Source organism: Comamonas fluminis (genome assembly GCF_019186805.1).
GTDB lineage: Bacteria > Pseudomonadota > Gammaproteobacteria > Burkholderiales > Burkholderiaceae_C > Comamonas > Comamonas fluminis.
On the sequence record NZ_CP066783.1, the window covers coordinates 1113728 to 1227882 of the forward strand.

Annotated in this window: 108 protein-coding genes and 1 tRNA gene (2 of these 109 running past the window's edge); 70 read left to right on the forward strand and 39 right to left on the reverse strand. The window is 58.3% G+C overall.

The window, feature by feature from the left end:
* The 27 genes from fabG to purT form a co-directional block, all read left to right on the forward strand.
* A protein-coding gene (gene fabG, locus JDW18_RS05420) for a 3-oxoacyl-ACP reductase FabG (protein WP_218242682.1) crosses the window boundary here: on the forward strand, positions 1 to 44 show its 3' portion. It extends 700 nt beyond the left edge of the window; the window shows 44 of its 744 coding nt (coding positions 701–744); the start codon falls outside the window, past its left edge; it ends in the stop codon at positions 42 to 44.
* A gap of 160 nt (positions 45 to 204) precedes the next feature.
* Positions 205 to 444, forward strand: coding sequence for an acyl carrier protein (acpP, locus tag JDW18_RS05425; protein WP_003058049.1), 240 nt, complete (start codon positions 205 to 207; stop codon positions 442 to 444).
* Between the two features lie 37 nt (positions 445 to 481).
* The gene (fabF, locus tag JDW18_RS05430; protein WP_218242683.1) at positions 482 to 1729 is read left to right on the forward strand and encodes a beta-ketoacyl-ACP synthase II; all 1248 of its coding nucleotides are present in this window, start codon (positions 482 to 484) and stop codon (positions 1727 to 1729) included.
* A gap of 109 nt (positions 1730 to 1838) precedes the next feature.
* A complete protein-coding gene (locus JDW18_RS05435) occupies positions 1839 to 2321 on the forward strand; it encodes a hypothetical protein (RefSeq protein WP_218242684.1) in 483 nt (160 codons plus the stop codon).
* A 39-nt stretch (positions 2322 to 2360) separates the two neighbouring features.
* On the forward strand, positions 2361 to 2990 hold the full coding sequence (rpoE, locus tag JDW18_RS05440; protein WP_218242685.1) for an RNA polymerase sigma factor RpoE: 630 nt from the start codon (positions 2361 to 2363) through the stop codon (positions 2988 to 2990).
* Between the two features lie 27 nt (positions 2991 to 3017).
* A complete protein-coding gene (locus tag JDW18_RS05445; RefSeq protein ID WP_218242686.1) occupies positions 3018 to 3842 on the forward strand; it encodes a sigma-E factor negative regulatory protein in 825 nt (274 codons plus the stop codon).
* A gap of 207 nt (positions 3843 to 4049) precedes the next feature.
* Positions 4050 to 5537, forward strand: coding sequence for a DegQ family serine endoprotease (locus JDW18_RS05450; protein ID WP_218242687.1), 1488 nt, complete (start codon positions 4050 to 4052; stop codon positions 5535 to 5537).
* 440 nt (positions 5538 to 5977) lie between these two features.
* Entirely contained in the window at positions 5978 to 7786 is a 1809-nt protein-coding gene (gene lepA / locus JDW18_RS05455) for a translation elongation factor 4 (RefSeq protein WP_218242688.1), read from the forward strand.
* Entirely contained in the window at positions 7786 to 8763 is a 978-nt protein-coding gene (lepB, locus tag JDW18_RS05460) for a signal peptidase I (protein WP_218242689.1), read from the forward strand. The genes lepA and lepB overlap by 1 nt, the downstream gene beginning before the upstream one ends.
* Positions 8764 to 8836: 73 nt before the next feature.
* Positions 8837 to 9187: a DUF4845 domain-containing protein gene (locus tag JDW18_RS05465; protein WP_218242690.1), complete on the forward strand. Its 351-nt coding sequence runs from the start codon at positions 8837 to 8839 to the stop codon at positions 9185 to 9187.
* 9 nt (positions 9188 to 9196) lie between these two features.
* A complete protein-coding gene (gene rnc / locus JDW18_RS05470) occupies positions 9197 to 9880 on the forward strand; it encodes a ribonuclease III (protein WP_218242691.1) in 684 nt (227 codons plus the stop codon).
* Complete coding sequence (gene era, locus JDW18_RS05475) at positions 9877 to 10980, forward strand: GTPase Era (RefSeq protein ID WP_218242692.1); 1104 nt, start codon at positions 9877 to 9879, stop codon at positions 10978 to 10980. Before rnc ends, era begins: the two co-directional genes overlap by 4 nt.
* Positions 10981 to 11119: 139 nt before the next feature.
* On the forward strand, positions 11120 to 11899 hold the full coding sequence (gene recO / locus JDW18_RS05480) for a DNA repair protein RecO (RefSeq protein WP_218242693.1): 780 nt from the start codon (positions 11120 to 11122) through the stop codon (positions 11897 to 11899).
* Positions 11896 to 12663 (forward strand): pyridoxine 5'-phosphate synthase, encoded by a 768-nt coding sequence (locus JDW18_RS05485; protein ID WP_218242694.1) that lies wholly within the window; start codon positions 11896 to 11898, stop codon positions 12661 to 12663. The genes recO and JDW18_RS05485 overlap by 4 nt, the downstream gene beginning before the upstream one ends.
* An 82-nt stretch (positions 12664 to 12745) precedes the next feature.
* Positions 12746 to 13141: a holo-ACP synthase gene (gene acpS / locus JDW18_RS05490; protein ID WP_218242695.1), complete on the forward strand. Its 396-nt coding sequence runs from the start codon at positions 12746 to 12748 to the stop codon at positions 13139 to 13141.
* Positions 13142 to 13201: 60 nt separating this feature from the next.
* The gene (nagZ, locus tag JDW18_RS05495) at positions 13202 to 14293 is read left to right on the forward strand and encodes a beta-N-acetylhexosaminidase (protein WP_218242696.1); all 1092 of its coding nucleotides are present in this window, start codon (positions 13202 to 13204) and stop codon (positions 14291 to 14293) included.
* Positions 14294 to 14451: 158 nt separating this feature from the next.
* The gene (locus tag JDW18_RS05500; RefSeq protein WP_218242697.1) at positions 14452 to 16191 is read left to right on the forward strand and encodes an ABC transporter ATP-binding protein/permease; all 1740 of its coding nucleotides are present in this window, start codon (positions 14452 to 14454) and stop codon (positions 16189 to 16191) included.
* Between the two features lie 357 nt (positions 16192 to 16548).
* The gene (locus JDW18_RS05505) at positions 16549 to 18159 is read left to right on the forward strand and encodes a hypothetical protein (RefSeq protein WP_218242698.1); all 1611 of its coding nucleotides are present in this window, start codon (positions 16549 to 16551) and stop codon (positions 18157 to 18159) included.
* Between the two features lie 71 nt (positions 18160 to 18230).
* Complete coding sequence (locus JDW18_RS05510) at positions 18231 to 18692, forward strand: hypothetical protein (RefSeq protein ID WP_218242699.1); 462 nt, start codon at positions 18231 to 18233, stop codon at positions 18690 to 18692.
* A 488-nt stretch (positions 18693 to 19180) separates the two neighbouring features.
* Complete coding sequence (locus tag JDW18_RS05515) at positions 19181 to 19879, forward strand: gluconate 2-dehydrogenase subunit 3 family protein (protein ID WP_218242700.1); 699 nt, start codon at positions 19181 to 19183, stop codon at positions 19877 to 19879.
* Between the two features lie 3 nt (positions 19880 to 19882).
* Positions 19883 to 21652 carry a GMC family oxidoreductase gene (locus JDW18_RS05520; RefSeq protein WP_218242701.1) on the forward strand — a complete coding sequence of 590 codons (1770 nt, stop codon included), beginning with the start codon at positions 19883 to 19885 and terminating at the stop codon, positions 21650 to 21652.
* Between the two features lie 14 nt (positions 21653 to 21666).
* Positions 21667 to 23046: a c-type cytochrome gene (locus tag JDW18_RS05525; RefSeq protein ID WP_218242702.1), complete on the forward strand. Its 1380-nt coding sequence runs from the start codon at positions 21667 to 21669 to the stop codon at positions 23044 to 23046.
* A 195-nt stretch (positions 23047 to 23241) separates the two neighbouring features.
* On the forward strand, positions 23242 to 24297 hold the full coding sequence (locus JDW18_RS05530; protein WP_218242703.1) for a 6-phosphofructokinase: 1056 nt from the start codon (positions 23242 to 23244) through the stop codon (positions 24295 to 24297).
* 69 nt (positions 24298 to 24366) lie between these two features.
* Positions 24367 to 24840 carry a hypothetical protein gene (locus tag JDW18_RS05535; RefSeq protein WP_218242704.1) on the forward strand — a complete coding sequence of 158 codons (474 nt, stop codon included), beginning with the start codon at positions 24367 to 24369 and terminating at the stop codon, positions 24838 to 24840.
* 87 nt (positions 24841 to 24927) lie between these two features.
* Entirely contained in the window at positions 24928 to 25602 is a 675-nt protein-coding gene (locus tag JDW18_RS05540; RefSeq protein ID WP_246610284.1) for a TenA family protein, read from the forward strand.
* The gene (locus JDW18_RS05545) at positions 25595 to 25954 is read left to right on the forward strand and encodes a hypothetical protein (protein ID WP_218242705.1); all 360 of its coding nucleotides are present in this window, start codon (positions 25595 to 25597) and stop codon (positions 25952 to 25954) included. The genes JDW18_RS05540 and JDW18_RS05545 overlap by 8 nt, the downstream gene beginning before the upstream one ends.
* 135 nt (positions 25955 to 26089) lie before the next feature.
* The gene (purT, locus tag JDW18_RS05550; protein WP_218242706.1) at positions 26090 to 27307 is read left to right on the forward strand and encodes a formate-dependent phosphoribosylglycinamide formyltransferase; all 1218 of its coding nucleotides are present in this window, start codon (positions 26090 to 26092) and stop codon (positions 27305 to 27307) included.
* 67 nt (positions 27308 to 27374) lie between these two features.
* Here purT and JDW18_RS05555 read toward each other — a convergent pair whose 3' ends face one another.
* From JDW18_RS05555 to JDW18_RS05590, 8 genes are all read right to left on the reverse strand, one after another.
* Complete coding sequence (locus tag JDW18_RS05555; protein ID WP_218242707.1) at positions 27375 to 28040, reverse strand: mechanosensitive ion channel family protein; 666 nt, start codon at positions 28038 to 28040, stop codon at positions 27375 to 27377.
* Between the two features lie 70 nt (positions 28041 to 28110).
* Complete coding sequence (locus tag JDW18_RS05560) at positions 28111 to 29169, reverse strand: diguanylate cyclase domain-containing protein (RefSeq protein WP_218242708.1); 1059 nt, start codon at positions 29167 to 29169, stop codon at positions 28111 to 28113.
* 129 nt (positions 29170 to 29298) lie between these two features.
* On the reverse strand, positions 29299 to 30321 hold the full coding sequence (locus JDW18_RS05565; RefSeq protein WP_218242709.1) for a hypothetical protein: 1023 nt from the start codon (positions 30319 to 30321) through the stop codon (positions 29299 to 29301).
* Positions 30322 to 30439: 118 nt separating this feature from the next.
* Positions 30440 to 31066 (reverse strand): class I SAM-dependent methyltransferase, encoded by a 627-nt coding sequence (locus tag JDW18_RS05570; RefSeq protein ID WP_218242710.1) that lies wholly within the window; start codon positions 31064 to 31066, stop codon positions 30440 to 30442.
* A gap of 9 nt (positions 31067 to 31075) precedes the next feature.
* Complete coding sequence (locus JDW18_RS05575) at positions 31076 to 31903, reverse strand: hypothetical protein (protein WP_218242711.1); 828 nt, start codon at positions 31901 to 31903, stop codon at positions 31076 to 31078.
* Positions 31904 to 31917: 14 nt separating this feature from the next.
* Positions 31918 to 32622: a class I SAM-dependent methyltransferase gene (locus tag JDW18_RS05580; protein ID WP_218242712.1), complete on the reverse strand. Its 705-nt coding sequence runs from the start codon at positions 32620 to 32622 to the stop codon at positions 31918 to 31920.
* A 74-nt stretch (positions 32623 to 32696) separates the two neighbouring features.
* Positions 32697 to 34241: a lysine--tRNA ligase gene (gene lysS, locus JDW18_RS05585; protein WP_218242713.1), complete on the reverse strand. Its 1545-nt coding sequence runs from the start codon at positions 34239 to 34241 to the stop codon at positions 32697 to 32699.
* A 265-nt stretch (positions 34242 to 34506) separates the two neighbouring features.
* Positions 34507 to 35160 (reverse strand): LON peptidase substrate-binding domain-containing protein, encoded by a 654-nt coding sequence (locus tag JDW18_RS05590; protein ID WP_218242714.1) that lies wholly within the window; start codon positions 35158 to 35160, stop codon positions 34507 to 34509.
* 59 nt (positions 35161 to 35219) lie between these two features.
* Here JDW18_RS05590 and JDW18_RS05595 point away from each other — a divergent pair, with 59 nt between their 5' ends.
* Positions 35220 to 35792, forward strand: coding sequence for a YggT family protein (locus JDW18_RS05595; protein WP_218242715.1), 573 nt, complete (start codon positions 35220 to 35222; stop codon positions 35790 to 35792).
* Positions 35793 to 35878: 86 nt separating this feature from the next.
* On the opposite strand, the gene accD is transcribed toward JDW18_RS05595, so the two are convergent.
* The 12 genes from accD to JDW18_RS05655 form a co-directional block, all read right to left on the reverse strand.
* The gene (gene accD, locus JDW18_RS05600; protein ID WP_218242716.1) at positions 35879 to 36754 is read right to left on the reverse strand and encodes an acetyl-CoA carboxylase, carboxyltransferase subunit beta; all 876 of its coding nucleotides are present in this window, start codon (positions 36752 to 36754) and stop codon (positions 35879 to 35881) included.
* Positions 36755 to 36902: 148 nt separating this feature from the next.
* Positions 36903 to 37712, reverse strand: a complete 810-nt coding sequence (gene trpA, locus JDW18_RS05605; protein WP_218242717.1) for a tryptophan synthase subunit alpha — start codon at positions 37710 to 37712, stop codon at positions 36903 to 36905.
* A complete protein-coding gene (gene trpB / locus JDW18_RS05610; protein ID WP_218242718.1) occupies positions 37709 to 39016 on the reverse strand; it encodes a tryptophan synthase subunit beta in 1308 nt (435 codons plus the stop codon). Before trpB ends, trpA begins: the two co-directional genes overlap by 4 nt.
* Positions 38941 to 39726, reverse strand: coding sequence for a phosphoribosylanthranilate isomerase (locus JDW18_RS05615; RefSeq protein WP_218242719.1), 786 nt, complete (start codon positions 39724 to 39726; stop codon positions 38941 to 38943). Before JDW18_RS05615 ends, trpB begins: the two co-directional genes overlap by 76 nt.
* 43 nt (positions 39727 to 39769) lie before the next feature.
* Positions 39770 to 40600 carry a tRNA pseudouridine(38-40) synthase TruA gene (gene truA / locus JDW18_RS05620; protein WP_218242720.1) on the reverse strand — a complete coding sequence of 277 codons (831 nt, stop codon included), beginning with the start codon at positions 40598 to 40600 and terminating at the stop codon, positions 39770 to 39772.
* A gap of 37 nt (positions 40601 to 40637) precedes the next feature.
* On the reverse strand, positions 40638 to 43670 hold the full coding sequence (locus JDW18_RS05625; protein ID WP_218242721.1) for a FimV/HubP family polar landmark protein: 3033 nt from the start codon (positions 43668 to 43670) through the stop codon (positions 40638 to 40640).
* 368 nt (positions 43671 to 44038) lie between these two features.
* Entirely contained in the window at positions 44039 to 45151 is a 1113-nt protein-coding gene (gene asd, locus JDW18_RS05630) for an aspartate-semialdehyde dehydrogenase (protein WP_218242722.1), read from the reverse strand.
* A gap of 343 nt (positions 45152 to 45494) precedes the next feature.
* On the reverse strand, positions 45495 to 46886 hold the full coding sequence (locus tag JDW18_RS05635) for a glycosyltransferase family protein (protein WP_218242723.1): 1392 nt from the start codon (positions 46884 to 46886) through the stop codon (positions 45495 to 45497).
* Positions 46887 to 47011: 125 nt separating this feature from the next.
* Complete coding sequence (gene leuB, locus JDW18_RS05640) at positions 47012 to 48085, reverse strand: 3-isopropylmalate dehydrogenase (RefSeq protein ID WP_218242724.1); 1074 nt, start codon at positions 48083 to 48085, stop codon at positions 47012 to 47014.
* A gap of 251 nt (positions 48086 to 48336) precedes the next feature.
* Positions 48337 to 48993, reverse strand: coding sequence for a 3-isopropylmalate dehydratase small subunit (gene leuD / locus JDW18_RS05645; protein WP_218242725.1), 657 nt, complete (start codon positions 48991 to 48993; stop codon positions 48337 to 48339).
* A 31-nt stretch (positions 48994 to 49024) separates the two neighbouring features.
* Positions 49025 to 50446, reverse strand: coding sequence for a 3-isopropylmalate dehydratase large subunit (gene leuC / locus JDW18_RS05650; RefSeq protein WP_218242726.1), 1422 nt, complete (start codon positions 50444 to 50446; stop codon positions 49025 to 49027).
* Positions 50447 to 50511: 65 nt separating this feature from the next.
* Positions 50512 to 51492, reverse strand: a complete 981-nt coding sequence (locus JDW18_RS05655) for a LysR family transcriptional regulator (RefSeq protein WP_218242727.1) — start codon at positions 51490 to 51492, stop codon at positions 50512 to 50514.
* Positions 51493 to 51832: 340 nt separating this feature from the next.
* Here JDW18_RS05655 and JDW18_RS05660 point away from each other — a divergent pair, with 340 nt between their 5' ends.
* From JDW18_RS05660 to JDW18_RS05670, 3 genes are all read left to right on the forward strand, one after another.
* Positions 51833 to 53167 (forward strand): SEL1-like repeat protein, encoded by a 1335-nt coding sequence (locus JDW18_RS05660; RefSeq protein ID WP_218242728.1) that lies wholly within the window; start codon positions 51833 to 51835, stop codon positions 53165 to 53167.
* 209 nt (positions 53168 to 53376) lie between these two features.
* On the forward strand, positions 53377 to 53781 hold the full coding sequence (locus JDW18_RS05665; RefSeq protein ID WP_218242729.1) for a DUF4878 domain-containing protein: 405 nt from the start codon (positions 53377 to 53379) through the stop codon (positions 53779 to 53781).
* Positions 53782 to 53788: 7 nt separating this feature from the next.
* A complete protein-coding gene (locus JDW18_RS05670; RefSeq protein ID WP_246610286.1) occupies positions 53789 to 54370 on the forward strand; it encodes a YiiX/YebB-like N1pC/P60 family cysteine hydrolase in 582 nt (193 codons plus the stop codon).
* Positions 54371 to 54423: 53 nt separating this feature from the next.
* Here the strand turns inward: JDW18_RS05670 and dnaJ are convergent, their stop codons facing one another.
* From dnaJ to grpE, 3 genes are all read right to left on the reverse strand, one after another.
* Complete coding sequence (dnaJ, locus tag JDW18_RS05675) at positions 54424 to 55554, reverse strand: molecular chaperone DnaJ (protein WP_218242731.1); 1131 nt, start codon at positions 55552 to 55554, stop codon at positions 54424 to 54426.
* 102 nt (positions 55555 to 55656) lie between these two features.
* Positions 55657 to 57600: a molecular chaperone DnaK gene (dnaK, locus tag JDW18_RS05680; RefSeq protein ID WP_218242732.1), complete on the reverse strand. Its 1944-nt coding sequence runs from the start codon at positions 57598 to 57600 to the stop codon at positions 55657 to 55659.
* Between the two features lie 116 nt (positions 57601 to 57716).
* Positions 57717 to 58262 carry a nucleotide exchange factor GrpE gene (gene grpE, locus JDW18_RS05685; RefSeq protein ID WP_218242733.1) on the reverse strand — a complete coding sequence of 182 codons (546 nt, stop codon included), beginning with the start codon at positions 58260 to 58262 and terminating at the stop codon, positions 57717 to 57719.
* Positions 58263 to 58525: 263 nt separating this feature from the next.
* On the opposite strand from grpE, the gene rpsF reads away from it, so the two are divergent.
* The 5 genes from rpsF (at position 58526) to dnaB (ending at position 61656) form a co-directional block, all read left to right on the forward strand.
* Positions 58526 to 58888, forward strand: a complete 363-nt coding sequence (gene rpsF, locus JDW18_RS05690; protein WP_218242734.1) for a 30S ribosomal protein S6 — start codon at positions 58526 to 58528, stop codon at positions 58886 to 58888.
* Between the two features lie 23 nt (positions 58889 to 58911).
* On the forward strand, positions 58912 to 59202 hold the full coding sequence (gene priB, locus JDW18_RS05695; RefSeq protein WP_218242735.1) for a primosomal replication protein N: 291 nt from the start codon (positions 58912 to 58914) through the stop codon (positions 59200 to 59202).
* An 18-nt stretch (positions 59203 to 59220) separates the two neighbouring features.
* Complete coding sequence (gene rpsR, locus JDW18_RS05700) at positions 59221 to 59502, forward strand: 30S ribosomal protein S18 (protein ID WP_158386426.1); 282 nt, start codon at positions 59221 to 59223, stop codon at positions 59500 to 59502.
* An 11-nt stretch (positions 59503 to 59513) separates the two neighbouring features.
* A complete protein-coding gene (rplI, locus tag JDW18_RS05705) occupies positions 59514 to 59966 on the forward strand; it encodes a 50S ribosomal protein L9 (RefSeq protein WP_218242736.1) in 453 nt (150 codons plus the stop codon).
* A gap of 238 nt (positions 59967 to 60204) precedes the next feature.
* Positions 60205 to 61656, forward strand: a complete 1452-nt coding sequence (gene dnaB, locus JDW18_RS05710; protein ID WP_218242737.1) for a replicative DNA helicase — start codon at positions 60205 to 60207, stop codon at positions 61654 to 61656.
* A gap of 168 nt (positions 61657 to 61824) precedes the next feature.
* Here dnaB and JDW18_RS05715 read toward each other — a convergent pair whose 3' ends face one another.
* The 4 genes from JDW18_RS05715 to JDW18_RS05730 form a co-directional block, all read right to left on the reverse strand.
* Entirely contained in the window at positions 61825 to 62232 is a 408-nt protein-coding gene (locus JDW18_RS05715) for a hypothetical protein (RefSeq protein WP_218242738.1), read from the reverse strand.
* Positions 62233 to 62235: 3 nt separating this feature from the next.
* Complete coding sequence (locus JDW18_RS05720) at positions 62236 to 63972, reverse strand: PhoH family protein (RefSeq protein ID WP_218242739.1); 1737 nt, start codon at positions 63970 to 63972, stop codon at positions 62236 to 62238.
* A 219-nt stretch (positions 63973 to 64191) separates the two neighbouring features.
* Positions 64192 to 64680, reverse strand: coding sequence for a peroxiredoxin (locus tag JDW18_RS05725; protein ID WP_218242740.1), 489 nt, complete (start codon positions 64678 to 64680; stop codon positions 64192 to 64194).
* A 139-nt stretch (positions 64681 to 64819) separates the two neighbouring features.
* Positions 64820 to 65188 carry an Mth938-like domain-containing protein gene (locus JDW18_RS05730; protein WP_218242741.1) on the reverse strand — a complete coding sequence of 123 codons (369 nt, stop codon included), beginning with the start codon at positions 65186 to 65188 and terminating at the stop codon, positions 64820 to 64822.
* Between the two features lie 166 nt (positions 65189 to 65354).
* Here JDW18_RS05730 and JDW18_RS05735 point away from each other — a divergent pair, with 166 nt between their 5' ends.
* The 13 genes from JDW18_RS05735 (at position 65355) to JDW18_RS05795 (ending at position 80604) form a co-directional block, all read left to right on the forward strand.
* Entirely contained in the window at positions 65355 to 66644 is a 1290-nt protein-coding gene (locus tag JDW18_RS05735; RefSeq protein ID WP_218242742.1) for a pyridoxal phosphate-dependent aminotransferase, read from the forward strand.
* Between the two features lie 70 nt (positions 66645 to 66714).
* A complete protein-coding gene (locus JDW18_RS05740) occupies positions 66715 to 68049 on the forward strand; it encodes a homoserine dehydrogenase (RefSeq protein WP_218242743.1) in 1335 nt (444 codons plus the stop codon).
* A gap of 90 nt (positions 68050 to 68139) precedes the next feature.
* Positions 68140 to 69339 (forward strand): hypothetical protein, encoded by a 1200-nt coding sequence (locus JDW18_RS05745; protein WP_218242744.1) that lies wholly within the window; start codon positions 68140 to 68142, stop codon positions 69337 to 69339.
* A 149-nt stretch (positions 69340 to 69488) separates the two neighbouring features.
* Entirely contained in the window at positions 69489 to 70922 is a 1434-nt protein-coding gene (thrC, locus tag JDW18_RS05750) for a threonine synthase (protein WP_218242745.1), read from the forward strand.
* A gap of 134 nt (positions 70923 to 71056) precedes the next feature.
* A complete protein-coding gene (gene mobB / locus JDW18_RS05755; RefSeq protein ID WP_218243781.1) occupies positions 71057 to 71599 on the forward strand; it encodes a molybdopterin-guanine dinucleotide biosynthesis protein B in 543 nt (180 codons plus the stop codon).
* 14 nt (positions 71600 to 71613) lie between these two features.
* Positions 71614 to 72870, forward strand: a complete 1257-nt coding sequence (locus tag JDW18_RS05760; protein ID WP_218242746.1) for a molybdopterin molybdotransferase MoeA — start codon at positions 71614 to 71616, stop codon at positions 72868 to 72870.
* Positions 72871 to 72881: 11 nt separating this feature from the next.
* Positions 72882 to 73136, forward strand: coding sequence for a molybdopterin converting factor subunit 1 (gene moaD / locus JDW18_RS05765; protein ID WP_218242747.1), 255 nt, complete (start codon positions 72882 to 72884; stop codon positions 73134 to 73136).
* A gap of 140 nt (positions 73137 to 73276) precedes the next feature.
* On the forward strand, positions 73277 to 73765 hold the full coding sequence (locus tag JDW18_RS05770; protein WP_218243782.1) for a sigma-70 family RNA polymerase sigma factor: 489 nt from the start codon (positions 73277 to 73279) through the stop codon (positions 73763 to 73765).
* The gene (locus tag JDW18_RS05775; RefSeq protein ID WP_218242748.1) at positions 73762 to 74742 is read left to right on the forward strand and encodes a FecR domain-containing protein; all 981 of its coding nucleotides are present in this window, start codon (positions 73762 to 73764) and stop codon (positions 74740 to 74742) included. Before JDW18_RS05770 ends, JDW18_RS05775 begins: the two co-directional genes overlap by 4 nt.
* A gap of 250 nt (positions 74743 to 74992) precedes the next feature.
* Positions 74993 to 77452: a TonB-dependent receptor gene (locus tag JDW18_RS05780; protein WP_425514794.1), complete on the forward strand. Its 2460-nt coding sequence runs from the start codon at positions 74993 to 74995 to the stop codon at positions 77450 to 77452.
* Positions 77453 to 77465: 13 nt separating this feature from the next.
* Positions 77466 to 78656 (forward strand): PepSY-associated TM helix domain-containing protein, encoded by a 1191-nt coding sequence (locus JDW18_RS05785; protein ID WP_218242750.1) that lies wholly within the window; start codon positions 77466 to 77468, stop codon positions 78654 to 78656.
* Positions 78657 to 78835: 179 nt separating this feature from the next.
* Positions 78836 to 80263: a short-chain fatty acid transporter gene (locus tag JDW18_RS05790; protein WP_246610288.1), complete on the forward strand. Its 1428-nt coding sequence runs from the start codon at positions 78836 to 78838 to the stop codon at positions 80261 to 80263.
* A complete protein-coding gene (locus JDW18_RS05795) occupies positions 80260 to 80604 on the forward strand; it encodes a recombinase family protein (protein ID WP_218242751.1) in 345 nt (114 codons plus the stop codon). Before JDW18_RS05790 ends, JDW18_RS05795 begins: the two co-directional genes overlap by 4 nt.
* 121 nt (positions 80605 to 80725) lie before the next feature.
* On the opposite strand, the gene JDW18_RS05800 is transcribed toward JDW18_RS05795, so the two are convergent.
* Complete coding sequence (locus tag JDW18_RS05800; RefSeq protein WP_218242752.1) at positions 80726 to 81049, reverse strand: hypothetical protein; 324 nt, start codon at positions 81047 to 81049, stop codon at positions 80726 to 80728.
* Between the two features lie 14 nt (positions 81050 to 81063).
* On the reverse strand, positions 81064 to 81318 hold the full coding sequence (locus JDW18_RS05805) for a hypothetical protein (RefSeq protein ID WP_218242753.1): 255 nt from the start codon (positions 81316 to 81318) through the stop codon (positions 81064 to 81066).
* A gap of 53 nt (positions 81319 to 81371) precedes the next feature.
* Here JDW18_RS05805 and JDW18_RS05810 point away from each other — a divergent pair, with 53 nt between their 5' ends.
* The gene (locus JDW18_RS05810; protein WP_218243784.1) at positions 81372 to 81830 is read left to right on the forward strand and encodes a molybdenum cofactor biosynthesis protein MoaE; all 459 of its coding nucleotides are present in this window, start codon (positions 81372 to 81374) and stop codon (positions 81828 to 81830) included.
* A 365-nt stretch (positions 81831 to 82195) separates the two neighbouring features.
* Here the strand turns inward: JDW18_RS05810 and JDW18_RS05815 are convergent, their stop codons facing one another.
* A complete protein-coding gene (locus JDW18_RS05815; RefSeq protein WP_218242754.1) occupies positions 82196 to 83089 on the reverse strand; it encodes a DMT family transporter in 894 nt (297 codons plus the stop codon).
* Between the two features lie 125 nt (positions 83090 to 83214).
* Here JDW18_RS05815 and JDW18_RS05820 point away from each other — a divergent pair, with 125 nt between their 5' ends.
* From JDW18_RS05820 to JDW18_RS05850, 7 genes are all read left to right on the forward strand, one after another.
* A complete protein-coding gene (locus JDW18_RS05820; protein WP_218242755.1) occupies positions 83215 to 84138 on the forward strand; it encodes a helix-turn-helix domain-containing protein in 924 nt (307 codons plus the stop codon).
* 127 nt (positions 84139 to 84265) lie between these two features.
* A complete protein-coding gene (clpB, locus tag JDW18_RS05825) occupies positions 84266 to 86878 on the forward strand; it encodes an ATP-dependent chaperone ClpB (RefSeq protein ID WP_218242756.1) in 2613 nt (870 codons plus the stop codon).
* A 25-nt stretch (positions 86879 to 86903) separates the two neighbouring features.
* Entirely contained in the window at positions 86904 to 87260 is a 357-nt protein-coding gene (locus tag JDW18_RS05830; RefSeq protein WP_218242757.1) for a hypothetical protein, read from the forward strand.
* A 124-nt stretch (positions 87261 to 87384) separates the two neighbouring features.
* The gene (locus tag JDW18_RS05835) at positions 87385 to 87747 is read left to right on the forward strand and encodes a hypothetical protein (RefSeq protein ID WP_218242758.1); all 363 of its coding nucleotides are present in this window, start codon (positions 87385 to 87387) and stop codon (positions 87745 to 87747) included.
* A gap of 56 nt (positions 87748 to 87803) precedes the next feature.
* The gene (locus JDW18_RS05840; protein WP_218242759.1) at positions 87804 to 89243 is read left to right on the forward strand and encodes a coniferyl aldehyde dehydrogenase; all 1440 of its coding nucleotides are present in this window, start codon (positions 87804 to 87806) and stop codon (positions 89241 to 89243) included.
* A gap of 268 nt (positions 89244 to 89511) precedes the next feature.
* The gene (locus JDW18_RS05845) at positions 89512 to 90036 is read left to right on the forward strand and encodes a GNAT family N-acetyltransferase (protein ID WP_218242760.1); all 525 of its coding nucleotides are present in this window, start codon (positions 89512 to 89514) and stop codon (positions 90034 to 90036) included.
* A 25-nt stretch (positions 90037 to 90061) separates the two neighbouring features.
* Positions 90062 to 91261 carry a methyltransferase gene (locus JDW18_RS05850; protein ID WP_218242761.1) on the forward strand — a complete coding sequence of 400 codons (1200 nt, stop codon included), beginning with the start codon at positions 90062 to 90064 and terminating at the stop codon, positions 91259 to 91261.
* Positions 91262 to 91288: 27 nt separating this feature from the next.
* Here JDW18_RS05850 and JDW18_RS05855 read toward each other — a convergent pair whose 3' ends face one another.
* Complete coding sequence (locus JDW18_RS05855) at positions 91289 to 91900, reverse strand: hypothetical protein (RefSeq protein ID WP_218242762.1); 612 nt, start codon at positions 91898 to 91900, stop codon at positions 91289 to 91291.
* 175 nt (positions 91901 to 92075) lie between these two features.
* Between JDW18_RS05855 and JDW18_RS05860 the strand changes: the two genes are divergently transcribed.
* A complete protein-coding gene (locus tag JDW18_RS05860) occupies positions 92076 to 93122 on the forward strand; it encodes a tRNA dihydrouridine synthase (RefSeq protein WP_218242763.1) in 1047 nt (348 codons plus the stop codon).
* On the opposite strand, the gene JDW18_RS05865 is transcribed toward JDW18_RS05860, so the two are convergent.
* The 8 genes from JDW18_RS05865 to pilV all read right to left on the reverse strand — a co-directional run bounded on the left by JDW18_RS05865 (position 93076) and on the right by pilV (position 103932).
* Positions 93076 to 94743, reverse strand: a complete 1668-nt coding sequence (locus JDW18_RS05865) for a phospholipase D-like domain-containing protein (protein ID WP_246610503.1) — start codon at positions 94741 to 94743, stop codon at positions 93076 to 93078. The two genes, JDW18_RS05860 and JDW18_RS05865, sit on opposite strands and share 47 nt — an antisense overlap.
* Before the next feature lie 128 nt (positions 94744 to 94871).
* A complete protein-coding gene (ribD, locus tag JDW18_RS05870) occupies positions 94872 to 95981 on the reverse strand; it encodes a bifunctional diaminohydroxyphosphoribosylaminopyrimidine deaminase/5-amino-6-(5-phosphoribosylamino)uracil reductase RibD (RefSeq protein ID WP_218242765.1) in 1110 nt (369 codons plus the stop codon).
* Between the two features lie 72 nt (positions 95982 to 96053).
* On the reverse strand, positions 96054 to 96644 hold the full coding sequence (locus tag JDW18_RS05875; protein ID WP_218242766.1) for a GspH/FimT family pseudopilin: 591 nt from the start codon (positions 96642 to 96644) through the stop codon (positions 96054 to 96056).
* Positions 96641 to 97174, reverse strand: a complete 534-nt coding sequence (locus tag JDW18_RS05880; RefSeq protein WP_218242767.1) for a type IV pilin protein — start codon at positions 97172 to 97174, stop codon at positions 96641 to 96643. Before JDW18_RS05880 ends, JDW18_RS05875 begins: the two co-directional genes overlap by 4 nt.
* The gene (locus JDW18_RS05885; protein ID WP_218242768.1) at positions 97171 to 101619 is read right to left on the reverse strand and encodes a pilus assembly protein; all 4449 of its coding nucleotides are present in this window, start codon (positions 101617 to 101619) and stop codon (positions 97171 to 97173) included. Before JDW18_RS05885 ends, JDW18_RS05880 begins: the two co-directional genes overlap by 4 nt.
* Positions 101620 to 101627: 8 nt before the next feature.
* The gene (locus JDW18_RS05890; RefSeq protein WP_218242769.1) at positions 101628 to 102260 is read right to left on the reverse strand and encodes a pilus assembly PilX family protein; all 633 of its coding nucleotides are present in this window, start codon (positions 102258 to 102260) and stop codon (positions 101628 to 101630) included.
* Positions 102261 to 102262: 2 nt separating this feature from the next.
* The gene (locus JDW18_RS05895) at positions 102263 to 103231 is read right to left on the reverse strand and encodes a PilW family protein (RefSeq protein ID WP_218242770.1); all 969 of its coding nucleotides are present in this window, start codon (positions 103229 to 103231) and stop codon (positions 102263 to 102265) included.
* A gap of 50 nt (positions 103232 to 103281) precedes the next feature.
* Complete coding sequence (gene pilV, locus JDW18_RS05900; protein ID WP_218242771.1) at positions 103282 to 103932, reverse strand: type IV pilus modification protein PilV; 651 nt, start codon at positions 103930 to 103932, stop codon at positions 103282 to 103284.
* A gap of 561 nt (positions 103933 to 104493) precedes the next feature.
* Between pilV and rpsO the strand changes: the two genes are divergently transcribed.
* The 12 genes from rpsO to nuoF all read left to right on the forward strand — a co-directional run.
* Complete coding sequence (gene rpsO / locus JDW18_RS05905) at positions 104494 to 104760, forward strand: 30S ribosomal protein S15 (RefSeq protein WP_158390216.1); 267 nt, start codon at positions 104494 to 104496, stop codon at positions 104758 to 104760.
* Positions 104761 to 104977: 217 nt separating this feature from the next.
* Entirely contained in the window at positions 104978 to 107224 is a 2247-nt protein-coding gene (gene pnp, locus JDW18_RS05910; protein ID WP_218242772.1) for a polyribonucleotide nucleotidyltransferase, read from the forward strand.
* A 138-nt stretch (positions 107225 to 107362) separates the two neighbouring features.
* Positions 107363 to 108370, forward strand: coding sequence for an NAD(P)H-quinone oxidoreductase (locus tag JDW18_RS05915; RefSeq protein WP_246610292.1), 1008 nt, complete (start codon positions 107363 to 107365; stop codon positions 108368 to 108370).
* Complete coding sequence (tpiA, locus tag JDW18_RS05920; protein WP_218242773.1) at positions 108367 to 109113, forward strand: triose-phosphate isomerase; 747 nt, start codon at positions 108367 to 108369, stop codon at positions 109111 to 109113. Before JDW18_RS05915 ends, tpiA begins: the two co-directional genes overlap by 4 nt.
* A gap of 58 nt (positions 109114 to 109171) precedes the next feature.
* Positions 109172 to 109582 carry a preprotein translocase subunit SecG gene (gene secG, locus JDW18_RS05925; RefSeq protein WP_218242774.1) on the forward strand — a complete coding sequence of 137 codons (411 nt, stop codon included), beginning with the start codon at positions 109172 to 109174 and terminating at the stop codon, positions 109580 to 109582.
* 121 nt (positions 109583 to 109703) lie between these two features.
* Positions 109704 to 109788 (forward strand) — tRNA-Leu (locus tag JDW18_RS05930).
* Between the two features lie 75 nt (positions 109789 to 109863).
* A complete protein-coding gene (locus JDW18_RS05935) occupies positions 109864 to 110223 on the forward strand; it encodes an NADH-quinone oxidoreductase subunit A (RefSeq protein WP_218242775.1) in 360 nt (119 codons plus the stop codon).
* A gap of 22 nt (positions 110224 to 110245) precedes the next feature.
* Positions 110246 to 110725, forward strand: a complete 480-nt coding sequence (locus JDW18_RS05940) for a NuoB/complex I 20 kDa subunit family protein (protein ID WP_003057832.1) — start codon at positions 110246 to 110248, stop codon at positions 110723 to 110725.
* Between the two features lie 9 nt (positions 110726 to 110734).
* On the forward strand, positions 110735 to 111346 hold the full coding sequence (locus JDW18_RS05945) for an NADH-quinone oxidoreductase subunit C (RefSeq protein WP_218242776.1): 612 nt from the start codon (positions 110735 to 110737) through the stop codon (positions 111344 to 111346).
* Between the two features lie 28 nt (positions 111347 to 111374).
* Entirely contained in the window at positions 111375 to 112628 is a 1254-nt protein-coding gene (locus JDW18_RS05950) for an NADH-quinone oxidoreductase subunit D (RefSeq protein WP_218242777.1), read from the forward strand.
* Positions 112625 to 113116 carry an NADH-quinone oxidoreductase subunit NuoE gene (gene nuoE / locus JDW18_RS05955; RefSeq protein WP_158384361.1) on the forward strand — a complete coding sequence of 164 codons (492 nt, stop codon included), beginning with the start codon at positions 112625 to 112627 and terminating at the stop codon, positions 113114 to 113116. Before JDW18_RS05950 ends, nuoE begins: the two co-directional genes overlap by 4 nt.
* An 8-nt stretch (positions 113117 to 113124) precedes the next feature.
* Positions 113125 to 114155, forward strand: the 5' portion of a protein-coding gene (gene nuoF / locus JDW18_RS05960) for an NADH-quinone oxidoreductase subunit NuoF (RefSeq protein WP_425514795.1). 319 nt of this gene lie beyond the right edge of the window; only the first 1031 of its 1350 coding nucleotides appear in the window; the start codon lies at positions 113125 to 113127; its stop codon lies off the right edge, out of view.

Sequence of the window (114155 nt, forward strand, 5' to 3'; positions counted from 1 at the left end):
TGACGGGGCAGGAACTGCACGTCAACGGCGGCATGTACATGTAAAAAATTTCGGTGGTTTGGGCGGCGTTTGCCGCACTTGCTGCCAGAAGCTGAACACTTTTGCAAGTTCAGTGGCCGATTCCTCGCGACGGCCAGCCGAAAAAGGTCTTAGGCCTGAAACGGCTAGAATCGCGGGTTCATTCACAACCCCCTGAGGGAAACCATGAGCGATATCGAAGCACGTGTCAAAAAAATCATTGCTGAACAACTCGGCGTTGAAGAGTCCCAAGTGACCAACGAAAAGGCCTTCGTGGCCGACCTGGGCGCTGACTCCCTGGACACAGTGGAACTGGTGATGGCCCTGGAAGATGAATTCGGCATCGAGATCCCTGACGAAGACGCAGAGAAGATCACGACGGTGCAAAACGCCATCGACTACGCCAATACCCACCAAAAGGCCTAAGGTCTTTTTTTCAGCGATCAGTTAAAGGTTTGAACGCATGAGCCGTCGTCGCGTTGTCGTGACCGGCCTGGGTTGCATCTCCCCCGTGGGTAACACGGTGGGCGAAGCCTGGGCCAATCTTTTAGCCGGCCAGTCCGGTATTGACCTCATTACCAAGTTCGATGCGTCGAACTTCTCCTGCAAGATTGCCGGTGAGGTCAAGGGATTTGATGTGGAGAAGTACATGAGCGCCAAAGATGCGCGCTCCATGGACACCTTCATTCATTACGGTATTGCGGCTGCGGAACAAGCTGTTCTCGACGCAGGCCTGCCCACAGGTGAAGCCCTGTCTGAAGACCTGGCCACACGCATCGCCTGCGTGATTGGCTCAGGTATCGGCGGCCTGCCGCTGATCGAAAATACCCACGCAGAACTGGCGGCGCGCGGCCCTCGCCGTATTACGCCGTTCTTCGTGCCTGCTTCCATCATTAACATGGTGGCAGGGCATGTGTCCATGCGCTTTGGCTTCAAGGGGCCAAATCTGTCGATCGTGACAGCCTGCACCACAGGTCTGCACTGCATCGGCGAAGCGGGTCGCATGATTGAATACGGCGATGCAGACATCGTCGTGGCCGGTGGCACGGAAGCCACCGTATCGCCTCTGGGTGTTGGCGGCTTTGCTGCCATGCGTGCGCTTTCTACGCGCAACGATGACCCCAAGGCTGCTTCGCGCCCCTGGGACAAGGACCGTGACGGTTTTGTGCTGGGTGAAGGTGCTGGCGTGCTGGTGCTTGAAGAGTACGAACACGCCAAGGCCCGTGGTGCCAAGATTTACGCGGAGCTGGCAGGCTTTGGCATGAGTGCCGATGCAGGTCACATGACCGCTCCCAACATGGACGGCCCACGCCGCGCCATGCTCAACGCTCTGCGCAATGCTGGTGTGAACCAGGATCAGGTCAACTACCTGAACGCGCACGGCACATCCACCCCGCTGGGTGACGCGAACGAGTCCAATGCCATCAAGGCGGCAATGGGCGAGTGGGCGAAAAAGGGTCTGGTGGTCAGCTCGACCAAGTCCATGACAGGTCACCTGCTGGGTGGCGCTGGTGGTATCGAGAGCGTGTTCACCGTGATGGCTTTGCACGATCAGAAGATCCCGCCAACCATCAACCTGGACAACCAGGACCCCGACTGCGATCTGGATTACTGCGCCAATGTGGCGCGTGATGCCAAGCTGGAAGTGGCTGTGAAGAACAACTTCGGCTTTGGTGGTACCAACGGTACCCTGGTCTTTAAGCGCGTCTGAGATTTCTGGCTCGCTGAACAAGCCCGCACTGGCACTGCCTTGCGGGCTTTGTTGTTTGCGCGGTGCTTTCCCTAGGTCGGGTGCGGCAGGCTTTTTGCACACTGCAACCATGAGTGCCCGTTATCACGCGCCTGCTGTGGCGTATGAATTTGACCGGCCTGGCTGGGCCGGGTGGGCGTTGCTGCTGTCATGGGCGGTTCTGGTGGTCGCGCTGGGTGGCTGGTGTCAGGCTGCGCATTGGCACCACACTTCATTGGTGATGAGTGGCGGGGTCTTGCTGCTTGCGGCTCTATTGCTGATCGCGCAATGGCGCAATTGGCCAAAGGGTAGCCTGCTATGGAATGGTGAGCATTGGCAGCTGAGGCTTGATCCGCAGGAACAAATGCCTGAGCAGTCTGTGCAATTGAGGCCGGGCCTGGATGGTGGAAGCTGGCTGTGGCTGAGTGTTTCTGATCAATTCCCAGTGCAGTCCTTTAAACACAAGCGCAAGGTGCTATGGATTTTGATGCGGCAGCAGCACAGCCCTGTGCGGTGGGGCGACTTGCGGCGTGCGGTATATTCTTCGGTCGTGCTGCTGGCAGAGCAGGGCTAGAGCCCGCGCCGGTTATGGCAGCACGTCGCTTGGCCATTCATGACACCTCCCGATTTCCCCACACCTTCTGCTGACAGCGATCTGGCTCTGGTTGAGCGCGCAAACGCTGGCGATACGCGGGCCTTTGAACTGCTGGTCATCAAATACCAGCGCCGCATCGAGCGGCTGGTGGGTCGCATGGTGCGCGATGTAGATATCGTGCAGGACATTACCCAGGAAACCTTTATCCGGGCCTACAAGGCACTGCACCAGTTCCGCGGAGAGGCTCAGTTCTATACCTGGCTGTACCGTATTGCGGTCAATACGGCCAAGAAAACGCTGATGGAAATGCACCGCTCGCCGGTGATTACCGAGAGCGCGTTACACACTGGGGACGACGATGATGAAACTTCTTCGTTCGGACGAGAACTAACTACCCAGGAAACCCCGGAAACCGTGCTGGCTGCGCAGGAAATTGCGCAGGCCGTCAACGCGGCGATGGAGGCTTTGCCCGAGGATTTGCGCCAGGCAGTCACGCTGCGCGAGATCGAAGGGCTGAGCTACGAAGAAATTTCGCAGGCCATGGATTGCCCCATTGGCACGGTGCGTTCGCGCATCTTTAGGGCACGCGAGGCGATCTCCGCGAGGGTTAAACCTCTGCTGGATCGCCAGGGTGGAAAGCGGTGGTAGGACATGCAAGACGAGCAGGTGAACTTCATGAATGACGATCTGATCAAACGCGAGCATCTTTCGGCTCTGGTGGATGGCGAGGCAGCCTCTGTGAACATGCAGACGGTGCTGTCTTTCGCGGAAAGTGACGAAGGCCAGCAGTCCTGGCGCATGTATCACCTCATTGGTGATGTGCTGCGCTCGCCCGAACTGGCCCATCACAGCAGCCGCGACATTCTGAGCGGCGTGCGTGCCCACATGGCCAAGGAGCCGATTCGCGGTATTGAACTGCCCGGAATCAGCGCCGAGTCGTCCAGCAGCCTGCAGCAAGGCGAGCTGGGGCAGATTGCTGCAGCCGATGCCGCTCAGGGCAAGCGTCTGGGCAATGGCGCCAATGTGGTTTCCATGCCCGCGCGTCAGGCGGCCAATGCATCCGTGTTTCGCTGGAAGATGGCTGCTGGCTTTGCCTCTGTCGCTGCCGTCGCGGCGGTAGGCTGGGGCGCCATGGTGGCTGGCGGCAGTTTTACGGGCCGCCAGGGCTCTCAGCTGGCATTGGCAACACCCAGCGCAGTGGTGGCCGCTGCAGCTCCTGTGAACAGTGCCAACAGTGGCAATAGCGCAGCTCCCATCTCGGTCAATACACTGGCCGCTTTGCCTGCTGCCGGCCAGGATGCAGAAATTCCGCTGGGCGCCGATGCGCAGTCGTCTTCCGTGGTGGCGGTGGCTGGCCCCAACGGTCAGACCGTGATGCTGCGCGATGCACGCCTTGATGAGCTGCTGGCAGCCCATCCCCAGTACAGCAGCGCCCCCAATCTGCAAATGCCAGCTAGCTTTTTGCGCAATGCCAGCTTTGCAACGGCCACACGTCATTGAGCAGGCTTGAAAAGTTCAAGCTTTTTAGCTCTCTAACGCATATTTAGATTGCGCTTTCAGCTATTGATTTTGAAGTGATTGCCCTCAGTTGCAAATCAGCAGTTTGCGCTGCGGGCGACTGTCTTTGGGCGCGGCTTTGTCAGAATGCAAGCTTTGAATCACGCATTTCCGGAAATCTTCAGACGAATTGAACAGGGAACAAGAACGATGCGAACACCTTCCTGGATGATGCTCCGCACCACCGCTGTTGCCAGCGCCATGGCAGTCGCTGCGCTGGCAGGCTTGGCCATGCTGCCTGCCGCAGCGGCTCACGCACAGAGCACAGCTGCTGCACGAGGGTTGCCTGACTTTACGGATCTGGTGGACCAGGTCGGTCCCTCGGTCGTGAATATTCGTACGCTGGAGAAAGTGTCGAACAACGCGGGCGACTCTCTGGGCATGGATGAAGACATGCTGGAGTTCTTCCGCCGCTTTGGTCTGCCTGTGCCCAATGTGCCGCGTCAGCGCTCGCCGCGTGGCTCGCAGTCTGAGGAAGAGCAGCCTCGCGGCGTAGGCTCTGGCTTCATCCTGACCGGCGATGGCTATGTGATGACCAACGCCCACGTGGTGGAAGGGGCAGACGAGGTCATCGTCACCCTGACCGACAAGCGTGAATTCAAGGCCAAGATCGTCGGTGCCGACAAGCGCACCGACGTGGCCGTGGTCAAGATTGACGCCAAGAACCTGCCCGCCGTGAAAATTGGCGACGTCAGCAAGCTGCGCGTGGGTGAATGGGTGATGGCCATTGGTTCGCCCTTTGGCCTGGAGAACTCGGTGACGGCTGGCATCGTTTCGGCCAAGCAGCGCGATACGGGTGACTATCTGCCCTTTATCCAGACCGATGTAGCCATCAACCCCGGTAACTCGGGTGGCCCGCTGATCAATATGCGTGGCGAAGTGGTGGGCATCAACAGCCAGATTTACTCGCGCTCGGGTGGTTTCATGGGTATCAGCTTTGCGATTCCCGTGGATGAGGCCATTCGCGTCAGCGACCAGTTGCGTGCATCTGGCAAGGTTACGCGTGGCCGCATTGGTGTGCAGATTGGCCCGGTGACCAAGGATGTGGCCGAATCCATTGGCCTTGGCAAGGCCGAAGGTGCGCTGGTGTCTGCGGTGGAGCCTGATTCCCCCGCAGCCAAGGCCGGTGTCGAAGCGGGTGACGTCATCACCAAATTTGAAGGCAAGACCATCGAGAAGGTCTCCGACCTGCCGCGCCTGGTGGGCAATACCAAGCCTGGCACCAAGAGCACCATCACCGTGCTGCGCCGCGGCAAGCTCAAGGATTTGAGCATGGTGATTGCCGAAGTGCCTGGCGACGAGGCCGCAGCCAAGGCCAAGCCTGGCAGCGATAGCAGCAAGTCATCGCAGGGCTCTCTGGAAAACAAGTCTTTGGGCCTGACGCTGGGCGAGCTGACTGCTGCACAGAAGAAGGAACTGTCCGTCAAGGGGGGCGTGCGCGTGATGGCGGCAACCGATGCTGCTGCGCGAGCAGGCCTGCGCGAGGGCGATGTCATCCTGCAACTGGCCAATGCCGAGGTCACCGATCTCAAGAGCTTTGAGGCGGCCTGGGCCAAGGCCGACAAGGCCAAGCCCGTGAATGTGCTGGTGCGCCGTGGCGACTGGGCGCAATACGTGCTGATTCGCCCTTCCAAATAAGCAGGCTGAAAAGAGAGCCGAAAACCAACAGGTCTTGTGCGCATTTCACGATCTGGAATGCCCGCAAGACCTGTCCCCGTCAGTGACCCTATGCCATTGGGTAGAATCCAACGCAAATGCATGGTGGTTGGACGCAAAAAAGCCGCGCTTACAAGCGGTTTTCAAGCGGTGCAAAAGCCCTTGCAATCTCCGGCTGCTGATGGGTAACAAGCATTTTCGGGTTTGTGGATAAATTATTGATAAATGAATTCGGAAATCACAAACCAGAACTTGTCAAGCCTTGCTGGGTCTTGGTTTGCGGCTAGTTTTGCCTACAATGAAGTCCCAACTATCGCAGTTGCCAGAGATTGTTGGTTAAGGGCGCGCCGCTGAAGGTCGCGCCCTTTTTTCTTGCCCCGTCGAGCCACTGTTTTTTCAATTCCAAGCTGTTCTTCTCGTTGATGAATCACATCCGTAATTTCTCCATCATTGCGCACATTGACCATGGCAAGTCCACGCTGGCGGACCGCCTGATCCAGCGCTGCGGCGGTCTCGCCGAGCGCGATATGGAAGCCCAGGTGCTCGACTCGATGGACATCGAGAAAGAGCGCGGCATCACCATCAAGGCCCAGACAGCGGCCCTGCAGTACAAGGCCAAGGACGGTAAGGTCTACAACCTGAACCTGATCGACACCCCCGGCCACGTGGACTTCTCGTACGAAGTCTCGCGTTCGCTGTCGGCCTGCGAAGGCGGCTTGCTGGTGGTGGACGCATCGCAAGGTGTGGAAGCCCAGACCGTGGCCAACTGCTACACCGCGCTGGACCTGGGCGTGGAAGTGTTTGCCGTTTTGAACAAGATGGATCTGCCCCAGGCCGACCCAGAAAACGCCAAGGCCGAGATCGAAGACGTGATCGGCATTGACGCCAGCGACGCCATTCCCTGCTCGGCCAAGACCGGCATGGGGATTGACGAGATCCTGGAAGCCATCGTGGCCAAGGTGCCGGCCCCCAAGGGCAACCCCGACGGCCCGCTGCGCGCCATGATCGTGGACAGCTGGTTCGACCCCTATGTGGGCGTCGTGATGCTGGTGCGCGTGGTCGATGGCGAGCTCAAGAAGAACGAGCGCTTCAAGATGATGGCTACGGGCGCTGCCTATGAAGCCAACAACATCGGCGTGTTCACCCCCGCCAACTCGCCGCGCGATGCGCTCAAGGCGGGCGAAGTGGGCTACATCATTGCCGGTATCAAGGAATTGAAGGCCGCCAAGGTGGGTGACACCATCACGCTGGAAAAGAAGCTGCCCAACAACTTGGGCCCCGCCGAGAAGCCACTGCCAGGTTTTAAGGAAGTAAAGCCTCAGGTGTTTGCGGGTCTGTACCCCACAGAGGCCTCCGAATACGACCAGCTGCGCGATGCGCTGGAAAAGCTGCAGCTCAACGACGCAGCGCTGCAGTTCGAGCCTGAAGTCTCGCAGGCACTGGGCTTTGGCTTCCGCTGCGGCTTCCTGGGTCTGCTGCACATGGAAATCGTGCAGGAGCGCCTGGAACGCGAGTTCGACCAGGACCTGATCACCACCGCGCCTAGCGTGGTCTACCAGGTTATCAAGGGCGACGGCGAGCTGATCGACGTGGAGAACCCTTCCAAGATGCCGGACGTGGGCCGCATCCAGGAAATCCGCGAGCCTATCGTCACGGTGCACCTGTACATGCCGCAAGACTATGTGGGCCCGGTGATGACGCTGGCCAACCAGAAGCGCGGTGTGCAGATGAATATGCAGTACCACGGCCGCCAGGTCATGTTGACCTATGAGATGCCGCTGGGCGAAATCGTGCTGGACTTCTTTGACAAGCTCAAATCGGTCTCGCGCGGCTATGCGTCTATGGACTATGAGTTCAAGGAGTACCGCGCTTCCGACGTGGTGAAGGTCGACATTTTGCTCAACGGCGAGAAGGTGGACGCGCTGTCCATCATCGTCCACCGCTCGCAGTCCGTGTACCGCGGCCGTGCCGTGGTGGCCAAGATGCGTGAAATCATCAGCCGCCAGATGTTTGACGTGGCGATTCAGGCCGCCATTGGTGCCAACATCATCGCCCGCGAAACCGTCAAGGCCATGCGCAAGAACGTGCTGGCCAAGTGCTACGGCGGTGACATCACACGTAAGCGCAAGCTGCTCGAAAAGCAGAAGGCCGGTAAGAAGCGCATGAAGCAGATTGGCTCGGTGGAAGTGCCGCAGGAAGCCTTCCTGGCCATTTTGCAAGTGGAGGATTGATGCAAGTCATGCAATGGATTACAGCTGCCGTGCTGGCAGCTTTTGTGGGCTATATCGCAGCCTGGTACACCGGCTCCATCGAAGGCAACTTCGCACTGCTGCTGTTTCTGGCCACGGTGGTGACTGGCGGCTACTGGCTGGCCGAGCGCTTCATCTTCTTGCCCAAGCGCCGCGCTGCAGCGGCTGCGCTGGAGCAGGCCGCTGTTGAGCGCCGCGCCGAGCTGGATCGCATGGGCATTGCCAAGACGGATATCGAAGTCTCGGCAGACGCCAAGGACCGCATCCTCATGCAGCCCTGGTGGCTGGACTGGACGGCGGGCCTGTTCCCGGTGATTGCCATCGTGTTCGTGCTGCGCTCGTTTCTGTTCGAGCCCTTCAAGATTCCTTCGGGCTCCATGATTCCGACGTTGATGGTGGGCGACCTGATTCTGGTCAACAAGTTCACCTATGGTATTCGCCTGCCCGTGATCAACAAGAAGATCACCGAGGGCAACAAGCCCCAGCGCGGCGATGTGATGGTGTTTCGCTATCCTCCCCAGCCCACGCTGGACTACATCAAGCGTGTGGTCGGTGTGCCCGGCGACGAAGTGGCTTACATCAACAAGCGCCTGACCATCAATGGCAAGGAACTGTCCACCCGCGAGCTGCCCGATTTTCTGGACCGCGACGTGATGCGCTACTTCAAGCAGTTTGAGGAAACGCTGGGCGAGCAGCCACACCGCGCCATCGTCAACAGCGATGTGCCCGCCTTCATTCAGGGTGCCAGCAATTTCGAGTTCAAGGAAAACTGCCGCTACAGCGTTGAGGGTGTGAGCTGCAAGGTGCCCGAGGGCTATTACTTCATGATGGGCGACAACCGCGATAACTCGCTGGATTCGCGCTACTGGGGTTTTGTGCCTGACAAGAACATCGTGGGCAAGGCCTTCTTTGTCTGGATGAACTTTGGTGATCTCAGCCGCATTGGCCGCTTTCACTAAAGCCTGGGATTGAGTTCGTTCGTTTTCTGGAATGCGCGGGCAGAGACATGCCCGCCTTGGAGGAAAGAAAAGTATGAAAAATCTTGCATCGCGCTCGCGTCAACGTGGCCTGTCCTTTATCGGTCTGGTGTTTCTGGTGGCCATCCTGGTCGCGGTGGTGGGGATTGGCGCACAATCGTTGCCTGTCCTGCTGGAGTACCAGGCCATCACCAAGGCAGCCAGCAAGGCTGCCGCTGAGGGCAATACCGTCGCCGAAGTCAAGGCCAGTTTTGACCGTTCGGCCGCCATTGACGACATCAAATCCATCACCGGTGCCGACCTACAGGTGACCAAAGTCAATGACAAAGTCGTTGCGGGCTTTGAATATTCCCGTGACATTCATCTGGTAGGCCCGGCCTACCTTGTTTACCGTTTCAAGAAATAGACCTTTCAGGTGGAACCTGCTCTAGTCGCACTGCAGCAAAGGCTGCAACACCCATTTGCCAATCCGGCTTTGCTGCAGCGTGCTGTCACGCACCGCAGCTTTTCGGCCGACAACAACGAGCGCCTGGAGTTTCTGGGTGACTCGGTGCTGAGTCTGGCCATCTCCAGCCTGCTGTATGCCAAGCTGGAATCCATGCCCGAAGGCGATCTCTCGCGCGTTCGGGCCAATCTTGTCAAGGAAGGCACCTTGCACAAGATTGCGTTGAAACTGCAACTGCCTGAGCTGCTGCGTCTGGGCGAGGGTGAATCCAAGTCCGGCGGCAAACAGCGCCCCTCCATCCTGGCTGACGCGGTGGAAGCCCTGATCGGCGCTGTGTATCTGGATGCTGGCTTTACGGCTGGCGAAAAAGTCGTTCACCACCTCTTTGAGGGCGTGGACATCAATCCCCACATGCGCGCGGCGGACAAAGATCCAAAAACCGCACTGCAGGAGTTGTTGCAAGGCAAGCGCATGAAGCTGCCGCAATACGATGTGGTGGAAATCACCGGCGCTGCGCACAAGCAGACCTTCAAGGTTCAGTGCACAGTGGCCGAATGGAATATCAGCGCCCAAGGCGAGGGAGCCTCCCGTCGCATCGGCGAACAGGCAGCTGCGGCTGCCGTGCTGGAAAAATTGAAAGCCAAAAAACCATGACCGATGCTGCTAAGAAAAAGATAGCAGGCACCGCAGGTGCAGCAACCGCCAAGGGCCCTAAGGGCCCCAAAGCTGTTACTACAGACATTAGCGATCCCAGCCTGGACTACATCAGCCGGATGCTGGCCGCTGCCAAGCCCGGCAGCGCTCCCACTGCTATTCGCGATCAGGAAGAAGAAGCGCCTGCCCGCGTCTATGTGCCCGAAGAGCAGCGCTGCGGCCTGATCGCCATCGTGGGCAAGCCCAATGTGGGCAAGTCCACGCTGATGAACGCGCTGGTGGGGCAGAAGATCTCCATCACCTCGCGCAAGGCGCAGACCACGCGCCACCGCATTACCGGTATCCGCACCAAGGATGAAACGCAGTTCGTCTTTGTGGATACCCCCGGTTTCCAGACCAAGCACTCCACGGCGCTGAACAAGTCTTTGAACAAGACCGTGATGGGTGCGATTGGCGATGTGGACCTGATCTTGTTCGTGGTGGAAGCCGGCAGCTTCACCCTGGCCGACGCCAAGGTGCTGAGTCTGTTCAAGCCAGGCATTCCCACGCTGCTGATTGCTAACAAGCTGGACACCGTGGGCCGCCGCCAGGAAATCGCCCCCTGGCTCAAGGACATGCAAGAGCGCCATCCTTTTGCCGAGTTTGTGCCCATGTCGGCCAAGAACAAAAAGGATATCGAGCGCATGTTCGGCATCTGCTCCAAGTACCTGCCACAGCAGCCCTGGTTCTATGGGCAGGACGAGCTGACCGACCGCAGCGAGAAATTCCTCGCCGCAGAAACCGTGCGTGAAAAGCTGTTCCGCTTCACCGGCGACGAGCTGCCCTACACCTCTACCGTGGTGATCGACAAGTTCGAAGAAGAGCCTAGCCCCAAGTTTGGCCGCTTCATGCGCATTGCCGCCACCATCGTGGTTGAGCGCGATGGCCACAAGGCCATGGTGATTGGCCAGGGTGGCGAGCGTCTCAAGCGTATCAGCACCGAAGCCCGTCAGGAGCTGGAAAAGATTCTGGACGCCAAGGTGTTCCTGGAAGTCTGGGTCAAGGTCAAGTCCGGCTGGGCCGATGATGAGGCTCGCGTCAAATCCTTCGGATATGAATAAGTGACCCCCACGCTCACGCACTGCGTGTGCTCGCTGCCCCCCGAGGGGGCCCTGACCCGGCTTCGGCCGGGTTTTGCCTTGGGGCGGCCCGGCGGCAAAACAGCCTTGTCCCAGCATCAGCTGCCAGCTGGAGCATTGCATGGCTAATGCCAAACGCGTCGGTGAAGAACCCGCCTACATCCTCCATCAGTACGACTGGAGTGAATCCAGCCTGATTCTGGAGGTGTTCACGCGCCATCGCGGGCGGGTGGCGCTGGCGGCCAAGGGCGTCAAGCGCCACACCTCCAACTTCCGCCCCGTGCTGCTGCCGCTGCAGCCGCTCAAGCTCAGCTACACACTGGGTGCGGAAGGCAATGCCGAGATTCACACCCTTAAGGGCGCGGAATGGGTGGGCGGCCATGTCATGCCGCAGGGCGATGCGCTGTGGTCTGGCATGTACCTGAACGAGCTGCTGCTGCGCCTGCTGGCGCGTGACGATCCGTATGCCGCACTGTTCGATATCTATGCCGGTGTGGTGCGCGTGCTGGCGGGTCAGCATGGCAACACCAACGATGCGATCGAGCCTGTGCTGCGCGCCTTCGAGCTGGTGCTGCTGCGCGAGCTGGGCCACCTGCCCGATCTGACGCAGGAAAGCACCACACTCAGCAATGTGCAGGCGGTTGTGCGCTACACCCTGGTGTCGGATGGCGGTCTGCGTCAGGCATCAAGCTACGAGCGCGCTGCGCTGACGGGGGAGCAGTGGCGCAGCATAGAGCTGGCATTGCAAGCCGATCAGCCTTTTCCCCGAACCCTGAATGCCCTGGCCGAGCCTGATGTGGCTCAGGCCCTGAAGCCGCAATTGCGCAACCTTCTGCAATACCATTGCGGCTCAACCATGCTGCGCACCCGCCAGCTGATGATGGATCTGCAATCGCTATGAAACCCTCTGCTTCCCCGCGCACTGCGCTCTCGGTCAATGTCAACAAGGTGGCGCTGCTGCGCAATACCCGGCATCTGGGTATTCCGTCCGTGACGCGAGCGGCGCAGATCTGTCTGGAAGCTGGGGCGCAGGGCATCACCATTCACCCCCGTCCTGATGAGCGCCATATTCGCGCTCAGGATGTGTTTGAGCTGCATGAACTGCTCAAGAGCTGGCCCAAGGCCGAGTTCAACATCGAGGGCAACCCCACGCAGAACCTGATGGATTTCATCCGCCAGACGCGCCCGCACCAGGCCACGTTTGTGCCTGATAGCGAAGACCAGTTCACCAGCGACCATGGCTGGACCTTCCCGCAGGATGCAGAACGCCTCAAGCCCCTGATTGACGAATGCAAGCAGCTTGGTGTGCGCGTCAGCTTGTTCATGGACCCTATTCCTGAACAAATGGCAGCCGCCAAGGCCGTGGGTGCCGACCGCGTGGAGCTGTACACCGAGCCTTTTGCCGCCAACTGGGGCAAGGCTGAGCAAGAGCAGCAACTGCAAAGCTATGCCGCCGCCGCGCAAGCTGCGCTGGATGCGGGCCTGGGCATCAACGCAGGCCACGATCTGAACCGCGACAATCTGGCCGCTTTTGTGGCCCGCGTGCCCGGTCTGGCTGAAGTCTCCATTGGCCACGCCCTGATTGCCGATGCGCTGGAGCTGGGCTATGCCGAAACCGTCAAGGCCTATCAGGTTTGCATTGACGCAGGCATGGCGCAGAAGTAAATACGGAAGCATTCCTGAAAAGATAGCTGCTAGCGCTTGATGGATAAGTGCTGGAGGTCTGTTTTTCTATAAGGAGTCATAGATGATTTACGGCATTGGCACCGATATCTGCGATGTGCGCCGCATCCGCGCCAGCCTGGAAAAGCATGGCGAGCGCTTTGCGCTCAAGGTGCTGGCTGAGGGCGAAATCGCCACCTGGAAGGCCCGCAGCGCACGCTGGCCCGAGCGCGGCATTCGCTATCTGGCCACGCGCTTTTCGGCCAAGGAAGCGTTCAGCAAGGCCGTCGGTATGGGCATGCGCATGCCCATGACCTGGCGCCACTGCGAAGTCATCAAACTGCCCAGCGGCCAGCCTGCGATTCGCCTGCATGGTGAACTCAAGGAATGGTTTGAGCAAAACAATCTGACGGCGCACTTGTCCGTCACAGATGAATCTGATTACGCAGCCAGCTTCTGCATTGTAGAGCGAAAAGAGTGAAATTGGTCTGTAGCGCTTGATAGATAAGCGCAATCAGCTATCAAATTTGAATCAAACATCATGAGCATGCACGCCCCTCTCATCATTGATATTGCAGGCACATCGCTGACCGATGTGGACCGCCAGCGTCTGGCCCATCCGCTGGTGGGCGGCATCATCCTGTTCAAGCGCAACTGGGAAGACCGCAGCGCGCTGGTGCAGTTGTGCGCGGACATCAAGGCGGTCAAGCCTGATCTGCTGATCTGTGTGGACCACGAAGGCGGGCGCGTGCAGCGTTTCCGTACCGATGGCTTCACCCACATCCCGCCCATGCGCGCCTTTGGCGAGATGTGGATGGACGATGGCGTGGGTAAGAAATACCGCGAAGGCAGCGGCGCCATGCGTGCCATGAACGCGGCCACGGCTGCAGGCTATGTGCTGGGTACTGAGCTGCGCGCCTGCGGTGTGGACTTCAGCTTCACGCCCGTGCTGGATCTGGACTATGGCGAATCCTCCGTCATTGGCGACCGCAGCTTCCACCGCGACCCACGCGTGGTGGCGGCGCTGGCCAAGAGTCTGATGCATGGTCTGCTGCAAGCCGGCATGGGCAACTGTGGCAAACACTTCCCCGGCCACGGCTTTGTCAAGGCGGATTCTCACGTCGATATTCCCGTGGATAAGCGTAGCCTGAATGCCATCCTCGACGAAGATGCCGCGCCGTACCCGTGGCTGTCCAGCGTGCTCACCGCCGTCATGCCAGCGCATGTGATCTACCCCAAGGTGGACAAGCGCCCTGCAGGCTTTAGCGAGAAATGGCTCAAGGACATTCTGCGCAGCCGCCTGCGCTATGACGGCGCCATCTTCAGCGACGACCTGAGCATGGAAGGCGCACGCCGCATCAATGGCCAACTCATCAGCTACACCGAAGCGGCTCTGGAAGCGCTGAACGCCGGCTGCGACATGGTGCTGCTGTGCAATCAGAGCCTGGGCTTTGGCGAGCATGTGGACCAACTGCTCGACGGCATGGATGCCGCGCTGCGCGATGGCCGCTGGGTGCCCGATGAAGACAGCGAATCGCGCCGCGTCTCGCTGCTGCCCGATACCGAACCTCAGGCCTGGGATGACCTGATGCTGCAGCCCGCCTATCTGCAGGCGCTGGATCAACTGCCCTGATGCAGTCGTTGCTGCTCCGTGAACAGAAGAGGCCTGAGGGCCTCTTTTTTGTTTTTGCGCTTCAAAATAACCAATTTCAGTGAGTTACTTTTTGTAGGAGGTGGGTCATTCTTCCCGGGTTGCCTGCGCGCAACCTGTCCAAGTCAAGGAAGAAGTCCATGTCCAGATCATCCAAACAGCCGTCCATGTGGGCTCAAACCTGGGGGCTGATTCGCCCGTATTTCTGGGAATCCCCTCAACGTTTTTCCGCCCTGGTACTGATTGGCGCAGTGTTGGGCTTGTCGGTGTTCAGCAGTTGGTGGCAAGCAAGGCTGGTGGGCTGGACGGGAGCCAAGACCAATGCCTTGCAAAGTAAAAACAGTGAGCAGTTCTATGCACTGCTGCCCGATTTTTTCTGGCTTGCCCTAGTGTTTATTGTGGCGCTGGTGATGACCTTCTACCTGACCGAGGTGCTGGAAATTCGTTGGCGTCGCTGGTTTACCAGGAAATTATTGGCGCGTTGGTTTGAGCATCGTGCCTTCTATCAGCTGGAACTGATGCGCAATATGCCGGATCAGGCCGCGCCGGATAATCCCGATCAACGTATTCACGAGGATGTGCAGAAATTCGTGAAGATGAGCTGTGATCTGGCGAGAGGCTTTACGCTTTCGCTGGCTATGCTGGTCTCATTTGGCTGGGTACTTGTCGGTGTGGATGATGGAGCGGATCTCCATATTGGCGGGCAGGCAATCAATATCCCGGGTTTCATGCTATGGGTGGCGTTGCTGTATTGCGGGGCAGGCACGCTGGTCACTTACTGGCTGGGCAAGGCGCTCAAACGCATGAATTTTGAGCTGCAAAGGCGCGAAGCGCACTTTCGCTATCACATGGCGCGTGTGCGTGATAACGCCGAAGCGATTGCGCTTGATCGGGCGCAGGAGGTTGAGCATTTCCAGCTGGATAACAAACTCAATGCCCTGTTGGAGAGCAAATACGCCTTGGTCAAACGAGAGACGCGTTTGACATGGTTTACCAATTTCTTCAATAACCTGTCTGCCCTGTTTCCATATCTGGTACTAGCCGAGCGCTATTTCGGTGGCCATATCTCCATGGGGACCCTGGCAGAGGTGAGCATGGCGTTTGGCATAGTGCAGGGTGCACTGTCTTGGTTCATCAGCAACTTCACTACTTTGGCCGAGTGGCGCGCATCGGCGCAGCGCCTGGCCGAGCTTGAAGCCGCTTTGCAGCGAACGGGTGACGCATCAGAGCTGACGCATGAGGCAGTGGATTCGCATGTGGCAGTAGAGGGGCTGGAGTTGCGATTGCCCGCAGGCCAAGTGCTTTTGCGTGATGTTGCTGCCCGCATCAATGCAGGCTGCAATGTGCTGATAGGCGGCCCTTCTGGCAGTGGCAAGTCCACTTTGCTCCGGGCGCTGTCCGGCATCTGGCCCTTTGCCAAAGGGCATGTCAGCTTGCCGGGCAATGTGATGTTTATCCCGCAGCAGCCTTATTTCCCCGAAGGGCGCCTGCGTGATGCTTTGGCTTACCCATCCCGGGCAGAAAACTACTCCGACGCTCAGTTGGCAGAAGCTTTGGAGTTGGCGGGGTTGCCCGCACTGCAGGCGCGGCTGGATGACTTTGAGGCCTGGCAAAGCTTGCTGTCCGGTGGTGAACGCCAGCGCCTTGCGGCCGCGCGTGTTTTGCTCAAACAGCCTGCATGGGTGATTGCCGATGAGGCTTCCAGCGCGCTGGACAACGCCTCGGAAGCACGGGTCTATGAGGCCTTGACCCAGATGGCGAAGCGCAATGGCGGTGCGGTGATTTCTGTGGCGCACCGCGATAGCGTGCGCAAGTATCACGACCAAGTCTGGCAGATTGAGCCACAGCGGCATGGGCTTGACCTGCGGCCCATGGAGTGAGCACCAAGGTCTTGCGGATCACCTCCATGTACAAGGGTGCCCATGGAAACCCTTATTTATTTTTTCAAACGAAGACAGTTTTGAATAGTTAAAAAAGTAAGCACTTGCAACCTTAAATCTTTAAGATTCACAGGGTTGGAAGCGTTTATGAACACATTTAAACATTTAGTATCAAATAAAGGAAGCCTGAAATTCTGCCTGGCTGGAGCTGGGCGGTTCACCGTGACAGCAACGCTGGCGGCATTGCTCGTGGCCTGCGGCGGAGGTGGGGGGGGGAGCAGTTCTTCACCAGACAGCAGCGCAACTCAAACACCTGGCAGCAACGATCAGGTGCAGGGTGGGGCGAATGCCGGAGTTGTGCCCGGCGGTGGAGCCAGCAGCAGCGACGATGGAGCCAATCTGGGTGGGGGGCTGCCACCTGCGCAAGAAGCGCTTAAGCCTGTTGCAGGGCAGATCGTGGGCTATATCAGCTACGACATGGTGCCTGCCACGGCTGACAAGGGGCTGAATTACGCAGCAACCCAGTCCATGCCTGCGCGTGGTGTGGTGGTGGATGCGGTCGATGCGACAGGTGTTGTGGCATCTGCTGTAACAGATGCCAAGGGCTTGTACACGCTGGCAGTGCCGACAGGGCGCCAGGTGCAACTGCGCGTGCAGGCACGAATCAAAAGCAGTGATGGCCGCTGGGATGTGGCCGTGCGTGACAACACGTCATCGGGCTACCCTACGGCAGCGCCTGTCTATGCCATGACCAGTTCTGCACAGATCATGCCTGCAGCAGGCATGGTGCTGGATTTGAATGCCGCTTCGGGCTGGACTGGCAGCAGCTATGGTGATGTGCGTGCCGCAGCCCCATTTGCTGTGCTGGATCAGGCCTATACATCCATGCGGTATGTGGATGACGCGCTCGCCGCGGCTGGCCAGATGCTGCCCACTTTCCCAACACTGAATATCTACTGGAGCAGCAACAACCGCAGCGCGGTCGGCAGCTATGCGCAAGGCGATATTGGCACCAGCAGCTGGACCAATGCGCAATCGGGTGTGGCTGAGGGCTTGTACATCCTGGGCAAGGAAAGCCTGGACTCCGACGAGTACGACACCAGCATCTTGATCCACGAGTGGATGCACTACTTCGAGAACAAGCTCTCGCGGTCTGACTCTCCCGGTGGAAATCATGCACTCGGGGACAAGCTGGACATGCGGGTTGCATGGTCTGAAGGGCTGGCCAGTGCCATGTCTTCCTCCATGCGCGGCAATGCAAGCTTTATTGACACCCTGGGCGCCCGGCAAAGCCAGTCTTCAACGTTCAGCGTAGATACCCAGCCAGTGGTTTCAGATCGTGGTTTCTTCAGTGAACGCTCTGTGCAGTACGCGGTCTACCAGCTGTCTCGCCTGCAAGGTGGTGCCGCTGCGGTGCTGCAAACTCTGCTGGCAGAGCAAAAGAACACGCCCGCAGCGACCAGCATTTTTTCATTCGCGGCAGGTCTGGCTCCTCGAATGGCAGCAGGTGCTACGGACACTGTCTTCAGCGACATCGGTCTGCCCAGTGCAAGCACATTGGATGCATGGGGTGGCTCTGTCAGCTACGTCACCAGCTTTGCCAGCGGCATTCCAGTGGTGGATCAACTGCTTTCTGGAATTGCGACGGCACCTGTGTGCGTATCCAACCAGTATGGGTCTTACAACAAGCTCGATCGCAACAGGCCAATCCGTCTGGAAGTGCCTGCGGCCGGTAAATGGCGTCTTGTGGCGACAGGGACTGCTGCTCTGGCCCGGGTTGATCTGTATCGCACAGGTGTATGGCAGCCACCTGTCAACGAGGTTGCGCTGGCGCCTGTGCTTGAAAACACGTACCAGTTGCAAGCCGGTACCTATGTAGCAATGTTGACGGACGCAAGCATGTACAACGGCACTGCCAAGCCTCAGTTGCATTCATGCTTTGGTGTTCGATGGGAAAAGGTGAGTTGATGCAAATGTTTGGCAAGTGCGCCTGGGGGTGCAAATGGGTATGGGGTCTGGCTGCAGCAGCAAGCTTGTTGATGTCTGCACCAGTGATGGCGACTGGTGGGCAGGACGCTTCGCCACTGAACCAGCGTCAGCGCAAGGCGGGTGATGTGGTGACTGTGTCTGTGGGTGAATTGCCTGCAGGACTGAGCGTTGGACCGGTGAAGGTGAAGCTGGATTTCGTGGGCAGCCCCGGCGTGGATTCACTGCAGCTAAGCTATGCCGTGGAAGGCTCGCTGCGCGTGGAAGCGAGCGCACCAGCAGAAATCAGGCTGGATGCGCAACACCATGCAAGCACCGAGATCCCGCTCACAGTGCTTGCCTCTGGCTTGCATTACCTGCATGTTCATGTGCGTTCAGGCTCGCATTACTCGGCATTTGCCGTGCGAATTGATGCGGGTTCTGTGCAGGGAATCAACAAAACCACGCGCCAGGCACGGCAGGTGCAGGATGGCGGCTTTACCGAAATGCCAGCGCAGGAAAAGCGCAGATATTGAGCCTCTGCGGAGGAAGACCTTGAATCCTTCAAGACGTTGATTCAACGGAATTTTTTCCGCTCTATGTACAGCCCGCAAGTTGCAGTGAGATGCTACTTGCGGGCTGTTTTATTGGGGCGTTCAGAAAGCCCCAATTGAAGCGTTTTTAAGTGCTCAAAACAGGTCTTGAGTCTTAGGTCTTATATCTAATGGAAAACCCTAGTTGTCTACTCCAACAAAAGACCCCGGCCTACCCGGTGTTGCGACTGACGGCCGAAACAAATGCTTGCAGAGACCACTAGCATTGGAGGATTAAAGAAGTATGAGCTCGCTTCGGATTCGTCTGACGTGGGCTCCTGTGTGTGCATGTGTGCACTTGCATTAGCCCTTCTTTTTGCATGGCTCCATCAAGCGATGCCCAAGAGAAGCCATCGCTTTTGAGTACCACTGAATGACCTCCCACCACTTGGCTGTGGAGGTGTTCACACCACGATGTAGGAACAGAGAAAATGTCTGATTTTTCCCCTCCAAGCCGCAGAACCTTCATGCTGGCATCGGGCGCTGGCGTAGCGCTCACCGGTGCTGCCCTGACGTTTCGTGCCAACTCCAAGGAAGCTCCCGCTGGCCTTGACAAGTACAAGCCTGAGTACCTCAACGCCGAAGAATGGGCCTTTGTGCTGGCAGCGACTGCACGCCTGATTCCTTCGGAAGGCGACGGCCCCGGCGCTATCGAAGCCCATGTGCCTGTGTTCATTGACCGCCAGCTCCAGGGCTACTACGGCAATGCCGAGATCTGGTACATGGAAGGCCCCCACGATCCTGAAGCCACACCGGATCGCGGCTGGCAATCGCCACTGAACCCTGCGCAGCTCTACCGTAAGGCCATTCCCGCCTTCAACGCTGCCTGCAAGGAAAAGTTCGGCAAGGACTTCAAGGATCTGGCTGCCGAGCAGCAGGACGAAGCCCTGACCGCCCTGCAAAAGGGTGGCATCAAGCTGGACCCTGAACTGAGCTTCTTCTTTGCCACCTTGCTGGCCAACACCAAGGAAGGCTACTTTGCCGACCCGCAGCACGGCGGCAACTACGGCATGCAATCGTGGAAGTACATCGGCTTCCCCGGCGCGCGCGCCAGCTATGCCGAATGGGTGGATCAGCACAACAAGAAATATCCGCTGGGCCCCGTGTCCATCAAGGGTGAAAGGGCTTAAGTCATGGCACGTATTGAAAAGAAAAAAGACGTGGTGATCGTTGGCCTGGGTTGGACAGGTTCGATTGCCGGTATGGAACTGGCTGCCGAAGGCCTGGAAATCGTGGCGCTGGAGCGCGGCGGTGACCAGAACACCGTGCCTGAGTTCAAGTACCCCAACCAGATCGACGAGCTGACCTATGGCGTGCGTCTGAAGAACATGCAGCACCCCCGTCAGGCGACGGTGACGGTGCGCCGTGATGACAGCGAAATCGCACTGCCTTACCGCTCCATGGGCTCCTTCCTGCCTGCCAATGGCGTGGGTGGTGCCGGTACGCACTGGAATGGTTTGCTGTGGCGCCCTCAGCCCGAGGAAATCAAGCTGCGCAGCTATGTGAAGGAAAAATGGGGCGAGTCCATCATTCCCGAAGGAATGAACCTGATGGACTACCCCGTCACCTATGACGAGCTGGAGCCCTTCTTCACCCAGTTTGATGAAGTCGCTGGTATCTCGGGCAAGGCCGGTAACCTCAAGGGCCAGATTCAGGCTGGCGGCAATCCTTTTGAAGGCTGGCGCTCTAAAGAGTACCCCATGCCTGCGCTGCCTGCGACTTACGACTCGACCAAGTTCGAGGCCTGCGCCAAGAGCATGGGCCTGCACCCATTCCCTGCCCCTGCCGGTATTGCGTCCACATCCTATGTGAACCCCTACGGCATGCAGATGGCACCTTGCAACTTCTGCGGTTTCTGCGAACGTTTTGGTTGCTACCAGTATTCCAAGTCGTCGCCCCAGACGGCAGTGCTGGATGCGCTCAAGCGCAAGAAGAATTTCTCTTACCGCACCCACTGCGAAGTGCTGCGTGTGGAAAGCTCGGAAGACGGCAAGACCGCCACCGGCGTGACCTACTTCGACTCCAACACGAACGAAGAAGTGTTCCAGCCTGCGGATCTGGTGATTCTGTCGTCCTACCAGCTCAACAACGTGCACCTGCTGCTGGTGTCCGGCATTGGCAAGCCTTACGACCCCAAGACCAACACGGGCGTGACCGGCAAGAACTACGCCTACCAGATGAACGGCGGCGTGACCCTGTTCTTCAAGGAAGAGAACTTCAACCCGTTCATCGGCCACGGCTCCAACGGCATGTGTATCGACGACTACGGTATCAACCAGAACGACTTCGGCAAGCTGGGCTTTATCGGCGGCGCCTACTGGCGCGTGGGCACCATGAATGGCCAGCCTATCCGCTCCATGCCGCTGCCCAAGGGCACACCTGGCTGGGGTGCAGGCTGGAAGAAGGGCATTGGCGAGTGGTACGGCCACTCCATGTCGATCGGCACGCACGGCTCGCACATGTCCTACCGCAACAACCACCTGGACCTGGACCCTACCTACAAGGATCCACATGGCCGTCCTTTGATGCGCATGACCTTCAACTGGCAGGACAACGACATCCGCATGACCCAGTACCAGAAGATCAAGGCAGAAGAAGTGGGTAACGCTTTGAAGCCCGATCTGCTGCAGTCTGGCTTCAAGAACATTGGTGCCAAATTCGACGTGCGTCCTTACCAGACCACGCACAACACCGGTGGCCACATCATGTCGGAGCGCCCTACAGAAGGCGTGGTCAACCGCTACTGCCAGGCCTGGGACAAGCACAACGTGTTCGTCTTCGGCGCGGGCAACTTCGTGCAGAACACCCAGTACAACCCCACCGGCATGGTGGGTGGCCTGGCGTACTGGACGCTGCATGCCATCCGCACCCTGTATTTGAAGAACCCACGTCCGCTGGTCTGAGGGAGTAAGACACTATGAAGAAAATCCTCAGCATTGTGATTGCCCTGATCGTTCTGGGCATCATCGCGGCAGTGGCGCTGGCTTACGCTCCGTTCAAGCCAACACCTGCCAATGAAGAACTGCCTGCCGACTGGAAGGCTGAAGCGGGCCGTGGCGAATACGTCATGCGCGCTGGCGACTGCATGGCCTGCCACACGGCCAAGGGCGGCGAGCCTCTGGCTGGTGGCAACGGCATTCACAGCCCCATGGGCACCATCTGGGCGTCCAACATCACGCCTGACAAGGAAACCGGTATCGGTAACTGGACTCTGGACCAGTTCCGCGCCGCCATGGTGGATGGCATTGGTGACCACGGTCAGCAACTGTACCCCGCCATGCCTTACGAGAACTATCGCTTCATGAAGGAAAGCGATATCCGTGCGCTGTATGACTACCTGCAGACCGAAGTCAAGCCTGTGAAGAATGCTGTGGAGGCCACCAGCCTGAGCTTCCCGTTCAACATGCGCTTTGGCATTCGTGCCTGGAACTGGCTGGCCCTGTCGGGTGAATCCAAGTTCAAGCCCATGAGCGGTGACGACCAGCAGATTCGCGGTCAGTACCTGGTGGAAGGCGCAGGCCACTGCGCGGCTTGCCACAGCCCCCGCACAGCCCTGATGGCGCAAGGCGGCACACGTTTGTCCGACTCCAGCTTCCTGACGGGTGGCGAGGTGGACAACTGGTCCGCCCCAGCCCTGCGCGGCAAGGACTCACGTGTTCAGAAGTGGACTACCGAACAGATCGCTGCCTATCTGGCAACGGGTCGCAATGCTCACGCAGTGGCTAACGGCGAAATGGCCATGGTGGTTGAGCATTCCATGCAGTACATGACAGATGCAGATCTGAACGCCATGGCCAAGTTCATCAAGACCATGGATGGCCAGGCTGCCGAAGCCACCCCTGAAAAGCTGGCAACTCCCGGCCCACGCAGCTCGGCAGCTCCTGCTGCGGATGAAGCTGGCAAGGCCACTGCCACCATGCTGAAGTCTGCTGCGCCAGACATGCCTCTGGGTGCCCGTGTCTATCTCGACAACTGCGCTGCCTGCCACTTTACGAGCGGCAAGGGCTCGCCCGAGATCTTCCCCGAGCTGCAAGGCAACCCCATGGTGCTGGGCAAGGACGCCAGCCCGCTGCTGTCGGTGATTCTGAAGGGCACGTCGTCCACCATGACCGAACGTCGCCCCATGAATCTGGTGATGCAAGGCTACGCCGATCGCCTGACTGACAACGAAGTGGCTGCACTGGCGACTTTCCTGCGCAAGGGCTGGGGTAACCAGGCTTCTGACGTGAGCGAAAGCCAGGTCAGCAAGGTGCGCAAGCACATTGAAGCCGCAGCCGCCCCTGAGCGTGCGCAGTAAGCACTGTTGAAGCGCTGATTGCTATCGATTTTGTAAATACAGAACGAATAGCTTTTCTCACCAGGCCCCGCTGGATACTGCTTCCAGCGGGGCTTTTTTGTGCCTCAGCCCAGGTCAGGCGTGGGATGATTCCTGTTTTGCTGCGTGCAAACCGCAAGGCCGCGCACCAGCCTGAACAGAACAAGGAGAGATTCCATGCGCGTTGGTGTGTTGACCGGTGGTGGTGATTGTCCCGGCCTGAATGCGGTGATCCGTGCGGTTACCAAATCCTTGATCAACCATGGCCAGTGCGAGGTGCTGGGCATTGCCGATGGCTTTGAAGGCCTGATGGGCGAGCAGCCCCGCGTCAAGCCGCTGAGCTGGGATGAAGTCAGCGGCATTCTGCACATCGGCGGCACCATTCTGGGCACCAGCAACAGCGCCAACCCGCTGCGCGATGCGGCCACGCTGGAGCAGGTGGGCCGTAATGTCAAGGCGCTGGGTCTGGATGTAGTGGTAGCCATTGGTGGTGATGGCACCATGAGCCTGGCCCATGGTCTGGCCCAGGTGGGACTGCAATGCGTGGGCGTGCCCAAGACGATTGACAACGACATTGCCAGCTGCGAGCGCAGCTTTGGTTTTGACACGGCCGTCGCCACCGTGACCGAGTCTCTGCGCCGTATCGAAAGCACGGCCATGAGCCACCACCGCGTGATGATTGTCGAAACCATGGGCCGCCACGCAGGCTGGCTGGCGCTGGAGTCTGGCATTGCCGGAGCGGCTGACATCATCTTGTTGCCCGAAATTGATTACGACCTGCAGGCCATTGTTGACTTCTGCAAGGCCCGCGAGGAGCGCCAGCGCTACACCATCATCTGCATTGGCGAAGGCGCCAAGGAAAGCGGCCAGAGCCTGACGGTGCGCGAGCGCATTGAACACAGCCCCGACCCCGTGCGCCTGGGCGGCGTGGGCCATGTGCTGCGCGAACGCCTGCAGCCACACCTCAAGAGCGAGGTGCGCACCACGGTGCTGGGCCATGTGCAGCGTGGCGGCGATCCCACGCCGTTTGACCGTGTGCTGGCCACGCAGTTTGGCCACCACGCTGCCCAACTGGTGCTGAGCGGCCAATTCGGCCATATGGTCACACTGCAGAACGGGCGTATCGGCAGCGTGGAAATTGCCAAGGTGGCCAACACCCAGCGCACCGTGCCGCTGGACAGCCCGCTGCTGGCCATGGCGCGCGATATTGGCATTTGCTTTGGTGAGGCTTGATGAAGCCCTGAGCTAGGCTAAGGTGTGAGCAGGCGCGCACTTTGAGCTTGCGTGCAGGAGAAATACCGCATGGACCGACACGAAGAAGCCGTGATGCAACTGCTCACGGCCAATGGCGAAACCTTTGTTGCCCCCAAATACGAGGTGGCAGACGGCTGGCAATGCCCGGCTTTTGTGGCGCTGCGCCCTGCGCGCAAGCAGGTCTATGTGGTCGAGGTCTCGGCCTCTGGCTACCCGCTGGCGTTGGTCAATCGCATCAATGAGCGGGTTGAAAAATGGTATGCGCCGCTGCTGTCGCAACTGCACGGTCTGGCCATCACACAGCCGGACTGGGAAATTGCCTGTCTGGTGTTTGTACGCAGCGATCAGGCCGACTGGCTCAAGGAGCGCGTCAAGGACATGAGCGGCGTGCATGTGCTGAGTCTGGAGCAGGCCAGTAGCCCCTGGAACTGGAACGACTCGGTGTGGACTTCAGACATGCAGTTTGATGCGGCCAGGGGTATTCCGCAGCGCGGCGTCAAGCCCGCAGGGCTGACGCACTGAAGATGGTGTGAAATGGGCTGAAAGTGCGGATATATCAAGCGCTTTCAGCTATTAAATTGATAATTATCGGTGTCCAAGGAGACTTCTGTGAGTGCGCTGAACCCATCCCAAGGCTTTGCCGAACAACTGCGCCAGTCCTGCATTGCAGACTGGAATGCCTGTGTGCAGCACCGCTTTGTGCACGAGATTTTTGACGGCAGCCTGAGCGATGCAGTGCTGCGCAAATATCTGGTGCAGGACTATCAGTTCATCAACCGATTCGTGGCCTTGCTGGGCGCCGCCATTGCCAGCGCTGATGTGTTTGCGCCGCGTGTGACGCTGTCGCAGTTTGCGGGCATGGTGACCAGCGACGAGAACACCTATTTCCTGCGCAGCTTTGATATGCTGGGCGTGCCCGAAGAGCAGCGCCTGACGCCCGAACTGACTGTGCCCACCAAGGCGTTTCAGCAACTGATGCACGAGGCTGCGCAAAGCCTGAACTACGCCAACTGCATGGCAGTGCTGGCGGTGGCTGAAGGCATTTATCTGGACTGGGCTGACCAGGACGCCAAAAAGCAGCTGCCCATGCCAGAGCGCTTCGAGCACGCGGAGTGGATCGTGCTGCATGCCAATGATTTCTTCCGTGGCTTTGTGGGCTGGTTGCGCAGTGAACTGGATCGCATTGGCCTCACACTGAACGAAGCACAGAAAGCCGAAGCCGCCCGCTACTTTCAGCGTGCGGTGAAGCTGGAACGCCAATTCTTTGACCATGTCTATGAATAAAAGCAAAACCTGTCTGGCGGCTGCAGCCTTGCTGTGTGCCATTGCTGCACCGGCCCTGGCGGGCAACTGGGAAATCTGCGACCTGAAGGTGGAAGTGCGTGACAAGCAGACAAGCCGCCAGGAGCTGCAGACCCGTGTGATCGAAAGCAAGGCCAAGGGGCAGGCTGAATGTCCGCAGGCTGGAACAGCGCTGAGCTTCAGACCCGAGACTGCCGACTATCAAAACGAGTTGCCGCGCCGCCAGTGGCCCAGACCGGGCACAACGGCGGTGGTTCGCTACCGCTATCTGGACGGCGAATGCAAAGATCGCGGCCCTTGCCGCATTGAGCATTACTCGCCTGTTGTGCACTAAATTTTGGCGAAAACAGGCTGTATCGCTTTATGAGTAAGCGAAAGCAGCTATTGAATCAATAGCTGGAATGGCGCTGTGATGCCTTCCCGCTCGCCTATGATCGGGGGCTTGGCCCTTTATATGCAGGATGCAACGATGACCACCTTAGGAACCCCTCTTTCCCCCAATGCCACCAAAGTCATGCTGCTGGGCAGCGGCGAACTGGGCAAGGAAGTGCTGATTGCCCTGCAGCGCCTGGGCGTGGAAACCATCGCCGTGGACCGCTACGAGAACGCGCCCGGCCAGCAGGTGGCCCACCATGTACGCACCATCACCATGAGCGATCCGGCACAGCTCAAGGCCTTGATCGAAGCCGAAAAGCCTGACCTGGTGGTGCCCGAGATCGAAGCCATTGCCACGCCCATGCTGGAAGAGCTGGAGGCCGCCGGCGTGGTCACCGTCATCCCCACGGCCCGCGCCACGCGGCTGACAATGGACCGCGAAGGCATCCGTCGCCTGGCCGCCGAAACATTGGGCCTGCCCACCAGCCCCTACCGCTTTTGCGATTCCGCCGAAGAGTTGCAAGCCGCCATTGACGGCACCGACGGCCAGAGCACCATTGGCTACCCCTGCGTGGTCAAGCCGGTGATGAGCAGCTCCGGCAAGGGCCAGAGCAAGATCGACGGTCCGGCCGATGTGCAAAAAGCCTGGGACTACGCCATGGCCGGCGGCCGCGTGGCCAAGGGCCGCGTGATCGTGGAAGGCTTTATCGACTTTGACTACGAAATCACCCAGCTGACCGTGCGCGCCAAGGGCGCGGACGGCCAGATCGAAACGCATTTTTGCGACCCCGTGGGCCACATCCAGCAGGCCGGTGACTATGTGGAAAGCTGGCAGCCCCACCCCATGTCGGCGACGGCACAGGCCAAGTCGCAGCAGATTGCCAAGGCCGTGACCGACAACCTAGGCGGCCTGGGCCTGTTCGGCGTGGAGCTGTTTGTGAAGGGCGAGCAAGTGTGGTTCAGCGAAGTCTCGCCCCGCCCGCATGACACTGGCTTAGTGACGCTCTGCACCCAGTGGCAAAGCGAATTTGAATTGCACGCCCGCGCCATCCTGGGTCTGCCGGTGGACACCAGCTTGCGCAACCCCGGTGCCAGTGCCGTGATCTATGGCGGTCAGGATGCCGAAGGCCTGGTGTTTGATGGCGTGGACGAGGCGCTGGCCATTCCAGGCACTGATCTGCGCCTGTTCGGCAAGCCCGAAAGCTTTGTCAAACGCCGCATGGGCGTGGCCCTGGCCCGCGCGGCCGATGTGGAGCAGGCCCGCACCACGGCAAAATTAGCAGCCAGCAAGGTCAAGCCGCGTAAGCCTTGATGCGATCAGCCTCCAGCCAATGAAAAGGGCTTCCTGTGGAAGCCCTTTTTTGTGCACGCTTGCTGGGTCAGTGTCCGTTTGCACTGGTCGTGGCGCCATTGCTTGGCGTTACCAAGGCTACCGCACTGGCTTCTTCCTGGCTGGTGGCTGGGCTGCTTTCTGTGATGGATGGCAGGCCTCCTTTCCAGCGGCGAATGATGCGCTGGAAGATCAGTGAGTTGGGAATCTGCAGCAGGTTAGGCGTCCCTTCAGGCGCACTGTCGTCCTGCAGCGTGATATAGAGCATGTTCAGGTCCACTACGCGGCCTTTGGCGCCGGGCTTTTCGGCGGTGTCCAGTACTTCGATATGGTCGCCCAGGCGGAAGGGGCCGACCGTGACAATCAGCACCGCGCAGAAGAGGTTGGAGAGCACGCTCCACGCGGCAAAGAAGGCAACGGCGCCGACAGTGGCAAAGCCAGTGAAGGCTGTCCACAGCACGGTGGCAGACATGCCCAGCCGCTCCAGAATGGCCAGAACAGCCGCCGCAATGATGAGCCAGCGGAACACGCCGCGCAGTGGCAGCAGCAGCTCATGCGGCAGGTCATAGGCCTTGCCTACGCGCGAGACAATGCGCTTGAACAGCCAGTTGAGCAACCAGGCGACAAAGATGATGAGAAAGATCTGAACGCCGGGGATCAGAACCTCCAGCCACTCCTGCATCCACTCGGGCAGGTGCATTTGAAGACGACGCATAACCAAGACAATAAAAAACGCTAGGGGGTCATCCTAGCGTCTTATTGGAGGGCGGGCGCCTACCCGAGGCTCAAAGCTGGCGCTGCTCTATGGTGTCCATCTGCATCTCGAAGCTGAAGAATCGGTTGCGCCCCTGAGACTTGGCTGCATACAGCGCTTCGTCTGCGCGCATCAGCATGGATTCCGGGCTGGTATGGGCATCGGGAATGCAGGTGGTGATGCCGCCAGACAAGGTTAGCAACAATTCTTCACTTGCTCCTGGTGGGCGAATCTTGAGGAACTTGAGCATCTGCCCCAGCGCCCGGGCAAAGGTCATGGCGCCCGAACGCGGAGTGTTGGGCAGAATCAGTGCAAATTCTTCGCCGCCATAGCGCGCCGCAATATCGCGTGGGCGCACGCAGACTTCGCGCAGCAGACGGCCGACTTGCTTGAGGCATTCATCACCCTGTACGTGACCATAGGTGTCATTGAACTGCTTGAAGTGATCGAGGTCGCAAAGCATCAGCGTCAGCGGCTTGCCTTCGCGCTGGGCGGCTGAGATTTCGGCATGCAGCATGCGGTCCAGCCCACGGCGGTTGACCAGACCGGTCAGAGCATCCAGTTCCACCATTTCATTGAGCTTCTGGTTGGCCAGATGCAGCTCAGCAGAAACAGTCACCAGACGGCGGCGCATATCCAGCAGGCGGCGCATGGCACGTAACTTGGCCACCAGCACGATCGGCTTGACGGGCTTGACCAGATAGTCGTCACCACCAGCCTCGATGCCGCGCCAGACATCCAGATCGTTGTCCAGCCCCGACAGGAAAATGATGGGGGTCCACTCTCCGGGTTCGGCCTCGCGTAGCTTGCGGGCAACCCAGTAGCCGTCCTCACCCGGCAGGCGGATGTCGAGGAGCACCATGTCAGGGCGCTCGCTGCGAAACAGCGCAAGGGCCGTACGGCCGTTTTCGGCTTCCAGAACCTGGGTGACACCGGCCTGGCGCAGTTCTGTGACCAGGGCTGCTCGCATCACGGCCTGATCCTCCACCACGAGCACGGAAAACGGAGCCGAGGACTCCGGAGAGGAAAAGCGCGCCCCGCTGGACTCAATGGCCGTTGAGGCAAGGACGTTGGACGGCAAAGCAGTCATGTGTCAGGAAAGAGGCTCAGTCCATTCAGGTACCCACCAGAGATGGGCAGGGTAGGAAAGCTATGTAAGCTGCTGTTACTTTATACGATAGTTTGACGAAAATTGGATGTTGCGAGGGTTTCGCTCCAATTACGCCAAAGGCAGCTGGGTGAGCGCCTTGCTGGCGCTGTCGTGCCATAGGACAAAAGCCTGGGCCTCAGCGCAGAAGGTGCTGGGACCGAGTTGCTGCAGAAAGCGGCAGGCTGCAAATTGCTGCGCCTCCTCATCGTAGTACTGACTCCATTCGTGGCGCCCCGGCTGATGCTGGGGCTTTACGGGCCAGTGTCGCTCCTGAGTGGATAAACCGCTCATGCCCATGCGCCAGGGCTTGCCAGTCACTCGTGCGCGAAAGCATTGCTGCTTCTCGCAAAGCAGGGCGTACACAGGGTCCACACCCATTTCCTGAAACAAAGCTTGTACCTGCGGTGCTTGCCAGTCCCAGCTGGCATGGGTCACGATGATGCGCAGGCCTTTCGGCGTCTGATACAGACGAAGCCCCCAGTCCGGGTAGCGCGCCTGCACCTGCAGAACCCGGGCCATGGCGCGATTGGCCGCGGTAGAAGGGTTTTGTTGTTTCGCTTGCCTTGCGTCGTTCCAGCGTTTGAGTCTGGCGCGAAACAGCAGGCCCATGCAGGCGATGATGAAGATCAGGGCGATCTGGTGCCCATTCCAGCTTATGGGCTCAATCCAGAGCCAAGGCAGGGCAGAAAGCAAAATGAGCAGAACGATCCAGGGAAAGCCGGGTGCATCGCTTTCTCTTGGGTAGTCCAGGTCAGCAATCGCGACTTTGTCGGTATTGAGGCAATGCGCGCCGTAGCTATTGCGCGTCATCACAGTCTCGCCGCGCTGCTCCAGAATCTCTTCCCGAATCGGTGTTGGTGCGAACAGGCTGTACTCATTAGCCCATTCCATGCGCTCGAAATCAGGGGCGAGATGGCGCTGCACCGGGGCCTTGAGCACATCATCAAGTGCCTCCTGCGCTCGCTGCTGGGCATGGGTTTCTGCTTCTGCCTGGCTGATGTCAGACCAGCCCCAGCGCTGAACCGTCGCGCCATGGGTTTTGCTGGTTTCTTGCCGCAGGCGTGCTTGTGCCCAGTATCGAGGGATTTGCATGCGATTCAGTATAGCCAGACGGCTGGACTACGCATTACCGGTCTTGGGGAATAAGGGCATGGGTGATGAAGGTGCCGGAAAGCAGCAGAATTTTTAATGGATCTCGATGATTCTTGAATCAATAAATTCCAAGGGTGTTGACGCGGTAGTAGTGCTCATTGAGAGCCATTTTGAGACTCCTGGCACTTTCTATGGTGCCCGTATCTGCAGCAGTGCCTAAACCAAAAAAATAGAGGTCATAGCTGCTTCCATCCACGAAGAATCCCCATTCGGAGAACCAACTGTCTGGATTTGTAATATTGATAAAGTCTTGTGCATTTAGATTTTTATAATAGTTCTGACCAAGACTAGTGGTAAGAGGAGAATCCTTGGGCTGAAAATTTTCAGTTCCGTGTTGCTTTCTGCCTTGTGTCGCACAAGTCATGAGCATCAGCCCTTGAGCATGCAAGACACGGATCATGTTGAGCCAGGTTTTCTGCCAGCCAGGGTTGTGTTCCATGGCTTCGCAGGAAATGACAGTGTCAAATGAATTGGCTTTGGCGCCAAAATCTTCACCGTAGCAGACTTCATCCACATCAGGGCCCATGCCGACATCAATGCCAAGATACTGGCAGTCAGTGAAGAATTCACGTACTGATCCGTTGAGGTTCAAGCTTCCTATTTCAAGCACTTTGGAGTTTTGAAAGAAGGTAGGCAAGAATTGCTTGACACCATTGACGAAAAAACGTTGCTGGATGTGTGACATAAATGGAATTTACTCGGGAGATTTGATGTTGACACGCCTTGATATTTCATTTTTCAATCTCAGGTATTCATCCAGATAAACTTGGTGACCTGTTGATGAATACTGGAATTTCAGAGCATCACAGGATATGAGTTCATCTTTGAATAAGGCAATATCTGAAATTAAGGAGTTTGTGGATGATAATGGATAGTTTATTCTATTCCAATTCTTATTAACTAGTAAATAGCTGGCTAATCTCTCTTGTATAAAAATCTTGAAAGTATAATTGTTGTGGCTATTGTGGGAAGTTGGTGTATTTAGTTGTTGGTGCAAAGGGTGGCTTTTATTTTCTGAAAAATCAAATAATTGATTTCCAATGCTTAGCCAGGATCTCCAAAATGACGGTTTTGCCAAAAAATAATTGCAATAGACAGTATTTCCACTGTGCATGATGAGATTTTTGATATTTTTGGGTTCATCAATGGCATTGAAGAAATTTTGAGCCACTGCAGTCAATCCAGGGTGCCAGAATTCACCTTGTGAGAATGTATTTGGGAAGAATGCAATCAACTCCCAGAAAGGGGAGAGAAGAATAATTTCAGTGTCTGCTGAAATTGATTTAATAAATTGATGAACTTGCGTGCTATCTAAACCTGTTTTTTCATGAAATTTTGGGGAGAGAAATCCATACCATTCATCTTCTTTTAGGTCATTGTTAAGCAGAAAGTTTCGAATAACCCAGAATTCCCCCCAATCTGGACGTGAATTTTGCAGGTTATTCAGTGGTATGAATCCTTTATCCAGAGACTCCTGCGTTTGCTGGTTGTAGAAGATTTGGTAAATATTTGCTTTGGGCATTTTTTAAAATGGTTTTATTTATAAGCGCAAAAAGCTAGGGCGGCGGGGTATTCCACAGCATGCATGGAGATATGAGAAAAACCAGCCTCCATCAAAGAAGTCCACGCATCCGCTCCAAATTCGGTGTGAACGATATAGTCAGGCGCTTTGTCTGGGCTGTGGTAGCTGGGCGGCAGGCCGAATCGGCTGCGTGTCATGCGGCCAACAACCAATGGGGTGGTCATGCATAGCACGCCACCTGGCTTTAAAACGCGGTAGCACTCCTGGAGTGCTTTGATGGGGTTGGGAATATGTTCCAGCGTGTCGGAATGCACGACGGCATCGAAGCTGGCATCAGGCAGGGCCAGTGCGCAGAGATCCAGTTCTGGATACTGGCCCAGTTGATGGAGTGGAAGCTGCCGAAGATAGGGCGAGAGAGTTCCTGCCTCATTGATCTCCAGCAGAGATAGTGCCTGCCGAGATGGGTGCCGCACCCAGTTTGCAAGCAATTCAGTGGCTGCTGGATGCGACGGAGTGCTGGGCAGGCTGGAGGTCAGGGCGCAGGCCAGGGCGATGGAGCGCAGATTGGCACCACAGTGTGTGCAGCGCTTTCCCTGTTGATGGTCGATGTACTCAGCTTCTTTGACGCTGAGTTGCCAGTCTGAGATCAGTTCTGGCCAGAGAACTGGTTGATATACAAAATGAGTACCGCCGCAAATGCGGCAGTGTGTGACGTTCATGCTCTGCTCCCCTCTTATGGGGAAGCATTCTGAGCATAAAGTCACAATTTGGCGATGGCAAATCGCCTACATCATCACTGTTCGCGGCGCAGGGCGGGGAACAGAATCACGTCGCGGATGCTGGCGCTGTCGGTCAGCAGCATCATGAAGCGGTCGATGCCGATACCGCAGCCGCCGGTGGGAGGCATGCCGTATTCCAGTGCGCGCACAAAGTCGTGGTCGAAGTACATGGCTTCGTCGTCGCCACCGTCCTTGGCTTCGACCTGGGCATTGAAGCGGGCGGCCTGGTCTTCGGCGTCGTTCAGCTCGGAGAAACCATTGCCGAACTCGCGACCGGTGATGTAGAGCTCAAAGCGCTCGGTCACTTCGGGGCGCTCGTCGTTGGCGCGGGCCAGCGGCGAGATTTCGGTGGGGTGCTCCATGATGAAGGTGGGGTTCCACAGCTTTTCTTCCACCACTTCTTCGAAATACAGCACCTGCAGGCTGGCCAGGGTGCGGGTGGACAGCTTGTCCTTGTCTTCCTTCATGCCCAGCTTCTTCAGGGCATTGATGAGCCAGTCGCGGTTGTTCACGTTGTCGCCAGCTTCGGTGTACTTGACGATGGCTTCCACGATGGTCAGGCGCTCGAAGGGCTTGGTCAGATCCACTGGCTTGCCGCCGTAGCTCAGCTCCAGCGTGCCTACGGCCTTCATGGCGGCGTCGCGGATCAGCGCTTCGGTGTAGTTCATCAGGTCCTGGTAGTTCCAGTACGTGGCGTAGAACTCCATCATGGTGAACTCGGGGTTGTGGCGAACCGATACACCCTCGTTGCGGAAGTTGCGGTTGATTTCGAACACGCGCTCGAAACCGCCGACGATCAGGCGCTTCAGATACAGCTCAGGCGCGATGCGCAGGTACATGTCCTGGTCCAGCGCATTGTGGTGCGTGATGAAAGGCTTGGCGTTCGCACCGCCGGGGATGGGGTGCAGCATGGGGGTTTCGACTTCCAGGAAGCCGTGCTCGACCATGAAGTCGCGAATACCGGCCACGGCCTTGCTGCGGGCGACGAAACGGGCACGCGTTTCCTCGTTCATCATCAGGTCCACATAGCGCTGGCGCACCTTTTGCTCCAGGTCGGCCATGCCGTGGAACTTGTCGGGCATGGGGCGCAGGCTCTTGGTCAGCATGCGGATCTTGGAAGCCTTGATCGACAGCTCGCCCGTCTTGGTCTTCATCAGCTGGCCTTCGACGGCGATGATGTCGCCCAGGTCCCACTTCTTGAAGTCGGCATAGACCTCTTCGCCCACGGCGTCGCGGGTCACATAGGCTTGAATGCGGCCCGTGGCGTCCTGCACGGTGGCAAAGCTGGCCTTGCCCATCACGCGCTTGAGCATCATGCGACCTGCCACGCTGACTTGCTCGGCAGCGGCGTCCAGGGCGTCGGCTTCCTGATCGCCATGTGCGTCGATCAGGTGTGCGGCGCGGTCGGCGGGCTTGAAGTCATTGGGGAAAACGGCAGTACCAGCAGCCTTGGCTTGCTCGCGCAAGGCTTTGAGTTTTTCGCGGCGCTCAGCGATGAGTTTGTTTTCGTCCTGAGGGGCGGTGTTTTCTGCCGCAGAAGAAGTATTTTGTTCAGTCATGAAAATGAGAGCGCCGGCGCCGTGCGCCGCTTGAAGACCACTAAGGATGGGAGTGCGGCCTGAGCCAGACCCCGAAACGAATGATTTTAAGTTTTTTGCCAAACCAGGGGGCATATGGCGGGCAAAGCGCCAGTGGCTGCTGCGGATTGCGTGGCTTACAAGCCAATAAAGAGCGAGGCTAAGCGCGGCGGTGAATCTGCTTGAACTACTAAAAAAGGAGCTTCTAGCGCTTTATGGGTAAGCGTTTCAGCCTATTCTTACGGACTTATTTTGGGCCGCCAGCAGACTCTGCCCCGCCTATGCCCATTTGCTCCAGCACATCGGCCACCAGCTCTAGGCGCAGCAGCGGGCTGTCCAGCGTCATTAGCTGCTGCTTGATGCTGACCGTCAGCGGCAGCATCTCGGCCCAGCGATTGGCCACCCAGCCGCAATCGTTTATTTGCGAAGGCGTGGGCAGAACCTGGTGATCGGCATCCTGGCCCTGCATATTCATCAATGCCTGAAACAGCGCGTGGGCCATGCCCAGCAAATGAGGCGGGATGGGGACGGTTGAATCGGCAGCCAGCATTTGCACATCGGCCACCCACAGACCATGGGGAAGCTGCCAGCTGTTCTGTATCTGAAAGCGTTGCAGGCCCTGGCATTGCAGATGCAGCAAGCCTGTTTGCAAAGGCTCAAGCGACTTTATGCGGGCCAGAACGCCTTCGGCAAACAACTGCTCGGGCTGGGCGCCAGCCTTGCGCACTTCATGGCCGCTTTGCAGCGCAACCACGCCAAAGGGGGCGCCTGTGCTCTGGCATTTGCGCACCATATCGAGGTAGCGCACCTCGAACACGCGCAGGCTCAGGTGCCCACCGGGGAAGAGAACCGTACCCAGCGGGAACAGCGGCAGTGAATGAAGACTTGAGGTGTCAGCCATGGTGCCCGGCTATCATCCCATGAATAGGCGATTCGCCTGCCATCTTCTGGACTGAACCCATGCTGTTTGAGATTGTTGTGTTTTTGCTCGACGTTGTTGTCGGCCTGATTAGCGGAGCCTGCCTGCTGCGCATGTATATGCAGGCTCAGCGCGTGCCGTTTGGCAATCCCGTGGGGCAACTGGTTTTTGCGCTCAGTGATTGGATTGTCATGCCGCTGCGTAAATTCATGCCGGGCAAGGGGCGCTGGGACATGAGTTGCCTGCTGGCCGCATTTGTGCTGCAACTGGTGGAGATGCTGCTGCTGTGGCTGCTGCAGGGGGCTGGCAGCACTGCGCTGGCGCTGCCCTGGCTGGCGGTGTGCGGGCTGATCAAGGTCGCCCTGTCAGGGCTGATGGGGATTTTGCTGGTCTATGCCATCCTGTCCTGGGTGCAGCCTTATTCGCCTATCTACGGCGTGCTGCAGCGTCTGGCAGAGCCTGTGGTGGCGCCGATTCGCAAAGTGGTGCCCCTGATTGGCAATGTGGATTTTTCGGCGCTGATTGCCCTCATCGTGCTGCAGGTGCTGCTGATGGTGCTGAACTATGTGCAAGCTGCCGGGTTGGTCACATTGGCACGACTGACGATGTTCTAAAGCGCACTTCAGATATTCAGGTATAAAAAAGCGGCTAGCCTAGATCTGATCTAGGCTAGCCGCTTTGCTTTTAATAGCGCGCTGGCTTATTCCACAGCGTCAGCAGGCAGGCGTTGCAGCATGGCCAGAGAGCTGGAGACGCGGTCGCGCAGTTCGCGGCGGTCCACGATCATGTCCACGGCGCCCTTTTCCTGCAGGAATTCGGCGCGCTGGAAGCCTTCTGGCAGCTTCACACGCACGGTGGTTTCGATCACGCGGGGGCCGGCAAAGCCGATCAGGGCCTTGGGCTCGGCAATCACGATGTCGCCCACAAAGGCAAAACCGGCAGACACACCACCCATGGTGGGGTCGGTCAGCACGGAGATATAGGGCAGGCCCTTCTTGGCCAGACGGGTCAACGCCGCATTGGTCTTGGCCATCTGCATCAGGCTCAGCAGGCCTTCTTGCATGCGCGCACCACCGGTGGCGGTAAAGCAGATGAAAGGCACTTTTTGTTCGATGGCGGTTTCCACGCCACGCACAAAACGCTCGCCCACCACGGAGCCCATGGAGCCGCCCATGAAGTCGAATTCAAAGCAGGCCACAACCACATTGATGCTCTTGACGGCACCGCCCATGACGATCAGGGCATCGGTCTCGCCAGTGTTCTCCAGCGCCTCGGCCAGACGCTCGGGGTACTTGCGGCTGTCCTTGAACTTGAGCGGATCGACAGGCACGACTTCCTGGCCGATCTCATAACGGCCCTCGGCGTCGAGGAAGTGGTTCAGACGTGCGCGCGCGCCAATGCGGTGATGGTGCCCGCAGGTGGGGCAGACGTTCTGGTTCTTTTCCAGATCGGTCTTGTAGAGCACGGTTTCGCAACTTGGGCACTTGATCCACAGACCTTCGGGAATCTGCTGGTGGCGTTCCGTCGGGTTGGTCTGCTGGATTTTTGCAGGCAGAAGTTTTTCAAGCCAGGACATTGGTTGTTTCCTTTTCAGTTTCCGTTGCTCTGCATTCCACCCAACACATCTAAAGGCTGGGGTAAGGGGCAGCGAGCAAGGGCCGCCCCGCAGCGAGGCTGCTGTCCCCCTTCAGGGGGAAGCGGCACAGCCGCTCAGGGGGTGTCAATTATGCGTCGAGAGCCTTACGCACGCCGCGCAGAAAGTCAATTGCCAGAGGCACGATTTTCTCATGCGGCTGGTTGTCGAGCAGATCAATGATGCGGCTGCCGATGATGACAGCGTCTGCCACGTGGCCTACGGCCTGGGCAGTTTGCGCATCGCGAATGCCAAAGCCCACGCCCACAGGCACGCTGACATGCTGGCGAATACGAGGCAGCATGGCTTCCACGGCAGAGGTGTCAACAGCAGCAGTTCCCGTCACGCCCTTGAGCGAGACGTAGTACACATAGCCGCTGGCAACGCGCGCGACTTGCTGCATGCGCTCGTCCGTGCTGGTGGGGGCCAGCAGGAAGATCAGGTCCATATTGCGCTCGCGCAGCTTGGCGGCGAACTCTTCGCACTCTTCGGGCGGGTAGTCCACGATCAGCACGCCATCCACGCCAGATTCGGCCGCCTGGTTGACGAAAGCGTCTTCACCGTGAATCTGGTCGTAGCGCTCTACAGGATTGGCGTAGCCCATGAGTACTACGGGGGTGGTGCTATCTTTTTTGCGGAACTCAGCCACATAGGCCAGCACCTGCTTGAGGCCCACGCCGTTGGCAATGGCCTTGTCGCCCGCACGCTGAATGGTGGGGCCGTCGGCCATGGGGTCAGAGAAGGGCACGCCCAGTTCGATCACGTCGGCACCGGCTTCCACCATGCCGTGCATCAGCGACGGTGTGATGGCTGCAAACGGAAAACCGGCGGTGATGTAGGGAATCAAAGCCTTGCGGCCTTCTTCCTTGAGCTTGCTGAAGGTGTCGGAGATTCGGCTCATTGCTTGTTGCCTCCTGCAGCAGCGGCATGGGCTGCGGCTTTGGCGGTTTCATGGCCCGCAGCGCCCTTGACCGTCAGGCCGCGCATGGAGGGGCGGTCAAAATATTCGGCACCCGACAGATCGGCCACGGTGCCAATGTCCTTGTCGCCACGGCCAGACAGGCTGACCAGAATCGATTGATCCGGGCGCATGGTCTTGGCCAGCTTCATGGCGTAGGCCACGGCGTGGCTGGATTCCAGCGCGGGGATGATGCCCTCGGCGCGGCACAGGTAGTGGAAGGCGTCCAGTGCTTCGGTATCGGTGATGCCCACGTACTCGGCACGCTTGATTTCCTGCAACCAGGCGTGTTCAGGGCCCACGCCGGGGTAGTCAAGACCGGCACTGACAGAATGGGTCTCGGTGATCTGGCCGTTTTCGTCCTGCAGGATGAAAGTGCGGTTGCCGTGCAGCACGCCAGAGCTGCCTTTTTGCAGCGAAGCCGAGTGCTTGCCGGTTTCCAGGCCTTCACCCGCTGCTTCCACGCCGATGAGCTTGGTGTTCTCAAAGGGGATGTAGGGGTAGAAGATGCCCATGGCATTGCTGCCGCCGCCCACGCAGGCAACCACGGCGTCGGGCTGCTTGTCGGTGCCCAGAAATTCGGGCATCTGCTTCAGGCATTCGTCGCCAATGACCTTCTGGAAGTCGCGCACCATCATGGGGTAGGGGTGGGGGCCCGCCACGGTGCCGATGATGTAGAAGGTGTTGTCCACATTGGCCACCCAGTCGCGCATGGCTTCGTTGAGCGCATCCTTGAGGGTTTTGGAGCCGGACTCCACGGGCACCACGGTGGCGCCCAGCAGCTTCATGCGATAGACATTGGGGCTTTGGCGCTTCACGTCCTCGGCGCCCATGTAGACGATGCATTCCAGGCCGTAGCGTGCGCAAATGGTGGCGGTGGCCACGCCGTGCTGGCCGGCGCCAGTTTCGGCAATGATGCGCGGCTTGCCCATGCGCTTGGCGAGCATGGCCTGGCCGATCACGTTGTTGATCTTGTGAGCGCCGGTGTGGTTGAGGTCTTCGCGCTTGAGATAAATCTGTGCGCCGCCCATCTCACGCGACATGCGGTCAGCGTGATAAACGGGCGAGGGACGGCCTACATAGTGGGCCAGCTCGGACTGAAATTCTTTGATGAATTCAGGGTCGTTCTGGTACTTGGCGTAGGCCTCGCGCAGCTCGGCCAGGGCGTGGGTCAGGGTTTCGCTGGCGAAGCTGCCACCGAAGCGACCGAAGTGGCCGAGGGCGTCAGGGTATTGGTATTCAAACATGTGCTTGTCTGCAAAATTTGGGCATCAGCTGCACGCACGGCAGCAATGAAGCGATGAATCTTGTGGGCATCCTTGATGCCTTTGAGGGGCTTGCCATCGGGGCCATCGGCCTCGACACCAGAGCTCACATCAACGGCCAGTGACAGCCCGCGTGGGCGCACTTGCAAGATGCCATCGGTCACGTTTGCAGGAGTGAGTCCACCAGACAAAACGAGATGAGAGGCGACGCTTGTTGGCAGAAGTGACCAATTGAATGCTTTCCCGCCACCGCCATAGCCGTCGACATGGGCGTCGAGCAATATGGCCTGGGCTGTTGAATAACGTTGCGCATATTCTACGAGGTCGAATCGGGCTGCATCGTCCCCTAGGGGTATGCGGGCAGCGCGCATCCACGGCTGCACACCTCGGGTGGACGCATCGCAGTCCTCGGGCGACTCATCACCATGAAACTGCACGCAAGCGTTTGGTATGCGTGCGCAGGCAGCTATGACATTGCTAGCGGTTTCGTTCACAAACAGCAAAACTGGCGTGATAAACGGCGGCAGACGGCGAGCCAACTGGGCAGCTCGCTCCAGAGTGACGGCGCGTGGGCTTGGGGCGTACAGCACAAAGCCTATGGCGTCGGCACCGGCCTCAACGGCGGCATCCACGTCCTGCTCGCGCGTCAGGCCACAGATTTTGATGCGGGTGCGGGGGGCAATCAAAGACATGGCGGGGTGGCGTGTAACAGTGGTCTGGCTGCGGCAAGGCGCTTCAGGGTAGCCAGGCAAAGAGGGGCGTATCGCCGGGCAGACCCCAGCGTGCATCGTAGATGGGGCCGAGGAAGTACAGCCCATCAGGCGAGAAAGTGGGCGCAGCCACCTCGCGCGAGCGCGCATCCAGCACCTGCTGCATCCACTCCACGGGCTTGGAGCCCTGGCCCACGTAAATCAGGCAACCCATGATGTTGCGAATCATGTGGTGCAGAAAGGCGCTGCCCTCGAACTCGAAGCGCCAGTAGCCGCATTCCATCTGCTCATCGCGCATGGGTGCTTGCCCGGCTGGGCTGTAGTGGATGTCAATGCGGTTGAGGGTCTTGACCGGGCTCTTGGCCTGGCAGCCAGCTGCGCGAAAGGATGAGAAATCATGCTCGCCCAGCAGCAGGTTGGCGGCGTCGCGCATGCGCTGGCCATCCAGTGCCTGAAACACCCAGCCAACCCGGCCATGGTCCACGCTGGGCCGCACGGGCGACTGCAGCAGCACGTAGGAGTAGCGGCGAGCAGTGGCGCAGGCGCGGGAATGAAAGCCTTCCACGCCATCGGGCACTTCTACCGCCCATTGCACGGCAATGTCCTTGGGCAAAAAGGTATTGGTGCCGCGCACCCAGGAGTTGGGCGCACGCTGCAAATCGGTGTCGAAGTGCACCACCTGCATCAGCCCGTGCACACCAGAGTCGGTGCGGCCAGCGCAGATTGTGGACACCTCTTGAGCAGCAAAGCGGCCCAGGGCCGCTTCGAGTTTGTCTTGTACGGTGTTGCCACCAGGCTGGCTTTGCCAGCCGTGATAGGCCTGACCGTTGTAGCTGACGCCCAGAGCTATGCGCATGGCACAGCTCCTGGCGCGGATTTTTCACACATCAAATTCAACCAATCTGAGAGAGCAGGGCTTGCGCCTTGGCCTTGAGATCGCCGTGGGCTTCGGCAATCACTTCTTCGATCAGTGTACGCGCTCCGTCGCTGTCGCCAATGGCGTTGAACTCTTCAGCCAGTGCCAGCTTGGTGGCCATGGGGTCCTCGGGCATGGAGGGCGTAGCCGCTGCGGGCTGAAGTTGCGCCTCGCTGGGGGTTCCCAGATCCAGCGACAGACCGCTGAGGTCAAACGTGGGTTCAGGCTTTGCGGGCGCTGGCGTGGGGGCTTCAGCCGGGCTGGTGCGGGCCTCGATGGGCAGTTGCAGCGTCATGGGCTCAGTACCCAGTTCGTCTTCCAGGTTCAGGGCCATGTCATCGTGGGCTTCTGGAACAGCACTGACGATGGGCGCTGGCGTTTCTGGCTGTGTCTGTGTCACAGGCAGGGTGAAGCTGTCCAGATCGAACTCAAGCGCATTTAGGGATGCTTCGGGTTCAGGGCTGATGGCTGGTGCCGCTGCCGCAGGCGCTTGCGCGGAAGGCAGGCTGAAGGACGAGAGGTCGTTCAGGTCCAGGTTCAGGCTGTTGTCATCCGCCTTGGCGGGTTCTGCGGGCGCTGCGGCAGGTGTGTCCCATTGCGCGAGAGAGGCAAAGTCCTGTTCGCTGGGCTGGGGCGCAGCCATGTCGGGCAGCGGAGTTGCCGGTGCTTCTGTTTCTGCCAGGCCCGAGGGCAGGCCCAGGTCCAGATTGAAATCCATGCTGGTGGGTACGGTGGCTGGGCCTTCGTGATCGTTGCTGCGGGCAGGCTCTTGCAGAGTCTGGTGAGCCGAAGCCAGCGCATCGCCAAATGCCATACCGCCAGCAGCTGTGGCAATGCCTGCCGAGGCGGCGGCCAGACCATGAGAGCTTGCGGGGCGGTTCCCAGGCAGGTACAGAGGGTTTTCCGGATCCAGAATCGCGCCTTGATCTGCCACGCGCTGCCACTCGGGGCCCTTGCCCTGAGTCAGGTTGTGCAGGTTGCTGGCGACCGAACCGAATGCAATGCGGTCATGGCGCTTGGCATAGATTTCGGCCAGCTTCTGGTGCAGCACCAGGCGGTTGGGGTCGGTGCGCAGCGCTTCCTTGAGGATTTCCTCTGCCTGCAGGTCGCGTCCGTAGGCCAGGTACACATCTGCCTCGGCCAGTGGATCCACATCACCAGCATCGAGCTGGCTGGGCGAGTACTGCATGGACTGGCCCGACATCTGGCTGCTGCTGGTTGTGGTGTCCACGCGCTGGCCACCGCTGGCGCCAAAGAAGGAGTCCGCAGCCAGCTGGCTGTCGCCCAGCGAGCTGTCGGTATTGGCTGCTGCAGCGGCCTTGCGGCGCTGGGCCACACGGTAGCCGCCATAACCCAGCAACAGAGCCAGGATGGCTGCACCGGCCAGAGGAATGGTGGGGTCTTCCATCAGGCCGTCGATAAAGCTGGGCTCTGCAGGAGGCGTGACAGGCGCTGCAGCAGGCTTGGGAGCGGGTGCAGGTGCGGCAACGGGTGCCGCTGCTTCTGGCGCAGGCTGGCTGGCCTGCGCAGCAGGTGCATCGGCTGCAGGCGTTGCTTCGGCATTCGCTGCTGGGGCCGCTGCAGCATCGGCAGGCTTGGCCACATCTGCGGGGGCTGCACTGGCTGCGGCAGGCGCGGCTGGAGTCTGTGCCGGTGCCGCTGGTGTTGCTGCGGGCGAAGTAACAGGCGCTGCCGCTGGTGCAGCGGCTGGCGTAGCTGCCGGGGCTGGCGCTGCGGTTCCTGTGGCCCCTGCTGCATTGTTGGCGGCAGTGGTTGCGGGAACGTTCACACCCGGTGTTTTGGCGGGTGCAGCACCGCTGGCTGCAGGGGCTGCGGCGGTGCCTGCGGGCTGCGTGGCTGCGGCAATCTGGCTGAGTTCGGCCATATTGCGCTTGAGCTCATCCGTGCGCGTGTTCTGCTCCGCCGACTGTTTTTGCTGTGCCAGTTTTTCATCGGCAGCCACACCCTTGACCGAGCCCTTGGACAGGGTCAGCTTGTCAGGTGCTGCAGTGCTGGGCTTGCTGTCTTCCACATGGGCCTGAACCTGGCCCGATGCCGTGCGGGATGCCGCAGCGACCGGTGCAACAGGTGCAATACCCGCCAGCTGGCGGCGGAATTCGTTGAAGTCGCGCGACTGGGCGGCCATGATCTGGCGCGCTTCCTTGCTGGACGTGGCCTGTGCGGTGGCCGTGTCAGGCATCTGTATTACGGCGCCGCTGCGCATGCGGTTGATATTGCCGTTGACAAAAGCCTGGGGGTTGCTGCGCAGCATGGCGACCAGCATCTGATCCAGCGAGACGCCTGCGGGTTTATGGGCTGCAGCAAGGCGGCCAGCGGTATCGCCGGTCTTGACGCGCACGGCATCGCCCGTATCTTCACGGGCAGCAGAGGCTGCTGCCTGGTTTTTGCGAGTGCTGGCCTTGGCGGTCTTGGGGGCTGCAGTGTCCACATCGCGGTCATTGCGCAGATCGCGGTTGGGTGCGGCCACTGTGGCAGGTACTGCGGCTGGACGCTCTACAACCGCGGGGCGTGTGGTGGCTGGGCGCACGGGCATCTCTGCGGCTGCCTGGGCCGCCGTAACAGGGGCAGGTGCGGGGCGACGCGATGTGGGGGGGTCCAGCAGCAGTGTGTAGTTGCGCTGAATCTTGCCGGACGCCCAGTTGGCATCAATCACAAGATCCACAAACGGGTCGTTGACGGGCTGGAAGCTGCTCAGTTGCAGCACCGCAGAGCCATTGGCGCGCTTTTGAACCTTGACCCGCACGGAGTTGGCTGTGCTGGTGTATTCCATGCCCTGGGCGCGGAAGGTGGCTGCAGGGGCTATGGCCGCCTGCAGGCTTTCCGCTTCCGCGGCGCTGAGCTGAGGCACTTCCACCTCCGCACGCAGCGGTTCTCCAAGTGCCGACTGAACAGTGATGCGGCCCAGCGCCAGAGCCCAAGCATCGGTTGCCGTGAGGCTAGACAGAGCGAGGGAGGCGGCGGCTAGCGCAGAGAGTTTCCAGCGTTGCATAAGGCATCAAACTTGGTTTGTGTATCCAGCCCGCTCTGTAGTTCTTGTTGCGAAAGGGGTGGACGGATACATCAGTCATTGAAATTTCCAACGGTCAGCGAGGTCTCTCATAGCCCGTAGGACGCAGTTGCCATTGTCAACGACGCTATTGCATTGTGAGCAATTGCGTCTTTGTCAAGGTAAAGGAATGTTGTCGTTTGGCAACGAGACACCAATGAATATAGCCCGGTGTGACCGGTTTACTCGTTGAAACAAGGGGGCGATTGTCGCCCAAGCCTGACCTTGGACATGAAAAAAGCGCCATCCACGGCTTGCGTGGTATGGCGCTTTTTGCGCTGGCTCAAGCCAGCGACGCGGGTTTTGCGAACTTATTTAGCCAGCAGAATGCGCAGCATGCGGCGCAGTGGCTCGGCAGCGCCCCACAGCAGCTGGTCGCCGATGACGAAGGCCGACAGGTACTCGGGGCCCATGTTCAGCTTGCGCACGCGGCCCACAGCCACTTCCAGGCCGCCAGTGGTGGCCGCGGGAGTCAGTTCCTTGACGGTCTCGGCGCGGTCGTTGGCCACGAACTTGACCCAGGGGTTGCCGCCCTTAATCAGCGCCTCGATCTCTTCCAGAGGCAGATCCTTCTTGAGCTTCAGCGTCAGCGCCAGGCTGTGGCAGCGCATGGCGCCAATGCGCACGCACAGGCCGTCCACGGGGATGGTGGCTTCGGTACCGAGAATCTTGTTGACTTCAGCCTGGCCCTTCCACTCTTCCTTGGACTGGCCGTTGGGCAGCTGCACATCGATCCAGGGGATCAGGCCGCCAGCCAGAGGCGCACCGAAAAATTCTGTGGGCACATCGGTGCGAATGGTTTCGGCCACCTTGCGGTCGATATCCAGAATGGCAGAGGCAGGCGTGGCCAGTTCATCGGCCACGGCAGCGTGCACCACGCCCATGCCCTTGAGCAGTTCGCGCATGTGGTTGGCGCCGCCACCCGATGCAGCTTGGTAGGTCATGGAAGACACCCACTCCACCAGACCGGCCTTGAACAGGCCGCCCAGGCCCATCAGCAGGATGGAGTTGGTGCAGTTGCCACCAATCCAGTTCTTGCCGCCTGCGGCCAGCTTCTTCTGGATCAGGTCGTCATTGACCGGGTCCAGCACGATGACAGCGTTATCTTCCATGCGCAGCGAGGACGCTGCATCAATCCAGTGGCCGTTCCAGCCAGCAGCGCGGATCTTGGGGAACACTTCCTTGGTGTAGTCGCCACCCTGGCAGGTGATGATGATGTCGCACTTGGACAGCTCGGCGATGTCGTTGGCGTCCTTCAGCTGGGTGTGCACCGTGGCCATCGCGGGGGCTTTGCCGCCAGCGTTGGAGGTGGAGAAGAACACCGGCTCGATCAGGGCGAAGTCGCCCTCAGCCTGCATGCGGTCCATCAACACGGAACCGACCATGCCGCGCCAGCCCACCAAACCAACCAGTTGCTTGCTCATTTGAAATGCCCTTTCAGTTTTGAAAACCGTTGTTTTCGACTGCTTCGTCCGGCTCGTCTGGCCGGAAAGGGCGCACGACGAACCGGGCTGGGTCAGCCGGTAATCGTCTTAATGGTGATTGCGCGCGCTTGCACATCCGCAGGCATTGCGGCGGTGGCGGTTTCGAGGATGAAGGTGCGTGCGACAAACATGACGAGGAAGATTTTAGCCAATGCACCAAAGATCTGTGCATTTAAAACGGCTGTTTAAATAGTCAAAACGTCAAAAAATAAAAGAAATTTTTGACGTTTTGATGTTTTGATTTTTGAAAATTGACGCGATTTGCGTCTGCTCGGCCTGTGTCTCAGGTGCTCAGCTGTTCCCAGGCTTGCATGCTGGCTGCCCGGAAGTGATTGAGCTGCGCAGGAAAGTGCACAAACCGGTGTTGCGCAGTGGCATAAATGGGAGAGGTGCCCAGGCTGATGGCATCAACCACATTCTCTGCATTCAGCAGGCTTGCCTGGATCATCTCTTCGTTGATGATTTGCTGGTCTCCGCCGCCGACGTAAACGCTGGATTTGTCCTCTACAGACTCTATGCGCTGGCACAGTTGCTGTATGAAGGCCTGCATGGGAGCGGTGTTGCGTGCGCCGAAGACACAGGAATTGATGGCCCAGGCCGTGTGATCCATGCCAACGATGAAATCTCGTTTTGCCAGTAAATCTTCCATGCCGGAGGCTTGTGCAATGGCCAGAATGTCGGCATCAATCCACAGCACAAACTGGTGTTGCGCCAGGTGCTGACGAATCAGGTGCGCCTTGGCCCAGTTGGCGGTAACCGAGTCCGGAAGAAACGAGGGTGCTTCGCGGTAGAGGTGATAGCCATAGCCATGGCGCTCGCAATATCGAAGCATGCTGCGCTCATGCAGCAAGCCGTAGCCGGTGATATTGCGGGTGTAGAGCGAGACAAAGGCAATCTCCGCATCGGGATTGATGTGCAGCTCTGGCTCTAGCGGTAACTCGGTTTGCTGCACAAAGCTTTGCAGCAGACTCTGTTTCTGGGCAGCTGAGTTCTGTGCGTCCTGCAACAATGCCTGCACATAGCGAAAGTCATAGTCGGGATTCGGAGCCCAGATTCCATTGAGCTGACGCCACTCTGGCGCATTGCTGACTACAAGAGGCTGAGCCTGCGCAAAAAAGTCTATGACGTAGGACAGTCCTGTTGCTGTATCACCTGAGTGCCAAAAAGATTGCAGGCAGGGGAAGTAGCCGCTTGTCAGGTGACGCATAAAGCTGATAGGTGGGAAGAACTCTCCCAATATCTGAGCCTCGATCTTGGGGGCATGCTCTGGCAGATACATGGCCCATCTGCCCAAGTCATGAAGCAGAGCATAAAAACGCTCTCGAATCTCTGCGGTGCTGCGGAAGATCATGCCGCAGCTGTTGGCCAGTTGCGAATCCGGGCTGGGGTTGGTCAGCGAAACAATGCTGTCGTAACCAGTGGCCACCGCATCCAGGGCATGCGGGGTATAGATCAGCGAAAACACGTCAAGAACCAGCAGCAAGTCACCCTCTGCCAGATTCAGCAGTTGCTGGTACATGCAGTGATAGTGGTGCAGTACCTGCTGGCGCTCGCCGTAGATATGGGTGCCGTCAACCACCACGTGCTGATAGCCATGCTGCTGCGCGTAGCTGGCATGGTTTTCGACAAGACCCGGCACGGGCTTGGTAGGAAGCAGGCTCAGAACAATCGGCATGGTGGTGAGGCACTCAGAATAAAAAAGCCGGGTCGATATGCATCGATCCGGCTTGTGTCGTTATTGGTATTCCCGGAGGGCTAGATCAGCTACATGGTAGCAGCACCCTCTCGCCATACCAGGCCTCAGGCCAGCAGAGCCTTGACCACAGCGTCGCCCATCTGGGATGTGGAGACCTTGGTCGTGCCTTCGCTGTAGATGTCGGCGGTACGCAGGCCATCGGCCAGCACCTTTTGCACGGCGGCTTCGATCTTCTGGGCGGCAGCCTCCTGGCCCAGGCTGAAGCGCAGCATCATGGCGGCAGAGAGAATGGTGGCCAGTGGGTTGGCAATGCCCTTGCCAGCGATGTCAGGGGCAGAGCCGTGGCTGGGTTCGTACAGGCCTTGCTTCTTGTCGTTCAGGCTGGCGCTGGGCAGCATACCGATGGAGCCGGTCAGCATCGAGGCTTCGTCGCTCAGGATGTCGCCAAACATATTGCCGGTCACCACCACGTCAAAGCGCTTGGGTTCCTTGACCAGTTGCATGGCAGCGTTGTCCACGTACATATGGTCCAGCGCCACGTCGGGGTACTGCTTGGCCACTTCGGTGACTACGTCCTTCCACAGCTGGAAGGTTTCCAGCACATTGGACTTGTCCACGCTGGTCACGCGCTTGTCGCGCTTCTGGGCGGCCTGGAAAGCAACGTGGGCAATGCGCTCGATCTCGGGGCGCGAGTAGCGCATGGTGTCGAAAGCTTCTTCGGCGCCGGGGAAATGACCGTCTGGAGCCGTGCGGCGGCCGCGAGGTGCGCCAAAGTAAATGTCGCCTGTCAGTTCGCGGATGATGAGGATATCGAGGCCCGCAACCAGCTCAGGCTTGAGGCTGGAGGCGTGGGTCAGTTCCTTGTAGCAGATGGCGGGGCGGAAGTTGGCGAACAGGCCCAGTGCCTTGCGCAGGCCCAGAATGGCTTGCTCGGGGCGCAGAGGGCGGTCCAGCGTGTCGTACTTCCAGTCGCCCACGGCGCCGAACAAAATGGCGTCAGCTTCCTGAGCCAGCTTCAGCGTAGCAGGAGGCAGAGGGTGACCAGCAGCTTCGTAGCCTGCGCCGCCCACGGGAGCGGTTTCCATCTCCAGACCCAGATTCAGGGCTTCCAGCACCTTGACGGCTTCTGCAATGATTTCGGGGCCAATGCCATCACCGGGCAAAACTGCAATCTTCATGATGTTCCTTTGATTAATTTGATAGCTGCTAGCGCATGTTATTCATAGATTTCAGATTAAATTGATGCTCAAATCTATGAATGAATAGCGCGAACAGCTCATTTATTGGTAGCTAATCTTAAATAAGGCATATCCAAGCGAGGGGCATCAAGCAAGAGCCGCCTCGCAGCGAAGATGCCGTCCCCCTTCCGATGCAACGCATCGAGAAAGGGGGAAGCCGCGGGGCCGCCTAGGCGTAGCGGCTCAGGGGGTTACTTCTGAATGAGGCTATGCGCCAGCCAGGGCTTCTGCGCCAGTCGCTCAGCCTCAAACGCCTTGATCTTGTCAGAGTGGCGCATGGTCAGGCCGATGTCGTCAAAGCCGTTGAGCAAGCAGTACTTGCGAAAGGCGATGACGTCGAAAGGAATTTCCTCGCCTTGCGGGCGCACGATGACCTGGCGCTCCAGATCAATCGTCAGCTCGTAGCCGGGGAAAGCGGCGACTTCGTTGAACAGCTGGTCGATCACGGCTTCGGGCAGCACGATGGGCAGCAGGCCGTTCTTGAAGCTGTTGTTGAAGAAGATGTCGGCAAAGCTGGGGGCCAGAATGGCACGGAAGCCGTACTGGTCCAGCGCCCAGGGCGCGTGCTCGCGGCTGGAGCCGCAGCCGAAGTTCTGGCGCGCGATCAGGATGCTGGCACCCTTGTAGCGGGGCTGGTTCAGCACAAAGTCGGGGTTGGGTTTGCGGTCTGCTTCAGGCACGCCGGGCTGGCCGGGCTGGTCCAGATAGCGCCATTCGTCAAACAGGTTGGGGCCAAAGCCAGTCTTTTTGATGGATTTGAGGAACTGCTTGGGAATGATGGCGTCGGTATCGACGTTTTCGCGGTCCATGGGGGCCACGAGGCCCTTGTGCACGGTGAATTTCTGCATGGTGTGATTCCAGAATCTGTGTCTTTATGGCTTACGCAAATTTACGGATATCCACGAAATGGCCGTGGATCGCTGCGGCAGCCGCCATCGCGGGGCTGACGAGGTGGGTGCGGCCACCGGCGCCCTGACGGCCTTCAAAGTTGCGGTTGCTGGTCGATGCGCAGCGCTCGCCGGGCTCCAGGCGGTCGGCGTTCATGGCCAGACACATGGAGCAGCCGGGCTCGCGCCACTCAAAGCCTGCGGCCACAAAAATTTTGTCCAGACCTTCGGCTTCAGCCTGCGCCTTCACCAGACCGGAGCCTGGCACGACCATGGCCAGCTTGATGTTCTTGGCAACCTTCTGGCCCAGGTTCTTCACCACGGCAGCGGCTTCGCGCATGTCTTCGATGCGGCTGTTGGTGCACGAACCAATGAACACCTTGTCCACGAAGATGTCGTTCAGGGGCTTGCCGGGCTCCAGTGCCATATAGGTCAGCGCACGTTCGATGGCGCCGCGCTTATTGCTGTCCTTTTCCTTGTCAGGATCGGGCACGGAGGCATCAATGCCCAGCACCATTTCGGGTGAGGTGCCCCAGGTCACTTGCGGCACGATGTCGGGGCCGTTCAGCTCGACCACGCGGTCAAATTTGGCATCGGCGTCGGAGTGCAGCGTCTTCCAGTAGCTGACAGCGGCATCCCACTCGGCGCCGGTGGGGGCAAGGGGGCGGCCCTTCACATAGGCAATGGTCTTGTCATCCACGGCCACCAGACCGGCGCGTGCGCCGCCTTCGATGGCCATGTTGCAGACGGTCATGCGGCCTTCAATGCTCAGGTCGCGGATGGCTTCGCCAGCGAATTCGATGGTGTAGCCCGTGCCGCCGGCGGTGCCGATCTTACCGATGATGGCCAGCACGATGTCTTTGGCGGTGATGCCGGGAGCTACCTTGCCGTTGACCTGCACCAGCATGTTCTTGGCCTTCTTGGCCAGCAGGGTCTGCGTGGCCATCACGTGCTCGACCTCAGAGGTGCCAATGCCGTGGGCCAGCGCGCCGAAAGCGCCGTGGGTGGAGGTGTGGCTGTCACCGCAGACCACGGTCATGCCGGGCAGGGTGGCGCCTTGCTCGGGGCCCATCACGTGGACGATGCCCTGGCCCTTGTCCATGAAGGGGAAGAAGGCGGCCGAGCCAAATTCAGCGATGTTGCTGTTGAGCGTGACGATCTGCTCTTTGCTGATGGGGTCGGCAATGCCTTCGTAGCCGCGTTCCCAGCCGTCGGTGGGGGTGTTGTGGTCGGCCGTGGCCACCACGGAGCTGACACGCCACAGCTTGCGACCGGCTTCGCGCAGGCCTTCAAAGGCCTGGGGGCTGGTCACTTCGTGCACCAGATGGCGGTCGATATAGAGGATGGAGGTGCCGTCTTCTTCGGTATGAACGACGTGCTCGTCAAAAATCTTGTCGTAGAGGGTGCGTCCCATGGTGGTCTCGTGAGGTTGGTTTGTTGGGTAATGAATTCTGTGTGACGGATCGCTGAGGCGTTGACCTATGCGCTGGCTTTAGCGCTGGCGCTGGCAGGGCATAGGTGATCGACCAGCAGCCGTGTGGTGACGGGCAGGGCGTCGAAATCTCGGGCCACTACGCAGAGCTCGCGCTTGGCCCAGTCATCAGTCAGTTGCACGGCACGCAGATGGCCCACGCCATGCATCAGCTCAAATGCGCGGTCAGGAATCAGGCCAACGCCCAGACCGTTGTCGATCATGCGGCATACGGCGTCCAGGCTGGTGACCTGAATGCGCTGGTGCAGCGCATGCCCGGCCTGTGCCGCCGCAGCGCGCATGGCCAGGCTGATGGACGAGCCTGCGTGCAGGCTGACGATGTCCCACTCCAGCACTTCGGCAAAAGCCACGCTTTCATGCGCGGCCAGAGCATGGCGCTCTGGCACTACAGCCACCAGACGGTCTTCGCGGTACTTGCGGTATTGCAGCGGCACATTGCCCTGGGTCAGTTGCACGGTGGCCTGGTTGCTTTCGCTGCTTCTGATATTGCCCAGCGTGCAGATGCCGATATCGGCGGTGCCCTCGGCCACGGCGCTCAGCACATCGGGGCTCAGGTGCTCCTGCAGGTCAATCTTGATCTGGCTGTGCTCGCGGGCAAAGGCGCCCAGGTCTTCGGGCAGAAACTGCACGATGGCCGACATATTGGCGTGCATGCGCACATGGCCGCGCACGCCATCGGCGTATTCGCTCAGCTCGCCCTGCATGCGCTCCAGCCCATACAGCACATTGCGGGCGTGGTGCAGCAGGCTCTCGCCAGCGGGCGTCAGCGTGACGCCACGGCTGTGGCGGTAGAGCAAAGCGGTGTCCACCGTGGCTTCCAGATCGGACAAGCGCTTGCTGACGGCCGAGGCTGCAATGAACTCGCGCTCTGCGGCGCGGCCAATGCTGCCCAGTTCGCACACGGCGACAAACAGCTGGAGAGAGGTAAGGTCGATGCGGCGCGCAAAACTGCGCTCTGAATTCTTCATGGGGGCCTGCTCTAGTCTTCTCGTTTCGAGAAGTTTTGACTATTTTTACCGATTAATAAGCGTTTATCCATCTTTGCTGGAGATGTCTCGTTTTGCGATGGTTAATGATTGGAGATGTCTCAATTCTTGGATTCAGATGGCTGGATTGCCAGGCCCTTGATGTCTGTGGAATAGGCCCAATGTTCTGCAAAATTGATAGCTGACAGCGCTTGATAGCAAAGGGCAGCTGGTCACTTTTATGAATAATCACCGCTCCAGGCCCGTTGAGGCAGTGCTTACAAGTGTCAACTGACAGTAAAGCGTTGCTTTCGCTGGGGCATTTGCTGCAAAAATGTGAGTTATGAAAGCCACCAACACCGAAACATCCGATAGTGAATGCGCGGCTTCACAAGATCGCCCCCTGCTAAGTGCCGGCTGGCGCTGGGGGCAGCTCTGTGTGCTGGCCGCTGCGCTAAGCCTTGGGGCTGGCGTCAGCCCATCCGTCGCAGCGAAGGGAAAGACCAGTGCGGCAGCCAAGTCCGGCAGCAAATCTGCTGGCGGCAAAAGCGCAGCGGCGGCGGGGAAATCTGGCAAGACAGCCAAATCCAGCGAAAAAGCCAGCGGCAAGGCCAGTGGCCACGCTGCCGGCAAAGCCGGTCATAAGGGCGGAGGCAGAAAGTCCTCGCATGGCGGCCGGGCTGCTGCGGCAGCCGCAGCGGGTGCTGCTGTGGCCGCGCCAATGGGTCTGGAGCATTGGTCGCCCAGCAGCGTCAAGGCCGATCATGCCGAGGACGCCAAGGAGCTGGAAGCCATTCGCGCAGCCGCGCAGACTGGCGATGCCAAGGCGCAGTATCTGCTGGGCTCCCGCTACCGCTTTGGTAAAGGCGTGAATCAGGACCTGAGCCTGGCTGTGCAGTGGTATCGCAAATCTGCAGACCAGGGCTATGCGCCAGCGCAGTCCGATCTGGGCGTGCTCTATGCAAATGGCCGGGGCGTGGGGCAGGACGAATTGCAGGCCATTCGCTGGTATCGCAAGGCTGCAGAGCAAGGCGATGGCATTGCCCAGAACAATCTGGGCCTGATGTATGCCGAAGGGCGCGGCGTCGCGAAAGATGAAGCGCAGGCCATGAAATGGTTTGAGCAATCCGCCCAGAACGGTGACGCTGCGGGCCAGTACAGCCTGGGTGTGATGCTGAGCACCGGCCGTGGCGCCAAGGAAGATGGCCGCGCTGCGCTCCACTGGTTTGAGCAGGCCGCTGAAAAAGGCCATGCCGATGCGCAGTACAACACCGGCATGATTTACGCGGTGGGCGCTCTGGTGCCGCAGGATTTGCCGCGTGCCGCGCAATGGCTGGATAAATCGGCAAACCAGGGTAATGCGGCAGCGCAGTCTTCGCTGGGTTTTCTGTATGCCAATGGCCAGGGCGTGAATCAGGATGCAAAGACAGCGGCGCACTGGTTTGAGAGAGCCTCGCGTCAGGGCTACACCCTAGCTCAGTCCAATCTGGCCGCCATGTATGCCGGTGGCCAGGGCGTTGAAAAAGACATGAGCAAGGCCTACTACTGGCTGCTGATTGCCCAGCAGCAAGACCCATCGCTGCAAGGCCGTGTGCAAACGGCAGAGCAGGAAGTCAGTGCGGCAGACCGTGTGCGCGTTCAGCGTGAGGTGCAGCGCTGGAAAGCGGTCAAGGAATAATCCGGGGCTGCGTTATTGGCAGATATATCGAAAGGCTTGCAAATATTGCAAGCCTTTTTTCATGGTGAATGCGGAATATCTCTCCTGCGCTGATGCGTGCGTCGTTCTTGCAGGAAACAGAATCAATGCTGGTTATGCTGTGAAGCGGGACAGCATGGCTGGGGGCATATTCCCGGCGCTGAAAAGTGAAAACACATAAAGGAGATGTCATGCAATATTCACGCAGAAAATACCTGCAATGGGCTTTGGCTTCCGGCGCGGCATTGAGTCTGGCCGCTTGCTCGGGCGGTAATCCGGAGAGCGTTGTGAAGAAGTTCTACGACGCGGTGGCGGATGGCAATGTTGATAAAGCCGTGGACTGCATGGCTCTGGAATCGGTTGCTGCCAATGAAATGATGATGGCAAAGGCCAAGATTCAGATGGTCGTGGCAACCGGGCAGGCGAAGATCAACGCGAATGGTGGTTTATCCAAGGTGGAAGTGCTCAAGCAGGATCTCAGCGAGGATGGAAATTCCGTGAGCATGCAGGTGAAGGTGACTTTCAAGAACGATAAAAGCGATGTTTCCCGCGTCAGGGCCATCAAGGAAAAGGGCGGCTGGAAAATCAAACTCTGACCTGGGCGTGAAATGGCGTATTCGCAGGCCAGATAGCCGCTTCACCGGTGTTCTTTGCCTGCTGACTGTTTCCGGGGTACTGGCTCAGCCGGTTTTGCCGCTTTCAGCGCAGGCAGGTGATCTGATATTTCGCCGGGGCACCGAAACTGTCAGCCATATGGTGTTGGGAATGGATGGCGGGCTCTACAGCCATGTTGGCATGCTGGTGGGGCAAAGCGGCAACTGGCAGGTGGTGCACGCCACGCCTTCTGAGAAAGCGGGTCAGGCCGATGGTGTGGTGCTGGATTCGCTGGAGTTCTTCCTGGCGCCCCGGCGCTCGCAGGCATTTGCGGTCTACAGCCCTAAAAATGTGAGCAGTAATCAGCGGCGCAGTGCGGTGCAGTGGGCGCTGGCGCAGCAAGGGCGAGGGTTTGAAATCGTCGCGGCAGGCAAAGGCATTTACTGCACGACCTTGGTCTGGCAAGCTTGGAAGCAGGCCGGTCTGGACTGGCCGGTGAACACGACGGAAGTTACGCTGCCGGTGCTCAAGGGGCACTATCTTTTGCCCAGTGCCCTGCAGACTTCCGCGCAAATGCAGCGCCTGAACTGATGGTGCTTTCAGAAAGAAGAAACGCAGCCGAGGCTGCGTTTCTTTTTGAGTATTTAGCTGAAGAAGCTCTTTAGGCGATCCGTCCAGCTTTCGCCGCTGGGGGAGTGCTTGGAGCCACCCTTTTTGAGGGATTCATCCAGGTCTTTGAGCAGCTTGCGTTGGTACTCAGTCAGCTTCACAGGCGTTTCCACCACGATGTGGCAATACAGGTCGCCGGGGTAGCTGGAGCGCACGCCCTTGATGCCCTTGCCGCGCAGGCGGAACTGCTTGCCAGCCTGGGTGCCTTCGGGAATGTCGATCGCAGCCTTGCCAGCCAGTGTGGGCACTTCAATTTCGCCGCCCAGAGCCGCGGTGATGAAGCTCACGGGCACGTTGCAGTGCAGGTCGTCACCGTCGCGCTCGAAGATGTCGTGGTCTTTGACGCGAATCTCGATATAGAGATCACCTGCCGGGCCGCCGTTGGTGCCGGGCTCGCCGTTGCCGGCCGAGCGAATGCGCATGCCGTCGTCGATACCTGCGGGAATCTTGACTTCCAGCGTCTTCTGGCGCTTGACCTTGCCCTGGCCGCCGCAGGATGTGCAGGGCTCGGGGATGATCTTGCCTGTGCCGCGGCAATGTGGGCAGGTTTGCTGCACGCTGAAGAAGCCCTGGCGCATCTGTACCGTGCCCATGCCGTTACAGGTCGAGCAGGTCTTGGTGCTGGTGCCAGGCTTGGCGCCGCTGCCGCTGCAGGTGTCGCAGTTGTCCCAGCTGGGGATGCGAATCTGCGCATCCTTGCCCTTGGCCGCTTCTTCCAGGGTGATTTCCATGGAATAGCTGAGGTCGTTGCCGCGATAAACCTGGCGGCCGCCACCACGACCGCCTCGGCCTTGGTTGAACATATCGCCAAAGATATCGCCAAAGGCTTCGGCAAAACCGCCAAAGCCTTCGCCGCCGCCCATGCCGCGGTTGGGGTCCACGCCTGCGTGGCCGTACTGGTCATAAGCCGCACGCTTTTGGCCATCCGAAAGCATCTCGTAGGCCTCTTTGACCTCCTTGAATTTTTCTTCGGCTTCCTTGGCGGCGTCCCCCTGATTGCGGTCAGGGTGGAACTTCATCGCCAGCTTGCGATAGGCCTTTTTGATTTCATCGTCCGAGGCGCTTTTGGCAACGCCCAGAACTTCGTAATAGTCACGTTTGGACATGTTGATTTCCGGTCGGATGGAACAGCAACGCCGCGCCAGCCCTTGGCAGAGCGTGGTGCGGCGGCAAGCGGTCAGTGGTTTGAGGCCAGGACCTGCCCGCGCTTAGTCCTTCTTGACTTCCTTGACTTCAGCATCCACGACGTTGTCGTCAGAAGCAGCGGCAGATGCACCAGCAGCTCCGGCAGCGCCTGCTGCAGCAGCGGCTTCAGCACCGCCAGCGGCTTGTGCGTCGGCATACATCTTCTCGCCCAGCTTCTGGGAGACCGTCATCAGAGCCGTAGTCTTGGCGTCAATGGCGTCCTTGTCTTCAGCCTTCAGAGCTTCTTCCAGTTCCTTCACGGCAGCTTCGATGGCTGTCTTTTCAGCAGCATCGAGCTTGTCGCCGTGCTCGGACAGGCTCTTCTTGACGCTGTGAACAGCGGCTTCGCCCTGGTTCTTGGCAGTCACCAGTTCCAGCTTCTTCTTGTCGTCGGCAGCGTTCAGCTCGGCGTCCTTGACCATCTTCTGGATTTCGTCTTCCGACAGGCCAGAGTTTGCCTTGATGGTGATCTTGTTTTCCTTGCCGGAAGCCTTGTCCTTGGCAGAGACGTTCAAGATACCGTTGGCATCGATATCGAAGGTCACTTCGATCTGGGGCACGCCACGGCCTGCGGGTGGAATGCCTTCCAGGTTGAACTCGCCCAGCAGCTTGTTGGCGCTGGCGATTTCACGCTCGCCCTGGAACACCTTGATGGTCACGGCGGGCTGGTTGTCTTCAGCGGTTGAGAAGGTCTGTGCGAACTTCGTAGGAATGGTCGTGTTCTTGCTGATCATCTTGGTCATGACGCCGCCCAGGGTTTCAATGCCCAGAGACAGAGGAGTCACGTCCAGCAGCAGCACGTCGGAACGCTCGCCACCCAGCACCTGGCCTTGCACGGCAGCGCCCACGGCCACGGCTTCGTCAGGGTTCACGTCCTTGCGGGGGTCCTTGCCGAAGAATTCCTTGACCTTTTCCTGCACCTTGGGCATGCGGCTCATACCGCCGACCAGGATGATGTCATCGATGTCGGACACGGAGATGCCGGCGTCCTTGATGGCAGTACGGCAAGGCGCAATCGTGCGCTCGATCAGGTCGTCCACCAGGCTTTCCAGCTTGGCACGGGTCAGCTTGATGTTCAGGTGCTTGGGGCCTGTGGCATCGGCGGTGATGTAGGGCAGGTTGATATCGGTCTGTGCGGAGTTCGACAGCTCGATCTTGGCCTTTTCAGCAGCTTCCTTCAGGCGCTGCAGGGCCAGCACGTCCTTGGACAGGTCAACGCCTTGTTCCTTCTTGAACTCGTCGATGATGTAGCCAATGATGCGCTGGTCGAAGTCTTCGCCTCCCAGGAAGGTGTCGCCGTTGGTCGACAGCACTTCGAACTGCTTTTCGCCATCCACGTCAGCGATTTCGATGATGGACACGTCAAACGTACCGCCACCCAGGTCATACACGGCCACCTTGCGGTCGCCCTTGCCGGACTTGTCCAGGCCAAAGGCCAGCGCAGCAGCGGTAGGCTCGTTGATGATGCGCTTGACTTCCAGACCAGCGATACGGCCAGCGTCCTTGGTGGCCTGGCGCTGTGCGTCGTTGAAGTACGCAGGCACGGTGATGACAGCTTCGGTCACGGCTTCGCCCAGGAAGTCCTCGGCGGTCTTCTTCATCTTGCGCAGCACTTCAGCGCTGATCTGGGGAGGAGCCAGCTTTTCGTCGCGCACTTGCACCCAGGCGTCGCCGTTGTCAGCCTTGATGATCTGGAAGGGCATCAGGCCGATGTCCTTTTGCACTTCAGCTTCGTCGAACTTGCGGCCGATCAGACGCTTGGCAGCGTAGATGGTGTTCTTGGGGTTGGTGACAGCCTGACGCTTGGCCGAGGCGCCCACCAGAATTTCGCCGTCGTCCTGATAGGCGACGATGGAGGGAGTGGTGCGCGCACCTTCGCTGTTCTCGATCACGCGGGTGTTGTTGCCGTCCAGGATGGCAACGCAGCTATTGGTCGTACCCAGGTCAATACCGATGATTTTTCCCATAATTCTCTCCGTAATCTGTTGAATGTTTGCTTGAAAGTCAGTTAGGGGCGCTTGCGAATGTCTTCAAGAGCTCTTGTGCACAATATTTGCGCCCTGACTTGTGAAATCTGCGAGGCTTAGCCCTGAGCCACGGTAACCAGTGCGGGGCGCAGGATGCGGTCTGCAATCATGTAGCCCTTTTGCAGCACGGACACCACGGTGTTGGCAGGCTGCTCGGCAGGCACCATGCTGATGGCCTGATGGTGGTGAGGGTCGAACTTCTCGCCAGCCGCGGGGTTGATGGCCAGAACCTTGTTGCGCTCCAGAGCGGAATTGAGCTGGCGCAGTGTGGCGTCAGAGCCTTCGCGCAGTTGCTCAGGTGTGGCGTTCTGGATGGACAGGGCGGCATCCAGGCTGTCGATCACGGGCAGCAGGCTTTCCGCAAAGCTTTCGATGCCGAACTTGCGGGCCTTGGCCACGTCTTCTTCAGAGCGGCGGCGCACGTTCTCGGCTTCGGCCTTGGCGCGCAGATACTGGTCGGCCAGATCGCTGCTCTTGGCCTTGAGTTCTTCCAGCTCAGCCTTCAGACGCTCCAGTTCGTCCGACGCGTTGGCGGCCATTGCGGCTTCCACTTCCTCTGGGCTGGCGTCATTGAATGGATTGGGGTTGTTGTTCTCGGTCATAGGTGGTGAAGGTTTCTCAAAACTTGGATCAATCTAGTGACTAGATATGCACTGGCAGGCTTATTTCAAGTCTTGCCATTTGGCAGGGCTAGCAGGCCGCAGTGCAGGGGTTTCAAGGGCTTGAAACCGTATTGCCCTGAGATATATCCCGGGTTTTTACGGTGCTAAGTGTACAGATAGTCTGAGGCTCAGATAGAATCTAACGTTTTGCCTTGCCGCACCACTGTCGACGCGTGGGCGGCGTTTTCCCAAAAGGAGTCGATATGCGTCATTACGAAATCGTTTTGTTGATCCATCCGGATCAAAGCGAGCAAGTTCCTGCAATGCTGGAGCGCTACAAGGGCATGATTACCGCTGGTGGCGGTAAGGTGCACCGTGAAGAGGACTGGGGCCGCCGTCAGCTGGCCTACATGATCAACAAGCTCGCCAAGGCTCACTACCTGTGCCTGAACATCGAAGCCGACCAGGCTGTGATGGCTGAACTGGAACACGCCTTCAAGTTCAACGATGCTGTGCTGCGTCACCTGACTGTGCAGAAGAAGAAGGCTGATACAGCCGCTTCCGCCATGATGAAGACCGTTGAGCGCGAAGAAGCTCGCAAGGCCAACCAGGCCGAGCACGCTTAAGCTTGCATCCAGACTCTGAAGGAGTGCAAAACCGCGTTGTGCTGACGGGTGCCCTGGGCGAGCAAGCTGCTCTGCGCTACACACCCGCTGGACTGCCCGCCCTTGAGCTGCGAATTGAACACAGTTCCCAGCAGCAGGAAATGGGCAATGCACGCAACGTCACCGCATCGGTAAAGGCTGTGGCCTTTGGCCCGCTGGCTGAAAAGCTGGCCCGCCAGGCTCCGGGTAGCGAATGGACCTTTCAAGGTTTTCTGGCTACCCCGCGCAACAGCAAGATGCTGGTTCTGCACATTCAGGACATCCAACAAAACTAATTTTCAAGAGGTCCAGAAATGGCCACGTTCAAGAAATTCAACAAGGACAAGCGTCCTAAGCGCAACACCCAGTCGCTGCTGTTCAAGCGCAAGCGCTTCTGCCGCTTCACCGTTGCCGGTGTGGAAGAGATCGACTACAAGGATGTCGACACACTGCGTGACTTCATCGCCGAAAACGGCAAGATTGTGCCCGCACGCCTGACCGGCACGCGCGCCATCTACCAGCGTCAGCTGAACACAGCCATCAAGCGCGCTCGCTTCCTGGCTCTGGTTCCTTACTCTGACCAGCACAAGATCTAAGGAGTCCAACCATGCAAGTTATTCTGCTCGACAAGGTTGTGAACCTGGGTAACCTGGGCGATATCGTCAAGGTCAAGGACGGCTACGCTCGCAACTTCCTGATCCCTTCGGGCGCTGCCCGTCGTGCGACTGAAGCTGCCAAGGCCGAATTCGAAGCCAAGCGCGCTGAGCTGGAAAAGGCTGCTGCTGAAAAGCTGGCTGCTGCTCAAGCTCTGAGCGAAAAGCTGAACGGCGCTGCCGTGAAGATCACTCAGAAGGCCGGCGTTGACGGTCGTCTGTTTGGTTCTATCACCAATGCTGACATCGCTGAAGAACTGACCAAGGCTGGCTACGCTGTGCACAAGGCACAGGTTCGCATGCCTAACGGTCCTATCAAGATGGTTGGCGACGCCACTGTGGTGGTGGCTCTGCACACTGATGTGTCCGCAGAAGTCTCCGTCTCCGTGTTCGGCGACCACTCCTAATTCAGACTCGTTTCTGAATCGGCAAGAAACCGCCTTCGGGCGGTTTTTTGTTTTTGGACGCTGCTCAGTGTTCCAGTGTTTTTATAGTCACCTTCGGTGACGGTGTTGCCGCCTCCCGCTACGATGGAGGGCTTGCCCCAAGGAATAGAACTTACGCAGACAAGGATGTGCCGGAAGTGCTTTCCTTGAGGCGGAGCTTTTGCCTGAACCTGATTTGCGCAAGTCGTGAAGGAGTCTCATGTCGTCTGTTATGCCCCCGCTTGATATGGAAGATGATGCGTTTGCGCCGCTGCCAGGGCCTGGTGTCGCTGGCTCCGCTGCAGATCCGCAAGTGGCGCAACTGCGTGTGCCGCCGCATTCCATGGAGTCGGAGTCTTCGGTGCTGGGCGGCCTGCTGCTGGACAACAACGCCTGGGACCGCGTGGGGGATATGCTCAAGCCTGCGGACTTCTACCGCAGCGAGCATCAGCTGATCTTCGAAGCCATCGGCAAGATGATCAATGAGAGCAAGCCTGCAGACGTGATTACCGTTTACGAGCGCTTGCAGGGCATGGGTAAGGCCGAAGAAATTGGCGGCCTGCTGTATCTGAACCAGCTGGCGCAATATGTGCCCAGCGCTACCAATATTCGCCGCTATGCGGAAATCGTGCGTGAGCGCTCGATTCTGCGTCGCCTGGTAACGACCAGCGACGAGATTGCAACCAACGCGTTCAATCCTCAGGGCAAGTCGGTCAAGGACATTCTGGAGCAGGCCGAGCAGAAGATCTTCGCCATTGGTGAAGAAGGCTCGCGCATGAAACAGGGCTTTCAGTCGCTGGATACGCTGGTGGTCGATCTGCTGGATCAGGTTCAGGAGATGGCTGACAACCCCATGGACGTGACCGGCGTGCCCACGGGTTTTGTCGATCTGGACCGCATGACGTCAGGCTTGCAGGCGGGTGATATGGTGGTTCTCGCGGCGCGTCCTTCCATGGGCAAGACCTCGTTTGCTGTGAATATTGCCGAGCATGTGGCGCTTAACGAAGGCCTGCCGGTTGCCATCTTCTCCATGGAAATGGGTGCGGCCCAGCTGGCGGTTCGTATCGTTGGCTCCATTGGTCGCGTCAATCAGGGCAATCTGCGTACCGGCAAGCTCAGTGATGATGAATGGCCGCGTCTGACCGAGGCGATCGAGCGCCTGCGCACGGTGTCGCTGCATATCGATGAAACGCCGGGGCTGACGCCTATTGAGCTGCGCGCCAATGCCCGCCGTCTGGCGCGCCAGTGCGGCAAGCTGGGCTTGATCGTGGTGGACTACTTGCAGCTGATGAGCGGCTCCGGCGGTGCAGGTGGCGACAACCGTGCGACCGAACTGGGCGAAATCTCCCGGGGCTTGAAGATGCTGGCCAAGGAGTTGCAATGCCCGGTGATTGCACTGTCTCAGCTCAACCGATCGGTGGAGCAGCGCACCGACAAGCGGCCCATGATGTCTGACCTGCGTGAATCCGGCGCTATCGAGCAGGACGCGGACATTATCATGTTCATTTACCGTGATGATTACTACAATAAAGATAGCAAGGAGCCCAATATTGCAGAGGTCATCATTGGCAAGCAGCGTAATGGCCCAACGGGTACGGTAAAGCTTTTCTTCCAGAAGAATCAGACGCGTTTTGAAAATCTGGCTCCGGGCTACAGCACGGATGAGTATTAAAACCATAGCTGCTAGCGTTGTATCCAAATGGGTTTCAGATAGAAAATAATCTGAAATCTATGAATAAAATGCGCTGACAGCTCATAAATTTATTGCGGCTGACTGCCGCAAAAATAAAAAAAGCCCGCAGGCCTTTGGCTGTGCGGGCTTTTTGTTGGGTGGGAGGGATCAGTGCCTGAGAACGTAGATCAGCAACCCCGTCAGGCAGATGCCAAGAATGCCGCAGGCCCAGGCCAAGCGCTGCGCGCCGATGCGCAGGGCACCCACGGTGGCAACGATCTGGGTGTTTTGCTGGGCCAGCTTTTCGATGATCTCCAGTGACTGGCGCTGAGACTGTTCCAGCTGGGCAATGCGTGCTTCCTGCTGCTGAATCAGCTGCAGAGCCTGCTCGCCAGCCGATGCTGGTGGTGACAGGCGCTGGTCTTCCTGCCGCGCATCGGCTTCATGCTCGCGCGCCTCTTCCTGGGCGTCCTTTTTCTTGAGCATGCTCTGCGCGGCTTTCACCACCTGGGGCGTAGCCTTGATGACTTCGCTCCAGGGAACCATCTTGAGTGCACTGATCCAGCTGATCGCCATGGCTTAGAGCACCTCGCTGGCGAAGTCAGCCAGGCGCGAGCGCTCGCCGCGCGCCAGTGTGATGTGGCCGCTATGAGGCCAGCCCTTGAAGCGGTCCACCACATAAGTCAGGCCGGAACTGCCTTCGGTCAGGTAAGGCGTATCGATCTGGGCCAGATTGCCCATGCAGATGATCTTGGTGCCGGGGCCGGCACGTGTGATCAAGGTCTTCATCTGCTTGGGAGTCAGGTTCTGGGCTTCGTCGATGATGACGTACTTGTTCAGGAAGGTGCGACCGCGCATGAAGTTCATGCTCTTGATCTTGATACGGCTGCGAATCAGCTCATTGGTGGCTGCGCGCCCCCATTCGCCAGCGTTGCCGCCGTCGCCCTTGGCCAGAAACTCCAGGTTGTCGTCCAGTGCGCCCATCCAGGGGCCCATCTTTTCTTCTTCCGTGCCGGGCAGGAAGCCGATATCTTCGCCCACGCTCACCGTGGCACGGGTCATGATGATTTCGGTATAGCGGCGCTCGTCCAGCACCTGTGCCAGACCGGCGGCCAGAGCCAGCAGAGTCTTGCCGGTACCGGCTGTGCCTGTCAGTGTCACGAAGTCCACTTCGGGGTTGACCAGCAGATTCATGGCGAAGTTCTGCTCGCGGTTGCGTGTGGAGACGCCCCAGACAGCGTTTTTGGGGTTGCCAAAGTCACGCAGCGTCTTGAGCACGGCCGTCTTGTCGCGGATTTCGGTCACGCGCATATAGAGGCTGGGCTCGCCCGGTGCTTCGTAATAGACGAACTGATTGATCATCAGCGAATCCACGATGGCGCCGCTGACGCGATAGTAGGTAATGGCGCCTTCCTGCCAGCTCTCTACATTCTTGCCAGCCTTGGTCCAGAAGTCGGCGGGCAGGGCCATTGCGCCGGAATACAGCAGGTCGCCGTCTTCCAGCACCTTGTCATTCTGATAATCCTCGGCGGCCAGACCCAGTGCGCGTGCCTTGACGCGCATATTGATGTCCTTGGATACCAGAACAACTTCGCGGTCCTTGTGCTGCTCGCGCAATGCGGCAACTACGCCAAGAATCTGGTTGTCAGCCTTGCCCTGGGGCAGGCTGTCGGGCAGGGCGGCATCCAGAGGGTTGGTCTGGAAGTACAGCGTGCCGGTTGCGCTCTTTTGGCCAGTGGCGTTCAGCGGCAGACCTTTTTCAAGGCCATCAGCGGGCTGGGATGCAACCAGCGAATCCAGTGTGCGGCTGACCTGGCGGCCATTGCGCGCCACTTCGGTCATGCCCTTTTTGTGGTTGTCCAGCTCCTCCAGCACGACCATGGGCAGGAAGATGTCGTGCTCTTCAAAGCGGAACAGGCTGGATGGGTCGTGCAGCAGCACGTTGGTATCCAGCACAAACAATGTGGTGGGGCCGCTACGCGCATTGCGTGCGCTGCGGGTGCGGCGCGCAGGCTTTTCGCTGCCAGCAGACGCTGCTGCAGGCTTGGTGCTGGCCTTGGTGGTCTTGCTGCTTGCTTCGGTGGGCTGCTTGGGCACGGTCTGGCCAGCGGCTTTGCTTGCAGGCTTGGTGGATGCCTTGGTTGTGCGCTTGGGCTTGGCGACTGCTTCTGCCGTCACTTGCGGCACGGGGATGTTGCTGGGCTCCAGATCGTCGTCAGCGACCGCGCTCTGCTTGGCAGCAGGCTTGCGGCTGGACAAAAAGGCTTCTGCGGAAAGCTTTGCGGCGCGGTGGCCGGGTGCGGGTGGCAGGGGCATAGTGGACGAACCGTTCCTCAACAAGATTCAAAAAGCACAAAGCCGCCTGGAAACCGAGGCGGCTTTGTGTGGGTGAGCTGAAAAAACTGCATAGCACTGAGGCATGCCTCATTATGCATAGCTACCGGTGTGCGAAATCGGAATTTGCGGTTTCAGCTTGGTTAAAGACTTTGAAATACTTTGCGTGTATGGCAGCTCAAAGTCTTTACAGTGGCCGGATCAGGCGACCTTCTTGTCCTGGGTCTTCAGTGACTTTACGGCCTTGAGCACTTCGTCCACGTGACCGGGCACCTTCAGGCCACGCCATTCCTGAGCCAGAATGCCATCGGCACCGATCAGGAAGGTGGAACGTTCAATGCCCTTGACCTTCTTGCCGTACATGATCTTGTTCTTGACCACGCCGAACATGTGGCACATTTTTTCTTCAGTATCGGCAATCAGCTCGAACGGCAGTTCCAGCTTTTCCTTGAAGTCGTTGTGCGAGTTCATGTTGTCGCGGGACACACCGAAAACGGTAGCGCCAGCCTTGACAAAATCCTTGTACTTATCGCGGAATTGCATTGCTTCCGTGGTACAACCGGGCGTATTGTCCTTGGGGTAGAAATACAGAATCAGAATCTGGCCGTTGTGCGAGGTGTTGGACACCTTGATGCCGCCGGTCGCGTTGGCTTCAAATTCGGGAAGGGGTTTGTTGACAACGATCGCCATGCGTTTGTATCTCTCGGGTGTAGTCGTTGAAATGCCGAGGGCGTCGGTGGTATTTTTGTTTTTATCTATCGATCGCCCCCAACCGCAACCTGCGATTTTACCCCGAAATACGTATTTTTCTCAATCCCCCCTTGTAAGCCTATGCCTGCAAAAGGGCTGCGATGACGTTGCGGCCTTCTCCTGCTAGTACGTTGTAGGTGCGGCAGGCCGAGGCGGTGTCCATGGTTTCCAGGCCTACGCGCTTTTCCATCAAGGGCTTGAGCCATGCTGGGGGCGGGAAGCGGTTTTTGCTACCGCTGCCAAAAATGATGACTTCCGCTTCCAGATTGGCCAGGACTTCAAAGTCTGCGGCGCTCAGATCCTCGAAACGCTCAGGCCCCCAGGCCTGCAGCAGGCCGCGTGAACCCACCAGCAGGCTGGTTTCATGGTTTTGTCTATCAACTGCAATCCAGCCCGGGCCATAGCCGGTGATGGTCTGCGCATCGGATTTGTCTGCCTGAAATTTCATGGTCAAGAGTGTGCGCAAATGGCGCGCTGAGCGAAAGCGATGGCTGCTGTCTCCATGCACAGAGGGTGGGGACATTGCTGCAGCGCGGAACTGTGTTTAAATTATAGGTTTCACCATGGCGCCAAAGGTGTCGTGGCGTGCTTGAAATCCTTTTGTACTGATTCGCATGAAACCCGTTCTCAAATCCGCCAAGTTAGCAAACGTCTGTTACGACATCCGTGGGCCGATCATGGACGCGGCGAAGAAGATGGAGGACGACGGCCAGAAGATCATCAAGCTCAATATCGGCAATCTGGCCGTGTTTGGTTTTGATGCACCCGAAGAAGTGCAACAGGACATGATTCGTAACCTGCCCAATTCGGCCGGTTACTCCGACAGCAAGGGCATTTTTGCCGCCCGAAAGGCCGTGATGCACGAGACGCAGCACCAGGGCATCAAGGGCGTGACGCTGGATGATATCTATCTGGGCAATGGCGCATCCGAGCTGATCAGCCTGGCGACCAACGCCTTGCTGGATAACGGCGACGAAATGCTGCTGCCTGCGCCCGACTATCCGCTGTGGACAGCAGCCACCAGCCTGTCTGGCGGCACGCCCGTGCATTACATGTGCGATGAAGCCAACGGCTGGATGCCCAATATGGACGACATCCGCGCCAAGATCACGCCACGCACCAAGGGCATTGTTGTCATCAACCCTAACAACCCCACAGGCGCGCTGTACTCCAAGGAGCTGCTGCTGGAAATCGTGGCGCTGGCACGTGAGCATGGTCTGGTGATCTTTGCCGACGAGGTCTATGACAAGGTGCTGTATGACGATGTCAAGCACACACCACTGGCCAGCCTGTCCACCGATGTGCTGACCATTACGTTCAATTCGCTGTCCAAGGCCTATCGCAGCTGCGGCTATCGTGCAGGCTGGATGGTGATCTCGGGCGACAAAAAGCCTGCCAAGGATTACATCGAGGGCCTGAACATGCTCTCGAACATGCGCCTGTGTGCCAACGTGCCTGGCCAGTGGGCCGTGCAGACGGCGTTGGGTGGTCACCAGAGCATTGATGCGCTGGTGCAGGAGGGCGGTCGCCTGCGTGTGCAGCGTGATCTGGCCTGGGAGCTGATCAACGCCATTCCCGGTGTGAGCTGCGTCAAGCCTCAGGGCGCGCTGTATATGTTCCCGCGTCTGGACCCTGCGGTGTACCCCATCAAGGACGATCAGGAATTTTTCCTGGAAGTGCTGCAGGACACTAAGGTCATGCTGGTGCAGGGAACGGGTTTTAACTGGCCCGAGCCTGACCACTTCCGTATCGTGTTCCTGCCGCATGAGGCAGATCTGCGCGAAGCCATCAACCGTCTGGCGGCCTTCCTCGAGAAATACCGCAAGCGCCATGGCACGGATAAGCCCAAGGCTGTGCAGCAGGATAAGTCCGCCAAGGCGGTCAAGGCTGAAAAGGCCGCTTAATACTTTCTTTTTGATAGCTGGAAGTCCGTGATTCTCATGGACTTTGGCGATTTTTTGACCTAAGTAGTTTATGAAACCAATCCAAGTAGGCCTGTTGGGCATTGGCACCGTGGGTAGCGGTACTTTCAATGTGCTGGAACGCAACCAAGACGAGATTCGCCGTCGTGCGGGTCGTGGCATTGAAATTACCATGGTGGCCGACTTGGATACCGAACGCGCCAAGAGCGTGGTGGGTAACAAGGCCAAGGTGGTGGGCGATGCGCGCGAGATCATCGCCAACCCCGATATCGACGTGGTGGTGGAGCTGATTGGCGGCTACGGCATTGCCAAGGCTCTGGTGCTGGAAGCCATTGCCGCTGGCAAGCACGTGGTGACCGCCAACAAGGCGCTGCTGGCTGTGCACGGCACGGAAATCTTCAAGGCTGCCGCCGAGAAGGGTGTGATCGTGGCCTATGAAGCGGCTGTGGCCGGTGGTATTCCCATCATCAAGGCCCTGCGCGAAGGCCTGACCGCCAACTCCATCCAGTGGGTGGCGGGCATCATCAACGGCACCACCAACTTCATCCTGTCCGAAATGCGCGACAAGGGCCTGGACTTTGACGTGGTGCTGAAAGAAGCGCAACGCTTGGGCTATGCCGAAGCCGACCCGACTTTCGACATCGAAGGTGTGGACGCTGCGCACAAGGCGACGCTGATGAGCTCCATCGCTTTCGGCATTCCCGTGCAGTTCGACAAGGCCTATGTGGAAGGCATCACCAAGCTGACGTCCACCGACATCAAGTACGCCGAGCAACTGGGCTACCGCATCAAGCTGCTGGGCATCACCAAGCGCGCCAAGATGGGCATCGAGCTGCGCGTGCACCCCGCACTGATTCCTGCCAAGCGCCTGATTGCCAACGTGGAAGGCCCGATGAATGCCGTGGTCGTTCATGGCGATGCCGTGGGCACCACGCTGTACTACGGCAAGGGTGCAGGCTCCGAGCCTACTGCCTCGGCCGTGATTGCCGATCTGGTCGATATTGCCCGCATGGACGGCTCTGACCCCGCTCACCGCGTGCCAGCTCTGGCCTTCCAGAGCAACACTCTGGCTGCCGCTGGCAGCGAGCTGCCCGTGCTGCCCATGTCTGCTGTGGTGACCAGCTACTATCTGCGCATTCGCGTGTCTGACGAAGCTGGCGTGCTGGCCCAAATCACCGGCTTGCTGGCGAACTCCGGCATCAGCATCGATGCTGTGCTGCAGCGCGAAGCCGATGAAGTGGGTGGCGAAGGCTCGACCCAGACCGACCTCATCATTCTCACGCACGACACGAACGAAGGTTCCATGGGCTTTGCTCTGAACGAAATTCAGCGACTGCCCACAGTCCTTGCTCCTATCACTCGTATCCGCAAGGAAGAACTGAACTAAGAAAGCAGATCAATGCACCTTCGCACTCAACCCGGAAAACTCCCCGTTCAGTGCGATTCACGCACTGGCTTTTTCAAAGGCTGGCACCTTATGGCGCTGGCCTTTTCTGTTTCTGCGACAGGTCTGGCTTTTGCTGCGCCTGTCGATGTCTATCGCGGCACGCTGGGTGGCTCTGAGGTGGTGATGGAGCTGGGTAAGCCACAGGCTGGTGGCGTGCGTGAGGGGCGCTATTTCTACCCGCGTTATGGGGTGGATATACCTCTCAAAGGCCCACTCAACGCTTTGGCCGAGGCGCAGTCTCTGACGCCCGAGTTGACCGAGGCTTTGGGGCAGGAAACGCCATTGTTTACCGATGCCAAGCGGCGCAGCATTGTCTGGAGCATTCAGCAGCAGGGTGATGCGAATTTGAGCGGTGAATGGGTGGATGGCATCCATGGCAAAAAGCTGCCCATCAGCCTCAAGCATATTGCGCATTACGACCCTGAAGCGCTGCAACCCAAAGGGGTAGAGGCGGTGACGCTGGCCATTGTTCAGGGCGCTGGCAGCGGGGTTGCTGCAGATGTGCCGATCAGCGAGAAAACCACGCCCTACGACTATCTGCGCATGAGCTTGCAGCCCTTGGCGCAGGGCAAGGAAGTGGTGCTGGCGCCTAATCTGGCGTGGCGTCCGGTGCGAGATGCTCGCACGCAGTTCTGGTATCCGCGCCTGACCCGTCACCCCGATGCAAAAATTCTGGCCCAGACCAACGCCGTGCTGGAACAGCGCCACTGGGCCATGAGTCTTGAGGCGCTGGCGTGCAAGTCGTCCATCTACCAAAACCTCGGGCCTGCAGCAGGCTCGCTGGGCAATTACAACGACGAGTCCATTAGCGTCACATACCTGTCCACGGCCTTGATGAGTGTGGTGGAGTCCGGCTCGACTGACTGCGGCGGCGCGCACCCCAATAATCATTACGACCCCTTTGTGCTGGATTTGCTCAAGGGCGGCTATATGGACTTCACGCGCTTGCTCAAAGGCGCGAAATATGGCGACTACAAGCTGGAGTACAGCGAGCAGTTCATGCGATTTCTGAGCAAGGCCGTGCGCAAGCATTCCAACGATGACAAGGAGTGCACCGACTTTCTGCCCCAGTACATGGCGCTGATGCTCAACAAGCCCGACAAGATGAGTTTTGTGATTTCCGGCATAGGCCATGCCATGGGCATGTGCCTGGGCAGCGGCGTCAGCGTGCCATTCAAGGATCTGGCGCCGTACATCAAACCGGGGGCTCAGCGCTATCTGCAGCCCTGATGCATTGCGTAAGGCCGGTCTCTGCATTGGCGTATGGTGGCAAGGGTGCTGCTGACCGATAATGGAGGGCTTGGCGGAATCACGTTCGCCCGCTTTAGCTGTCCGTTGCAGGCTGCCCGTTCTGATTTTTTGTTTTTGGCGAGTTTGAGATGCTGTATCTGTCCACCCGCGGTCACGCAGACCGCAAGCGTTTTTGTGACATCCTGCTCGAAGGTCTGGCGCCCGATGGCGGCCTGTACCTGCCTGTCGAGTACCCTCAGATCAGCGATGCCAAGCTGACCCAGCTGCGCACCACGCTGGCCACCAAGGGCTATGCCGCGCTGGCGTTTGAGATTCTGTCGCTGTATATCGACGACATTCCCGCAGCCGATCTGCAAGCCCTGTGCGCCAAGACGTACACCAAGGACGTGTTCGGTACCGACGCCATCGTGCCCGTGCGCCAGCTCGATGGCGTGCTGCACATCGAAGCCCTGTCCAACGGCCCCACGCTGGCCTTCAAGGATATGGCCATGCAGCTGCTGGGCAATCTGTTCGAGTACGAACTGGCCCGCCGCAATGAAGAGCTGAACATCCTGGGCGCCACCTCTGGCGACACCGGCAGCGCGGCCGAATACGCCATGCGCGGCAAAAAAGGCGTGCGCGTGTTCATGACCAGCCCGCACGGCCGCATGAGCCCCTTCCAGCAGGCGCAAATGTTCAGTCTGCAGGACGCCAACATCCACAACATCGCCATCGAAGGCGTGTTTGACGACTGCCAGGACATCGTTAAGGCCGTCTCCAACGACCACGCTTTCAAGGCGCAGTACAAGATCGGCACCGTCAACTCCATCAACTGGGCGCGTCTGCTGGCCCAGGTGGTGTACTACTTTGCCGGCTACCTGCAAGCCACCCAGAGCAATGACCAGAAGGTCAGCTTCACCGTGCCCTCGGGCAACTTTGGCAATATCTGCGCCGGCCATGTGGCACGCCAGATGGGCCTGCCGATTGCCAAGCTGGTGGTGGCCACCAATGAAAACGATGTGTTGGACGAGTTCTTCCGCACCGGCGTCTACCAAGTGCGTGGCTCGGCCAACACCTACGAGACCTCCAGCCCCTCGATGGACATCAGCAAGGCCAGCAACTTCGAGCGCTTTGTGTTCGATCTGGTCGGCCGTGATGGCGCACGCCTGAAGTCGCTGTTTGAAGATGGCGTGGCCAAGGCAGGCAAGTTCGATCTGAGCGCTGACCCTGCATTCAAGGACGCGGCTGCCAAGTACGGTTTTGTGAGCGGCAAGAGCACGCACGCTGACCGTCTGGCCACGATCAAGGACACGTTCGAGCGCTTTGGTCAGATGATCGACACCCACACCGCCGACGGCGTGAAGGTGGCGCGCGAGCACCTGGATCAATCGGGTGTGGAACCCATGCTGGTGCTGGAAACCGCCTTGCCCATCAAGTTTGCGGCGACCATCGAAGAAGCACTGGGCCGCCAGCCCGATCGCCCGGCCAAGTTCAACGGCATTGAAGATCTGCCCAAGCGCGTGGTGGTGATGGCTGCAGACACTGACAAAGTGAAGGCATTCATTGCAGAGAACTGCAAATAAAGCCCCACAGCGTTAAGCTTGAAAAGCACCTGGAGCCTGGCTGCAGGTGCTTTTTTATTTCAAGTTAATTAAGCCTCTGGCGCTTTATTCATAAGCGCTAGCAGCTATCAAATGTGAATCAGGACGTTGTTGAGATGAAGGTCATAGGCTTTGCCGGATATTCGGGCGCAGGCAAGACCACGCTGGTCGAAGCTTTGGTGGCGCTGATGAAGCAGCGCGGCCTCAAGGTCTCGGTCATCAAGCACGCCCATCATCACTTTGATGTGGACCGTGAAGGCAAGGACAGCTGGCGTCACCGCAAGGCTGGGGCTTATGAGGTGCTGCTGGCCTCTGACCAGCGCATGGCGCTGATGCGTGAGTACGATGAACCCACAGAACTCAGCGTGCATGACATGCTGGCGCAACTGGACCCCCGCGTGGACTGGGTGCTGATCGAAGGCTTCAAGCATGGCGATGTGCCCAAGATTGAAGTCTGGCGCAGGCAGCAGGACCGGCTGGACAAGGGCAAAAGCATAGATCCTCTGTACCTGCATGACGCCAGAGTGATGGCTGTGGCCACCGATGCCGCCCATGATTTGCCGCAGGCCGCGGCCCAGCCAGTGCTCGACTTGAATCAGCCGCAAGCCGTGCTGCAGTGGCTGCTGGACCATGCAGACACTCTGAACTACAAGAATTAAGGAAAGACACCGCAATGCAAGCAAACCAAGCACCGCGCAAGCCACTGAAACCTCTGGATGAGGCATTGCAGGAGCTGCTGGCCCACGCCCAGCCCCTGGCAGGTGCGCAGCAGGTCGATACCTTTGAAGCTGATGGCCGTGTGCTGCTGCAGGCCGCTGTCTCGCCGCTGCAGGTGCCGCCGCAGGACAACTCGGCCATGGATGGCTATGCCGTAAGGGTTGCCGAGTGCGTGAACGGTGATGCTGTGCTGCCCGTCTCGCAGCGCATTCCTGCAGGCACTGCACCGGATGCGCTGGTGGCTGGCTCGGTCGCCCGCATCTTCACGGGTGCGCCCGTGCCTGCGGGCGCGGATGCCATCGTCATGCAGGAAGACTGTGAAGTGCTGGAAGATGGCCGCGTGCGCATCAAAACCCAGCCCGAATTTGGTCAGTGGATTCGCCGCTCTGGCGAAGACATCACGCAAGGCGCGACGGTGATTGAGGCCGGCACGCGCCTTACGCCCGCCCATCTGGGGCTGGCGGCCAGCATGGGTTTTGCCCGCCTGCCCGTGGCGCGCAAGCCGCGCGTGGCGCTGTTCTCTACCGGTGATGAGCTGGTCATGCCCGGCACAGTGGCACCGCAGGATATGAAGCCCGGCAGCATCTACAACAGCAACCGCTTTTTCCTGCGTGCTCTGCTGCTGCGCATGGGCTGCGAGGTGACGGATCTGGGCATTGTTCCCGACGACCGCGAAGCCACGATCACCGCACTGGCCGATGCCGCCATTGATCATGATGTGATCGTCACCAGCGGCGGTGTTTCCGTGGGCGAGGAAGACCATATCAAGCCCGCCGTGCAGGAGCTGGGCCAGCTTGATCTCTGGCAGATCAGCATCAAACCCGGCAAGCCTTTTGCCTATGGCCGCGTCAATCGCGAATATGGCACGGGCTTTGCGCATTTCATCGGACTGCCGGGCAACCCAGTCTCCAGCTTTGTGACTTTCCAAGTGCTGGTGCGCCCCTTCCTGCTGCGCCTGCAAGGTGTACAGAACGTGCTGCCACGCTCCATCGCGGCACGGGCCGATTTTGTCTGGCCCAAGGGCGACAAGCGCCGCGAGTTTTTGCGCGTGCGCTACAACGAGCGCGGCGGGCTGGAGCTGTTCAGGAATCAAAGCTCGGGTGTTCTCACATCTACAGCCTGGGGCGACGGCGTAATCGACAACCCCGCAGGCACCACGATTGCCGAGGGTGATAGCGTGCGCTTTATTCCGTTTTCTGAGCTGATGGCCTGAAGGAGTTGGCAATGAATCAGATTACCGTGCGTTATTTCGCCTCCATCCGTGAAGCCATGGGCACTGGCTGCGAAAGCCTGCAGACGGCTGCTGCCACCGTGGGCGCACTGCGCGCCGAGTTGATGGGTAAAAGCGAAGCCGCAGCCCAGGCGCTGGCCGAGGGCCGTGCCGTGCGCATGGCGCTGAACCAGGACATGTGCGATGGTGCCGCCGCCCTCAAGAATGGTGATGAAGTGGCATTTTTCCCGCCTGTGACAGGAGGGTAGTACGTCGTATCGGGGCAACGGTGAGATGTCGAGACAAAATTGGTATATAGAATGAGAGTAATTCTTATTCAAGATTGCGTGGGTGCAGTCTTTTCTCTACCGTGTCTCATTCTTCCATCGGGCCTCAGCCGCTTGCGCAGATGTACCAGAGCCACCATGGCTGGCTGCGTGCATGGTTGCATCGCAGGCTGGGCAATGTTTTCGACGCGGAAGATTTGGCGCACGACACCTTTGTGCGCGTGCTGCGCGGTCAGTCAGTCGCGCAGCCTGAGGAGTTGCGTGAGCCCCGCGCCTATCTGACAACGGTGGCCCGGCGGCTGCTCATCAACCACTACGAGCGCCAGTCGCTGGAGCGTGCTTATGTGGTTTCTTTGCAGTCCTTGCCTGAGCCTCTGGTGCCTTCGGAGCTGGATAAGGCGGTGTTGCTGGAGACTTTGCGTGAGCTGGATGCCCTGCTCAATGCCATGCCCGCCAAGGCGCGCACCGCATTTTTGCTCAGTCAGCTTGAAGGCCTGTCCTATGAAGACATTGCTGTGCAACTGCAGGTCAGCGTGCGAACGGTCACGCGCTATATGGCTCTGGGCTTTAGCCAGTGCCTGCGGCTGATGCTGCAGGAGTCCTGCGCATGAGTGTGAAAGCGCAGAGTGCTGTGTCTGCCAGCCTTGTGGATGAGGCGGCACACTGGCTGGCGCTTCAGCACTCCAGCACTTTCACCGCATCAGACCGAAAACGGCTGGAGCAATGGCTGGCGCAAAGCCCTGCGCATCGCCAGGTCTGGGCACAGGCGCAGGCGTTGGCGGACAAGTTCAGCACCGTGCCTTCTGCGGTGGGCATGGCCGTGCTGGGCAGATCGCGTGCGCAGCGCAGTCACCGCAGAGCGGTGCTGATGGGGGCGGCAGGCACCGTCATTGCTGCGCCGCTGGCACTGTGGCTGGGTCTCAGGCTGCCACTGTGGTGGGGGGAGTGGAATGCGGATTTGCGCACCGCGACAGGAGAGCAGCGTGATGTGCAACTGCCCGATGGCTCCAGACTGGTGCTCAATACCGCATCGGCAATCAGTATTAAATTTGATAGCAAGCAGCGCTTGATTGAACAGCACAGCGGCGAGATTTTGATTGAAAGTGCACCTGGATCCGCCGCAGATCCGCGCCCGTTGCTTGTGCGCAGTGCCCATGGTCTGATGCAGCCTGTTGGAACCCGGTTTGTGGTGCGCCAGACTGCGGAACAGACCCGGCTTTCGGTGCTGGAAGGGGCGGTAGATGTGTGGCCTGGTCTTCATACCGCCCGTACGCGAGTGAATGCTGGAGAGCAACTGAGCTTCACGGCGACCTCAGCAGGCGAAATCATGCCAGTCACTGCCGATGTGGCTGCCTGGCAGCAGGGCTATATCCATGCCGACCATATGCGACTGGATGATTTTGTTGCTGAACTGGGGCGTTACCGCCCCGGCGTTCTGCGCTGCGACCCTGAGGTGGCGCAGTTGCGCGTCAACGGCATTTTCCAGATCAAGGACACCGACAAAGTGCTGCAGTTGCTGACATCGACTTTGCCCATTACACAGCGCAGGCGCAGCGCTTATTGGGTGGTGCTGGCGGGGAAAAGCTAGGGTCTGTTGAGAATTGAGCGATCCCCGCCTAAATCTCAACAAACCATGGATTTTTTTACATTTTCTGAAAAACCGTGTCCGGTTTTGAAGTCTGGCCGGTCATGTCATGTGAATACCACTTTTTCCTTGACCGGAATCTCAAGCCATGACTTTTCAGAAGCCCCCATCGACGCTGCCTCTGCAGCATTCACGTAGTTCTGCTTTGACGCTTCGCGTCCTGCCGCGTGTGGTTCAGCTGGCGCTGCTGGCCATGGCGGGAGGCAGCGTGCCCGTGGCATGGGCGCAGGCTCCTGAAAAGTCTGAATCAAGCGGGCAACAAGCGCTGCATTCCTTTGATGTTCCCGCAGGCCCGCTCAAGGGCGCGTTGCTGACATTTGCCAAGCAGGCGGGCATCAGCTTGAGCGTGGAACTGGGCGAGCAGGCGCAGCGCCAGACGACGGGGCTCAAAGGGAGCATGAGCTTGCAGCAGGGGTTTGAGCGACTGTTGCAAGGCAGCGGCTTCAAAGCCCGTCAGGTCGGTGATGGCAGTTATGCGCTGCATGCGCAGGCCGATTCCAGCAGCGCCAAGGCGGCTTCAGTGGCTACCGGTGCCACTGCGGGGGCCGCAAACCCCGAGGAGCAGGCCGCAACCTTGCAGGAAGTGACAGTCACGGGCCGCACGCAGGGCAATCTGACCCCGCCAGTGCGGCAGGTGACGACGCTGGAGCGCGAGGAGATTGAGACTCTGCGCCATGGCTCGGACAGTCTGGCCACCATGCTGAGCAAGGCGGTACCCGGCATGGCGGATTCCAGTCACACCATCACTGACTACGGCCAGACACTGCGCGGGCGCAATATGCTGGTGCTGGTCGATGGCGTGCCGATGAATACCAACCGAGATTCATCCCGCAATCTGGCCAACATCAATCCGGCGGATATTGAACAGATTGAGGTGCTGCGTGGCAGCAGCGCTATTTACGGCAGCGGCGCGGCAGGCGGCATTGTGTCCATTCGCACCCGCAGGCCCGAGGGCGAGACTATTGCCGAAACCACGGTAACCGGCGTATCGCCGCTTTCCAGACTGGGGGCCTCGGGTCTGGGTGGTGAGGTGCAGCACTATATGGCGGGCGGCAATGACAAGGTGGACTACTCCGTCAGCCTGGGTGCCCGGCATGTGGGTGGCTCGTTTGACGCAAAGGGCGACCGTATTGCGCCAGAGCCCAGTCAGGGGGACTTGTTCGACTCCAATATTTATAGCGTCTCGGGCAAGGTCGGCTTCAAGATTGATGCCAATCAGCGGTTGCAACTGTCTGCCAGCCATCACGATGCCAAGCAGTCCACGGACTATGGCTCAGACCCTTCGGTAGGTCGTCTGCCTGCGGGTACAGCAACGGCCAAGGCCATCAAGGGCTTGCAACTGGCCGACCAGAACCGGGTCAAGAACTCCATGCTGGGTCTGGATTACGAGCACAAGGACCTGGCAGGCAGCACCCTGGCGGCGCAGCTTTACTACCGTGACTTTTTCACGCGATTCGCACCGTTTGATGCGCGGGCTGTTCCCGTGCGGGGTGCCAATGTGGATCAGTCCATGCAGAACTCCAGCGTGCTGGGTGGCCGCCTGACGATCAAGACACCGCTGGGAACGGGCAAGCAAAGCCTGTTGATCTGGGGCGCTGACTTCAATCAGGAACACACGGACATGCCCATCGATATCTTCGACCCCAAGGTGTACGACGCCAGTGGCGGCATGGTGTTTCGCAAGATTGGCCGCCTGATCTATATGCCTGAGGTGACCACCCGCAGTCTAGGTGCGTTTGCCCAGTTGCAGCACCGCTTCAATGAACAATGGTCGGTAGAGGGCGGTGCGCGTTATGACAAGGCCAGCGCCAGTTTTGGAGACTTTGTGCCGCTGTCTCAGTCTCGTGTGGCCAACCCCGCCATGGTGCGCGGCGGTACGGTCAACTATGGCGACTGGACCTTCAACGCCGGTGCAGTGTTCGCGCCAGCCAAGGGGCATGAGATTTACGGCTCCTACAGTCAGGGCTTTGAGTTGCCGGACATTGGCATTCAGGTGCGCAATGCCACGCCCAACTTCAATCTGGGTAATTCGTTGTTGCAGTCCGTCAAGACCGATACGGTAGAGCTGGGCTGGCGTGGCAAATTTGATTCGGTGCTGGCCAATGTCAGCGTGTTTCAGTCTTCCTCTGACCTGGGGGCGCTGCAAAGCTTTAACAATGGTCTGTCGCTGGCGCGTACCAAGGAAAAGGTGCACGGGCTGGAAGCCTCGATGGACTACTTCAGCAAGGATGACAAGCTGCGCACCGGCGGCTCGTTAACCTGGATGAAGGGCAAAGAGCAGCCGCAGGGCGCTGCCAGCTATCAGGTGCTGACGGGCTATCGCATTCCGCCGCTCAAGCTCACGGCCTATGTGGAATACCGCCCTGACGCCAACTGGAGCCATCGCCTGCAAGCCAGTTACTACGGTAGCCGGGACTACCGTATCAACAGCGTGAACGCCTTTGGGCGACGCGAGGTCAGCAGCTACACCACGCTGGACTGGATCAGCCGCTGGAAGATCGACGCCAAAAACAGTGTGGTGCTGAGCGTGGAAAACCTGCTGAATCGGCAGTATTACCCGCTGTATAGCCAGCTCATGCGCAGCAGCTCCAACACCAGCCGCTTGCCAGCTGCGGGCGCAGTGCTCAAGGTGGGCTACACGCATCGCTGGTAAGCAGGGGGACTTCATGCGTCAATGGCTGCGTTTGCTGCATCGCTGGCTGGGCTTGGCTGCGCTGGTTTTTTTGATACTGGCGGGTGCCACTGGCAGCTTGCTGGCCTTTGAGCACGAGATCGACGAATGGCTCAATCCTGAACTGCTGCGAGCGGACTGGACAGGGCCTGCATTGAATGCCAGCGAGCTGACCGAGCGCATCGAGGCGCAGGACGCCCGGTTGCGGGTGAGCTTGTTGCCACTGAACACCTTGCCGGGTCGCGCAGCAGAAGTGCAGGTGCAGGCCCGCAGCAAAGAGCATGTGCTGGGTTTTGACCGTCTTCTGGTCAATCCCTCGACAGGAGTGATTCTGGGAAGTCGAAAGTGGGGCGCCTGGGTGCTGGGCAGGGCGCACCTGATGCCTCTGGTGAATCGCTTTCACCGATCTCTGACAATGCCCCAGCGTTGGGGGCACTGGCTGATGGGCTCGGTGGCTCTGGTGTGGCTGCTGTTGTCGGTCGCGGGAGTGGTGCTGAGTTTGCCTGTGAAGCCATCGGCGCCAAAAAGTGTGCCTAGTAGCTTTTGGCGGCGCTGGAAGCCCGCATGGCAAATCAAGCGTGGAGCCAAAGGCTTTCGTTGGATGTTCGATCTGCATCGTGCACTGGGGCTTTGGATGCTGCCTTTGTTTGTCATGCTGGCCTTCAGCGGCGCCAGCCTGAACCTGGGTAACGAAATCTTCAAACCCGTGCTGGCCTGGTTTGGAAGCGTCAGCCCTCATCCTGTCAGCAGTTTGCCGGCCCACACCACGGGGGCGCAGCCCATGGCGCCGAGTGCCGCAGTCCAAAAATCCAGAGAGGGCTTGCCCTTGCGGGCGCGCAGTTTTGAGCCCTGGTACATCAGCTACATGCCGCAGCAGGGCGTATATCGGGTTGCGTTTCAAGAGCCGGGCTTTCGCGAGCAACTGTTTCGTGTGCGCTATGAGCAAGTCTTTATCGATGCACACACAGGCTTGCCCAAGGCGCTGTTTGGCTATGACAGCGGCACGCGCGCTGATCGATTTCTGGTCTGGCAGTACCCGCTGCATTCAGGCAAGGCGCTGGGTTTGCCCGGGCGCATTGTGGTGGGCTTGTCGGGCGTATTGCTGGTGCTTATGGCGATTGCGGGACTGCAGCAATGGCGCTTGAGGCGTCGTGCTGCAAACGCTGCACGGCAATCCTTGAAATAGCGGTGCGGCTGCGCATAAGAAAGAGGCCTGTGCAGGCGATTGCACAGGCCTGTTTTTGTGCCGAGGCGCAGCTACCGTGCAACTGCTTACTAGGGTTAACCCAAGCGTGTTTTCACTAGGCTGACGGCTTTCCTTCATGACAATCCGCGCTTCTAAAAGAGAGACAGAAAGCGCTACTCATGACAACTCAAGTCAATATGGAGGAGACCCGCTCTGCGCGCTTTGCTATGCGCTGCGCCAGTTGGGCGGAGAAGTGGTTCCCGGATTCGTGGGTGTTTGCCGTCGTCGGCATCTTTATCGTGGTGCTGGCTGCCTTTGCCATTGGCGCGCCGGCGGCTGAAACCAGCAAGGCTTTTGGCAAGGGTTTCTGGAGCCTGATTCCCTTCACCATGCAAATGGCGTTTGTGGTGATTGGTGGCTATGTGGTGGCCAGCTCCAAGCCCGCATCCAAGCTGATTCATTCCCTGGCCCGTGTGCCCAAGACCGGCCGTGGCGCCGTGGCCTGGGTGGCTTTTGTGTCGCTGACTGCGTCGCTGCTGAACTGGGGCCTGAGCCTGGTGTTTGGCGGCCTGCTGGTCAAGGCGCTGGCACGCCGCACCGACATCAAGATGGACTACCGCGCTGCGGGCGCTGCTGTGTATCTGGGTCTGGGCGCCGTGTGGGCACTGGGCATTTCGTCTTCGGCTGCACAGTTGCAGGCCAACCCTGCCAGCCTGCCCCCCGGCATTCTGGCGATTACCGGCGTGATCCCGTTTACTGAGACTATCTTCTTGTGGCAGTCTGGCGTGATGCTGGCGGTGCTGATGGTGATCTCCGTGGTCGTCGCTTACATGACGGCCCCTGGCGAGAAGTTTGCACGTGATGCTGCCCAGTGCCAGGTTGACCTGACCGAAGAAGCGGTGAAGGAAACCAAGAAGCCCAGCCGCCCCGGTGAATGGCTGGAATACAGCCCCATTCTTATCGTGCTGCTGGTGGCGCTGACGGTGGGCTGGATGGTGGAAGAGTTCTCCAGCAAGCCCTTTATTCAGGCGATTTCGGGTCTGAACACCTACAACCTGCTGTTTCTGATGACCGGTGCGCTGCTGCACTGGCGCCCACGCAGCTTTCTGGATGCGGTGGCGCGTGCTGTGCCCACCACCACCGGTGTGCTGATTCAGTTTCCGCTGTATGGCGCCATTGCCGCCATCATGACGGATGTGAAGGGCGTGGACGGTGCCAGCATTGCCCACCATATCTCCACCTTCTTCACCAGCTTTGCCACGCATGACACCTATGCGCTGCTGATGGGTACGTACTCGGCCGTGCTGGGCTTCTTCCTGCCATCGGGCGGTGGCAAGTGGATTGTGGAGGCGCCTTACGTCATGCAGGTTGCCAACGATCTGCACTACCACCTGGGCTGGGCGGTGCAGATCTATAACGCCGCCGAAGCGCTGCCCAACCTGATCAACCCCTTCTACATGCTGCCGCTGCTGGGCGTGCTGGGCCTGAAGGCGCGTGACCTGATTGGCTACAACTTTGTGCAGTTGCTGGTTCATGCGCCCGTGGTGCTGTTCCTGTTATGGTTCCTGGGGCAGACTCTGACCTATATCCCACCCGTAATGCCATGACCGACACTGCCGATTTGCTCTCCACTGAAATCAATGCCGAGATCAGCGCTCGCACCCGCCGTGCGCTGGCGGATGCGCGAGAGCGCGGCGTCAAGCTGGGCACAGCTGGCGCGGCCAATATTCGCGCCACGGTGGAAAAGCGCAAATCGGCAGCCGATGCGTTTGCCAAACAGCACGAAGCCTTGTTTGCACAACTGCAGGAACAAGGCCTGACCCACCGCGCCATGGCGGCTGAACTCAATGCCCGGGGCATTGCAGCAGCCAAGGGTGGCGAGTGGACGCATGGCCAAGTGCAGCGCATTCTGAACCGCTACGCAGACTGGAAGACGGGCGAAGCCTGAACTTCCAGCTTGTTGAAATAAAAAAGCCGTGCGGTGAAAACTGCACGGCTTTTGTTTTTAAGAATTCAAATTTGATAGCTGTCAGCGTTTAATCTAAAAGCACTTGGGGCTAATTTAAGGCTTATTCGGCGCTGCTGTCTGGCAGCAGCGGCGCACGCCACTCCAGCAGCTCGGCCAGGCGCTGCACAATCCAGCCCGCTTCAAGAGGGCTGACCACAGAGCCTTCGGCAGCCAGGCCCGCGTGCATGCCTAGCAGCACTTGTTCCTCAGATGAGTTGCCCGAGTGGTACAGCGTCTGCGCCTGCTCTGTCAGGTGGCAGGCCAGGTCTTCGCACAATTCATAGCGTGCAACCACCGTGCCAATGGGCTCAGACAGCTTGCCGCTGCGTGTGCGAAACAGCTCGGCAAAGCTCGGTGGGGGCTGAATCTGGCTGGTATCGTCCATGAGCGCGCCCCTTTTCAGCTTGGCTCGAACAGACGCTCGAAGCGGGCCAGATCATCTGCCAGCTCGCAGGTAATGAGCTGGCCCGATTTGTTGTCGTGCTTGCGGTGCGCGGCAAACAGTGTGGCCTTGCCCTTGAAGTTGTAGTCGGGCAGGTGAATCAGCTCATAGGGGTACGCCACAAAGAGCTGGAATTCGAAAATCATCCGGTGCTCGTTGCGGGGGGATGGGTACAGCGTGTACTCAGGCAAATTGATGGTTTGTGTGGCCATGGCGCAATGCTAATGCGCAGCACATGTCCATGCTGGCCTGCGACAATGCAGGCATGACTGCTGCACGTGTATCCATTCAGACCCAGGACTTTGATCTTTCCACCGAAATCGCCGCCTTGCGGGCGGGCGATGCCCGTGTGGGCGCGGTCTGCAGCTTTGTGGGCACAGTGCGCGATCGCAACGAAGGTGATGCGGTATCGAGCATGGAGCTGGAGCACTACCCCGGCATGACGGAAAAAAGCATCGAGGCCATCATTGACCGGGCGGTAGAACGCTTTGGCATTTTTGGTGCACGCGTCATTCACCGCATCGGCATGATGCAGCCCATGGAGCAGATTGTGCTGGTGGCTGTGACCAGTGCCCACCGTGGCAAATCGTTTGAGGCCTGCGAGTTCATCATGGACTACCTGAAGTCCGAAGCGCCATTCTGGAAAAAAGAGCAAACCGATAGCCGTGCACGCTGGGTGGATGCGCGGGTCAGCGATGAGCAGGCTTTAAATCGCTGGAAATAGACCAGGGTCTATTGAGAATTGAGCGGGGTCGCGAAGGGTTCTGGCCGCTTGCCAATCTAGGCGCGTGACGCCGTGCGGGTGCTCACCCGATGTATCCCCATAACGGGAGCGCAACGACGAGTGGCCAGCGGCCAGAGTCCTTCCCTTCGGGTTGCAGCGACAGGAGTCCGTCTGCGTTGTTGCATGCACTCGCAAGGCATGAGCATTGCTTCGGCCATGCGCCTAGCATCCAGCCTCCTGGCGCTGCAACGCGATCCCCGCCTAATTCTCAACAGACCCTAATGAATGCATAGCCGCCAGCACCTGTATTCATTGAGTTTCAGACGGTAAACCGACTGAAATCCAGTGAAGAAAAGCGGTGGATGCTATGCCTTTTGAAGTTTGCTGGGTTGCAGCCAGCGCGGCGGCCTGAAGACCAGCACATTGCCAGCCATTACCAGGGCCAGGCCCAGCAGCCCCGCAGCAGTCCACACATAGCCTTCGACCACTGCCGAGATATTGAGGGCCACGATGGGAAACAGCACTGTGGCGTAGGCGGCTTTTTCGGGTCCCAGCTTGCCCACCAGCGTGAGGTAAGCCGTAAACGCAATGACCGAGCCGGGAATGGCCAGATACAGCAGCGCACCGGTGTAGCGCAGGCTGGTATCAAAGCGCCAGGGCAGGCCTGCAATCAGCGCATAGGCCACCAGCAGCAGCGTGCCCGCCAGCATGCCCCAGGCATTGGTGTGCAGCGGTTTGTAGCCCAGCCCCTGCAGCGATGCGGAAAGCATATTGCCGCAGGAAAAGCACAGCGTGCCGCCCAGTGCCCACAGCAGCCCTCGCCAGCTGGCGTGATGGCCTTGCTGCAGTTCGGGCCAGAACAGAATGACCAGACCCGTCAGCCCCAGTGCGCTGCCCGCCATGACGTTCGGGGCCAGCTTGCGCCCATGGATGGCGCGTGCCAGAAAGGCGTTCCAGATGCTGGCGCTGGAGAAAACCACGGCCGCCAGCCCGCTGGTCAGAGTTTCGCTGGCGTGCATGAAGCACACAAAGTTCAGACTGAATAGGCACAGCCCCTGGCCCAGCACACGCGGGATGGCAGCGCCGCGTGGGACACGCCACTGGCGGGAGAGTAGCAGCCAGGCAAATAAAACGATAGCAGCCAGTCCAAAGCGGTAGGCGATGGAAAGCTCAACAGGCACCAGACCCAGCTGCATCTTGAGCGCAATCCAGGTGGAGCCCCAGATCAGCACGACCAGGGCATAGAGGGGAAGCATCATGGCAAATTCAATCAGGCAGAGAGTGTTTAAATCATGTGCGCTGAAGCCACTTGGGCATTGCATATTCCTGCGGTTTTGTGGCGCTGCAGCAAACCCGGCAGCAGGCCTGACGCCACAATGCATTCATGCCTGCCCCAGCCAATGCCTTGACCGCGCCTGTCTCGCCGCACCTCAGCGATGTGCTGGCGCAGTCGCGGGCACAGTTGCGGCGCAAGGCGGGCCTGAGTCAGGAGCTGTCACTGGCAATCTGGGCCAATCAGAACGACGAGGTGCACTACCAGCAGCAAGGGCATCACACGCTGTCGGTCTATCTGGCGGGCGGCCATGGGTCGCAGTTGCGGGACAATGCGGCCGCCCGGGGTGAGGCTGGCCGGTTCTGTGTGTTTCCTGCGGGGCATGAATCCCGCTGGCTGGTGCGGGAGCCGGTGCAGTTTCTGCACCTTTATGTTTCGGATATCGCCTGGGCTGACCGTGTGGTGCGCCTGCTGGATGCCGAGCCCCGCAGCATCACACTGACACCGCACATCTATGCGCACAACCCGGTGTACGCACACTGGGCGCAGAAGCTGTGGCAGCTGGACTGGAGCTGCACCCACGAAGCCTGGCGGGCGGACTGGTTGAGCCAGTCTGTGCTGGACCAGCTGGTGTTGCAGTCGGCTGCGCCGCAGCAGCGCCAGAAGCTGGACAAGCCGCTGGGAGGCCTTTCATCGTTGGTGCGGCGCCGGGTGCTGGACTATGTGGATGCCCATCTGCCAGACAGCAAAGCCCTGAGCCTGCCCGCGCTGGCGCAGGTCGCGGCCTTGTCGGAATATCACTTTGCCCGCATGTTCCACCAGAGCATGGGCTGCACCGTGCATGACTGGGTGATGCAGCGGCGCCTGCAAAGCGCACACCAGCGCTTGCTGGCCAGGGGGCGCAGGCCCGGGCTTGAGCAACTGGCCTTGGAGACGGGCTTTTCCAGTGCCAGTCACCTGCTGCGGTGCTTTCGCCGGCAATTTGGTCTGACGCCTGCGCAGCTGGCCCAGCGCTGGCGCGATGCTGCGGTTTGATGTGCCTCAAAAAGCGAAGACGAAGGACAGGCGTTTGCTGATTTTTTGCGCAAGATGCTCTTGAAAATACCCGTACAGCTATCAGATAAATCGCAATGACTTTGATATGGAGCGAAAGCGACACACCATGCGAATTGACAAACTGACGACCAAATTCCAGGAAGCTCTGGCCGACGCGCAGTCTCTTGCGCTCGGTGCTGACCAATCCACCATTGACCCCCTGCACCTGCTGGTCGCCATGTTGCGCCAGCCCGATGGCCCCTCTGCGCTGCTGCAGCGTGCCAGCGGCAATGTGCAGCAACTGAAAAACCTGGCCGAGCAGGCCATGGCCGACCTGCCCCGCGTGCAGCAGCAGGGCGATGTACAGGTGGGCAGCGAGCTGGCCCGCCTGCTGCAGGCCACCGAAAAAGAAGCGCTCAACCGTGGCGACCAGTTCATTGCCAGCGAGCTGTTCTTGCTGGCGCTGGCGGATGCCGCAGGCTCGGCCACACGCGCCGGTGCCTTGCTCAAACAATGCGGCGTGAGCAAATCCAGTCTGGAAGCCGCTATCAATGCCGTACGTGGAGGACAGAAAGTGGACAGTGCAGAAGCCGAAGGCCAGCGCGAAGCGCTCAAGAAATACACGCTGGACCTGACCGAGCGCGCCCGCATCGGCAAGCTCGACCCTGTGATTGGCCGCGACGACGAAATCCGCCGTGCCATTCAGGTGCTGCAGCGGCGCAGCAAGAACAACCCCGTGCTGATTGGCGAGCCCGGCGTGGGCAAGACCGCCATTGTGGAAGGTCTGGCCCAGCGCATCGTGGCCGGTGAAGTGCCCGAGAGCCTGCAGGGAAAGCGCGTGCTGTCGCTGGATATGGCGGGCCTGCTGGCCGGTGCCAAGTACCGTGGCGACTTTGAAGAGCGCCTGAAATCCGTGCTCAAGGAAATTGCGCAGGATGAAGGTCGCATCATTTTGTTCATCGATGAAATTCACACCATGGTCGGCGCAGGCAAGGCCGATGGTGCGATGGACGCTGGCAATATGCTCAAGCCCGCGCTGGCGCGTGGCGAGTTGCACTGCGTGGGTGCCACCACGCTGGATGAATACCGCAAGTACATCGAAAAAGATGCTGCGCTGGAGCGCCGTTTCCAGAAGGTGATCGTGGACGAGCCTTCGGTGGAAGACACCATCGCCATCCTGCGTGGCCTGCAAGTGAAGTATGAGGCGCACCACAACGTCGATATTACGGACCCTGCTATCGTTGCTGCAGCAGAGCTGTCGCACCGCTACATCACAGATCGCTTCCTGCCCGACAAGGCCATTGACCTGATTGACGAGGCTGCGGCCAAGATCAAGATCGAGATGGACTCCAAGCCCGAGGTGATGGACAAGCTCGAGCGCCGCATGATTCAGCTCAAGATCGAGCGCGAAGCCATGAAGCGTGAAAAGGACGAGGCCTCGCAAAAGCGTCTGTCGCTGATTGAGGAAGAACTCGAAAGCCTGGAGCGCGAGTACGCCGATCTGGAAGAAATCTGGAAGGCCGAGAAGGCCAGCGCTCAGGGCTCCGAGCAAATCCGCAAGGAAGTGGACCAGCTGCGCATTCAGATCGAAGAGTTCAAGCGCAAGGGCGACTTCAACAAGGTGGCCGAGCTGCAATACGGCAAGCTGCCTGCGCTGGAAAAGCAGTTGCACGAAGCCCAGGTCAAGGAAGAGGGCCAGGACGGCGTGGCCACCAACAAGCTGCTGCGTACCCAGGTGGGCGCAGAGGAAATTGCCGAAGTCGTCAGCCGCGCGACGGGTATTCCCGTGGCCAAGATGATGCAGGGCGAAAAAGACAAGCTGCTGCACATGGAGGACAAATTGCACGAGCGTGTGGTGGGCCAGGAAGAGGCCATCAGCGCCGTGGCCAATGCCATTCGCCGTTCGCGCTCGGGTCTGTCCGACCCGAACCGTCCTACAGGCTCCTTCCTGTTCCTGGGCCCCACGGGCGTGGGCAAGACAGAGCTGTGCAAGGCGCTGGCAGGTTTCCTGTTCGACAGCGAAGACCACCTGGTGCGCATTGACATGAGTGAGTTCATGGAAAAGCACTCTGTGGCACGCTTGATTGGTGCGCCTCCCGGCTATGTGGGTTACGAAGAGGGCGGCTACCTGACGGAAGCCGTGCGTCGCAAACCCTATAGCGTGCTGCTGCTCGATGAGGTGGAAAAAGCCCACCCCGATGTGTTCAATGTGTTGCTGCAGGTGCTCGACGATGGCCGCCTGACCGATGGACAGGGCCGTACGGTGGACTTCAAGAACACCGTGATTGTCATGACCAGCAACATTGGTTCACATTTGATTCAAGCCATGGTGGGCGAGGATGCTGATGATGTGAAGGAAGCCGTCTGGGGGGAACTTAAAAACCATTTCAGACCCGAATTCCTGAACCGTATCGATGAAACCGTGGTCTTCCATGCACTGGACGCCAAGAACATCGAGGCGATTGCCAGAATTCAGCTGAAGCTGCTGGAAAGCCGTCTGCAGAAGATGGAGCTGAACATGCAGGTGTCCGAACAGGCTCTGGCCGAGTTGGCCAAGGTTGGTTTCGACCCCGTGTTTGGTGCCCGTCCACTCAAGCGGGCCATTCAGCAGCGTATTGAAAACCCGCTGTCCAAGTTGTTGCTTGAGGGAAAGTTCCCACCAAAGAGTACGATTGCAGTGACAGTGGACCCGGTCAATGAGCCGGGGGTGTTCCGGTTCGAGTCTGGGGCGGTAGCCTGAGGCCGAACGATAGAAAGGTATTGCTTTGAACGATTTCGCCACCACCGCAACCCGTTGGGCCGTCCGCATCATGCTGATGCTGGTGGGCCTGGTGTTCTTCCTGTGCCTGCTGGCAGTGGCTGCCTTGATTGCGGCTGCCTGGGGTGTGCGTGCACTGTGGGCCAAGCTCACAGGCCAGCCCGTGGTGCCCATGAGCTTTGGCTCCATGAGCCCGTTTGCCGGCTGGCAGACCGTGTACCGCTCGGGTGCAGAGTGGATGGCGCAATCGTCGGGCGATGCCGATGTCAAAAAAGATCAGCGTGAAGCCCGCTCGCGTCGTGGCGTGCTGCCCGGTAACGGTGAGGTGACCGATGTGCAGCCGCGTGAGGTGCATGAGTCCTGATCGACGGCTGAGCTGACTCTCGCCCGCAAAGAGCCTGCACTTGTATGTGTCAGGCTCTTTTTTTACGCTGTGTTTACTTCAACGCCATTGCGGCAGAGGTGAATTCCAATTCTTCGAGGGCACAATGGCTAAAAAGACACCCGAACAGAAGGCCGCAGAAGAGCGCCGATACATTGCAGCCTGTGGCGCGGCCAATGCGCAGGAGCTGGAGCCGTTTCTGACCGATCCGAATCAGGCCATTCGCGCAACAGCGGCGATGAACCCTGATGCGGATGCCGCAATTCTGGACCGCTTTGCCGATGACAGATTCTGGGGCGTGCGTATCGAAGTCATTCGCAATGCCAATGTGAGTGAAGCCACGCTGCGGCGCCTGCTGGAGCCGCGGCTGCCCAGGCGCGGCGTGGTGCACCATGCGGCGCGAGAGAAGCTGGAGGAGCGCGGCATTGTGTTTGGTGCAGACGGCATGCCACTGGACGCTGCGCCTTGAAGACTGGGCCGGGTGAGATTGAAAACAAGACGTGAACTGAGGGTTTGAAAACAGGCATGAACTACATGGACTTGCACCGCATTTTTGACTTGCAATACCAAGCCAGCCGCGCGCAGGTTGATGTGCCCGTGCTGGTGCGCCGCGAGCGTCTGCTGCGTCTGCAAAAGATGCTGGACGAAAACGCCGAATCGCTGTGTCAGGCAGTGCAGCAGGACTTTGGCGTGCGTTCCGAGCGCTGGACCGACATGCTGGACCTGATGCTGGTGCGAAACATGCTCAAGCACACGCTCAGGCATCTGGGGCAATGGTCCAGGCGCCAGCGCGTGCGCACGCCGCTGATGCTGCAGCCGGGCAAGGCCTGGGTAGAGCGCCAGCCGCTGGGGGTGATCGGGGTGATATCGCCCTGGAACTACCCGATTCAGCTGTCTCTGGCCCCTGTCATTACCGCTCTGGCTGCGGGCAACCGCGTCATGCTCAAGCCAAGCGAGCTGACGCCGCATACCTCGGCCAAGCTGGCGGAGTTGGTGGATCAGTTCTTTGCACCTGAAGAGTTTTGCGTGATTGAAGGCGATGTGGGCGTGGCCACGCAGTTTTCGGGGCTGCAGTTCGATCATCTGCTGTTCACTGGCTCCACGGCGGTTGGCCGGCGTGTGGCCCAGGCTGCCGCGGCGCACCTGACTCCCACCACGCTGGAACTGGGCGGGAAGTCGCCCTGCATCATTGCGCAGGACTGCGATATCGAGGCCGTGGCGCTGAAAGTGGCCTATGGCAAGTTGGTCAATGCGGGCCAGACCTGCATCGCGCCAGACTATGTGCTGCTGCCACGCGGCATGGAGCAGGCCTTTGCTGAGGCCTTCAAGGCAGCGGTGCAAAAGCTCTACCCGCGCATATCTGGCAACCCTGACTACACCGCCATCATCAGCAAGCGGCATCTGGCCCGGCTCAAGCAGATGCTGCGCCAGGCGCAAAGCCTGGGCGCACAGGTGCACTGGATGCATGAGGCCGCAGCCCCGGCAGCCGAGGGCGACAGCACCGCATGGGGTGAGGCGGTAGAGCGTCAACTGGCGCCTGCGCTGGTCTTTGGTACCACGGGCGAGATGCAGTTGATGCAGGAGGAAATCTTTGGCCCCATCCTGCCTGTGATCTCGTACGAGCGCATTGAAGACGTCATCAACGCCATCAACGCCAGCCCACGCCCGCTGGCGCTGTACTGGTTTGGCAATGATGAGGCCGAGCGTGATGCCGTGCTGACGCGTACCGTCAGCGGTGGTGTGTGCGTGAACGACACCTTGCTGCATGTGGCCCACGACAATCTGCCGTTTGGCGGCGTGGGCGACAGCGGCTGGGGCGCCTATCACTCAGAGCAGGGCTTTTTGCGCTTTGTGCACCAGAAGGCGGTCTTTGTGCAGTCTCGCTGGGCGGCGACTTCGTTGCTGTACCCGCCATTCGGTGAAAAGTTTGACCGGGTGATGGGCTTTATGCGTCGCTGGTTCTGAAGGCCAGCGAGAGCCATGAATGGCTTTATCGTCAGTTGAGACGATTTTCGCGCAATACGTTTGGTATCAAATAATGCGCAAACCCAAGATCAATGCGGGCTTTCTGCTCTAGTTTGGAGAGCGCATAGCACATAGCTTGCCATAGGGCAAGAAATAGCGAACAGCCGTAGTTGAGCACATGGCTAACAAGTGTGCCGCGTGCTAAATCTTTGAATACGTAGACAATTACGCCCTTTCTATTCTTACATGTTTCTGCTCCGGTTTTTCCATGTCTAGTATCCAGGTCCGTCCCGCTACTCTTCGCGATGCAAAAGCGATTGCCCAGATCCATACTGCTTCCGCACTGGAGGCTTATCGAGGTCTGGTTCCCGATGATCAACTGAAGGCCATGTCCTCGGTTGAAAAGCGTCAGGCTTACTGGCGCGAAGCTATTGAATACTGTGAGCCTCAGGTTCAGGTCGCCATTGATGGCGACAAGATCGTGGGCTTTGTCGGCTTTGACCGTTCGCGTGACGAAAAGTCCCGTCAGACCACTGGCGAGATTTGGGCTATCTACGCAGCTCCTTCTCACTGGAGCCAAGGCGTTGGCGTTGCCCTGTGGGACGCTGCCCGCGACGGTCTGCTGGAAGAAGGCTGCACCAATGTGACAGCCTGGATTCCACTGCGCAACGAGCGCGCTCTGCGTTTCCATGAAATGGCAGGCTTCAAGCGTGAAATGTCCACGGCCAAGACGGCTGTGATTGGCAGCATCAAGATTGAAGAAGTGCGCGTCAAGCGCCCACTGAACGGCTGATTGCCGTTGCTTTGAAAGACAGGCCGTGAAGACCCCTAGTAACAATGTCGCGGCCTCAGTCACCGCTCCCGCAACTGCTTTCGAACTGCTGCAATGGCAGAACGAAGACAAGGTCCAGCAGGCCTTGTGGCGCACCGAAAGCAGCTTGCCCAAACCCCGTCGCATAGAGCTTGCCGACGACACCATGCCCGCAGATACGGCGTTTCGCCATATCAGCGAAGGTGCGTCGCTGCTGTGGCGGGGCGATTTCCAGAACGCCCGCCAGCTGCTGCTGGCGCTGGGCCGCAGGCTGGATAAGAAGTCCAGCCGCAAGTCGCCCGCCAAGACGGAATTTCCCCACGCGTTTCACCTGTACCGCCAATCTCAGGCGCAGCGTGCGCGCATGCTGGCCAGCATTCTGATTGAGCTGGATGCGCAGTGGCATTGCGAACTGCGCCGTGCGCCCGACTGGCGTCAGGCCTGCAGTGAAAGCTGGGGCGCAGTACCCGTGCAAGGCCAAGCCTGCACGGTGCTGGTTCCGCTGCGTGACCTGCTGGGCGTGGTTGGCGCACACGAATGGCGCAAAAAAGGCGTGGAGATTGCCGCGCTGGATGGCGCCCGCATTCATGCCCACTACGGCGTTTTCTCGCCTGTGCGTGGCGAGTATCTGGAACTGGTTGCCTGGGCGCCCCTGCCCGCTGCTGGCGTGCAGCAGGCATGGGACATCGGTGTGGGCACGGGTGTGCTGTCGGCTCTGCTGCTCAAGCGCGGCGTCAAGTCCGTGGTTGCGACCGATACAAGCGAACGTGCTCTGGCCTGCGCAGGCGAAAACCTGCAGCGACTCGGTCATAAGGCTCAGGTGCAGTTGCAGCATGCGGATCTGTTCCCCGAAGGGCAGGCGGGCCTGATCGTCTGCAACCCGCCCTGGCTGCCGGGCAAGGTGGCATCGCTGCTGGATCACGCCATTTATGACGAAGACAGCCGCATGCTGCGCGGCTTTTTGCAGGGGCTGGCAGCACATTTGCTGCCTGGTGGCGAAGGCTGGCTGATTGTTTCCGATCTGGCCGAACACCTGAATCTGCGCAGCCGCGAAGAGCTGCAGGGCTGGATTGCTGCTGCAGGCCTGAAGGTGCTGGGCCGTGAAGAAACTCGCCCGCACCATGCCAAGGTGCAGGATGAGCAAGACCCGCTGCACGCTGCACGCGCTGCGGAAGTGACTTCGCTCTGGCGTCTGGCTGCTGCCTGATAGCCAGCAGCTTGGTGGCCGTAAAGCTTAAGCTAGGCTGGCTTCCATTTCGTTTTCTGTAATTGCAGTGGGCTCTGTGCTGGGCGGCTGTGCTAGCAGCGCCGAAAGCCGCTCGCGCAGCGATTCGGCGCGGTCTTGGCCAGCGTGCTTTTGCACGGCTTCCAGCAGCATCAGGCCGGCCTCTCTCAGCGCTGCCAGATCTCTGGCTTCCCGAAGCTGGGTGCGTAGTTGCTGGGCCAGTTCCTCATGGCGGTTGGCAAACAGGCGCTCACACATATCGAACAGATACATGCGGGTGCCAGCCATGTTGATGCTGGTGCTGGGTCGGGCGGGTTCTGAGTCATTGACCTGAGGGCTTGCCACGGGGCTTGCTTCAGGGGCTGCCTTGAGCGGGGCGATTGGCACCTGCGCAGATGGCGCCAAGGCTGCCGGCGCCACAGGCGGAGCGGTCTGCAACTGCAGATAACCTTGCTCCACCAATTGCCGTGCCAGTTCGGCATGATCGCTACCCAGCATGCGCTGCAGATCGTCCAGGCTTTTGCCGCCCGCCATCAGAAGCACCGAGCGTGCGCGCTGCGGCAGTTGGCGCGAGCCAGGCTGCAGTTCTTCAAGGGCTTTGGCGGTTTTTTGCAGAAGCATGAAACTCAGTCGCAATGTGTGTGAAATATTGTTATCTGCGCTATTGCACCCTGCCTCTGTGACAGACATGTGAATGCCCGAGCATTGGGCTTGCGGGGCCGCTGGCTACTTCTGAATCAATAGCTGCTAGCGCTTGATGAATAAGCGCTTGGGGCTATTTTTATATGTATTTGAAATGAGACTGCTGCTTGCGCCCATGGAGGGGCTGCTGGATTTTGTGCTGCGCGACGTGCTGACCCGTGTCGGTGGTGCGGATCACTGTGTCTCCGAGTTCATTCGCATCAGCGGCACGCTGCTGCCGGACAAGGTCTATCTGCGCACCATGCCCGAGCTACGCAATGGCAGCAAGACGCTGGCCGGTGTGCCTGTGCGGGCGCAGTTGCTGGGGTCTGACCCTGTCAGCATGGCCGAGAACGCCGCCAATCTGGCACGGCTGGGCCCGGAAGGCATTGACATCAATTTCGGCTGCCCTGCCAAGGTGGTCAACCGCCACGGCGGTGGCGCTTCGCTGCTGCAGGACCCGGCACAGATTGCCCGCGTGGTGGAGGCGGTGCGCAAGGCTGTGCCAGCGCATTTGCCGGTATCGGCCAAGATGCGCCTGGGCTTCAATGACCGCCTGCTGATGACCGAGTGCGCCCAGGCCATGGAGCAGGGCGGTGCCTGCGAAATCGTGGTGCATGCCCGCACCAAGCTGGATGGCTATCGGCCGCCTGCGTACTGGGAAGAAATTCCGCGCATTCGTGAAGCCGTGGGCGTGAATGTGGTGGCCAATGGCGAAATCTGGACGGTGGAAGAGGCACTGCGCTGTCGTGAGGTTTCGGGCTGTGACGACTTGATGCTGGGGCGTGGCATTGTGGCTGACCCGGGGCTGGCACTGGCGGTGCGCGCTGCGGTGGAGCAGGGGGTGAGCAGTCAGGGTGCAGGCATTGACTGGCTGCAGCTGGTGCCGCAGGTGCAACGCTTTTGGGAGATGGTTTGCGAGGATCTGGAGCCGCGCCAGCGGGCTGGGCGCCTCAAGCAGTGGCTGAACCTGATGCGCAGGCGTTTTCCGCAGGCGGAGGTCGCCTATCAGGAAGTGCGCACGCAAACCGATCAGCGCGCCATCAGCGATTGGGTGGCGGCCTTGCCCAAGCGTGATTTGCAGCAGGAGTGGCACTGGCCGCAGTCAGAGCGCTCTACAGCAGACTGTCTGGTGCCAGAGGCCCAATCAGCTGCAGCATAAGGCGCAGGGGCAGGCTGGCATCGGGCTCGGTGCGCGCGTCGCTCAGACCGCTGTCCTGCGGGGCGCGCCAGACCAGTTTGCCACTGGGGTCCAGCTGAACTCTCCAGCTGTTTTCAGGCAGGCTCTCGTCAATGCTGCTGGTGGCCAGTTTGCTGAAGGTGCGGCTGGCAATCAGCACGGCAATCTCGGTGTTCTGCAGTTGAGAGCGCATGTCCAGATTCATGGAGCCGATGACAACCAGGCGCCCGTCAATCACCAGCAGCTTGGAGTGCAGCATGGCCCGTGAGGCCCCCCCGCTGCTGCCGCTGGAACCTGTGCTGCCCGCACGAAGGGCGGAGCGCACATTGGCGGCTTCGCTGCGCATTTCATGCAGTTCAATGCCCATCTGCAGCAGCGTTTTGCGGTGGCGTGCATAGCCTGCATGGGCCAGTGGTGCATCGTTGGATGCCAGTGAGTTGGTCAGGATGCGGATACGCACGCCGCGGTCACGTGCGGCCCGAAACGCCTGCATGATTTCTGTGCCGGGCACAAAGTAGGGCGAAACCACCAGCAAGTCGTGCTGAGAGGTTTTGATGAGTGCCAGCAGCCCATCTACCACCGAGTCTGCATGCACAACAGGGGCTGCACCGGCCAAGGCACTGGCCTGGTTGTTGACGCTGGCATGCGAGTGCAGAGGTATGACGCCTGCACTGCCTGCAGCGTGTTCGCCGCCGCTTTCATCGCTTTCCGTGGGAATTTTTGCAGGGCTGTCGGCCAGCACCATGGCCTGCGCCCAGATCCACGGGAGCTTTTGCAAATCCAGGGCCTGGTCTTTCTGACTTTGGGCGTCCTGGGCGTCTGCCGGCTTGTGTGGCTGGGCATCTTCTCGCTCGAATTGAGTGCGAAGCTTCAGCAACTCATCTTCGCTGATCAAGGACTGCACGGGATAGGCGCGCACATTGTTCCAGTAGCTGTCAAAGCTGCGCGACAGGTCTTTGACCACAGGGCCGGCTGCCAGCACATCGACATCCACAAAGTTGCCATCATTCGATGCGTCGAAATAGGCGTCGCCCAGATTGCGCCCGCCCATTACGCCCATGGCGTTATCAGCCACAAACAGCTTGTTGTGCATGCGCTGCTGGGCGCGCTGAAAGTCCGTCAATATGCTCCAGGCACGCCCCAGGCTGGAGCCACGCGAACCCGCCAGCGGGTTGAACATGCGCATTTCCACATTGGGCACAAAAGCCAGGCGCATGACCTGTGCATCAGGGCCTGTGCTGTGAAAGTCGTCCAGCAACACCCGCACCCGCACACCACGCTGTGCGGCTTTCACAATGGCGCGCAATAGTTGTTCGGTACTGTGGTCCGCATGAATCGCGTAGTACTGCAGGTCCAGTGTTTTCTGCGCGCCCTGAACCAGCGCCAGGCGGCTGCTGTAGGCATGCTGCGGGCCAGACATCAGCACAAACGCAGATGTGCCAGGGGCAGCTTTGGCGGGTCTGGCTTTGCTCACCAGTGCGCCCAGGCGCGTTTCCTGTGGTTTGGCAAGTGCCGCAGAAACAGGTCGCTCCACGTTTTTGGGTAGCGGTGCCGCGCAGCCCGCCAACAGCAAGGTGAAGCTTGCAAGCCACAGGCCTAGCATGTGGCGTGAGCGGCCCGCGATGCGGGTCTTGAATGAGGACGAGGGCGGGGGCGGCATGTCTGATTTGTAACCTATGAACGTAAAGGTAAGCTGTCAGACAGTGCCCGGCCACACCGGGCTTGAAAGGCTTAAAACGCCGATCGCCCTTGCACTCTGGCCACGATGCGCAGATCAGGGCCTATGCGCGCCACATTCTGCAGCTCAAGCTGAACGCCTTCGCCAAGCTGCTCAAGCGGGCCAAAGTTGGCAATGCCCATGGCGCCGGTGCCCAGCAGCTTTGGGGCTTGATAGAAAAGAAACTCATCGACCAAGCCTTCACGAATCAGCGAGCCATTGAGTTTGAAGCCCGCCTCTACATGCAATTCGTTCGTACCGCGCTGGGCCAGTTCGCGCAGCATGCTGGTCAGATCAACCTTTCCCGCTGCATTGGGCATATGAATAACCGTAGCGCCTAGCGCTTGTAGTGGCTCAATCCTGGATTGATTCTGGCTGCAGGTGTAGATAAGACAGCCGCTAGGTGCTTTCAAAACATGAGCATCCAGCGGCATATCCAGCTTGCTGTCCACCACGGCAATACGGGGCTGGCGCGGTGTATCAAGGCCACGCACATTCATGCGCGGGTTGTCTTCCAGCACCGTGCCAATGCCCGTGAGAATCGTGCAGGCGCGTGCGCGCCAGCCATGCCCGTCGGCACGCGCTTCGGGGGAGGTAATCCACTGACTTTGGCCGTTGTGCAGAGCGGTCACTCCATCGAGCGAGCTGGCCGCCTTCATGCGCACCCACGGCGTTCCGCGCACCATGCGGCTGAAAAAGCCAATATTGAGCTCGCGCGATTCAGCGGCGCCTGGGCTAACTTCCACGGTAACGCCTGCTGCTTTGAGTCGCTCAAAACCACGTCCGGCTACTTGCGGGTTGGGGTCGGTCAATGCGCCAACCACCTTGCCAATGCCCGCTGCAACCAAGGCATCGCAGCAAGGCCCTGTGCGCCCTTGATGCGAGCAAGGCTCCAGCGTCACATAAGCCGTAGCGCCGTGCACATCATTGCCCTTGGCGGCTGCATCGCGCAGCGCCATCACCTCGGCGTGCGGGCCGCCAGCTTGCTGAGTGAAACCCTGGCCGATGATCTGGTCAGCGCTGTTAACGATCACGCAGCCAACGCGTGGGTTAGGAGAGGAAAGAAAAAGCGCCTGAGCAGCCTGCTCAAGCGCTTTGTTCATGAAATGGGCATGGTCGTTCATTACGCCCAATACTAATCGCAATGAACAAGGCTCTGCGGCCGGATATTTTCTGAATGGTTTGGGCCGGAAAACTCAGCCGCCAGCGGTGGCGATGCAACTGCTGTCACTCGAGGGCTTGCATGCCCTGATGCGTCCAGTGCGGGCGACGATGACCAGTCGAGTTTGTTCACCGCTGCTTGCGGCGGCAACGTCATTGCGCTGTATGGTCAATGCGAGATTGGCGGGGCCGGTTGCAATCCCTGAGACGACGACAGTGCGAGCATATCCGGCGCTATCAAAACTGATGTATGGACTTGAGCTTGCCGCATTGCCATTGGCACTGACAGAGATAAAGCTGGCAACAGCGGGCTGTGTCTGCACAAGTGTGTCGACACCTTCGGTATAGGCGTTGTCAGCGTTCATATCGACATAGACATTCCAGCCACTGCTCCAGGTCGTGCCATTGGCTGGAACCACAAAGGCGCTTCGACCTGTCTTCATGGCTTCGCCTCGCGCAGCATTGATGGAGCCGACTAGCTTGTTGGCGAGGCTGGTTAGCTCAGAATTACGCTGAAAAGCCGTAAAGCTGGGGGTGGCAATTGAGAGCAGTACAGCAAGTACCGCAATGACCACCATCAACTCGATCAGCGTGAAGCCTTTGGAGAAAGCGCTTTGATTACTCATGGCCAGCACAGCCTTGGGTTGGTGCCAGATGCGGTTCCGGTACAGCTCTTGACCCCTGTGCTGGTCATCTCCAGGTTGCCTGCTTTCGGATCTGCGCCGATGGGAGTGGCAGTCACGCGCACGCAATTCGCAATGGAGAGCGTGCTCCCGCTGGTAGAGCCTGCACAGGTGCTTGCGGAAAGCAGGTGACTAGCATTGCTGATGTTCTCGCCTGCAAAAGTCTTAAATGGTACGTTTGAAGCTGTCACACCTCCGCAGGCTGTCGCTGGCGAGGGAGTAGATGCTGACGCAACACCTGCACTGTTTGTCGTAAACCCGAGATAGCAATTGCGCTGCGTCATATAGCGCTCCTCTTGCTGCAAAAGCTCGATCAGGGCGGAGCGAGCCTGGGCTCGCTTTCCTTTCAAAACCGACTCTGTATATGAAGGGTAGGCAATGGCAGCAATGATGCCGATGATGGCAACCACAATCATCAATTCCAGCAAGGTGAAACCAGAGATTTTTGGATTTTTATGGGTATTGATATTCATGGTGCATTCTTCATATCTTGGTAACTTTGAATCTGACGCCAGCTAAGGCGTCCAATGGCTTCAGAAATCTGAATAGATTGACCGCTAGAGGTGATTCCTGACTGACCAACACTCAATCCGCGTTTGGTAGTGATGCGGGTTCGTCTGCCTGTGCTGTCGCTTTGTGAAACCTGGGTTTCCGCTGAATTCGCGAAGAACACTGGTGGCCCTTGAATCCCGACCGTGGATTGAACATACTGCGCAGTACCAGTGCTGGCATTGAAAATATATGCATTGCTACTACCTTGATTGGCCGCACAACTGTCAGCTGTTGCACCAGATGAGCCCGGAATGACAGTGTTGAATGAGCCATTCAGAAGCTCAAGGTCAACAATGTTGCCAATAAGCTTTTCGCCAGAAGCAGGAAAATCAAAGTACCAGCCTGAACGTTTTGAAGTATCTGTAGCAGAAGAGGCTCTACCCCATTTGAAAGCAGGGACAGTAATAGTTTTTTTGGAGGTATCTACCGTTGCTTGCACAAGTCTGCTTCTTCCTGCAATAGCCCCATCTGTTGCTGTTGATGTGTCTATTGCAGTGGAATTGTTATCAAATATAACGTAAAAACTATTCGTTGTTGTGGAGATGTTGTCTGATGGTTCAATATACTTTCCCGTCCCAAATGAGACGTAAAAAGTCTCAACACCAGAAACCAGTGGCCCTGTGAATAGGGTTGGTGCAGCAGTAATGGCTTGGGCCTTGGGTGTCGTGCTGCCATCGCGAGCAATATATAGTGGTGCTGCTGATGTAGATGTGCCACTTCCGCGTCGGATGTCGGAAAGGTTGTTTAAGTCCCAAGCAGTTGTTGCCTTGTTTTGAAAGCGAAGCTTCCACAAATTTCCATAAAAATCACCAGCATAGATATCCGTAACCTCTCCTTGGCTCCCGTACAGTGCAGAGAAATTGGCAACACCAGTTGCTATTGTCGGTTTTAAATTTGAATCTGCTGGTAGTGAGACTTTAAAATAGTTCGTCCCTAATGCCCATGCGGAGCCTAGAGCTTTATCAAGTGCCAACAAGAAGATTGCTGGGTTTCCAGTGCTGCTGAATGGACCATTGGCTGATTCTGGAACATAATTATTCACACCGCTACCAACCACCACAAACCAGCGGTATGTGGAAGTTGCAGCGTCGCCGCTGGTTTTGAATTTCAAAATTTGTGGTTTACCAATAATTTGACCAAGGTCTGCGTCATCAGATCGTGTGAATTCCCACATCACATTACTGGCTGAGAAACTCGCTGGGTTACTAACATCCAAGGCGAAAATACCAGAACCACCACCACCAGTGCCTCCGGTCAAGACAGTTTTCCAATCAGAGGCAGTGCCGTTGTTGGCTACTTGAGCCTCTCCAATTGTCAACGGCCCATCTACATAATTTTTATGGTTGTTGATGAAGCTGGTGTCTGTTAATGCTGCAAGTTTGGAGCCCAACCAGCTTGGGATATATGCAAATAGTTCATTGCCGTTATTAGCGTTGAATGAATGCAGCATGCCATCATTCGCTCCAACAAAGACACTTGGGGTACGATTTTTATATTGATCGTTAAAAGCGGTATAAGCAGTTCCTGTGAATGCTCCAGTAGCAGCTCCTGAATAAACAACATTTGAATTTACAATATCACCAAGTAAGCTGCTGCGCACCCGGAATGGATTACCTTCGAGAGATCGGTCACCACGAATGTAATTTAAGCGTTGCTGTCCTCTTGTATCTCCGGTTGCCGTGGGATTTAACTTTCCTAAGTCAGACTTCAATTGCGTGCTGATGGCATCCCATGTAAAGTTGGTAGCGGCTGGATTGGAGGCCGAACCAGTAGAGCCAACAACAATATTTCTATTGGAGGCAGGTGATGTCATTACATTGAGTTGAGCAGATGCACTCCATAAAGGAGCAGATGTTGTCAGTGCATTGCTGGTGTCTGTGCTGACAGGAATGGCCTGAACATCACCACTCCAGTTGCTGGTGTCAAATTTCGCAGAATAAAGAACTGCTCCTGTGGTGCTTGAAATAACGCTGGATGATGTTGAAACACCTGCAATGCTATTCGCTGCAGTGGCCGCTCGGCTAAAAATTTCATCAAAGGCACTCAATACACCTCGCGCCTTGCTTTGGAGATAATAGGTTGATGCCTCGCCTGGATCAGTCAACTTTTGCCAAACATTATTGTTGTTTATTGCATCTTGTTGTTTAAATGGATTGCCCCATGTATTATAGGGGCGTCTGCTCTGATTGGATGGATCGCTTTCAAAGCCTCCATATTTTGAAGCCATGAAAAACTGATTTTTTGTTTTTCGATATGTATCATCATTAGATGATCCATTCTCATTCACGTCAAAGAGATAGGTTTTTACGCGAAGGCCTGGGCGTTTTTTTGTTCCGACATCTACTGTCCAGTCGACTCCTCGAATATCATGAGTATGTGCCCAATAGGCATATCCCATAATTTGGCTGGTTTGAGTGCTTGAAGGAACATTGTTGTTGGCCGCATTTGGGTTGCTGCTGGATCGAGTTACCCCCTGTCCATCCAAATAGTTCGTGGAAATACCTTTTTCAAAATTTTGAACGAGGCTGTGCCATGTTCTGAAGTCAGGGACATTGCCAGATTTGTTGTCAGTCGTGGGAATATTTCTCCAGTTTCCATCATGAGTATTGACATCGCCAATAACGACAATATTGCTTTTGAGGCAAGAGTAGTCGGATGTGTCACTTCTGGTTCCGCCATATGGGTCTTCCCATGTTGTATACACTGGGAAACCATCCTTTAAGACATCAGTTAAGCCGCTAATGGCATCATTGGTGGGTGGAAGTCCTTGCAAATAGCGAAGATTTTGGTAATACATTTCTCCAACAGGATCATAATATTTATATCTGCCAGGAGTGGGGCCTGTTCTTCCAAATTTATTAAGATAGTTAATGACGCCGCTTATTTGCATAGAGTCATTTTCTGGGTTGTCAATAAAAACACCTGTATTGGAATTCCACTCGGCTTTAGGGTTGCCACCAGTCGGTGTATTATCTTGACCATTTTCGTTGTAGGTTTTTGTTCCTACATATTTCATTGGTGCTCTGAGTACGCCACCATAACGTCCATTATTGTAGCTGGCAGTTTGATCCATCAAATACCCAAAGGCAGCTAGGCGTAGTTGATCGCTATATTTTTGAATTACGCCTGTTGGTTTATAATTTCCATTCGGGTATTGGCGGCAAAGATTGTAATCTCTATTGTCTTGAAGGACTCCATTGGTCGAATTGCATACTTGAACTCTGGAATAGAAGTAGCCATCGCTATTGAGTGTATTTGGGGCTGAAGATGAGGTCGGTTGCCATAAGCCAGAATAGCTTCTTACATAACATCTTTTGAGGGTGCCAGAGGCAGGGTCTGAAATCCCTCCTTTAGGGGACCCGGCGCCAGAATAGTAGCAGTCAATGCCGCCGTTGGCTGGCAATACTGTCCAACGTGTGTCGGTGCCATACCAAACTTCTTTTGTTCCCGTGAAGTAATAAGTATCATTTTCTACACCCAGTTCAAGCATATTGCTTGGAAGATTTCCGCTGAATGAAACTTGCGGTCCTTTTTGTATGTTCGACAGACTTGGTCCACCAAGCGTATAGTCGAATATTTGATTGCAGGTACCAGAGGAGCTGTTGCCTGCTTTGAAATAAATTCTATTTAATGTGTTGCCAACAAAAATGCTATTGGTGCCTGCTGCTGTTCTCATTGCAGTAGGGACGGCTCCAAAATAATCCCCGTTGTTTCTCAGAAGTTGTTTGGCTGGGAAATTGCCGGTATTCCACATGCATACGGGGTCTCCATTAGGGATAACTGCACGTTGTAAAATAGTTAGAGTCGGGCTATCAATGTAGCGGTCGCCTCCTGACAGTGCCAGTCGAAGCATATCAATCGCTGAACTGCTGGACCAGTTTAAAAAATTACCACTGAAGGCGTTTTCGCATTTGCGCGATGTTGCTGGCCCAGTTCTGTCAAATCGTTTGTAATCTGCTAGTGTTTTGCCCGTGGCCACTGTTTCGCTGGGGTTGTTGTTATAGCTATAGCAGCTTTCTGCATCATAGTAGCCGAGATACTCATCAGTGTTACTGTAATTGTTGACAGCATCATTGGATCCTCTTGAGACATATTGCGCACCAACTGTTGGGTATTCAACCGATAATGCTAATGCCATGGCTGGCTTGTCGATAGTGGCTGCTGCATATAGCGGCTCATTTGCTAGTGCAACTGCAGGAATATTCGGTGGGGAAGCTTGACCGTATACTAAGAGGGCGATGGCTGCAATGGGCAGCACAGCTGTACAGGCTAGCCATGTACTTAATTTTTTTGGGGCCAAAGTTTTCCCATTAGTAATTTTTTTTATATGCTCTTGCTTTAGGCTAAATAAATTAAATATTTTCATGATATTAATTAATTTCGATAAAGCATTTGTACAACTGCCTGGGTTTGAGGGTTGGGGCCAAATCCCATTGCTGTAACGCGGTATATATATTTTGGGTTTTCGGATGGGTTGCGAGTTCTGGGGCTGCTACCAGGATCTAAGATGGCTTCAATCACATATCTTGGAGATCTTGCGGGTTGTGTGCCTGCGCCACCCGCAGGAAATGCTCGTCCTGTATAGGTTCCAAAAGCCGTAGTTGATGCACTATTGCTTGTGTCTGTGAAATCAACAGTTAACCAAGCTGGCTTTCCAGACAAATTGAGTGCGCATAGACCAATGGATGTGGAACTGTTGCCACAATTTTGGATAAATTTATTTATATCGGTTTTTCCAATGGTAAATATTGAGTTTCTCTTGTTGGTTGAGCTTGCCGGCATCCCTTCTATATCAAATTCTGCATCAACCAGGGCAGCTTCTCCAGCTTGCCAAGCAATTTGATAATCTCTGTCATTTCTGGCGCTTTTTTCAGCCATCATGGATATTTGTATTGCGCTTACGCCGAGAATTGAGGCAATGACAAGTATGAGTAGAACAACAATAAGTGAGGCTCCCTGTTGATAGGAGCTTTTATTTAAATGGATCGAAAAATCACAATATTTCATGACTACAGATCTCCCTGGTAATTGCGCAGGTGGATCGTGAAAGTGACGACTTGACGCAGGCGGCCGTCTACTGTTGGGGTGAAGGTCGTACCGGGATCTGAGGTGGAAGCAAATGCGCTGCCAATTGCTGCGGTAGCGGCAGATTTGGCGGCTCCCAGCGGGTAAAAAGTTTGGCTGCTTTTATCAATGGCCGTACCAACTGAAGAGCGGAGCACCATGCCTATACGGATGCTGCGCACCCGTTGCCAGTTGGCATAAGTGGCGGGATCGTTGCCATTGACTGTAATCTGATCGGCCCTCAAGTAGCGCTCAGGAACGGAGTCGGCGGTGCTCGCTGCGATAGGAACGGTTGTGTTTCCAGGGGCGATTCCGTCAACGCCATAAAGCACCTGAAAATTTTCAACGCCTTGAATCAGCGGCTGTGTGTCATAAGGTGCGGTGCCTGTTGCCGATCGGGAGCACATGAGCGAAGGCTCGCCATCAGATCCGACACCCACATGCAAAATACTGACCATGCGATCGTCGCGACTGGAGGGGGGGGCGGTGGAGCCGATTCCCATGCAGTCAATCATGGTTCCGTCCGAAGAAGTGGAGTTGTCTGATGTCGTGTTGGTTTGGTAGCGCAGTACCAGAATGTCGCTGCCGTAGCCCACAGAGTTTGCAGTGCGAGTCGTGCCTGCATCCCATGTGCTCGCGCTGGTTCGTGATGCATTGTTCAGGCCAAACACATTGGGGGCGGATACGGAAATGCCATCTACATTTGAGCTCTGCTGTGTTGCGGCATATTGCAAGCTTTTGAATCCCACCTGAACACCGACACGCTGCAAGGTGTCCTGGGCAAAGCGGGCGTTGTCGCGTAGCTGGGCAGCTGCATCTACATTGGTGAAGCCTTGTCTGGCAACAAACAATGCTCCTGCTGCCGCGATGGCGATCAGCAAGGCGATGACCATGGCGACCAAGAGTTCCACCATGGTCAAGCCGCCTTGCCTGAAGGCAGAGAGGGAGGGGCGGTATGCTTTGTTCACTGGCTGTTCCCGCTGGTGACCGGAAGAATGAGCCCGGGTCGTGAACTGGTATCGGTGGTCTGCTCCAGGGCATTGGCGCCGGTCAGGGTTTTATTGGTGCTGGCCTGTGTCCATCCGATCTTGATGTAAATAATTTCGTTGGCCCCTGTGGGGGTGCAGTTCCACTGAGGAAGGCCATCGCTGGTAAAAGGCGTTGCATCCAGGCAGACAGAGACGCGGGCGCTTGGCAGGGTGGCGTCGACACGAGCAAGCCAGTCCGTCATTTGGGCTGACGCGATGTCAATCGTCGATGAGCATCCCGTGCTGGCGTTGCTGACGCTGAGGCAGTAGGAGGGCGAACTGAGATTGAGGCTACCTGTTGCAAATGTGCCCAGATAAGGGTTTGCTGCAGCAGTGGGTTTGACGGCGATTTGTCGATTGCCGCGCATCATCTCCGCCAGTTCTCTGGCAAGCGATGTGGCCTCGCTTTGCAGGCGAGCTTCGCGGTTGGATTGCAGAGCGAAGGCTTGCATGCCAACCATCCCAAGTAGGCCGAACGAAAAAACAATAATGGCGACCAAGACCTCAATCAGAGTGAAGCCTTGGCTGCTTGCTCTTTGAATGGAGCGAGGAGGCGTTGGCCGTCTTGTTGGCGAGGGTTTCAGCATGTGAACATGCTAATGAGCCTGGCTTTATAGAGGCTACCGCTGAGTGCCTGGATTCAACCGTTTAGCCAGATTGAGTCTGGAGTTACCGCCTGCTACTCGGTTGCCTTTGCGTATACCCCGCACAAGCCCCGGAGTTCGGTCTACCTTGGCACTCTCTGTACAGCCTGCGGTCACGCTCCGCAGTCGATTCGTCTGAACTGCTGCGGATGTTCTGAATTTTGACTCTGCCGCTATGTGCTTTGCGTGCGGCCAAGCTGTCTGTTGCCAGCGTCAAGACCAGTAGCGATGTGGCCAGAGTGGCCCACAGGCGTGGGGTGAGGTGAGCTTTCTGGTGAGTCATGGCAGGTCCTTGGTGAAGGAGTGGCAGTCCATTGCACAGCCTGTGCTTGGGGTTGGCAATATGGGTTTGCGTGTGCTCTGACTTGGGGAGTGGCGGGGAAATAGGCTCTTGTTATAATCGACAGGTTTTGCATGGTGCAAGACGCACGCTGAGGCCTTTCCAGTCTTGGCGCAAGTAACCAAGGTGCTCCTTGCTGAGTGCCAAATCCTAAGGAAAACAAAATGATCGCTGCCGATAAGAAGGCTGAAGTTGTCAAGGCCAATGCTCGTTCCGAAAACGACACTGGTAGCCCCGAAGTGCAAGTGGCTCTGCTGACAGCTCGCATCAACGAACTGACTCCCCACTTCAAGGCTAACGCCAAGGACCACCACGGTCGTCGCGGTCTGCTGCGTATGGTGAGCCGTCGCCGCAAGCTGCTGGACTACCTGAAGTCCAAGGACGCTGAGCGTTACACCGCACTGATCGCTAAGCTGGGCCTGCGTAAGTAAGCACGGTGAAAGATCGAAACGCCTGAGTTAGATTGCCTAGCTCAGGCGTTTTTTACTTCGGAGTTCGCAAAACAGAGCGAAGCTGTGTCATTCCAATGCTGTCCAAGCTGCAGCAATATTGATAGCGCCTAGCGCAGCACTGGAATGGCATCGTGTTCTGTTTGCACTCCAAATCAAGGCTGGATGTGCGCATCCAGCTATTCATAAAGGAGTCTCTATGACCATGTTCAATAAAGTTACCAAGACTTTCCAATGGGGTCAGCACACTGTGACCATGGAAACTGGCGAAATCGCTCGCCAGGCTTCCGGTGCCGTGCTGGTCAATATCGACGACACCGTGGTGCTGGCCACTGTGGTGGGCTCCAAGATCGCCAAGGCTGGGCAGGACTTCTTCCCGCTGACGGTTGACTACATCGAGAAGACATACGCCGCAGGCAAGATCCCCGGCAGCTTCTTTAAGCGTGAAGCCAAGCCTTCGGAGCTGGAAACCCTGACCTCGCGTCTGATCGACCGCCCCATCCGTCCTCTGTTCCCCGAAGGCTTCTTCAACGACGTGCACGTGGTCATCCACACCATCTCGTTGAACCCTGAAGTGGACGCCGACATCGCCGCCATGATCGCCACTTCGGCGGCTCTGGCTGTGTCCGGCCTGCCTTTCAATGGCCCCATCGGTGCAGCCCGCGTGGGTTACATCAACGGCGAATATGTGCTGAACCCCGGTCAGACTCAGCGCAAGGATTCGCAGATGGATCTGGTCGTTGCTGGTACCGAATCCGCCGTGCTGATGGTGGAATCCGAAGCCCTGCAACTGCCTGAAGAAGTGATGCTGGGCGCTGTGGTGTTCGGCCACGAGCAAGGTCAAATTGCCATCAACGCCATCCACGACCTGGTGCGTGAAGGCGGCAAGCCCGCATGGGACTGGACTGCGCCTGCCAAGGACGAAGCCCTGATTGCCAAGGTGACCGAGTTGGGCGAAGCCAAGCTGCGCGCCGCCTACCAAGAGCGCAACAAGCAAGTGCGTACGCTGGCTTGCCGCATGGCCTACGCCGACGTGAAGGCCGCTCTGACCGAGCAAGGCGTGGCGTTTGACGGCGTCAAGGTCGAAGGCATGCTGTTCGACATCGAAGCTCGTATCGTGCGTTCGCAGATCCTGGCTGGTGAGCCCCGTATTGATGGCCGCGACACCCGCACCGTGCGTCCTATCGAAATCCGTTCTTCCGTGCTGCCCCGCACTCACGGCTCGGCGCTGTTCACCCGTGGCGAGACTCAGGCTCTGGTGATCTCCACTCTGGGCACCGAGCGCGATGCACAGAAGATCGACGCACTGGCTGGTGAATACGAAGACCGCTTCCTGTTCCACTACAACATGCCTCCCTTTGCGACCGGTGAAGTGGGCCGCATGGGCTCGACCAAGCGCCGCGAAATCGGCCACGGTCGTCTGGCCAAGCGCGCTCTGGTGGCTTGCCTGCCTTCCAAGGAAGAGTTCCCCTACACCATCCGCGTGGTGTCGGAAATCACGGAATCCAACGGCTCCTCGTCCATGGCTTCGGTCTGCGGCGGCTGCCTGTCCATGATGGACGCTGGCGTGCCCATGAAGGCGCACGTGGCCGGTATCGCCATGGGCCTGATCAAGGAAGAGAACAAGTTTGCCGTGCTGACCGACATCCTGGGTGACGAAGATCACCTGGGTGATATGGACTTCAAGGTGGCTGGTACCACCAACGGTATTACTGCTCTGCAGATGGACATCAAGATCCAGGGCATTACCAAGGAAATCATGCAAGTGGCGCTGGCTCAGGCCAAGGAAGCCCGCATGCACATCCTGGGCAAGATGCAGGAAGCCATGGGCGAAGCCAAGGCCGAAATTTCGTCCTTCGCGCCCAAGCTCTACACCATGAAGATCAACCCCGAGAAGATCCGTGACGTGATCGGCAAGGGCGGCGCCACCATCCGTGCGCTGACCGAAGAAACCGGCACCCAGATCAACATCGAGGAAGACGGCACCATCACCATCGCCGCCACCGACGGCGCCAAGGCCGAAGCAGCCAAGCTGCGCATCGAGCAGATCACTGCCGAAGTCGAAATCGGCAAGATCTACGAAGGCCCGATCGTCAAGATTCTGGACTTCGGTGCTCTGGTGAACCTGCTGCCCGGCAAGGACGGTCTGCTGCACATCAGCCAGATCGCTCACGAGCGCGTGGAAAAGGTCACCGACTACCTGCAAGAAGGCCAAGTGGTCAAGGTCAAGGTTCTGGAAACCGACGACAAGGGTCGCGTCAAGCTGTCCATGAAGGCGCTGACCGAGCGTCCCGCCGGCATGCCCGAGCGTGAGCCTCGCGAACCCCGTGGTGATCGCGAATACCGCGAACGCGCTCCTCGCCAGAACCGCGAGCCTCGTGAAAACCGCGAGCCCCGCGAGAACCGTGCTGCGGCCGACGAGCAACAACAACAGCAACAGCAGTAATGCCTGAGCGCAAGCCTGCCATCGTGCAGGCTTGCGCTTTGTGTATTTCAGGTTCTGTGTGACTCTTGTTTTGATAGCTGATAGCGTTTATTAAATAAGCGTTAGAGCATGATTTCATTGATAAAGCAAAGCCCGGATATGGAACACAACACAATGCGAGCGGTGGAAATCACCAGCTATGGCGCGCCTGACGTGCTGCGCATGGGTGAGCGTCCCATGCCTGTGGCAGGTGAGGGCGAGGTGCTGATTCGCGTTGCTGCGAGCGGTATCAATCGCCCTGACGTGCTGCAGCGCAAAGGCCACTACGCGCCACCTGCTGGAGCTTCGGATCTGCCGGGGCTGGAAGTGGCTGGCGTCATCATCGCTGGCGATGAGGCGGCCATGGCGCTGGCGGGTTTCAAGCTCGGTGACCGTGTCTGCGCGCTGGTGGCGGGCGGTGGCTACGCGCAGTATTGCGTGGCGCCTGTGCCGCAATGCCTGCCTGTGCCAGCTGGCTTTACCGATGTGCAGGCGGCGGCCTTGCCTGAGACCTTTTTCACGGTCTGGAGCAATGTGTTTGATCGTGGTGCCTTGCAGCCCGGTGAAACCTTGCTGGTGCAAGGCGGCAGCAGCGGTATCGGTGTCACGGCCATCCAATTGGCCAAGGCCTGGGGCGCGCAAGTCATTGTGACGGCTGGCAGCGATGCCAAGTGCGACGACTGTCTCAAGCTCGGTGCCGATCACGCCATCAACTACAAGACGCAGGATTTCGCTGCAGAAGTGCAGCGCATCACCAACGGCGAAGGTGTCAATGTCATTTTGGACATGGTCGCTGGCAGCTACGTGGCGCGTGAAGTGCAGTCTCTGGCGCCAGATGGCCGACTGGTCATCATCGCCGTGCAAGGTGGTGTCAAGTCAGAGTTTGACGCGGGCCTTGTGCTGCGCAAACGCCTGACCATTACAGGTTCTACGCTGCGTCCGCGTCCCGTGGCCTTCAAGGCTGCGATTGCGCAGGCGCTCAAGCGCAATGTCTGGCCCATGCTGGAATCCGGCAAGGTGCGCCCAGCCATTTATCGTGAATTCGATGCTGCTGACGCCGCGCAGGCTCATGCGCTGATGGAGTCCAGCCAGCACACCGGAAAAATCGTTTTGACTTGGGAAACATGAAGCAAAAACTCATTGTCGGCAACTGGAAGATGAACGGCAGCCTGGCTGCCAATGCGGCATTGCTGCAGGCCATCAAGCAGGGTCTGCCTGCGGACAACAAGGCGGGCGTAGCCGTGGCTGCACCTGCGGTGTATCTGGCTCAAGTCCAGGCGGAACTTGCGGGTTCTGCTATCGGTGTGGGAGCGCAAGATCTGTCTCAGCATGAGCAGGGTGCATTCACTGGCGAGATTTCGGCCACCATGCTCAAGGAGTTTGGTGTGCGCTATGCGCTGGTCGGTCACTCCGAGCGTCGCCAGTATCACGGCGAAACCGATGCTGTGGTGGCTGCCAAGGCGCAGGCTGCATTGTCCAAGGGCATCACACCCATCGTTTGCGTGGGCGAGACTCTGGCAGAGCGTGAAGCCGGTCAGACTGAAGCCGTGGTCAAGCGCCAGCTGGCCGCTGTGATTCAGCAAGTCGGCCAGTGCGTGAGCGAACTGGTTGTGGCCTATGAACCCGTCTGGGCCATTGGTACCGGCAAGACGGCAACGCCAGAGCAGGCTCAGCAAGTTCATGCCGTGCTGCGCGCCCAGCTGGCTGCGGCGACGGAAAAGGCGGATCGCGTGCCTTTGCTCTACGGCGGCAGCATGAATGCAGCCAATGCCGAGCAACTGCTGGCCCAGGCTGACATTGATGGCGGCCTGATTGGTGGTGCTGCGCTCAAGGCCCCTGATTTCCTCACCATTATTGCGGCAGCGCAATAATTCGTTTGCGCCGCACCTGGTGTGCGGCGCACCCTGATTACGATTACTAGGTTTTGATATGAACGTCTTATCCAGCGTCATTCTTGCGGTCCAGATGCTGGCCGCACTGGGCATGATTGGCCTGATCCTGATTCAGCACGGCAAGGGTGCTGACATGGGTGCCTCTTTTGGTGGTGGCTCCTCGGGCAGCCTGTTCGGTGCCTCGGGCAGCGCCAACTTCCTGTCGCGCACCACTGCGGTGCTGGCCAGCGTGTTCTTTGTGGCCACTCTGGCTCTGGCATACCTGAGCAATTCTCGCCCTGTCACCTCTGGCAGCGTGCTGGAAGGTGCTCCTGTGTCTGCGCCCGCTCCTGCGCAAAGCATTCCAGCTACAGGTGCGCCTGCTGCGGCGACTGGTGATGTACCAGCACCTGCTACGCAAGTGCCTGCAGCAGGTGCTGAAGGTGCCGCACAGATCCCGACAAAATAATTTATGAAAATGCTTGAAGAACTCCGAGTGATGGGGTTTTTCAAGCTAGAATCTAGGGATTGTCTGGGGATCAAAATCTTTGCAATGAAGGTTTCTGGGGTTGCCGGACAATTGAGACGAAGCCGTCGTGGTGGAATTGGTAGACACGCTATCTTGAGGGGGTAGTGGCGAAAGCTGTGCGAGTTCGAGTCTCGCCGACGGCACCAACATATAACTAGAAACCTGCCCTGCTGATCAGGCAGTGATCGGTGAGGCATGTTTTCAATAACAAGGCCCACTCGATGAACATCGATCAGTACCTTCCCGTTCTCTTGTTCATTCTCATTGGCATGGCTGTGGGCGTTGTTCCACTGGCTCTCGGCTACGTGCTGGGTCCCAATCGGCCAGATGCTGCCAAGAATTCCCCCTACGAATGCGGTTTCGAAGCGTTTGAAGACGCTCGGATGAAGTTTGACGTGCGCTACTACCTGGTGGCCATTCTCTTCATTCTGTTTGATCTGGAAATCGCATTCCTGCTGCCCTGGGCTGTCGCACTCAAAGAAGTCGGCGGTGCGGGTTTTGTTGCTGTCCTGATCTTCCTGGCCATTCTGGTCGTGGGCTTTGCCTACGAGTGGAAAAAAGGCGCCCTGGACTGGGAATAAGCAGCTTCTTTGAGGAAACACGATGATCGAAGGCGTGATGAAGGAAGGCTTTGTCACCACCAGTTATGACACGGTGGTGAACTGGGCCAAGACAGGGTCGATCTGGCCCATGACATTTGGCCTGGCCTGCTGTGCGGTGGAGATGATGCACGCAGCGGCTGCACGTTATGACATCGGTCGCTTCGGCTCCGAAGTGTTCCGTGCCAGCCCCCGCCACTCGGACCTGATGATTGTTGCCGGTACGCTGTGCAACAAGATGGCTCCTGCGATGCGCAAGGTTTACGACCAGATGTCGGAACCCCGCTGGGTGATTTCGATGGGCTCCTGCGCCAACGGCGGCGGCTACTACCACTACAGCTACTCTGTGGTGCGTGGTTGTGACCGCATCGTTCCGGTGGACGTCTATGTGCCTGGTTGCCCCCCGACAGCGGAAGCGCTGATCTACGGCATCATCCAGCTGCAGCAGAAGATCCGTCGTACCCATACCATCGCTCGCGTTTAAAGGGTCGAGATGACTGCAATTGCTATTCACCCCGAAAAGCTTCGGGATGTGGTGTCTGCTGCGCTGGGCGAAAAGGCTCGCAGCGTTACCCTGGCCTATGGCGAGGTGACGGTGGAAGTGTCTGCTGACAAGTATCTGGAAGCCATGCAGACGCTGCGCAATGCGCCGGACTGCAAGTTCGAGATGCTGGTGGACCTGTGCGGTGTGGACTACTCCGACTACGCAGAAGTGGGCACTGAAGGCCCGCGTTTTGCCGTTGTGTCGCACCTGATGTCTCTGACGCTGAACCAGCGCCTGCGTGTGCGCGTGTTCTGCCCGGATGACGATCTGCCTGTGGTCGCTTCGATCAACGAAATCTGGAATGCAGCCAACTGGTTCGAGCGCGAAGCGTTTGACCTTTTTGGTATTGTGTTCGACGGACATGAAGACCTGCGCCGCATCCTGACGGACTATGGCTTCATCGGTCACCCCTTCCGCAAGGACTTCCCCGTGTCCGGCTATGTGGAAATGCGCTATGACGCCGAGCAGCAACGTGTGGTGTACCAGCCTGTCACGATCGAGCCGCGTGAAATCACGCCGCGCATCATTCGTGAAGAAAACTATGGCGGAGGCCTGCACTAAGTCGCGCGAGCGCCTTTGACGGAAGACCATGGCTGAAATCAAAAACTATTCCCTGAACTTTGGTCCGCAGCACCCGGCCGCGCACGGTGTGCTGCGTCTGGTGCTGGAGCTCGACGGTGAAGTGGTGCAGCGCGCTGACCCACACATCGGCCTGCTGCACCGCGCCACTGAAAAGCTGGCCGAAAGCAAGACCTACATCCAGTCGCTGCCCTATATGGACCGCCTGGATTACTGCTCGATGATGTGCAACGAGCACGCCTACTGCCTGGCCATCGAAAAGCTGATGGGCATCGAAGTGCCTATTCGCGCGCAGTACATCCGTGTGATGTTCTCCGAAATCACCCGCATCATGAATCACCTGATGTGGCTGGGTTCTTCGGGCAACGACGCGGGTAGCTCCACCATCCTGATCTACACCTTCCGTGAGCGTGAAGCGCTGATGGACATGTACGAAGCAGTGTCTGGTGCACGTATGCACGCGGCTTACTTCCGTCCAGGCGGTGTCTATCGCGATCTGCCTGACAGCATGCCTCAGTACAAGGCCAGCAAGGTGCGCAATCAGCGCTCCATGGAGGCTATGAACGAAGACCGCAAGGGCTCGCTGCTGGACTTCATCGAAGCCTTCACACAGCGCTTCCCAAAGTGCGCCGACGAATACGAAACCCTGCTGACCGATAACCGTATCTGGAAGCAGCGTAACGTCGGTATCGGCGTGGTGACTGCGGAGCGTGCTATCAATCTGGGATTGACTGGCCCTATGCTGCGTGGCTCCGGTCTGGCCTGGGATATGCGCAAGACGCAGCCCTACGAAGTCTATGACAAGCTGGACTTCGACATTCCAGTGGGCAAGACGGGTGACTGCTACGACCGCTATCTGGTGCGCGTGGCAGAAATGCGTGAGTCCAACAAGATCATCAAGCAATGCGTGGACTGGCTGCGTGCCAACCCCGGCCCGGTGATCACGGATAACCACAAGGTTGCGCCTGCTCACCGCGAAGCCATGAAGTCCAACATGGAAGAGCTGATTCACCACTTCAAGCTCTTTACTGAAGGTTTCAAGGTTCCCGAAGGCGAAGCCTATGCTTCCGTCGAACACCCCAAGGGCGAGTTCGGCATTTACCTGATCAGCGATGGTGCCAACAAGCCCTATCGTCTGAAGATTCGTCCACCAGGATTCGTGCACCTGGCCGCTCTTGATGAAATGAGCCGTGGTCACATGCTGGCTGACGCCGTGATGGTGCTCAGTACCCTGGACATCGTGTTTGGAGACGTTGACCGATGATTACCGAAGCGACCAGAGAGCGCTTTGCGCGTGAGGTGGCCAAGTATCCGGCTGAACAGAAACAGTCTGCCGTTATGGCCTGCCTGTCCATCGTGCAGCAGGAGCAGGGCTGGGTGAGCCAGGAGAGCGAGGCTGTGATTGCCGAAGTTCTGGGCATGCCCGAGATTGCGGTGCATGAAGTCACCACTTTCTACAACATGTACAACCAGCAGCCTGTTGGCAAGTACAAGCTGAACGTCTGCACCAATCTGCCATGCCAGCTGCGTGACGGCTACAAGGCTTTGCACCATCTGGAGCACAAGCTGGGCATCAAGATGGGCGAGACCACCAAGGATGGCCTGTTCACACTGCAGCAGTCCGAGTGTCTGGGCGCCTGCGCCGACTCTCCCGTGATGCTGGTGAATGACCGTTGCATGTGCAGCTTCATGAGCAATGAAAAGCTCGACGAGCTGGTGGACGGCCTGCGCGCAGCGGAGGGCAAGGCATGAGCGATACCATGAACGCCGCAGCGCATTCGGTACTGAACAAGTTCGCCTCTCAAGGTGTTGAGACTTGCTTTCATGATCGCCATATCGAGCCGCAGATTTATGCAGGCCTGAACGGCAGCAACTGGTCCATCAAGGACTACGAAGCGCGTGGCGGCTACGAAGCCCTGAAGAAGCTTCTAGGTAAGGATGGCGGCGAAGGTCTGACGCAAGACCAGGTCATTGCCACCATGAAGGAATCCGGTCTGCGTGGCCGTGGCGGCGCGGGCTTTCCTACGGGTCTGAAGTGGAGCTTCATGCCCCGCAATTTCCCCGGTCAGAAGCATCTGGTCTGCAATTCGGACGAGGGCGAGCCAGGTACGTGCAAGGATCGTGACATCCTGATGTTCAACCCCCACATCGTCATCGAAGGCATGATCATTGCCGCGTATGCGATGGGTATTTCGGTGGGTTACAACTATATCCACGGTGAAATCTTCCAGGTTTATGAGCGCTTCGAAGCCGCTCTGGAAGAAGCCCGTGCAGCCGGTTATCTGGGCGACAACATCCTGGGCAGCAGCTTCAGCTTCCAGCTGCATGCGCACCACGGCTTTGGTGCCTATATCTGCGGCGAAGAAACTGCTCTGCTGGAATCGCTGGAAGGCAAGAAGGGCCAGCCCCGCTTCAAGCCACCATTCCCTGCCAGCTTTGGTCTGTACGGCAAGCCTACAACCATCAACAACACCGAAACTTTCGCGGCTGTGCCTTGGATCATCCGTAACGGTGGTCAGGCCTACCTCGAATGCGGCAAGCCTAACAACGGCGGCACCAAGATCTTCTCGGTCAGCGGTGACGTGAACAAGCCCGGCAACTACGAAGTTCCCATGGGCACGCCTTTCAGCAAGCTGCTGGAGCTGGCGGGCGGTGTGCGCACCGGCCGTAAACTCAAGGCTGTGATCCCTGGTGGCTCGTCCTCGCCCGTGCTGCCCGCTGACATCATCATGGACTGCACGATGGACTATGACTCCATCTCCAAGGCCGGCTCCATGCTGGGTTCGGGCGC

Bases quoted from the DNA above. Each gene is read 5' to 3' on its own strand.
- acpP (WP_003058049.1), top strand. From the start codon at position 205: ATGAGCGATATCGAAGCACGTGTCAAAAAAATCATTGCTGAACAACTC.
- fabF (WP_218242683.1), top strand. From the start codon at position 482: ATGAGCCGTCGTCGCGTTGTCGTGACCGGCCTGGGTTGCATCTCCCCC.
- JDW18_RS05435 (WP_218242684.1), top strand. From the start codon at position 1,839: ATGAGTGCCCGTTATCACGCGCCTGCTGTGGCGTATGAATTTGACCGG.
- rpoE (WP_218242685.1), top strand. From the start codon at position 2,361: ATGACACCTCCCGATTTCCCCACACCTTCTGCTGACAGCGATCTGGCT.
- JDW18_RS05445 (WP_218242686.1), top strand. From the start codon at position 3,018: ATGAATGACGATCTGATCAAACGCGAGCATCTTTCGGCTCTGGTGGAT.
- JDW18_RS05450 (WP_218242687.1), top strand. From the start codon at position 4,050: ATGCGAACACCTTCCTGGATGATGCTCCGCACCACCGCTGTTGCCAGC.
- lepA (WP_218242688.1), top strand. From the start codon at position 5,978: ATGAATCACATCCGTAATTTCTCCATCATTGCGCACATTGACCATGGC.
- lepB (WP_218242689.1), top strand. From the start codon at position 7,786: ATGCAAGTCATGCAATGGATTACAGCTGCCGTGCTGGCAGCTTTTGTG.
- JDW18_RS05465 (WP_218242690.1), top strand. From the start codon at position 8,837: ATGAAAAATCTTGCATCGCGCTCGCGTCAACGTGGCCTGTCCTTTATC.
- era (WP_218242692.1), top strand. From the start codon at position 9,877: ATGACCGATGCTGCTAAGAAAAAGATAGCAGGCACCGCAGGTGCAGCA.
- recO (WP_218242693.1), top strand. From the start codon at position 11,120: ATGGCTAATGCCAAACGCGTCGGTGAAGAACCCGCCTACATCCTCCAT.
- JDW18_RS05485 (WP_218242694.1), top strand. From the start codon at position 11,896: ATGAAACCCTCTGCTTCCCCGCGCACTGCGCTCTCGGTCAATGTCAAC.
- acpS (WP_218242695.1), top strand. From the start codon at position 12,746: ATGATTTACGGCATTGGCACCGATATCTGCGATGTGCGCCGCATCCGC.
- nagZ (WP_218242696.1), top strand. From the start codon at position 13,202: ATGAGCATGCACGCCCCTCTCATCATTGATATTGCAGGCACATCGCTG.
- JDW18_RS05500 (WP_218242697.1), top strand. From the start codon at position 14,452: ATGTCCAGATCATCCAAACAGCCGTCCATGTGGGCTCAAACCTGGGGG.
- JDW18_RS05510 (WP_218242699.1), top strand. From the start codon at position 18,231: ATGTCTGCACCAGTGATGGCGACTGGTGGGCAGGACGCTTCGCCACTG.
- JDW18_RS05515 (WP_218242700.1), top strand. From the start codon at position 19,181: ATGTCTGATTTTTCCCCTCCAAGCCGCAGAACCTTCATGCTGGCATCG.
- JDW18_RS05520 (WP_218242701.1), top strand. From the start codon at position 19,883: ATGGCACGTATTGAAAAGAAAAAAGACGTGGTGATCGTTGGCCTGGGT.
- JDW18_RS05525 (WP_218242702.1), top strand. From the start codon at position 21,667: ATGAAGAAAATCCTCAGCATTGTGATTGCCCTGATCGTTCTGGGCATC.
- JDW18_RS05530 (WP_218242703.1), top strand. From the start codon at position 23,242: ATGCGCGTTGGTGTGTTGACCGGTGGTGGTGATTGTCCCGGCCTGAAT.
- JDW18_RS05535 (WP_218242704.1), top strand. From the start codon at position 24,367: ATGGACCGACACGAAGAAGCCGTGATGCAACTGCTCACGGCCAATGGC.
- JDW18_RS05545 (WP_218242705.1), top strand. From the start codon at position 25,595: ATGAATAAAAGCAAAACCTGTCTGGCGGCTGCAGCCTTGCTGTGTGCC.
- purT (WP_218242706.1), top strand. From the start codon at position 26,090: ATGACCACCTTAGGAACCCCTCTTTCCCCCAATGCCACCAAAGTCATG.
- JDW18_RS05555 (WP_218242707.1), bottom strand. From the start codon at position 28,040: ATGCGTCGTCTTCAAATGCACCTGCCCGAGTGGATGCAGGAGTGGCTG.
- JDW18_RS05560 (WP_218242708.1), bottom strand. From the start codon at position 29,169: ATGACTGCTTTGCCGTCCAACGTCCTTGCCTCAACGGCCATTGAGTCC.
- JDW18_RS05565 (WP_218242709.1), bottom strand. From the start codon at position 30,321: ATGCAAATCCCTCGATACTGGGCACAAGCACGCCTGCGGCAAGAAACC.
- JDW18_RS05570 (WP_218242710.1), bottom strand. From the start codon at position 31,066: ATGTCACACATCCAGCAACGTTTTTTCGTCAATGGTGTCAAGCAATTC.
- JDW18_RS05575 (WP_218242711.1), bottom strand. From the start codon at position 31,903: ATGCCCAAAGCAAATATTTACCAAATCTTCTACAACCAGCAAACGCAG.
- JDW18_RS05580 (WP_218242712.1), bottom strand. From the start codon at position 32,622: ATGAACGTCACACACTGCCGCATTTGCGGCGGTACTCATTTTGTATAT.
- lysS (WP_218242713.1), bottom strand. From the start codon at position 34,241: ATGACTGAACAAAATACTTCTTCTGCGGCAGAAAACACCGCCCCTCAG.
- JDW18_RS05590 (WP_218242714.1), bottom strand. From the start codon at position 35,160: ATGGCTGACACCTCAAGTCTTCATTCACTGCCGCTGTTCCCGCTGGGT.
- JDW18_RS05595 (WP_218242715.1), top strand. From the start codon at position 35,220: ATGCTGTTTGAGATTGTTGTGTTTTTGCTCGACGTTGTTGTCGGCCTG.
- accD (WP_218242716.1), bottom strand. From the start codon at position 36,754: ATGTCCTGGCTTGAAAAACTTCTGCCTGCAAAAATCCAGCAGACCAAC.
- trpA (WP_218242717.1), bottom strand. From the start codon at position 37,712: ATGAGCCGAATCTCCGACACCTTCAGCAAGCTCAAGGAAGAAGGCCGC.
- trpB (WP_218242718.1), bottom strand. From the start codon at position 39,016: ATGTTTGAATACCAATACCCTGACGCCCTCGGCCACTTCGGTCGCTTC.
- JDW18_RS05615 (WP_218242719.1), bottom strand. From the start codon at position 39,726: ATGTCTTTGATTGCCCCCCGCACCCGCATCAAAATCTGTGGCCTGACG.
- truA (WP_218242720.1), bottom strand. From the start codon at position 40,600: ATGCGCATAGCTCTGGGCGTCAGCTACAACGGTCAGGCCTATCACGGC.
- JDW18_RS05625 (WP_218242721.1), bottom strand. From the start codon at position 43,670: ATGCAACGCTGGAAACTCTCTGCGCTAGCCGCCGCCTCCCTCGCTCTG.
- asd (WP_218242722.1), bottom strand. From the start codon at position 45,151: ATGAGCAAGCAACTGGTTGGTTTGGTGGGCTGGCGCGGCATGGTCGGT.
- JDW18_RS05635 (WP_218242723.1), bottom strand. From the start codon at position 46,886: ATGCCGATTGTTCTGAGCCTGCTTCCTACCAAGCCCGTGCCGGGTCTT.
- leuB (WP_218242724.1), bottom strand. From the start codon at position 48,085: ATGAAGATTGCAGTTTTGCCCGGTGATGGCATTGGCCCCGAAATCATT.
- leuD (WP_218242725.1), bottom strand. From the start codon at position 48,993: ATGCAGAAATTCACCGTGCACAAGGGCCTCGTGGCCCCCATGGACCGC.
- leuC (WP_218242726.1), bottom strand. From the start codon at position 50,446: ATGGGACGCACCCTCTACGACAAGATTTTTGACGAGCACGTCGTTCAT.
- JDW18_RS05655 (WP_218242727.1), bottom strand. From the start codon at position 51,492: ATGAAGAATTCAGAGCGCAGTTTTGCGCGCCGCATCGACCTTACCTCT.
- JDW18_RS05660 (WP_218242728.1), top strand. From the start codon at position 51,833: ATGAAAGCCACCAACACCGAAACATCCGATAGTGAATGCGCGGCTTCA.
- JDW18_RS05665 (WP_218242729.1), top strand. From the start codon at position 53,377: ATGCAATATTCACGCAGAAAATACCTGCAATGGGCTTTGGCTTCCGGC.
- dnaJ (WP_218242731.1), bottom strand. From the start codon at position 55,554: ATGTCCAAACGTGACTATTACGAAGTTCTGGGCGTTGCCAAAAGCGCC.
- dnaK (WP_218242732.1), bottom strand. From the start codon at position 57,600: ATGGGAAAAATCATCGGTATTGACCTGGGTACGACCAATAGCTGCGTT.
- grpE (WP_218242733.1), bottom strand. From the start codon at position 58,262: ATGACCGAGAACAACAACCCCAATCCATTCAATGACGCCAGCCCAGAG.
- rpsF (WP_218242734.1), top strand. From the start codon at position 58,526: ATGCGTCATTACGAAATCGTTTTGTTGATCCATCCGGATCAAAGCGAG.
- rpsR (WP_158386426.1), top strand. From the start codon at position 59,221: ATGGCCACGTTCAAGAAATTCAACAAGGACAAGCGTCCTAAGCGCAAC.
- rplI (WP_218242736.1), top strand. From the start codon at position 59,514: ATGCAAGTTATTCTGCTCGACAAGGTTGTGAACCTGGGTAACCTGGGC.
- dnaB (WP_218242737.1), top strand. From the start codon at position 60,205: ATGTCGTCTGTTATGCCCCCGCTTGATATGGAAGATGATGCGTTTGCG.
- JDW18_RS05715 (WP_218242738.1), bottom strand. From the start codon at position 62,232: ATGGCGATCAGCTGGATCAGTGCACTCAAGATGGTTCCCTGGAGCGAA.
- JDW18_RS05720 (WP_218242739.1), bottom strand. From the start codon at position 63,972: ATGCCCCTGCCACCCGCACCCGGCCACCGCGCCGCAAAGCTTTCCGCA.
- JDW18_RS05725 (WP_218242740.1), bottom strand. From the start codon at position 64,680: ATGGCGATCGTTGTCAACAAACCCCTTCCCGAATTTGAAGCCAACGCG.
- JDW18_RS05730 (WP_218242741.1), bottom strand. From the start codon at position 65,188: ATGAAATTTCAGGCAGACAAATCCGATGCGCAGACCATCACCGGCTAT.
- JDW18_RS05735 (WP_218242742.1), top strand. From the start codon at position 65,355: ATGAAACCCGTTCTCAAATCCGCCAAGTTAGCAAACGTCTGTTACGAC.
- JDW18_RS05740 (WP_218242743.1), top strand. From the start codon at position 66,715: ATGAAACCAATCCAAGTAGGCCTGTTGGGCATTGGCACCGTGGGTAGC.
- JDW18_RS05745 (WP_218242744.1), top strand. From the start codon at position 68,140: ATGGCGCTGGCCTTTTCTGTTTCTGCGACAGGTCTGGCTTTTGCTGCG.
- thrC (WP_218242745.1), top strand. From the start codon at position 69,489: ATGCTGTATCTGTCCACCCGCGGTCACGCAGACCGCAAGCGTTTTTGT.
- mobB (WP_218243781.1), top strand. From the start codon at position 71,057: ATGAAGGTCATAGGCTTTGCCGGATATTCGGGCGCAGGCAAGACCACG.
- JDW18_RS05760 (WP_218242746.1), top strand. From the start codon at position 71,614: ATGCAAGCAAACCAAGCACCGCGCAAGCCACTGAAACCTCTGGATGAG.
- moaD (WP_218242747.1), top strand. From the start codon at position 72,882: ATGAATCAGATTACCGTGCGTTATTTCGCCTCCATCCGTGAAGCCATG.
- JDW18_RS05770 (WP_218243782.1), top strand. From the start codon at position 73,277: ATGTACCAGAGCCACCATGGCTGGCTGCGTGCATGGTTGCATCGCAGG.
- JDW18_RS05775 (WP_218242748.1), top strand. From the start codon at position 73,762: ATGAGTGTGAAAGCGCAGAGTGCTGTGTCTGCCAGCCTTGTGGATGAG.
- JDW18_RS05780 (WP_425514794.1), top strand. From the start codon at position 74,993: ATGGCGGGAGGCAGCGTGCCCGTGGCATGGGCGCAGGCTCCTGAAAAG.
- JDW18_RS05785 (WP_218242750.1), top strand. From the start codon at position 77,466: ATGCGTCAATGGCTGCGTTTGCTGCATCGCTGGCTGGGCTTGGCTGCG.
- JDW18_RS05790 (WP_246610288.1), top strand. From the start codon at position 78,836: ATGACAACTCAAGTCAATATGGAGGAGACCCGCTCTGCGCGCTTTGCT.
- JDW18_RS05795 (WP_218242751.1), top strand. From the start codon at position 80,260: ATGACCGACACTGCCGATTTGCTCTCCACTGAAATCAATGCCGAGATC.
- JDW18_RS05800 (WP_218242752.1), bottom strand. From the start codon at position 81,049: ATGGACGATACCAGCCAGATTCAGCCCCCACCGAGCTTTGCCGAGCTG.
- JDW18_RS05805 (WP_218242753.1), bottom strand. From the start codon at position 81,318: ATGGCCACACAAACCATCAATTTGCCTGAGTACACGCTGTACCCATCC.
- JDW18_RS05810 (WP_218243784.1), top strand. From the start codon at position 81,372: ATGACTGCTGCACGTGTATCCATTCAGACCCAGGACTTTGATCTTTCC.
- JDW18_RS05815 (WP_218242754.1), bottom strand. From the start codon at position 83,089: ATGATGCTTCCCCTCTATGCCCTGGTCGTGCTGATCTGGGGCTCCACC.
- JDW18_RS05820 (WP_218242755.1), top strand. From the start codon at position 83,215: ATGCCTGCCCCAGCCAATGCCTTGACCGCGCCTGTCTCGCCGCACCTC.
- clpB (WP_218242756.1), top strand. From the start codon at position 84,266: ATGCGAATTGACAAACTGACGACCAAATTCCAGGAAGCTCTGGCCGAC.
- JDW18_RS05835 (WP_218242758.1), top strand. From the start codon at position 87,385: ATGGCTAAAAAGACACCCGAACAGAAGGCCGCAGAAGAGCGCCGATAC.
- JDW18_RS05840 (WP_218242759.1), top strand. From the start codon at position 87,804: ATGAACTACATGGACTTGCACCGCATTTTTGACTTGCAATACCAAGCC.
- JDW18_RS05845 (WP_218242760.1), top strand. From the start codon at position 89,512: ATGTCTAGTATCCAGGTCCGTCCCGCTACTCTTCGCGATGCAAAAGCG.
- JDW18_RS05855 (WP_218242762.1), bottom strand. From the start codon at position 91,900: ATGCTTCTGCAAAAAACCGCCAAAGCCCTTGAAGAACTGCAGCCTGGC.
- JDW18_RS05860 (WP_218242763.1), top strand. From the start codon at position 92,076: ATGAGACTGCTGCTTGCGCCCATGGAGGGGCTGCTGGATTTTGTGCTG.
- JDW18_RS05865 (WP_246610503.1), bottom strand. From the start codon at position 94,743: ATGCTAGGCCTGTGGCTTGCAAGCTTCACCTTGCTGTTGGCGGGCTGC.
- ribD (WP_218242765.1), bottom strand. From the start codon at position 95,981: ATGAACGACCATGCCCATTTCATGAACAAAGCGCTTGAGCAGGCTGCT.
- JDW18_RS05875 (WP_218242766.1), bottom strand. From the start codon at position 96,644: ATGAGTAATCAAAGCGCTTTCTCCAAAGGCTTCACGCTGATCGAGTTG.
- JDW18_RS05880 (WP_218242767.1), bottom strand. From the start codon at position 97,174: ATGAATATCAATACCCATAAAAATCCAAAAATCTCTGGTTTCACCTTG.
- JDW18_RS05885 (WP_218242768.1), bottom strand. From the start codon at position 101,619: ATGAAAATATTTAATTTATTTAGCCTAAAGCAAGAGCATATAAAAAAA.
- JDW18_RS05890 (WP_218242769.1), bottom strand. From the start codon at position 102,260: ATGAAATATTGTGATTTTTCGATCCATTTAAATAAAAGCTCCTATCAA.
- JDW18_RS05895 (WP_218242770.1), bottom strand. From the start codon at position 103,231: ATGGTGGAACTCTTGGTCGCCATGGTCATCGCCTTGCTGATCGCCATC.
- pilV (WP_218242771.1), bottom strand. From the start codon at position 103,932: ATGCTGAAACCCTCGCCAACAAGACGGCCAACGCCTCCTCGCTCCATT.
- rpsO (WP_158390216.1), top strand. From the start codon at position 104,494: ATGATCGCTGCCGATAAGAAGGCTGAAGTTGTCAAGGCCAATGCTCGT.
- pnp (WP_218242772.1), top strand. From the start codon at position 104,978: ATGACCATGTTCAATAAAGTTACCAAGACTTTCCAATGGGGTCAGCAC.
- JDW18_RS05915 (WP_246610292.1), top strand. From the start codon at position 107,363: ATGGAACACAACACAATGCGAGCGGTGGAAATCACCAGCTATGGCGCG.
- tpiA (WP_218242773.1), top strand. From the start codon at position 108,367: ATGAAGCAAAAACTCATTGTCGGCAACTGGAAGATGAACGGCAGCCTG.
- secG (WP_218242774.1), top strand. From the start codon at position 109,172: ATGAACGTCTTATCCAGCGTCATTCTTGCGGTCCAGATGCTGGCCGCA.
- JDW18_RS05935 (WP_218242775.1), top strand. From the start codon at position 109,864: ATGAACATCGATCAGTACCTTCCCGTTCTCTTGTTCATTCTCATTGGC.
- JDW18_RS05940 (WP_003057832.1), top strand. From the start codon at position 110,246: ATGATCGAAGGCGTGATGAAGGAAGGCTTTGTCACCACCAGTTATGAC.
- JDW18_RS05945 (WP_218242776.1), top strand. From the start codon at position 110,735: ATGACTGCAATTGCTATTCACCCCGAAAAGCTTCGGGATGTGGTGTCT.
- JDW18_RS05950 (WP_218242777.1), top strand. From the start codon at position 111,375: ATGGCTGAAATCAAAAACTATTCCCTGAACTTTGGTCCGCAGCACCCG.
- nuoE (WP_158384361.1), top strand. From the start codon at position 112,625: ATGATTACCGAAGCGACCAGAGAGCGCTTTGCGCGTGAGGTGGCCAAG.